Raw genomic sequence first — 90,217 nt, 5'->3', positions numbered from 1 at the left:
CGGGTTTTAAAACACGCCCTAGTTAATAATAACATTAAAAATAAAAGTGATATGGTTGAAGCAGCTGCCACTCTTAATGACCGCATAAACAATATTCACACTTTAATAGCAGAAGCTAACGAAATCACTACTCAACTTCAGTTAGTAAATAAAACTATTGATACTTATAAACGACTAAAACCAATCCACGATGAATATCAAACAGCTGGCGTTAGAAAATTGATGCTTAAAAAGAAATATAACGTAGAATTGGCTACGTTCGAGAAGGCTCAACTTCAACTTAGCAAATGGAAGATCAATGAGAATAATTTTGATATTTATAAAGATAGACAACACAGCTATGAACATAATAGTTACAAACTCAATGAGAAACTAAATAGTACACAGCAGGAGTTATACCAGCTTCGAGATATTCAAAAGACTGTTGAACATCGCAATCATATGAATGTTCTTAACCGGGACAATATTGACAGATCAGTCGATAAAAATACTAGAATATAAAATTTAGTAACTATTGATAATATAAAATTAATAATATCCCATTTTTTTTGAATTACATCCAACGTGAAGGGTGAGGTGTTTTGCAAAAAGGCATTAATAGCAATAATCATAAGTAAGCTTTATAAAGCTGAATAAGAAATAGAGTGAGTAATTATAGGGGGCGTTCATACAATGGATTATATTAATGTGATGCTCGTTGAAGACGATCCCATTTGGATGGATTGTATAAAAGAGTACCTTGAAAAACATAATGACATTAAATTAGTTCACTGTGCCAAAAGCTACAAAGAAGCAATTGCATCTTATAAAGAACAAAAAGTTGCTGTAGCTTTAATAGATGTTATGCTTACTCCGAATTGTTGCGACGGATTTAAAGCAGCGTGTGAGCTGAAGAAGTTAGGATTAACTAATATCATCATGCTCACTGATCTGGACGATAAGGATATTGTTTTAGAAGCTTTTGATAATGGAGCTATTAACTATATTAAAAAATCATTGTATGCGGATCTCCCCAATGCGATACGTGCTGCTCAACTCAAGCAGGTAAGCATACATCCGGATATATGCCATATTCTAATTTCGGAATTAAAGAAAGAAAGGAAGCTAAGGTACGTTCTAACTCCAATAGAACGGAAAGTATATGATTTAAGAGAAAAAGGTATGAATCGCAACGAGATAGCAAAAGCTCTTTTTAAATCAGAAGAAACAGTAAAGAAACAGATAAAGCAAATCCAAGTTAAGATTAATAGTTAATAAGAAATATATAATATAGGTTGGATAGCCCTTCAGATAGGAGACGCTATTCAGCCGTTTTTGCATATAATCAGGAAATACATGAGGATGGAACTTTGAATGTAACTTGGCATATAATTACAATAAGAAAATAGAAGTTTGTAATTGCTATTAACAAAACTATTAAATCCATTTAGAGTTATAAGCATTATTTTTAACGTTCTTAGTGTCTAATACATAATAAAGGTTCTAGATCAGGTTAGAGGCTTTCATCATTGTAACCAAAATTTAGATTTATATAGAAGAGTTTTTGATATGATAGGTGATTTGATTTTAAATAAAAGATCATTATGAGACTATTTTGAAGAATGACTTTTTGCTTTGATGTTTTAGACATAGAAAAAAGCCGCTCAAGATTGAACGGCTTTCTATATTTGAACAAATCATTTGTAAATCTTAGTAGGATCAATCGCGTGTATTTTACCAAAACCATTTCCAAGGTCTTCAATCCAATAGTTATCTCGTAGGTCAATTGCTTTTACTTTTTTCAAACGTTCTTCCATTGGCACATCAGAGAATGGATTAGCAAGTTTATCGCTTGTCAATAGATTCTTTCTCACTCTGACAATACTTTTCATAAACAGACCTCCTCTCATAATGTAAGAATACCATAGATCTTTGAAAAAAGCGAACATATGATCTAAATTTTTTTGAGTAGCTGCTGTATCTTATTCTCAGCAACTTGTCTATCTGCATAAGTGCCGAATGCAGCTGAAATTCGTGTAGAGCGGCCAGAACTAAAAGTCAGCTTTTGTCCAGTACTTTTCCAAAATCCATTATCTTGGAGTAAAGTAATTGTAAATCTTGCTGTATCATTTTGGCGAGACCAAATTTCACTATCAGGAAGTTTTTCATAATACCAATCAAGATGTTCGTCCAATTTCCCTAAATCGTTCATTAATGCAAGAACAGTTTGATAGCGATTAGCTGGATCAAGTTCAAGGGCTTTTTTAACAATTCCACGTAATTTACGTGGAATATGAGGTAGAAATCTTTCTCTATTTGGAAAATTTCCATTGAGTATATCGGCTCTAGTTGATATTTGTCTTTGCTCTTCAAATATTTCGTTTCCGTTACACATACGATACAAAGTTAAACCCGCCTGATATACATCATGTTGAACAGTTAATGGAATCCCTTTTAGAGATTCAGGGGCTTGGTGAGCAAGGTATAAAGCCGAAGGGCGTGAAAAGCCTGATAAATCAATGTAGTTAGTTAGTCCAAAATCAGTTAATACGGCCTGACTAGAATCGTTGATAAGTATGTTTGTAGGCTTAACATCAAAGTGGATTAAACCGCGAGTATGAATATAATGAATACCGCTTAAAAAATCCAGAGCATATTTTATAACTTCTCTAGCTCTAAGATATCTTGTATTGATAAGTTTGTTTAGTGAACCTTGTGAGTAATAAGGCATCGACATATAAATGTTATCATCATCTTGACTAGCAAAGTTGATTACCATCACATTTGGATGCCTGCTACTATACAAAAGTTTTGATTCTTGAAAGTACTTATTTTGATCTGTAAATGTTGCTTTTGGAACGACTTTTACAACTATTTCTGAATCTAATTGTGGGTCATATGCAAGAAAAGCCTGGGAGTTAGCACCTTCGCCTCCAATTTCTTCTCCCAAACTTAAAGAGAGATTAGTTAATATTTCACGAATAGTAGCTGGAGTTGTCATATTCTATTGCCCTCCAAGTTCTGCAGCAACAAGAGAAACTAGAATACTTTCTCTCTTTTCTTTTGCAGAAGCTAGTAATCCTTCTATTTCAATCAAATCATTGTCACCTGTAATAAAACTTTTGATTGATTCCATGCTTTCATTAAGTCTGGAAGAGATGCTTGTAAGCCTACCTAAAAAATACATTTTTACATTGCAACTTGCCAATAATTCTTGAACGACGCCTTCTAAGTAAGTTCTATTAATATCAGGATTTTTAGCCGTTCCTTCTGGGATTCTTATGCCAGCATATTCAATCTGATACATATTAAAAAGGGAAATGAGATTTATTCGAACATACGCTAATTTTTCAGGAGTATGCAGAGCTTTAGGCACAATTAAACTATCGATAGCCACGATATCGACATTTTCATTGTTTTTTTCGGAAACGCAGTAAAAAATTTCATTTGGAGAAACTCTTAGACCAATAGCTTTCAATTGTATTCACTCTCCTTGTTTGTTTATTGTACGATAAATCTACAAGGAAAGGAACTGAGTTGCCTATCGGTGCTTTTTGTTTAGAGTACAAGACCTTAGAAAGTCAAAATAATTTACGACCTGACAAGAATGAAGATAGAAGTTATAAATTCTGTATATGCTTAAAAGTATACAATAATTTGTCCTGGATCTTTTCGGCATTCTTTATTGTTTATATAGAATAGCACATAAAAAACGTGGCAGGAAAAACATATATACATATACAAAAAATCTGACTTATCACAAAAATAATTGATCTTTTTTTTATTAATGGTTATATTTGTATAAATATGTTTTGTTAAAAATTGATTATTTTTATTTAGGAATCGTTCGATCTTTAGAATTGGGAATCGCTATATTTAATATTCATTTACGAATTTGATAGTTAAAAAGGAGTGAACTACTTAATGTCAGGATTATCAATTTCTAGAAAATTAAAAAATTATATAGATGACAACAATCTTAGTATCTCAGCATTTGGTGACCTCTGTAATGTTAATAGAGGAATACTTAGTGCAGTTATAAATGGCAGCAAAGTAATAAGCCCTGATCAATTAGATAAAGTCACGGCTGCCATGCAACTTAATGAAGGTTCTCTTTATTCTCAATATATAGAAGAGTATTTAGAGACAACAGCTCCAGACTGGAGAAGAATTAAGCGATTTTTAGTTCGATCTGCTGAAACTGATCAGCTGGAATGTGTTGAGCAAGTAGTCAATCTCGTCAGTGACGATCTATTATATTCAGAACTCCTATTTGAATTAGCTGAAGAGTTGTTGAAATCTGATTTAAAAGAAGCAGCTATCATTCTTTATGAGAACGTAGCCATAAACGAAAAGAGACAGCATTCCGAACGATTAGCACTATGCCGGTATAGACTATTTGTAGTAAAACAAGGGAACGATCAGGAAGAAAATTATAGACTAGCAATCACATTTGAAGAATATGTAGACAAACTGGATACGCTGGATCAGTTAGATGCCCTAAGAGATTTAGCCAATGTGTATCGTTCTATGCGTAAATGGGATAGAGTAGAGCGGATTGCGCTGCAGCTCAGAGAGAAGGCTGCTTTCCAGTATCAACTGCAGCCTAAACTCTCAGATCACCAGCTCATGAGACCGTTGTTTGTCTACATATCTTATTCTTACTTACTTTTAGGTGGCGCTTACGAATACAAGAAGGACTATTCAAAAGCATTAAGGTACCTGAATCAATCCGGCGATGTTAGTTGGGTACGGGAAGAAGATGAAGAAGCCCAAATATGGAAAGAAAGATTCCAAAATTGGGCTGTTGTGAACAGCTATGTTCCACGCTTATTATCTGGAGAAGAAGAAGTATTAAATGACTATTCCGAATATATAGATGAGCATAAAGATGAATTGTCCATGTTTTTATTAAATGCGGCAGAAGCAGCCAATCAATATGGATTTAATATTGATCACATATTAGAGAAGTACAGAGATGAACTTGCAGAAATCGAACAATCTTCTCAGAACATTAAAGTATACACGGAGCAGATCAGTTTAGAACGTTATAGTAGTCTTTCATATGAATTAGCAGAGTACTATTTTAGTAAAGGAAACTATGAATTAGGATACAGCCGACTACTCATAAGCCTAAAACAGTCCTATATTCTTAATGATAAGAAATATATAATTAAAAACGTAGGACTGTTTGAAAAGGTTAGGCAGCAAGCTAGTACTGAGGTAATGGAAAACTACCAAAATATGATTAATGAGGTGTATCGAAATGAAAAATAATATTAAAAAAGCATTATTAATAGTAGGCGTATCCTTACTGATTGGAACAGGTTTGGTCAATACAGGAGCCGGTACACATGCCGGATCACCTGGTACAATTACGACTACAGGCATACATGGTGGAGCATAAGAAAAAAGACCCTCAGTCGAGGGTCCCTTTTTTTTGTGATGAAAAAAACACGTAACTCCAGAATTAAGTATAAAACACTGATAGAACAATGGGTTAGCGATAAAAAGCTAACCCGTTTTTATGTATCAGGGGTAAAAATTTAACCCTACTTTGCTTTAACTAAACAAAGTATGCTCTAATTGTTCCTATTATTCGCAAACGAATTAATAAGTGCGAGAAAATTATTCTTAGTTTGGTCATCTAGTTTATCCAAAGAATCAATCAAAGGAGTGATGCTTTTCAATGTTGGTATGATGTTCGAAGACAAAAGCAGCTGCAGGAACGATACCTCACTGTCTGTTAAAGACTCTATTATACCCAGCAGCTGGCTTCCATGATCCGCATAGCTGGGAATGATCTCTGGTGGCAAAACATCAGAAAAGCTGATCTTTAAGACAGTGCAAATCTTTAAAAGGTTCTCAACGCTTGTAGCACGGCCGTTCTCGATTTGAGAAATTGTACTTTGGGATGTATCTGATAACTTCCCTAAAGTGGTTGTACTCATATTTAAAGCTTTGCGATGGTATTTCACTTTTTCTCCAATATATGCGTTTAGGTTATCCATTATTTTCACACACCATTGTTTTTACATAAGCATACCAAAAAAAGATAGTGGAATCCTTAGTAGATACTTTTTATTCGTATTCGAATAAAAAGTATTGATTAAATATTCGTATACGAATATAATGTGTTCAAGGAGGTGCACCACATACACAAGATTGAGAGCAAAAGAAGAGAAAAGGGTTGGACACAGCAAAAACTCTCGCAGGTATCCGGAGTGTCTCAACCAACAATTTCCCAAATCGAGAATGGGAAACGGCATTATCCAAGCCATGACAGTATTAGAAGGCTGGCAAAAGCACTAGGGGTTGAGGTTGAGGAACTCGACGAAGAAAACGAGAGTTTGATTAGTCTATAAACTTGAGCAACATTGTACTGTTACGAGTTACACATGGAAGGAAATAAAGGAGTGATGGAATGTCTGACTTAGGCGGCGATGCTGGATACCTTGTTACCAGGAGCGCGATAGATCTATCAAGGGAAACGGCCAAAATGACTAACGAAGCTGTAAAAGCAATGTTAGTAGTTATGATTGATAAGGCAAAAGAACAAGGAAATAAACCGGGCGAAAAGTCCCTAATAAAGCTTTTAAAAAGTAACGACGAAATCAAAATGTTTGATATTCATCAGCACCAATTAAAAGAATTTGCTGAAAAGGCTAAAAAGTTTGGAATTGCTTATGCAGTTATTGAAGACGATGGAAGGCACTCAGTCTTCTACAAGCTGGGTGACGAAGCTCGTGTGAAGATGGTAATTGAAAACCTTATAAACAGAAGCATTACAGAACAAGGCGATCCAGCTAAGCAAGATAAGGGGTACGAAATTGTAGGCGATTCTCAAATTAAAGTGCCCGATGCTGTGTTGGATGTAAGTAATCCAATAGAAAGAAAGCTGGCAGAAGAACAAGGGATAGATGTTGAAGCTATCATCACTCAGAATGAACGTCAGCAGCTTGACTATGAAGTCACTGGTGAATCTTCTATTAAAGTATATAATGCAGAGCTAGACTTAGATGATCCTGTACAGCGTAAATTAGCAGGTCAAGAAGGGATAAAGGTTGAAGAAGTTCTTCAATCATCAAAACAGCCTGCAGAACAGAAGTTTACGAGTGATAAAAATTCTATTAACAACGAAAATTCAACATTAGAACAAAAAGAGCGTTTGCTACAGGAAGCAATGGAAGACATACAAATGTCGTATTACACCCCCGTGACTTATAACCAAATAAGTAAAGAGGAAAAAGGTAGTGCTACGAAATATGTATATGAAATGACTCCAGAAGGGGAACCGACAGTTGAAACTACTATCACTGTTGACCCCGAAGCATTTCAAAGAAGAACTCGCATTTTTATTGATGAACCCTTGGATAAAGAGGGGGCACAGAACTATCAAAGAGCTGTTGACTTGGCTAGAGAAGCAGGAGAAATATCGTTAGCCAAAATACGTGAAGAGATTAATGTAGGCGTAGGAGAGGCTAATTCTATTATTCGCAGGATGGAGCATGAAGGTCTTATCAGTGATACTGACAATAGTAAAGTCCGTCCGTATATAGCTGGTGACTTAACCAAAGCTCCAGAAGTTAGCACACCGACTCCAGAACAAAATGTTACACCTATTGTGGAATTTTTACGTCGCAATCGTGATCGCAATGCGGCTAGCGTAGATGAACCAATCTCTTCTAATGAAGCTGCAAAAGATACTCCAACGCAGCAAGGAACTTATGAACAACTGGAAGGAACCAAAATAAGAGTGCCTTCTGTCACACTGGATATGAATAAGCCTGAACACCGTCAATTGGCTGAAAGCTATGGGATCAAAGTGAACGAGATTGATTTTAAAAGAGACATGTATGAAGAACGCAAGGATACTGCAGAACGTGAATCTTTGTCTGAAAGAATTGGAGAGCAGGTAAAAGGATCAGATCGCGATAATCAGGCTACTCAGGTGCCTAATATGCTGCATGACATGCACCAACGTGTAGAAGGACGCAAAAGCCTTGAGGAAAGACGCAGTCAAATACGACCTTTGGTAGCTGCTCAACAAGCTCCGCCAGCAAAAAATAAGAATAGGGAGGTAGGGGGGCGGTAATCTTTAATGAATTAATTAGTTTAGGTAAGGAGCGCGGTAATGACAGAACAAGAAAAGCGCAAAAAGCAAAATAGGAACTTTCTTATAACGTGTGCTGTCGTGTACGTCTGCGTTGCTTTCATTACAATTCATGCTTATGCAGCTTTTGAAAAGACAGGTGAACCGTTTGAGATCGAAAATATTCATTTCGATGAACTAACGACAGCAACCCAACACAGCATTATAGAAAACATTATTGTATTCCCGAGCCCTGAAACACGGCAGTTTCTATTTGTAGAGCTGGTAGCGATATTTATTTATGCATTATACAAAATTACCTCTCAAAAAAACCTAATGCCAGGAAAGGAACATGGTACTGCTAAGTTTGGGGGCAGTAGCGAAAGGAACAAATTAAGAAACAAAGATCCACAGAATAACATGATCCTTACGCAGACAGAACGTCTTAGTTTGGATGGAAAGCAATCGAAACGCAATCTTAATTTGCTGGTAATGGGTGGATCAGGTACAGGTAAAAGTAGATTTTTGGTAAAACCAAATATCCTACAGGCTAATACCAGTTTCGTCATTACAGATCCGAAAGGGGAACTTTTACAAGAAACTGGCTATGCGCTAAAAAATCAAGGCTATAAGATTAAGGTCTTTAATCTAATCAATATGGCTATAAGCAGTGGATACAACCCTTTTGCTTACATTCGTCAGGAGAAAGACGTACTTAAAGTCATTAATGCTCTGATGAAGAACACAAGTGGTAACAAAAGCGGAGGTGATCCATTCTGGGAGTCAGCTGAAAAAGCGTTATTACTGTCTATATTCTTCTATATCTTTTATGAGCTACCAACACATGAGCATAATATTCCAACAGTTTTTACTATGTTAAGGCTCATTGAGATTCGCGAGGATCAAGAGGATTTTAAAAGCGAGTTTGATTTCTTGTTTGAATTGTTGCGACAAGAAAAACCTAATCATATTGCTTTGAAACAATATGACGTTTTTAAAATGGCATCAGGAAAGACCGCTAAAAGTATTCTCATATCTGCAGGTGTAAGACTGGCACCATTTGGGATCGAGGAAGTAGAAAAGCTATTGTCCCAGGATGAACTTGAATTAGCAACGTTAGGAGATGAAAAAACAGCTTTATTCGTGATTATTCCAGATGGGGATACTACGTTCAACTTTATTGCTGCGATGATGTATACGCAGCTATTCGATACATTGCTGTATCAAGCAGACTTTGTACATGGTGGCCGTCTGCCAATCCATGTGAAATGCTGGCTGGATGAATTTGCTAACATCGGTCAAATCCCTGATTTTGAAAAATTGATCGCTACCGTACGAAGTCGTGAAATATCAGTTGCACCCATCGTACAGGCTATGACGCAGTTAAAATCTCTGTATAAGGATAGTTGGGAAACTATTATGGGGAACTGTGATAGCGTTCTATTCTTAGGTGGTCAGGAACGCGCGACATTAGAATGGGTTAGCAAAGGGCTTGGCAAAAAAACCATCGATATAAAGAATACAAGCCGATCAAGAGGGAAAAGCGGTTCTTCCAGTGTGAGTTATTCAACGATGGGAAGAGAACTTATGACGGTAGACGAACTTGCACAAATGCCAAACTCGAAATGTATTCTCTTTGTACGCGGATTCAGCGCATTTTACAGCGATAAGTACAATCTACTAAAACATCCTAATTATAAGTTGCTGTTTGAAGCAAATGAGGGGAATCGTTTTGATTATTCAATGCTGCATGACGATCATGTGGAAACAGAAGACGATGAAATAGCCAAAGCAGTAAATATGAGAGTGCCTGACGTACTCTTGAACGAGCGAATCGATGAAGTAAAAATCGTTGATATTAAAAAGCTGGATGAAATAGAAGATCAAATAAAATCAATAATTTAAATTTCTATTTAAGAGGAGACTATTAATTTATGAAAAACCAACAACAAAACATTGCAACAAATCAAATTGAAATGAAAGAAGGTACTTCTACTATGACAACTATTAAAACTAAGGTAGTTCAATTCTTCAAAAATCCGCTGACAGTTCGAGTAATGGCTATGGCTGCCTTTTTGACAATCTTCACAGCGACTCATGTTTATGCAGCTGGTGGCGGTGATGCGGGGATGGCAGAGTTCGATAAAGTAATTGGTACGATTGCAAAGTGGGCTGGACGGATCGGACTGGTCGTTGCTTTCTTTGGTGGTATTCAAACAGCACTTGGCTTCAAGAATGATGATGCAGATGCAAAGATTAGAGGAATGCAGACACTAGCTGCTGGCTTCCTGGTATTCGGTCTCTCGAAGTCCCTTAGTCTGTTTGGACTGGAAGGATAATATAGACGACAGGGGGCGCTTACAGTTAGCCCCCCTATTTTATTGAGGTAGGTGGTGAAATAGTTGGCTTCTCCAGTAGATGATATACAAGAAGCATTTGACGGGTTTGCAGGGATCATTACAGAAGTGACCAGTCTAGTTACGCAGGGGCCGAGTGACTATCCAGGCGTATACTCTGTTATTAGTGAGATACATCAAGGCGTTTTACCTATCGGCTATAGTCTCCTGACATTGTATTTCTTACTTGATTTCATGAGTAAATCAATGAATTTTCAATTCTTTAGATTCGAAACAGTTGTATCCTGCATGCTGAAACTTGTTCTGGCTAAGGTAATTATGGAACATGCGATGGGAATTCTTGATTTAATATTCGGCTTATCTTCCCATATTGCCAATCTTGTTGGAACGGTAGGATCTAATCCCACGCTTTATAAAATCGACTTTTCAGCAATGAAAGCAGAATACGACAAAATGGGTTGGTTCGATCAGAAAATGTACGATTTTAAACAAATGCCTTTTATATGGATCTTGCAAGGAATCAAAATCGTTATTATGGTGATTGTTTTTGGTCGACTGTTTCAACTACTCATATATACAGCGATCTCTCCGATCCCCATTGCAAAGTTTATCCATGATGGATTAGTAGATAGAGGGCGAAGATTCCTGTTCGATTATGCAGCGGTGTGCTTACAAGGTGTGATTATCATAATAGGATGCATCATCTATATAGCCATCATAGCAAACGTGAATTTTGGATTCTTCACAGGAGAAGGCAGCAATGTTGAACTTTGGAAAGGTATGCTGGCAGCTGTTATCCTGCTATTGGTTGTGATTAAATCCGGTTCATGGTCTAAAAAACTGGTTGGTGATTGATTCTATATACAGAAAAAGCACCGGCAACCAAGCAACACCCACATAAATGTATACAAATGGAGGGCATATGATAGAAGTTAGAATTCAAAAGGAAATAAGGACGTACAAAGAAAAACTGTTCTTTGGGCTGACGCTTAGACAGCTTCTATGCACGATTATAGCCTTTGCGATCAATATTCCGCTTTATTGGTATGGAAGAGATATTGTAGGGGCAGATACGGCAAGCTGGATAGCTATTCTTATTGCAATGCCTATATTTCTCATTGGCTATTTTAATTACAACGGAATGACATTTGAGCAGTTCCTGAAAACTGTGATTCAGCAAGAGCTGGTTTACCCCCAAAAAAGAAAATACCAGACGGCCAACTTATTCGAAGTATTGATCAAGGCTAGCAAGAAAGAGGAGGGGAAAAAGCGTGCTATTTTTAAAACCAAAAAAGGCAAAAAAGAAAGTCAGAATTCCTAAGTCCTCACAGCAATCGATCCCTTACTCAAGTATTACTGATGACGGAATTATGAAGCACGGAAAAGACCGATTCTCCAAAGTCTTCTCATACATCGACATCAATTACCAAGTAGGGAAGCAGGATGATCAGGAAGAGGTATTTTCTCATTATTGCCAGTTCTTAAACTCCTTTGACTCTAATATGAACTTACAGGTATCTATAGAAAATAAGAATATCAATAGAGGTGAACTGGAGAAGAAAATCATAGTTGAAAATAAAGATGATTTCATGAGTCCTTTCCGAGAAGAATACAACACCATGATCAAGGACAAAATATCGGGCGGAAAGAATGAAATCCAAAAAGAAAAGTATGTAACTATTAATATTGAATCTATTTCTGTAGAGGAAGCCCGTAATACTTTTACTCGTTTAGAGCGTGAAACTCAAGCCATCTTTAAGAAGATGGGAAGTTCAATTACCGGATTAAATGCAGCTGCAAGATTGGAGCAGCTACATGACGTTTATCGAATGGGGCAAGAAGGGCATTTCCGGTATGAACCGACAGAAACCAAAAGAAAGGGACTTATCACTAAAGATCTTATCGCAGCCGACTCATTAACCTTTAAAAGAGACCATATGATTATCGGTAATAAGTATGCCAGGGCTATTTATATTAAAGATTTACCTACTTTCCTGAATGATAAGTTTTTAAGTGAAGTTACCGATTTTAGTTTCAATATGCTGCTTACTATGAATATTAAATCGGTCGATTCCCATAAAGCCTTGCGTCTTGTCAAAAAGCAAATTACAGGTATGGAAGCGAACAAAATTGAGTATCAGAAAAAAAGTGTGAAAAACGGCTATTTGGAAGCATTTATCCCCCATGAGTTGAGACACTCGTTAGCTGAAGCAAACGAATTACTGGATGATCTAATCAACAAAAACCAAAAAATGTTTGTTACTAATGTTGTGATCGTCCATTTTGCAGACACATTAGAAGGACTCGATAAAGATACAAAAGAAATTTCTGCTGTAGGTAATAAATTTTTATGTCAGGTTGGAACACTACATTACCAACAGGAAGACGCATTAAATTCATGTTTGCCGTTTGGCCTGAATTTGCTTAACATTTCCCGAACCCTTACTACAGAAAGTACAGCAATTTTCATGCCATTCACAAATCAAGAGTTGTTCCAGGAAGGCGGTATGTACTACGGGCTTAATGCAGTATCCAGAAAGTTGATCATGTTTAGCCGGTTATCCCTACAAACCCCTAACGGATTTATATTAGGAACACCGGGATCGGGTAAGAGTTTTGCTGCAAAACGTGAAATGGCTAATGTGCTATTAAATACTGAAGACGATGTTATTATCATCGATCCAGAGCGCGAATACACGAGGCTTGTAAATAACTTTAAAGGCGAGGTTATTCATATCTCTGCAGGATCTAAAAACTATATTAATCCTTTGGATATGACTATGGATTATGCGGATGATGATGATCCGCTCATGCTGAAATCTGATTTTGTATTGTCGCTATGTGAAGTAATCGTAGGTGGACGTTATGGGTTGAGTCCGAAAGAAAAATCGATTATTGATCGCTGCTTAAAGCTTACGTATCATGAATACCTCAAATCGTTTGATAAGAAGGATATCCCTACGCTGATTGACTTCTATGAAAAGCTAAAGGAACAAGAAGATCCGGAAGCTATGGAAATTGCTACCGCCCTCGAGCTGTACGTTAAAGGCAATTTGTCTGTATTTGCGAACAAGACGAATATTAATATCAACAATCGCTTGGTATGTTTTGATATTAAAGATTTAGGGAAGCAGCTTAAAACAATGGGAATGCTGATTGTTTTAGACCAAGTATGGAATCGCATTACCATGAACAGAAGTAAGGGCAAGAATACATGGATCTATATTGATGAAATCTATCTTTTATTCACAAACGAATACTCTGCTTCATTCTTATATGAACTCTGGAAACGTGCAAGAAAGTGGGGAGGTATTCCAACCGGCATTACCCAGAATGTAGAGGACTTGCTGAAATCTGATCTTGCCCGAACAATGCTCTCAAATTCAATGTTCCTTATGATGCTCAACCAAGCTAAATCGGATCGGAAAGAACTGGCAGCGCTTTTGGATATTTCAGAAACCCAGCTCAGTTACGTTACCAATGCAGATCAAGGACAAGGATTGATGTTTATAGGGAACGGCGAAGGTAAAGGGATCATTCCATTTGAAGATGAGTTCCCGAAAGATACTAAATTGTATGGAATGATGACAACCAAAGTATCCGAAGTCAGACAGGAAGAACTCATGTTAGAGCAGGAGAATACAGCATGAGTGAGCCGACAGGAACATCCAAGCCAACTATAAGCTATCTGAAGCCTGCATTAAATAAAAAGCTGAAACTAAATAGAACTCTATCAACGAACCCCTCTTCACATGTCAGGGGGGGTCGTTCCTTACTAAAAGAGCATATAAAGCAAGAAACTCGACAACGTTTAAAAACAATGCCACGCGAACATGCTAAACGTGGTTTAAGGCACACAGCGAGAGCTGTAGATCATTTTGATCAGGAAGAAAGCCATGAGAGTATTCAGTCTCTTGAATTGGCACGAGAGGGAACTAAGAAAGCCAGAAACACATTTGTTACCGCTAAAAAAGCCAGTAACAGAATTAAAGAGACAGGACGCTCTATTCGTACTAGAAAAGAGCCTAGAAGCTTTTCTGCAAGAAAGTCGAGTAGCACTAAAACTCAAAATACTGCAGTACCTACATCAAGTAAAATCAAGATGTTAACTCACCGATCGAGCCCTAAAAATAAGTATTCTGCTGCATTGAAGGGAAAGGCAGCTGTCAAGAAGTCTATGCAGCTTCCGGCAGTACAGCAGGCTATGAAACAACTTATGAAGCGGCTCATGGCTTCGATAGCGTCTAATCCTAAAGTATGGATAATAGGCGCAGCGGTGGGAGCAGTACTGTTTTTACTACTGATGGTAACCAATAATATTGGTGGAGCAAGTACATCTGCAGCCGGTTCTTTTTTTATGACAGATGAAGACAATGCCAAAAGCTATAAAAATGAGATCCAGCAGTTAAACACTGATTTTCAAAACAAAATAGTTCAACTGAAAAATAGTGGTGGCTATGATGATGTCCGAGTAGAGTACATGAACGAGGATGGAGTAGCACAAGCGAACTGGGTTGAAGTTTTTGCTGTTCTAACTGTTCATTTTGAACAAGATTTGGATTTCACGGATAAACAATCAGTTTATTTGAAAGAGCTGTATAAAGAATTCAATGAAATAAAGACAAGTAAACAAACCTATTATGAAAAAAAGTGTAGACATAAAAATGGAAAAAAAGTCTGCAAGAATGAAAGAAAGAAGCGTTTGATTATAAAGGTGTATTCCTATGATATGGAAGATGTATTCACAAAAATAGGGTTCAATGAAGAGCAAGAAGATTGGGCAAGAAGGTTAGTAACATCTGGCGGCATACAAGAACAATTTCCTGATCTAGTGCAGGAAATTGGTGGAGGTACAACGGGGCCAGCACCTATACCAATAAATCCGGGTGATTACCCTGATATTGAAAATGTGGGAGCAGCCAGACAACAGCTTATTCAGACCGCTCTAACATTAGTCGGAAAGGTAAGCTATTTCTGGGGTGGAAAAAGTGCTCCTGGATGGAACAGTGAATGGGGAAAACCAAAGTTAATCACTGCTCCCGGAAGCGAGAAATCAGGTACAGTACGTCCGTATGGATTAGATTGCAGTGGTTTTATCGATTGGGCTTTTAAAACAGGAGGTTTAGGAAATACAATGTCCGGCGGAGGTACATCTTATCAATGGGGGCGAACTACATCTATCAGCATGAGTGAATTACAGCCCGGCGATCTAGTGTTTAAAAATATCCCTGGAAACGGTGGAATTAATCATATTGGTATTTACATCGGCAGGAATTCTAATAATAACCCGTTGTATGTGCATTGTTCTTCAAGTCATGGCGTGGTAGTGAACAGTTATAAAGGGTTCAAGTATCCAAGGCGACCAATAGCATTTCAATAAATGAAGGTAAGGTGAATTCATGAAATACAAGATATTAACTACTGCAGCAGTGATGTCCATAATTACTGCAACAGTGTCCTTACCGGTCTTTGCTACAGAAGCAAATAGCGGCAATGCTGCCGCTTCAGTTTCTGTTCAAACAGAAACCACGGATAAAGCAAAAGTAGCAACCGAGTCAGAGACCGATTCCAAAACAGAAAATATCCCTAAAGATAAAGTTAAAGATAAAACTCAATCAGACACCGAATCGATTAAGAAAAAGGAACAAGTAAAGCCACCTACTGCTACTTCTAAGCCAGCAACGGTGAAGATTGTACCGAAAGCAGAACAAAAGCCAAAAGACGCAACAGCAGCCAAGAAAGAGCTTGAAAAGAAGAAAAGTCCTGTTGTAACTCCTGCAATTCCTGTTCCATCAGCTCCTATAGTAAAAGAACCAGTTGAAATTATTGCTACTAGATTAGATGCCAGCGCTTTAGTGCCTGAAAATTTTGATAAAACGATCCTGATTAATCTGTTAGGGAGTGAGAGTCAAAATATTGTCGTTCGCTTAGATAAAATCAATGATTACCTGTATTCCGAAGAAATTGAACCAGGACAGTATGAGGTCAGTTTTGTAAATATTGTTGGGGAAAATGCAGCTGATTATAGTATTGATTTTGAAAGAAAAGTGACGATCAGAAAAGGAGAAGTTAATAAACTCAATATGCAAATAAATGAGAAAATGCTTCAAAGCGGAGAGACTGATCCTCCTAAAGAATACGAAGGCGTTTCTCAGGAACATTTAGAAAAAATGTTGAATACCAATACAACTTCTTCAGATGAAAATAAAAGTGTATTAGAAACAGAAGTTGCTAAAGATCCTTTTATAATCGCAGCACCTGCAGAGAAGGAAGTAAGCAAACCTGTAACAATGAGTCCAGCAGCAATAAATATGATTTTATGGGTTGCGATCATATTAGGTGGATCTCTACTATTCTTCTTATATAAAAAAATCAGTTATAAACATGACTATTATGACTGCTGATCAACTAGGAGGTTTTAAAATGTTGGTATTTAACTCGTCGGATATTGATGTACCCAACTATTTAGTTGAAGAACTGGCAGAACACGTGGTGATCCATAGGCTTGTAGATGCTGATGAAATGGAAAACTATGATGATAGAGAGCTGCATATTACAGTAGATGGTCACTATGTTATTCCTAATGTGAAAAAGTGTGAAAATATTGAGCAAGCGAAACAGGTGATCCTTAATCTTTGGGGATTATCTTCAATAGATCAATGATAAACATTAATAGAATGGGGGAAATATGATGGAAGAAAAGTTATTTAAACTGTTGCAAAAGGAAGAAAATTTGCTTAATCGGAAAGCTAAGCTAGAGGATGAAATAAAAAAAGTACAATCTCAGATTAAAGAATTGGAGCATCAACAAAAAGTGCGTGAGATTGAGGACAGTATTGTTGTATTAAGTGGACATGGAATTAACCTGAAAGATGTCATCAAAGAGATCCAAAAGGGGAATTTTGACCATCTTAAACAAGTCGTTACCAGTTCAAATAAACAAGAATCAGAAGAAGTAGGGCATCAATATCAAGGAGCAGGGGCTGTTTAAACTAAAGGAAGGAACTGAGCAGGAAGTTCAGTTCCTTCCTTTAAATAATCTCTTGGAGGAAACCAATGATTTTGAGTTCTTGTGATTTTTGTGAAAGAAAGAATGTATTTATAAGAGAGCACTTTGATAAGTGGGGAGATCATATTTTGAATCAATGCTTTTATGGCTGCGATGATCCCAAAAATATTCCTAATGAACCAGAAGAGACGTTAATAATAAAGTCAGTGGAAAAAGTACACAGTATACTTTGTTACAGTACAGAGTGGAGAATAACATTAAGTGTGAACGGTCGGAGCTGGTGGACAAGATTACAACTTTTGAATGGAGAAACAGAAAGTAGTGTTACAAAAATGATTCAAAAGTGCAGAAATACTAAAGAAGTAGAACGATTGAACAAGCATATAAAGTTCGATTAAAATTTTTAAATTTACACATACATTTACGTATACGTATACGTATACGTAAATGTATATTATAATTTCTTGTATAGATAACTTTATAGTATGCTCAACAGTTACGATCAGCGAATAAAGCGAATTTGTTTATAAAAGCTATTCTGGATATAAATCAAGAGCTGCAGCAGACTCAGCATATACTTAATGAGATCAAAACAGCATTGGAATTAAATAATGAAGCTGCCGATACAAGCCCAGCAACAATAACGAATGTTAATTATCCTTCTGTTCAGCAGGCGAGTACGAACCAAAAGTATCTACTCGATGCCAAGTAATGACTATCATTCTTAAAAGGAGCGTCTTTATGAATATCCCGAAAAGTAAATCTCAACCAGACAAGAATAAGTACCTTCAAGACGTAGAGAACGATACGCGGGTGGAGCTGATTGTTGAGATTATGGATCAGCAATTAATGGAGCATTGGGAAGCAGCTCTAAAACGAAGCATAGAATCTTGGAGGATAAAGGAAATAAAGAACGTAGGGATCAAAATTGCATTCTGGAAACCGTTTGGTCCAAAATTAAGAAATCATGGAATTGAAGATACTGTAGAATTTGGGCTAGAAGAAATGTTGCATAATGCTTGCTCAGAGCCTTTTAGGAAGATATTTTTAAGGTTAGACCAAACCAAGCCAGAATATGCGGCAATAGAATATCTGAAAGAACTAAGCAGCTTACCGCAGCCTGACTATTATACGGGGCAGCTATTCAGTAAAGTAATACAGGCATCTAAAGCAGTGCCTAAAATACAACGGATCTTGGATATAAACGAATATACCAATTCGTTTATAAAGCTACACGATCATGCATATGTCATTAAATTTAGCATTTCGTAATTTGATCGCTACCGCTGCGTTTAAGTCACTGGGAATGACCAAGACGACGTTTTATGAAAAAGTAAAAGAGTATGAAGGAATCAATGTGTAGAATAATAGAGTGGCCGCTTCAGGGTGAAGCAGAAAGGAAAATGTACAGTGAACGATTCAGAACGGAAGCTTGTCCGGATTTTGTATAATCATTTTTCAAAAAATCGCTGTATGCCTGGCTGGACGTTCTTGATCCGGTCAACTGGCAAAACCAAACCGCAGCTGATCGATACGCTGGATGGTCTGCAGGCGACAAGCGTTCTTACTTGGTCAGAGCAGGAACCGACAACGATCCAGCTGCTGCAGTTACCAGAGCAGCATAAAAAAACACCGGCAGTGAGTGCCGATCGCTATTATACCGAATACTAATCCTATGATCGGAAAGGGCGTTTATCGATGCGTCAAAGTTTATTTATGAAATATACAGCGCTGCTGCTGCAGCTGGCGGTTGTGATCGGTTCGGTTTTAATCATTGAGTGGCTTTTATTTTATGAGAAGTCGACCGGTGCATTAATCGGCGGCTTCCTATTAGCCGGGATTTTGTTTGTGATTAGCCTGATAGTGGTGTACCGGGTGACGAAGCAAGATGATTTATTTTTGTTCGTGGTTCGCGCGGTGGTCGTGATCGTGGTGATCACGGTGATATTCGGAGCCGTGACTGCGCTGGGGTTGGGTCGTCCAGCTGCAGAGGGGTTTGTACTGGCTTTCAAAATGATGATTTTCGCCATGATGATACTGTTAGTTTCTCAGATCGGCAAAAAAGTAATGTGACCGATTCAAGATTAGGATTGTTCGGTTTTGGCTTCTGCCGGCAGCCCATTTTTCCGGAATGCCATGGACGTTTTGATTCAAAAACCCGAACGTTATTTTGCGGCCATGTTTCAGCTTAGACCCAATTTGTATAAATTAAGTTAGAAAATTAATTTTTCTAACTTATTGTTGCACAATTTTGGTTTAAAGGGGATTGAGGCAATGATTAATACAAGAGATAGAGCCATCATATTAGAGCGTATGCGCTATTCTAAGCGCTTGAGCGATAACGGACAGCTTCAGGAATTGATTCAGGAAACCGAGCTGCTCATGGCTTTTCTGGTTAGTCTGGAAGAACATAAGCCGGACGCGCGCCGGGCGCAGCTATTGGAAGAACTGCAGCAGCATCAGGAGATTACAGCGATCCGGAAGAAGAATCTGCAGCTGGTGAATCATATGCCGGATTATGAGAAGGAGCGTGTGCTGAACGCGCTGGTTACCCGGATGGATAATGATCCGCTATTTCATCAGCAGTTGGTTGCTGCCCTGGGCGATGTTACCGGTGCCAACCTGAAAACCATTCAATAGCATAAGGGCTCACGCTACCAGCTCTAAGGCGGCAAAGAACGCCGCCTAAGACCTGCTACGCGCCGCTGGCTACTACTCAGGTCGATAACTACAGCGACTAAGCAGCGGAGCTGCCAAGTCGCTGTACGTTCCTATCCTTCGCTTACGCAGCCACGGAGCGTACAAGCGGAAAACCCAAAAGAATACTTCTCAAAGGTCGAGTGCTGGAAACCCAGCACTCTTTTTTTATGTCCAGATCCAAACCAAAAAGAGCCAAAAGAAGAGAGAACCGGCACGCCGGTTCTTTTTTAATTAAAACATTTTTTCCCCTTTTGACTTCCGCATAGTAACCCATAGCAGTTCATCTAAGAAAAAAAAGTCAGAGAACTCACCCCCTAAAGGGGCTCTAACTTTTTTTTCTAAGATTCTCAGTCCGATCGTCAAGGGGGGAAAAGTTTTCCGTCCAAGATCGGGACGAAAAACTTTTGTCCCAAGATCACCCTTGACGACCGGACTATGCCAAGGTTACTAAGCTCCGCGTCAAAAGGGAAAAAAATTCCTTTTCGGGACATTAACCTATGCGTCAGTCAAAAAGACAAAAAATGTCCCGAGACAAAAAACAAAACCGAAAGAGAGTGATCAAACATGAATGACTACGAATACGAAACACAGGGCGAACGCACCGAACAGCGCACACTTCACACCGTGTCTGCACTGGAATGGATGAAGGAGATGCGTAACCCACAGTTCGGGGAATTGTCGAAAGGCGAAACCGCGTTCTTGGATGGGCTGGAAATGCGAATTGCACGGGGTGACTTTTATGTCAGTTCGCACGAGCTGGGAAATGCCGAATTGCTGCTGCAGCCTATCGATGAATGGGTGTCCAAATGGGATCAAGCCAACGACCCAGCGACTGGCAATTTTGATCCGGGGTTAGAACGGGTTTTGGAAGATTTTCGGGAATATGACGAGTTCAGTGCTTTTGAGCATGTAGTCGATATGGACACCTGCAGCCACTGCGGTAAAGAAAACCGGGATGTTAAAACGTTCATGGACGAGCACGAAAATATTCATCGGGAATGTTATTACGGCTGCGACGATCCACGGAGCGGCGCACAAGGTGAGGAATTTGACGCATGGGAAGAAGGGGAATAAACAAGCGTGTGGCAAAGCGCTTCAGGAGTAGCGTACAAGGAATGCCAAATACAGTTATGGGGGTCATAGAACAATGAGTTACAGTGCAACGAGTTACAGCACGATTGGACGGTGTGAAGAATGTCACCAGACAGGACGGTATTTGGAGCAAATGGATTTTGTCGAAGGAAATAACGGCTACGTGAGTATTGAGGTTTGCGCGTATGGATGCGACAGCGAACACAGCCAAGCCGAGCCGGTTATGGACATGGTGGACAAGCTGCTGCAGGCGGAAATCAAGCTGCTCAAACAGGATCTACGCAAAGTAAATGTCATGCCGATCAAAGCCGCCAGAGAAGAAGCGCAAAAGGGTCTGCAGCTGAAAATCGGAATTTGCGAGAGTCTTCAAGATTATAACAAAAAGGATCGGTTGAACGTGGATGATTGGAGCCGAATTATGAGCCTGTCCAATCGGTGGGAACGTGATACCGACCGCGCGATTAACCAGCGTAAGGCGATGCGGCAGACCACGAAATGTATAGCCGATGTGGAGCGGCTGCAAGCCGATAAGCGGCTATATCATGAGCTACGCCGGTACGCGCATGGGCAATGTATGTAACGAAAAAGAGCTTCAGCCGCGGGAACGACTGAAGCCCAGATTTACCTAGAGAAAGAACAGCAAGGGGAAACTTACTGTTTCCCCGATTATATCACAAATGAATAAGCAAGGGGAATCAGAATGAGTAACAATCAATTTATCTATCAAATGGTCACGGACAAGATTTTGGAGAAGCTGCGGCAAGGGGTTGCCGTATGGCGGCAGTCCTGGGTGAATATGTTCCCGGTGAACTGGGTCACGCAAAAGCCGTATCGCGGTGTGAATCTGTTTTTGGTAGAGCCGGGCGAATATGCCACGCTGAAGCAAATCAAGGATGCCGGGGGGCGCGTGAAGCCCAGCGAGCTAAAAAATTCATCGGTTGTGGTGTTTTGGAAAATGCTGAAATACAAAAACGATGATCCGGACAGCGGCGACGAGGGAGACGGTCAAAAATTGGTACCGTACCTCAAGTATTACCGGGTGTACAACGTCGGTACCCAGTGTACAGGCATCAAGCCGAAAGGGCTGCAGTTGCAAAAGCGCAACCAGCATACACCGATCAAAGCCGCGGAACAGCTCATAAAGAATTACAAAGATGCGCCGCCGGTATACTACGCATCCGGACGCGCCTACTATAGTCCGAAAATCGACCGTATCAGTATGCCGCCGATAGAAGATTTTGACACGCCGGAAGACTATTATGCGACCAAGTTCCACGAGCTGGCGCACAGCACCGGACACAAAAGCCGGTTAGACCGGGATCTGCAGGAGATCGCCGCATTTGGTGACGAGTGTTATTCCAAAGAGGAATTAGTCGCCGAGCTGACCGCCGCCATGATGTGCGGCATTGCCGGGATCGATGGCAGTACGCTGGATCAAAGCGCGGCGTACTTGGATTCTTGGATCAAGCAGTTAGAGGACGATCCGCGATTAATCGTTAACGCTGCAGCGCAAGCACAGCGCGCCGCCGACTATATGCAGGGAATTACCTATTAAACCAACGACAGGGTAGCCGGTCGGCTACCCTGATTCCAAATATAGGGAGGAACATACTATGAGATATCGGTACTACTATAAACGAGATACACGCGCATGTTTGAATACGGTTCGCCGGTTGATTGAATCCGGACGGCTGAAGGTGAGCGAGATTGTCGCCATCCGGGGGAACTTCAGTAATGCCAAGTGGTACCGGTTTACGATCCGCACCAAAACCGAACAGTTCCAGTTCAAAGGGATTAGCTGGTTTTACTACGGCACCGGCTCCCTGGGGCTGCAGCAGGTTTTGCGGTGGCTGCTGGTTCCGGACGTTTACCGGGATGCGGTACTGGATGTGAACCAGCAGGGCGACACGTTTCAGCCGAACTGCTTTGTGATTCCGGGGAAGGGGTGCGGCGCATGAATAAGGTCAAGCGATTGGCGGCGATCCAGATTACCGGCGGCAGGAACTACCGGGCGCGGTTTGAGGTGTCCGGCTGCCCGGTGCAGGTAGAGTTCCAGCGGATCGATAACTTTTTGCAGCACTGCGAACAGCTCCGGGCGGAAGGGGTGCGAAGCGTAGACGGGATGCTGAAGCAGGTGAACCCGCTGGCTGCCGTGTACTACAGCTTTTTTGAAGTCGAGGGGCGCAAGATTTACCAAGTAGCTAACGAGCTGCAGGACATGCTGCAGCGGCTGCAGCGTAGTATGGAATACTTGATTGCTGCCGCACCGGTTCAGATTCAAGCCAGTTAAGAGCCGCACGGGGGAACCCTCCCCCGGGCTTTTCACATATCCCAAACCCAAACACAGGAGGTATTCCAGATGCGTATCTATGAAAATGCGACCGCGACGGCAAGGAAAATCCGAAAAGTGTTAAAGCAGCGTTTCCCCGAAACAGCGTTTATTGTGCGATCGGCAAAAGATGCTGTCAACGTGGATTGGACAGATGGACCGCTGGAAGAAGACGTGACGGCGGCGGTAGGGTGGATGGAGAGCAAGCGCAGCAGCCAAGACCCCGAAATCGGCTATTTGTGGGAAGGGCAGTCCTATTGCGGCGCAGAGTACATTTTTATGCACCGGACAATCAGCGACGAACGCCGGGAAGCGATCCGGACGTTCATGCATGAGACCGATCCGGAAGGCGCGGATAGTCTGACCAGCAAACTGCAGTGGACAGCCGCCGAAAAGCGGATGCAGCAGCACTTTTGTACCGAGGACTTGGTTTCAAACCAAGCCCAAGACGTGTACACGTCGCCGGGAAAAAAGCGGCTGTTTCTCGTGGAACATGCCGAGCAGCTGACCGCAGAGCAGCAACTCAAATACGATCTGCTCCGGCAGCTGCTGGCGAATTGCGAGAAACTACCGAACGGCGAAATGATCCTATTACGGCATGGGGCGTTTATCGATGCGGCATTTTTATCGATGGCGCAGCTGATGTACCCGGACAATAAATAGACGGCGGTCTGCCGGCACGAATCTGCCGGCACGAATCTGCCGGCAGAAGCGCGAAAGGAGACAATCATGACTTTTCCTATTAAGACGGTGATCCCTACGGTGATTACTCAGATTTCAGGCATTGCCGGGCTGGTCTTCCGGAAGCAGCAGGTCAAGCCGATCCGGACGGAAGGGAACTTTTCGCAATACGAGCTGGGAACCGGTCTGTATGAGATCCACCAAGAAGATATGTACTTGTATTTGTTTGTGGAACACGGACGGGGGCAGTATGTGACCATATCCGGCGCGCTGCAAAAAGCGGAGCAGCTGCAGGTACCGGATGAAGAATAAGGGAACCGGCTGCAGCGCAGCATAGTATAATAGTGGTGCGGCGTACCTGGTACGCTGCACTACATAACTAACAATCAACGGAGGAACGTTTATGCATACATGCGGATATTGTGGGACGGAAGTACAGGTAAAGGTGAACATGGCGTACTGCTCTTTTTGCGAGATGGATCTATGGGAAGAAGATATTACCGAAGATGGACAGCGTCGGGAACTGGTCGTACAAAAGGCGGTACTGCTGATCGACGCCAAGCGTCCTACCCCTTATCTGATGGAGCAGAGTGCGTTTTCCTTGATTAAGCTGCTGAAGCTGGTACGTGCCGAGCGCAAACGGCTGTATGAAATGTCTCGTTTATTCCGGAAAGGCAATGAGGTAGGAGGCGGCTTTACTGAGCAGCAGCAGGTGGTCAACGAGGATTACGAGCTTTTTTGTCGTAAAGCCTGGGCAATTGAGAACATTTTACGTGATAAAATGGGCGTTTTTCCAGCGCGTATTACGGACGATATGCTGGAAAAAATGCTGGAACAAATGCATAAACAAGGATACGATATAATGAATTTTCGTGCACCGCGTTCCTATACTGATTCATTAAAGAAATAGTTTGCTTGAGCTCAATTTATTAGTTCTAAAGTGACTAAACATGACGTATAGGACAATATAGTGATTAAGCAGCCTGGTCATGCTTTATAGAACAAAAAAAGTTCATCTTCAAGATCTGTCAGCAAACCATGCCTATTATCTACAGCTCATCATAAGATACGGATGTTCAAAAAAATAAATATATGTTGTAAAATCCTCCATATTTTAACTTTATAGATGAGAGCGTATCTGGCCAGACCCCCAAACCTAATATATTGGAAGAATACAAAATGGCAGAATATCAAGAATATACAAAAGTGATGAAATTAAGTCGTGTAGAATTGGAACAAATACATGAAGTTGCTTACTTGGTGCGTGATGCATACGAGAACAAGCGCAGTCAAAGCTTTTTGCAGAGGAAACTGGCGCCTTTATTTAAGAGAATCGGTGTAGGATCTTCAATTGCTACCATTTTGCGTATTCCAATTCCTGCTCCTGCTAAATTTGCGCTTGCTATTGTTTCCTTAGGCGGTGCCTTTATCGTTATCGATTATTATCTTAATATGCTGAAGCAGGGCGAACGTGATTTGCTGAAGGCGAAAACCTGGGCGTAGCAGCATAAAGAGAGTTATAAGTACTTCCAGATCGAAATTGGATTTATGGAATACATGACGAAGACGCCCCAGGGACGCGAATCTATCGTCTATGTTCAACTGGCTGATTCGATTCGCCGAGCGCAGAAGCATGATGGCACCTGGGTAAATGTATAAATAAAAAAATCCGACTACTGTATCATTCAGTAATCGGATTTTTTTGCTCTTATTGGTATCGGAACTTTCATAGCTTTATAAAAATGTTTATGACAAGATATCAATATTTAGATATAGATAATATGTTTTTCAGCCTGCAATGTGATCAACACCGCAGGTTTTTTATGCATTTACTATTTAATCAATCGACATTATCCCCTATTCACTATATCTTTCAAGATGCCGTTATAAGAGTTGGAACCAGATGGACTATTAGAAATTTGATTTACATAATCCATCGGTCTGTATGATCTAATCAGAGCCGTTTACAAACGAAGTGAAGGAGCAAATATCATGAATAAAAAGAAAGTTTGGAAGTTTATTGGATGGTTGTTTATTCCCTACATTATGATTTTCTTTCAGTGGAACAAATTATCCGGAGTGAAACGAGGATTAGGAGTGACCTGGGCAGCGATCTCTTTGATATCCGGTATCAGCAATGGTCAGGCAGCACAGTCACCTGCAGCCCAACAAGCGGCAGAGTCTGCGCAAACCGTGAAGATCCAGCAAGCTGCTGAATCGCCACCTGCTGCCGTAGAGTCATCTACCAAAATAGGATATGATGCTACTATCCAGTTCCCGGCAGACCGGTATCCTCAAACAGCCAAACATATTAAAGCAGCGATATCCGGCGGAAAAGAAGCCGTCTGTACGATTGATCGCGCGGGTGCAAAGGAAAACCGCAGCGAAGCATTAACTGGAATGACTACCAAAGAAGGATATGACCGTGATGAGTGGCCGATGGCCATGTGTGCAGAAGGCGGAGCCGGAGCAGACGTCGCTTATGTAGAATCGTCTGACAATCGCGGCGCAGGCTCCTGGGTAGGTCACCAATTAAGTGAGTATCCGGATGGCACTCGCATCCGCTTTGTGATTGCAAACGCAGAGGTGAAGTCAGCTGATGCAAAGAAAAAAGAGACAGCGCCTGCAGAGAAAAAACCAGCTGCACCGAAGACCCCGGCTGCACAACCAGAATTGAAAAAGCAGCCGGTGAAAGAGGAAATGCCGATTGTAAAAGAAGAGCCATCCAGCGATGTATTCTATCAAAATTGCTCTGCAGTCAGAGAAGCAGGAATGGATCCGCTATATGAAGGTGATCCAGGATACAGTACCAAATTGGATCGGGACCGGGACGGTGTCGCCTGCGAGTAAGGGGTCTACCGACTGAGTTATAAAATGAAGAATTGTTCCTTCCAATCATGGTATAATTAAAGATGGAAAGATAAGTGTCCGGCGGTACGCGGCACGGCATCGCAGCCCGAAAGGGGGTGGAGCCATGTCGCACCTTGATTTTGTGATGAGTTTGCTTAACGTAGGAATCAAAGCAGCCCAGCTTGTACTGGTGATTCTGCAGGTACGTCACTTGATTCAGCAAAGCAAACAAAAGCGCAAAAACAAGAAAAACCGCCGGTCATAGAGGTTGGGGAACCTAAACCGGCGGTTTTCTTGAACTATGCTGTTTGAGCGATCGCCGTGTTGTCCGCCGATCTTATCGATTCCAGCCTGCAGTGTTAGCGCACTGCAGGCCTTCTTTATATTCTAATGATACACCAGAATAATCTAAAATGAAACGGGGCATGCCCGTTTTTCAGAGATGACGGAGGATTTGAGATGATTTTCTTTATACATAAAATTTGCGTGGAAGACTTACAAAAAGCGCCTGATCCCTATCAGCAGCTTCTGAAATGGACAGAAAACGGCAGAGCGGTATCCCTTGAAGGTCTTGATCCGGAAGAAAAATTAGCCCAGTGGGAGCGACTACTTGCTCATCCGTATTATCAGATGGTTCGCATCGATGAACATTCTCCAAGGTCTTGGAAGACTTACACAGAGATCGAATCCGATGGTTATTCCCCTTATGCCACTCGAGAATTGCTCAATAAGCTGGCCAGCAAAGAGGATGAAATCGAGGAGAATTTAGAGCGGCAGGAAGAAGAAATTCAATCGACACTGGACCAAATGGGTAATCAGCTACCGGAATCTTCGCGTATCGCCTTACAGAATCGCCTTGTTGCATTGGAAAACGAGTCGTGGGAAATACTGGACAAGCTCAAGCAGTGGATCAATGAAGAGAAAGACAGAGACCAGTTCCGTAGTCCTCTTCGGTATGCGAATATGTATGGTATTCAGAATCCGTTTCACTACGCTATGGTGTATGCTTCAGAAATTCGTGCCTTGCATGTGAAAAGTCTGATGGGGCTTTCCTTGCATGAGCAGATCCGAACGGCACAGCAGGCAGAAGAGCTCGTTCAACTATTGATTCCGTTTGTATTAGAACAAGAAAAGATTCTATATGGAAATGGATATCCTCCAGTTACGTTGTATATCTATTCTGATCATCATGAGCCGGTACGCTGGCAGCTGGGACGATGTGAACCTGCGCCTATGGAAGAACAATATCCTCCTAAAGTATAACGGGATGCAGGGGAGCAAGCCGCAGCAACCCTTGCATTTCCATATAAGAAGTATATAAAAATAAGTGGTGCATTATAGGTGTCTGTACAAAGGGATTTACTTGGTATCAAATAATTTTAAACACGGGTTGTAAAAGTGGTCGAAATATCTCCTTTAGTAGTGTAAGGGCAAAAAGAAGAATTAAAAAAGGGATGTACCCTTCTGATTCTACGCCTTTAACCTAATCATGGCTGTAAATTACACGTATCAATATGACAATCTGTTACACGTTATTAAAACACCAGCGAGCAATATTGTTTCTGAAGTCATTAAGAAACCGGTATGTTCAACTTCCTTTTATGGAATGAATGGTGGTTTTTTTGCAGGGGGAAAATATACGGCTCCGCCTGTGGCAGGAATTTCAATCTCGCATAATGGAGTGGTGGGAGATCCCATTTCAAACAATAATAGTGATTCAGTTCGAGGAACTTTTTTTACTTATTCGGAAAACAACTCGATTAAAGCTGGGATTGCTCGTTGTAATAATGTTGCGGATCTTAAAAATAAAGTAGGGGCGTTATCTTTCAAAACCATCATTGGTGGAGGAAGTCTAATGTTACGATCATCCGATGATCAATTCAATGAAGTGTGGGACGACGAAGGGTTTGAGGTAAGCAAGCTTGCTGTAACTAGACGTTCTGCTCTGGGATTTAAAAAAGAAAGCGATGGTTATTACGCTTATTTGGTGGTTTCTGGCGGGCTTTGTTCTATTAGTCAAATTCGTAACTATATGCGAGATTCAATTGGTTGTACAGACGCTATTCACTTGGACGGAAGCGGTTCAGCTCAAATGCAGTGCTATCGTAATGGATCTCTTTTGCAAGAAAAAGGATCTGATGGAGGGGCTGGTCGATATATTTGGAATATGGTTCGTTTAATTAAAACCAATTAAGTAAAAAAGCCGTGAGCGCACTCACGGCTTTTTTATTATTCTTTTGTAAGATCAAGAGTTTGGAGTTCATAGATTTCATAGGCATGTTCATTTACATATCTATCCCATAGCTCTACTTTATTCCCAACTTTGATATTGTTAAAGTCTGCTTCTTGCCGAACTTGAGTGTGTTTCTCTCCTTCGCTTCCAAGAGGCATAGGCATATTGATGAAAAATGTAGAATTTTTAGTAACCGCGTGACCAGATCCATCATCTAAGGTAATCCAATAATATAATTTTGCACCATCTATATTGCTATCTAACTTTTCTATTTTTGTAATCGTACCTTTGTAATAAAGTTGTGTAGTAGAGTGATTATCGTCTTTGAAAAATAACCATGCCCCACCAATAATAAGAACAGCTATTATCAAAATAATCCAGAATTTACGCTGTAATTTCAACTGGTATTCATCCTCCTATAGTAGTTTATCTAATGTAAACGTAGAAAGAGAGTAAGAAGTTACATATTTATTTATTTTTAGTTATAAATATCCAGAAAATTAAATCTTTAGAGAAAAGGAACTATAGTTAGAAAGAAAAAGAGGACTTAATAAATAGAAACTAAAGTTTCAATGATACTAATGTGGTTTTCATTTATAGAGAATGTTTGCTGCTTGAAGAAGCAAGCTTAACTCTCTAGGATACATTTCATGCTATAATAAAACGTGGAAAGGTAAGTGTCCGGCGGTCTGCGGCACGGCATCGCAACCCGAAAGGGGGTGAGGCCATGTCGCACCTTGATTTTATGATGAGTTTGCTCAACGTGGGAATCAAAGCAGTCCAGTTCATTCTGGTGATCCTGCAGGTACGTCATCTGATTCAACAGAGTAAACAACAGCGTAAAAGCAAGAAAAACCGCCGGTCGTAGTGGTGGGAGCCCTATCCGGCAGTTTTTCTTATGACATTCTGTTATAAGCGATCGCCGTGTATGTCCGCCGATCTTATCGATTCCTGCCCGTAGTGTTGGTAGCACTACGGACTTATTTTGGATACCTTTATTATACCCTCAAATTCCCTTTAAGTCACCTAAAGTCATTTGAATTGCATTTAGGTCACGTAAATTCCCTTTGTTTCTTTATATAGTCCACTAAAGTCACACAGAGGGAGTACTATGACATATTCGGTACATAATGCAATGAAATAACTTCATAGCAGAACTTTCCATGTCTACTTAATTGAAGCGAGTCCAGTAGATATACGTGATAGTTTTCAACAGATAGGAGCATACATATGAAATTCCAAAAGGTTATGAATCAGATGACCGGTAGAGATAAGCTGCTGGACAAAATCGAACAGCTGGAGCAGCAGCTGCAGCAGCTGCAGCAGCTGCAAAGTGAACATCAGACTATAAAAAACGGATCTGAACGATAAAACCGGCCGATTGATTGACGCAAACAATCAGTACAGCAAGCTGCAGAGCCAGGCCAAAGCCCTGATGTCTGCCTATAAGAAGCTGCAGGGAGATTACCAGAAGGTTTCAGCTGCGCAGCATACGTATAAACAGCGGTACGGGGAGATCATTGAACCGGTGTTGTCTGGCAATCAGATCAGTGAATATGATGCAGATAAAAGCTTTTTTGATCAGAAGGAGCAAATTAAAGGCAATCCATTCAATGAGCATCAGGTTCAGGCAATCCGTTACCCGATGGATAAGAACTTACGGATCGTTGCCGGCGCCGGTAGTGGAAAAACGGATACGATTTGTGTGAAGGCCGCCTATTTTATGCAAATGGAGCAGGTGCCGGCTTCTGCGATGTGTATGGTCACTTTTACTAAAAAAGCGGCAAATGAAATGAAACATCGAGTCAATAAATTTTTAGAAACCGATAATTCTCGCATCGCTATCGGCACCTTTCACAGTATTTTTGGTCTTTTGTTTAAGCAGCTGCTGAAGCAGGTACCTGCCTGTGTTGCCGTCGGTGTCACAGGAAATATTCAGGAGGATAGTAGTGAACGAGAGCGCCAATTGTTCCGTGATCTTATCCGGAAACATCAGCTTCATGACCTGAATAAAGAAGGTGAAAAAAACCTGCGGGAACGTATCGAGTACTGGACGAGTCTGACTTATGATGTACATGATATGAAAGCATTTATCCGTAAGCATTATAAAGATCGGAATACCACTTTTGCCGAACCGATCGACAGTCGGTTTTATAATTTATACACCGAATTTCTCGAGGAGCGATCTCGACAGCAAATTTTTATCTATGATGATTACATGATGAATCTGTATCAGGCGCTGCAGCAGTACGAATCCGCCCGGCAGTTTGTACAGAATCGCTTTCGCTACATTTTTGTTGATGAATTTCAGGATATTAATCCGCTGCAAGTTGAAATTTTACGTCTGATTGCACCGCCGGATGGCACCGGGGCCAAGCTGATTATCGTGGGTGATGATGATCAAAGTATCTATGCATTCCGCGGTTCAGATCCACAGTATATCAAAGAATTTCATACGGTATATGATACGCATACCATTGAGCTGATGATCAATTACCGGTCCAAGCAGAATATTGTGCAAGCGGGTAACCGGGTGATCCATTACAATGCGCATGATCGAATTGAGAAGCGCATGGATCCATTCCATCTATCCAGCGGCGATGCTTATGTCTGGGCAGCTGCTGATCAGACAGAAGAGGCTGAATGGATTATTAAAAAAGCTCAGGAACGGGGTAAAGCTGAACCATTCGAATATAAAGGCGACCAGGCAGGAAAAGTAGAGCCGATTAATTATACCTTATCGACCGTGCTATACCGGTCGGCTGGGCAACTGCAGGCGGTATACCAAACCTTGGATATGCATAATATCCCGTATGTGATCGAAAGCAGTGAAGACATTATGGGAATCTTTAATATATCCATATTTAAAAAGGCCTTTCAAGCCTGGAATAACCTGCTTAGGGAAGATCCCCTTACGGAAGCCAGAGCATGGGAAACTTTACTACTGGGAACGACCCAGGCTTATTATATTAGTGAGAAGAATTTCAGAACTTTCATGCATAGTCATGATGGAACTTCAGTCAATGAGCTGCTGAAGGACTTTGTAGACTTTATCAAACGGGAACAGCCTAAAACAGATCTAACCCTCTTGCAAAACTACTTCAATAGTTTGATTAAGCTGTTCCGGAATCAGCCGGCTTCCGTGCAAGTGATGGAGTTTGTTGATCCACTGCTGCAGTTCCCGGTGAACAGCAAAAAACTGACCAAGGAGGAAATCGCTTGGATCCGGAAGGAGTGTATAGCGTACCCATCCTGGTCCAAGCTACTGGGGTATCACCAGCGTTTGCGCCAACGAAAGGCAGAAATGTGAAAGAACCTGGAGCGCTACCATAAAGGCGAGTACAATGCTCTCCAATTCATGACCATTCATAAAAGCAAAGGGTTAGCGTTCAGCAATGTTTTTGTGATTGGTGTATATGATGGAGGGCTGCCTTCCAGAAGAGCAATACCGCTACGAAAGATTGATCTGGTCGAGTGCCGGGAGAAAAGCAGAACCGCTGACGATAATTGAGGAAGAGCGCCGACTGATGTATGTAGCTGCGACCCGAGCGGAGCAGAATTTATATCTGACCTTCCCGAAAACATAACAAGGCAAGTCGGTGAAACGCTTGATGTTTTTAAGAGAATTACAGTTGCCGATCCAGAATGGATAGGCGGAAATAGAAGATCAAAACAAAGCAACGGTCTTGCGAAGCCCATGGTTATCATCCAAGAACCGAATAAATTCAGTGATCAGTGCTGCTAAAGACTCTCGTAAAGAGAGTTTTCTAATCCTAATTTAAGTAAGCGCTTACATAAATGATTGAGGGATATCCGTTATACGAGGCTGAAGCAGCCCACACAGCAGGTTGCTTACTTAGAAGAACCAGAAGGATGAGTCATTAAGCAGCGGGCAAAGTAATGGTGGCTTGTGACGTGTAAAAAGCATAACCACGCTCCATCCGATTGGCTAAACGTTCAAATCCATTATCCAGCTTGTAACAGTTTTGAATGTTGAGATGCTGGGGAGTATCTGGATTGAATTCCAGCACGACCAGGTGTATAGCTTCATCCAGCAAATAATACAGTTCAAAACGATTTTGATAATAGCTGTAATATCTCGATGGCTTCCGAAAGGTTTTTTCATGTCGGCCATAGGCCATAGGGGCGTTGAGATGCGACAGCAGGTAAGGCAGCATCTTCCGTAAATCGGCAGAATGACCACCCTCCTCATCCGGTCGCTCAATATGTGGGCGCTCCTCTTCTCGGAATTGGATACTTTTGCCGAGGTACTGCTGATCCTCTTTCAGTACCAGCTGCGGAAGGTTAGTCGTCAAGATACCGACTTGAATAGGTTGTTGTAAAGGGATTGTGTTAAACATAATTTGTTATCTCCTATAATAGGTATGGTACCGATGAAAACCGGTCCGAAGACTTCTGACGGGTGATAGGTAATGATCTAAAACAGGTGGTGACGTACACGTCGGTGTTCGTCTTTCTACCAACCTTTTATGCAGCGGGACCGGGAGCGATAACACGTAGCCGGTGCGATCGCTCCCAACCTCCCCTGCAGAAGGATTGGTGCAGGAACTGCAGTATGATCCGCCCAGTGTTGCCAGGCTGCAGCACGCTGAATCATCCGTTATCCATCTGGAATGATTCAGTGGTCTACAAGAGATAGAGTAGAACGATATGAGAAATTCCTAACGATCATGGACCAATATGGAAAACCAAAATGATTTGTGACCGTTGGTTCCCCTGTATAAGCTTTTGAGAACGGAGTATAGGTAACCGGTAGCTGAACCGCCTTCAAGGAGATCCGCCCGAATTTACCCACATGATTTCCTATGGAAAGTTCAATTCTTTTATGACAAATGGGGATCGATCGCTTGCGTTTGGCGAGGAGAGCAATGTAATCCCAAGCAGAAGTCAATATAAGTGGCTTTCTGTAAAATTGAACAAGTGGTGTGTAATCGGTGTATGGAGGTCAGGTCGCAGAAGCAAGTGGGAGAGAGAATGGAGGGGTCAAAAGCCAATATATGCAAAGAAAGGGACTCGTGTAACAACAGGCCGTAGTGAGGAATAGATGTATGTAGACGGCGTTCCGAGGGTCCCAGTATAAGGAATCAAGAATCCAGCTATAGCTTTCAGCAGGCAGACCGCCATTCATACGCGGTGGCCCCCTGCTAACCTAAAATGCCCCTACCAGGCGTCTGGTAGGGGCATTTTGGATTGTGATGAAAGAAAGAGGCGGGCAGTCGGCGGCGGACCGGGTGAGTGGGGAACAGCCGGGAAGATAAGGGCTGCCCGTTGCCAATCAGGAACATTCGCATTCTCACAGGTGGACGGAGCAAAAAGGCAGCGATCCAGGAAGTGTCCCCGTCGAACGCCACAGAGTCAGGTGAGCATGTCGAGGATGCCCGCGAGCACCTCACCGAGCGGTGATTGGGGGGAGCATCCGCCACTGCAATGTGTGCACCGCCGCGCGGCGTACTGGGTCTGTCAGGAGAAGCTGGGTCACCGCCGTGAACCCGGCGGGCTCCACGTTGGCGGGGAAGTGGAGTGCCACCTGTCCCCGGACGAGTCGGCGGCATTTCCTGGCTGGTCGGTCGTGAGCGGCACGGTGAGTGTGGGACGCCGCTGGCGATGGCCTCGCGGTGGACTCGAACTCCGCGTGTGTGATGAACACGCTGGCGCTGCGCAGCTACAGGGATTGCGGGGGTAACCGCTCGACGTAGACGTGCGGGTCGCCGGTCGTCTCCGCGCGGAGGCCCGAGAGGATCGTGCGTGCGGTCTGTGTTATGAAACGCTTAAGGCCGGGGGTAGACGTAAGCAGAGTGCCAAGGCTGAGGTAGACGATCGGCCGGGCCCAGGTCGCCGCCCGGATGGGGTCCTGGTGCTGATGCGGACGCAGGTCTGCGACGTAGCGGCGGCGAACCTCGCGGACCTGCGAACCGATCACCGGCTGAACTACGAGACGCTGTTGCCGAGGGTGATGCACGGCAGGTCGAGGCGTCGCGCCGCGATGAGGCTGCCCATGTCCGACGAGTCGCGGAGGATCACATCGGGTCTCCACCGCACTACGGTCGAGGATCACGCGCACCCGTCGTTGCCATCCTTCAGGTACCCAGACGACAGCCGACAGCCGGCGACCGATCCGGCGCCGGCCGTCCAGTCGATCCCGGCCGCGTCGAACTCCAGGCCGTAGCACAATGTGGCGTGCGCCTCCATGTTCATCGGGGCGGCGATCCGCACCTTGTACCCGTCGCGGGCGAGGATCTGCACAGCCTGTCTGAGCGGGTTGATGTGGAAGCGCCGGGGAGCGGAGCACAGCAGGAACCGCTTCATGTAGTCTGCGGGCGCACAGCGGAATGTCACGGGTTCGTAACCACGTGTCGTTGGCCGATCACGCGTCATACCTGGTGAGCGAGATCTGGCAGCGGTGCAATGGGCTGCTTCCGGTGGAATGGCTGCTGGGCGACTTCACGCGGCGCACCGAGTATGACGCCGTGCTCATGACGGCGGTGGACTTCTGGGCGCTTCCGGCCATCAACCAGTTTACGTGTTCGCCCGGCTTCGACTTCGGAGACGGTGGCGCCGCGTGGGTCATCTCGCGGGGAAAGGAACGGGCACGGATCGAAGGAATGGCGTATCGCACCGGTGCGCACCTTGTGGGCAAGTCGCGAGGTGACGAGCTGCACGGGCCGCGCAGCAGGCTGCCGGTGGACTTCGGTCGCCGCTCGCAGGAGTTCGGTCGTGGTACGTTGTCGGCCGACAAGACGACGATCGAAGGGCGCCGGTGGCTTGTGACGGTGTTGGATGCGCGGCGACCTGACCGCGCCGCTGCTTCTTAGGCATGACGTAGGCGTTGTTCGTCCTTAGAATCCCCTGCTCCTGGACGGTGGCCGCGTCGTAGGGATCACCGGTCCGGAGGCGGAGCACGGCCGCCTGCGAGCGACCGGTCGCACAGCGGTCCGACTTCGGTCCCTCACAGCGGCTCATCCGGACGGACGAGCTTGTAGCGGTCCGCGTCGAACCGAGCGGCGAGCTGTGTGACATACCGCAGGTGCACCGGTCCCAGCCCACGGAAGGTCCAGTAGTCGGCGGCAGTGGGTAACTCGGACATGACCTGCGTCAGAGCGACCCAAATCGGCATAGGTGGCCGGTCGCGGATGAAGTAGGAATATGCCGGCAGGGTAGAAAGAGAATTCGGATCCGGAAAGGCAGGGGAGCTACTGATTGCGAGAAAACCCGGAATCCGATCCTCCATCGTAAACCGCATAGGATGGATCCATCAGTTGTGCCGGAAGAAATCAGTCCTGCCAGCTGTGAGAGGAGCAGTTTCCCCCTGCAGCTGGTCTGCAGCCGATCGAGATGTGATTTTCTGCCGTGCCCTCCCTGCCCGAATCGCCGATCATAGCTAACCAGCTGGTCGGTCGATGCGCAAGGGTGGCTGTGCCAGCCTACCGGCAGACCCTTGCCCCTCTCTCTTCCGGCCGGTTCGTATGCTCTGGCGACTCGGTCATAGATGACACTTTGAAAACCACATCTTTCTTCTCCTGCAGCCCAGGCAGGTGGACACTGCTCCTCTCTTCAAGAAGTGATCCGCTCAGGCCGCTCGGGCCGGCGATCTGGCCATGGATGCCAGGGGGAAGAAGGAAGCCGGGAAGCCAAGTGTCGATATGAAAACGAAAGGATGAGGACAATGAAAGTAGTGGTCTTTATTGGGATGTATCGAGAGGAAGTTTGGGAAGTCAAAGCCTTTGTCGGGGAGGATGCAGAGAACAGGGCGGCGGCCGCTTTTGAGCAGTATACGGAAGTGTTTTACGTGGAATTCCAGCGACGCTGGGAGACCGGCGATGAAGACAGCTATCATATCCTGGGGAAGGAACTGGGCGGCACCGGTATCGAGATCCTGGAAGCGGAATAAATGATCGAGAATCTACTATTATAAAGGGGAGGATGATGAACATGAAAAACGAAGTGGTTGTATTAATCTGTATGGTGAGTGATCTGGTACAGTATGTGAAAACCTATCAAGGTCCGGATGCCCGGGGACGAGCGGCAGCTGGCTTTGAAGTGTATACCGGTATGAACTTTGAAGAATACTACGAAGCTTGTAATCAGGATGAAGATCCAGAGGAGATCCTGGGTGACTGGATCGGTACGCAGATTGTAATCGATGCGAATGCATGGATGACACCTTGGTCATAACCCAATTTTCCCTGCGGTGCGGCAGCACGGCAGGGAAGTATGAATGCATGGGTGCCTCACTGTTTATCGATCGGCAGTGCCTTTCTCCCTACGGAGCTGGTTTACAAGAAGGCAACAAATGAATATATTTCGAACGAGTTCGCTGAAGAGCACAGCGTTATTCAGGATGCCGTTTAGTATTTCCATAATCCTCACCTCCAAGGAAGCCTGTATTTTGCCTTATACTTATACAATCGGAGTGAGAGAGCTTTCTATTACAAAATGACAGAATAACCTTGAAAAAACCACCCTCTGCTGCGTAGTTGCACGGCAAGGGGGTGGTGGAAGGATCTGTAGGCTGCACTACTCATCGATCGGTCAATACCTCTAATGAGAAGCAGCAGCATCGCCCATGTTAAAACCAGTCTAAAAATTCCAGCAGCCAGTGCAGTTCTCTACACAGCTGAATGAACAGCTTAATCCAATCCGATATAGAAAGCTTTTGCTTCTTTGGAGAGGGGGTTGGTGCTGAGTTCTTCTTTTGGTCTTTTGATAGTTGTTTTGTCATGCCGGTCACTCCTTCAGTATATTTTGAGATCGAAGCCATTTCCGATCTGTGTATCTGCAGAGAACGATTGTGATTTTTGCAGAGACAAAGCTATGATTTTTTCGCGCACTTATAGATTGAGCGGTAAGGCTCGTAGACGGAGTGTCATTCCGGTTACTCATCGTGCATTTGCAGAGAACGAATCTCATTTTTCGTAGACAAAATGCAGGGAAGAATGACAGAAAAAAGATGAAAGTGCATCTTCAAGTGTTAAACAGCAGATCATTAGCTTTGTTCACAGTCAAACATGGCTCTTTCTCGATCAAAGGAACGCCAAGACTGACCGACTTTGGCCCTGTTTTTACGAACAGAAGGAAAAATAATTGAATTTCAAGGCGAAAAGAGAGGTGGTATAGCAAAAAAGCCTGATGCAGCAAGGGTTTTGGCTGCTCAGGCGCGTATTTTGGTTTAAATCGATTTTCACGACCATCAGGTCGACCCTGAAATTAAAAATCGCTTAGAAACGAAATAATAGATTAATGACTTAGAAGTTAGTATAACAAGTAAAATTTCACGCTTTTTTAGCTGTTACTATTCTGCAAGAGGATCAGCGGAGAACGTATATATTTCATACCATTAAGTATCCATCAATTAAATGTTAATAATAATATTTGCTTACATATTAAAATGGAAGAAAAAGGAGTAAAAATAAAGGGGAGGAGAATATACATTCTCTTCCCCTTATACGGTATAATGAGACTCAAAGGAATAAATTTTGCTTGATTTGAGATTTCAAAAAGGGGAAGAGAATTATTTCCTGTTTTTACCCTTATGCGGAAAAAGGATTGACAATCCATATCACTGTTGATCTCACTATTTTAGATTGCTTACTTCAATCATTTATACTTATTAATTGGTAGCAATTAAATTAGTGAAGATGTAAAAAGGAATTAAAAGGTAAAATCGAAATCCGACCTCTCTTTCCCTAAATATGGAATTTTTAAAAGGAAAACCATTCCTCTTCTTCAATGCTTATTTTTATGGATGAAAATGGTAATTTTAAGGGTCACGATTTCCTTCTCATTTGGCGACAAAATTTTGCTTGACAATCGAAGGGTTATAGGTTCGTTTTTTGATATGAAGGAGGAAAAATATGGATAATCTTGTTTCGTTCCCGGGAACGTCTCCACAAGCCGTTTCACCTCGCCATCCGGATGTGCGAAGTACGGAAGAATGGCTTGAGCTGCTGCAGAAAGAAATGACGATGCGGGAGCTGGTGGGTAAAACGCAGTCGGGCTACTCGACCATCTTCCGGCAGTTTATCGAATGGATCAGGGAGCAGCCGGGCGGTGAACATGGATTTTATCCGCAGCTGATGACGCAAACGGCAGTGCAGGGCTTTTTCTCAAAGCTGAAGCACGACGGGAGAGGTTCGAGTCACCTGAATAAGGTCAAAGCAGCGCTCAAAATGGTGCAGTCGATTGCAAATGCAGAGACCTGGGAAGAACCGCTGACACGTAATGCGCTGCAGTATGTCAAAATACCGGTGCAGCCGACGCGGCCACCGCGGGAGCTTTCCGACCGGCAGCGGTATATTCTGCGAAACCTGGTCGAGCGGCAGGATGATCCGCGCGGTGCCGCTGTATTCCAGCTGGGCTTTATGGCAGGCGGACGGATCAGTGACGTCTCTACCCTCAAGGTGGCCGATGTGACCCTATCGCCCAAAAAAGCAGTACTAAACTGGGGCTATAAAAATGAAAAACGCCGGATGGTTCAGGTGACCAACTCGGTGCGGCGCGCCCTGGAGCTGTATCTGTATGGCCGGGAGCCGGGCTGCCGATCGCAGTATGCCCGTGCAGAAGAAAGCCCGTATGTATTTGTCTCGCAAATGGGCGAACGTCTGACCGAGAGCGGTATCAATAAGTGGTTTAATAAGCTGAAGCTCAGCGCGCCGGTCGAGCAGTATGAAGAGATTAAAGAAATCACCTTCCATGATCTACGGCATGATTTCGCGCACCGCATGCGAAATGAAGAAAAATGGACACTCGAAGAAATTGCAGCTTATTTGGGGCATACCACGAAAAGTGGGGGGCTGGCGATCCAGACGACAGTCAGGTATACCATGCAAACCGAAGAAGGATTTAGAAAGCGTATCGAGCAGTTGGATCATAAAAATTAACTATTATATTGAGGAGGACGAAATGTCAGAAAGAACAGTATTAGACGATATGTACGAGGAATTTAATGATAACTTGGGTTCTCATCAACTCATGGATAATGAATTTAATACATTGTACCATTATACTTCGATACATGGATTGGAAGGTATTATATCTAAAGGGGAATTTTGGGTTACTCATGTAAAATATATGAATGATTCCTCCGAAAGTATTTATTTTTGGGAGGTACTCGATCAAGTAATAGAGAGTTTCATCAAGAAAAATCCTAGTGCTTCCGCAAGGAAAGATTTTGTTAATAAATTATCTCAAATTAAGTCACATCATAGCAGATTACTGGGTCTTACTGAGCAATATGTTTTATCTTTCTCAACTCAATCCGATTCATTATCCATGTGGAATTACTACGGGAGAAATGATGGATATTGTTTGGGTTTTTCCAAAATAGAAATGATTGAGTTAATGAACAAATTAAACGAAACTAAAAATGTAGGAATAGTTTTAGCAGCACAAGTTATTTATGATAAAGCCTTACAAATTAAAATTTTAAGTGAAGAATTAGAAAGTGCATATAATTGGTTTTTAGAAAATAAAGATGATGAAAAATGGCAAGAGTTAGGTTCAGAAAGATTTACTAGAGCAATTATAGATTATGCTCTTATCCGTTTTAGTACGTATTCTTCCTTTTTTAAACATCCTGGATTCAGAGACGAAGCAGAATTTCGCGTATATATTCGTAGACAATATTCGTCGGCGCCAAATTATCGTCCCTATCAAGGAATTATGGTTCCCTATATTAAAGTAAGTGTTAAAACAGAGAGCGATGAAATACCTCTACAATCGATTAATGTAGGGCCTTTAATTAAACATGATTTAGCAGTAGAAGGATTACAACGGTGGCTGAAGACTCAGTTATTAACCAAACCAGTAGAAGCAATTGCTATTACCCAGTCCACGATTCCGTTACGTTTTTAAAACGTCATCTTTCTGATCGAGGAATCTTTTTATTAAGGCATTATTATCCTGGGACATGAAAGAGTCCGAATGAGCTCCGGCATTTTGTGGATGGACAACCGATCTATGCCGGACAGGCCATGAGCGTTAAATTTCGTAAAGGCTGGATTTAGGGACGATATGAATGGTCTTTTCACAGTGGAGAACCTATTCGTATTCACTCTTCCGGTGCAGATTATTTCACTATTACGGAAGGGAACCGCGTACGTATACAAGCCTAATGGAAAGGGAGTTTATCGAGGTGAAGAGTACGCCAAAAGACGTTGAAAGCCCGCAGGTAGAAAAAGAAAAGGGTGTACACAAAGCGATTAGAAGAACAGTGCTTCAACAAATCGAAGACAAATTAATCGACAAAAAAATGGATCTGTCGGATCTCCCTATGACTATTCCTGTGATCATGACCTATACCCAAGACGGCCATCAATTGGCCGCTTGCACATATAATTTGGATTTTTTGCGCAATGCGCCTTTGACCAATATGCAAAGCTTTACAGCTTCTGAAAAAAGCAAAATGGTGAACCTGCTGCTCGCATGCTTGAAAGAAGGTTCTCTGCATCTGCAGCATGTTCATTTTCTACTATTACAGATGTATGGCGGCAAGATGCCTACCGGATCTGCCAATCCTTTAGGACCAGAAAAGCTCAAACCGAAAGTGTATCAGATCGCCCAGACGTTACCGGAAGTGTCTGTACTACAAGCGGACGATTTTCTGATGCAGATCTGGCTGCAGATGGCTGGCCCTCCGGATCGGGTGCTGCCTAAAATGAATGCTGTTCAGCTGTCCATGCGCAGTGCCTATGTAAAAGAATATGGATTACCGGTACGGGAAGAAGGGGATTTCTCGTATGATCCGCCGGAATGGATGGCCCCAAAATCAGGTTATATCGTCAGCCCAGGAGCGGGAAGCAGCTGGTATCATCCGGCAGCTTCAAGGGATAGGATGTTATGAGTAGCCAGTCCGCTAAAACGATGCTGCTGCAGCGACTTCGTAACAAACAAGTGCCAGAGGATAAAATTCGGCTGATCCTGGAAGAAACCCATCCGCTGGAGCAAAGAAGATGGGAGATTATCCGATCTGAGGTACGTCATCGATCGGCAGATGCCCTGGATGTATATGTGCTTTTATGCCGGAACAACAAAGAGCCGATTCTTCTGGCTTCTTCCGTTTCAGCGGGACCGTTCATCTATCGGCGCCGAATCGATCATTATATCGCGGAGTATTTAAATGCTTTTTATCAGCAGCGTCCGTCGATGCCAATGCATATATTCGTCCATTCTTTTTCGACCGATATCGAATCGGAAAATCCGCTGGAACGCTTCACGGATCGCTGGAAGTCTATCGCCGGTGAGTCCTGGCTAAAGAGTAGTTATCATATCATTCAGCAGCAGAAAGAATTACCACCGCCGCTGGATCAGTTAGCGTCTTGGACGCATCCGGAGTTTGATGCCTTTGTCAGAGAGCGAGCCGCCGCCTGTTATCAAGAATGGTACGGAGAGGGTACCGGTACGCTGCAGATCCGGATGTACTTGGAACCCAGTGATCCAATCCGACTGGCGAGTCCAGCGGATATTCAACATTATCTCGAAACCGGTGAGGAAACGCCGCACTTGATCGTCGATATCGGCGGCGCCGATCCTGCACACCATCCTGTCACAACACTGCACTTTGATTTGTGGCATGGCTGTTATGGCGATCATACCTGGGACGCGAACCAGTTATGGGGAGTGTTCCGGACAATGGTGTCTCAGTAATTCACAGGTACAGGAGGTACTGATATAGAGAAGAAACACGAAAAGGATAGGAGCCATTACGATGGATTATTTTATTGATTCTGTGCAGGCGTCTACCCGTATGCTGGGGAGATTCCTGCCATCGATAGGGGATAATGGCCAGGGCGTGCGAGAGCAGCAGGTGCTGCAGCAGATCTTGAATACGGTGCGTTTGTTCTATGCCTCCGCGCCAGAGCAGCTGCAGATTATAGGAGAACCGGCGATGGATGATCAGGATATGCTGGTCCCCTATGAATGGTGGGTGCGTTCTGGATCGACGGATACCTGGATCGGATTCACCGTACAATGCTGCCGGTATTTGGTGTATCGGAACCAGCCGGAAAAGGAAACCGGCAGACCGCTGATTACCCGGGAGCGGGTGCTGCAGACGATCCGGATCTCGCGGGAGCGTGGTACGCTGCCGATAATTTCTTTCTTTCAGCCGCCAGATGAGCAGCGACGAGTAGAGGATCATATCACTGACCGGTACTGGACTTTTATACCGGCTGCCGAGCTGCTGCTATATATGGATACCGAAAAGATCGATACGCTGCAGGGCACGCATCGATTGGGGGCTGTCACCATGTTTGATCTGGTTTGTCCGTTCTTCCCGGAGACCTGGGACTTGCCCGTTACCGAGATGTTATACCGGGCGTACACCATTTTTATGGGCAAGGAAAGTGAACCGGCAATTGTGCCTGCTTATGACCTGATTCCGGAGCAACAGATACAGAGGGAACTTCCCGAGGATATCCAGGCAGCGCGCCGAGCAGAGAAGTCAAAGTGCACGGCACTTCTTTGGATTAGCGAAGTTCAGGAATACCCTTTATACCGCATCGATAACCGGATCAGTACAATTTTGCGTGAAGACTATCATCAGCGTCTGCAGATGAAAAAAAAGGGACTCTGAATCGATATAGTAGCGGTTTGATGCAGAGCTCACAGCGAGGATTATACAAGTAGTCTAATATAACTGAGCTTACTCATCCGTCTACATTAATTTTTCTATAGAGAATATCCTAAGGCAGATACTGAAATCTAATAATTTTAGAGGGGCCGTTTATGAAGCCAGAAGACGTTTTTCATATAATAGAACAGTACAATGCAATGAATCAGCAACCATGGTGGAAAGCACCACCAACGATTATTTCTATAATAGCAGTAAGCGTAGCGGCTGCATCCGCATATATTGCTCGGAGCAACGTAAATAAAACTAAAGAATCAAATTGGAATAACGAACTACTCAAATTTGAAAGGGATCTACGTTTTAAAGCAGTTGATGAATTGGTAGAAACACTTACTGAATTAAAGCAAGTTTATACACAATTCACGGGTATGAAACAAATGATTTGGACTGTTTTTAAAGGTAAAGGCAGTATGGAAATGTTGAATAATCATATTGATAAACATTCAAAATCTGAATATGAATCTAATCTTAAAATGGCTACGCGAATGAAACAGCGCAAAATTGTCATAGGCCGATATGAACCTAGAGTAGAAAAGATATATACAGAATCATTTACCTTTTATGAGTTAATCACAGAGCTTCGGCAACGTCTTTATATTCCCGATCATCAAACAATTACGGTAATAGCAGGTGAAAAAGAGACTACTACTCCTGTTACTGCTAATGATCAAAAAACCGTTGATAGCGATGGAACAGTTACAGTTACTTTTTCAGCAGAATCAGTAGAAGAAATTGTAACATTAGCACAAAAAATTGATCAATTTGCTAAAGAAAAAGTTACTCTTTTAGATAAATTAATGAATGAGATGCAAAACGAAGAAATTGTACCTTATTTGCCATCGAAAAAGCTATTCAATAAAAATAAAAAGACAAAAAATGAAGAGCAATCTTAACGTAGAAATTCCTGATTTATTAAAATTTTGTCCCAAAAGTATTATGACCGAATTACTCTACATCATAAGTCTTCGAAATCAATAAAATGCAACTCATGAGAAAGGAGAAAAGGATGACCACATCAAGTCCGGAAGAACGATTCGCCCGGCTGCTGCAACTGCAGCAGAAAAATCAGTTGCTTCAGCAGGAGCTGCTGCAGGACCCGATCGTCTCCGAATTCATGGAGAAGCACCCCGGCCTACCCCAGTCTGTGCTGCAGGGCAGCCTGCCGAAGATCCTGGAATACCGGAATAACCGGCGGCACTGTGAGCAGTGCCCAGGGCTCGACCTGTGTCCGCTGGACCTGCCAGGACATTATACGCATCTGGAAGTGGTCCATCTGGCCGGCGACACCCGGCTGGAAGACCGGCGAGTGCGCTGCAGGCATCAGCGCGTCCTGGAGCATCAGCAGCAGATCCGCCGCAACATCATGAGCTATCACGATGACCGGGAAGCAGTAGAGCGCGGATATGATGCGCAGGAAATCGCTTCCCGGGAGAAAGAGCGGACGCCTGCCGTCCGGCGGGTGCTGCAGTATCTGCAGCAGGTGACTCATACGCAGAAACTGCCGAAAAAAGGATTGTATCTGCAGGGCGGATTCGGTACCGGTAAAACCTATTTACTGGGCTTCTTGCTGCATGAGCTGGCCAAGCTGGGACATACCGGTGTTATTGTCTATCTGCCGGAATTTGTAGAAGATATGAAGCTGCTTATGAATGATCCGAATAAGCTGCAGGCAGCCATGAAACTGCTGAAAGAAACGGATCTACTGGTGCTGGACGATATCGGAGCCGAAAACCTGAATCCCTGGGTACGTGATCATATCCTGGGTATGATCCTGAATGATCGGATGGATAAAAAGCCGACCTTTTACACCTCCAACTACGCGCTGGCTGATCTGCAGACGCATCTGAGCTTTACACATAAAGACGGCGACGATCATTTTAAAGCCGAGCGGCTGATAAACCGGATTGCTCCCTATGTGGAAGTCATCCGCGTGACCGGCGCCAACCAGCGGCCGATGAACTCACTGAACAATAAAGAGGAATGATCTGCAGTCAGGTGCGCTGCAGATCCGTATTGATCAAAAAGGAGATGGACCATGCGGAATGTAGAGGAGCAGCTGCAGAAGCTTCAGCAGAAATACCATCAGCTGCAAAGTGATTATGCGAATCTGATGGAAGAAAAGACCTGGATGGAAGAACGCTATGATCGTTTGTGCCAGAATGAAGAGCATACAAAGCGGCAGATGCTGAACGTCATGGACGAAAATGCTTCTCTTCGTGCAGAAGTAAGGGGGCTTCGGGATCAGCTGGAAAAACAATGGCCCGCCCGGAGACAGAGAGAGGCGGAAACCGAATTGATCCGTGCCGCCAAAGCGATTGTCGCGTTGGCGGAGGAAACGTCTTCTTCGTCGTTGAAGCGATCAGCAGCTCCTGTACAGCAGCTGTCGCTGCAGCTTTCCAGCGAGTAATCGCCGTGGCATCTATTTCTACACATAGGGAGAGTGTGGCATGTCTTTTTGGACCACATTAATTGTAGCGGCTATTCTCGTTTGGCTGTTTAATCGATGGGCGACCCGTAAGCAGAAAAGTGAGAAATATAAAAGCCTGGGATGGGTAGCGATCGTAGTTGTCGTTTTTGGGTACCAAATCCTTGTTGATCAGTTTGGGAATACCCGAATCGGCAGCTTCATGGAAAGAGCAGAATATATCGCGCCCTATTACGTTCACCTGTATAAAACACCAGACGGAGCCCGCAGTGTTAAAGTAACTGCAGAAATTCAGGCGACCCATACGGATGATAGCTGGACGGATAATGACGGCAACGAAAACTCCGCTGCTCAGCGGGTATATTATCTGTACGAGGCTACCTTGCCTAGTGGAGAAGTACTTACTTTTTATGACGCTATCGATTCAGAGGGCAGCGATGTGGCGCTGCAGCCGCAACGCCGCGTAGAAGTAACCGACGATAATCAGCAGACCTGGTACGTTGAATTGACGGAAGAACAAGTGGAATAGCCTGACCATTCTCTGATCGAGCCCGCGTTGTTTGCCGGGCTCCTCTTATAACCAGGAGGTATTCTATGTGCGGACGATATACACTAATGACCGAGATGAGTCAGCTGGCGGAAGCTTTTAACCTGGCACACCTGCGATATGACCAGTCACCACGTACCAATATTGCTCCTACCCAGGACGTGCCGGTGATCCGGATGCAGGCAGACGGCCGGGAGCTGGAAGGTTACCGGTGGGGACTCATCCCGTCCTGGGCCAAAGATCCGAAGATCGGCTTTAAAATGATCAATGCACGGGCAGAGACGGTAGCCAGCAAGCCCTCTTTCCGGAATTTGATGCCGCGCCATCGGGTGGCTGTAATTGCTGATGGATATTACGAATGGAAGAAAGAGGGGAAAGAGAAGCAGCCGTTTCGCTTCCAGCTAGAGTCCAAAGCGCCGTTTGCTTTTGCAGGGTTGTATGATGAGTGGAAATCGCCGGAAGACGGCGAGCTGATCCGCAGCTGCACGATTATTACGACAGAGCCGAACCCACTGGCTGCGGAAGTGCATGACCGGATGCCGGTGATTCTATCTGCAGATGCCCTGGCTGCCTGGCTTGATCCGGACGTGACCGATAAGGAGCAGCTGCAGCAGCTTCTGGTTCCTTATCCGGCGGATCAGATGATCAAGTATCCGGTTTCCAAAGCAGTGGGGAAGGTAACGAACAGCCAGCTGGATCTGATTGAGGAAGTCCCTTTAAACTCCAAATAGACAGGCGAGCCGTTTATGTGTCCTTTTTTCATAAGTAATAGGCTAAAAGCGGACATAAAAAGACCCTATTGGTACCGATAGGGTCTTTTTATCTGGTCCATATTTGTCTAAATCAAGAAATGCTTCTTAAAAAAATTCTAAATAATTACATAAATAACATATATGTGTAATTCTTATGCTATAATAGAAAAAAATGGAAGATCAAACACGGTTGATTTGATGTTCTCTTTCTTTTAGAAGTTGACTATTACGTTGTTTACGGCTTTTCCATTCCTGATAGGTGTATCTTATACCGATCAACATGAAATACATAAGAAGAACTGAGACCAGATAGAGATCGAAACGGAAGCTGCATTGCGACAAGTATTCCCATTTTAATAAGCTGAATCCAGGCTCAGTGGTAACTGGATTTCCATTTTTGTACAAAATAAAGTGTACCGGCCAACCAAACTGACTACCCTGCTGATTACCTGCACCTAACAAAGGAAGAATAAAACTTAGAACAATAATCAAAATACGCATGTTTTCATCACCTTCCATATATATACTCATTTATCCATTAAATGGGTTTATATAAATATAACACTAAAGGAGTTGTATTGCATTGTTTAGAAAGTTCAGTATGTTTGCTTTGTCATCCGTTTTGCTGTTTGGTGCCGTTTCACCCGCTTTAGCTGCAGAACCTGTCGCCTCTCAAGTGACTATGAGTAAGGAAGAGGTGCGTGAAGCTGCCCAGGCGATCGCAGAGAAATACGGGATGGAACTATTACCTGACAATTCACAAAATCAAGGAATTGTCAGCGAAAAGGTATCCGAGCCTATCCAATTTAAATCGATTGAGGAGCTCGATGCTTTTATGAAGGCTTTGGTTGAAGCAGACAAAGCGTCTTCCTCTGAAACCCAGAATGTGGTGACTCCTGTTCCCCCTGTACCTGGCGCCAGTGCTTCTCATGATGGAGGCAGAGAGGCGGCAGCTTTCACTCGCAGCTATACCGATGGACAGATTACTTGGTACCAAACGTTGATTTTGGGCGCTTGGTCCTGGAAAAATATCTATTACAACTATAAAATTACCTGGGACCAAAATTATAGTAACCCAGGATTAAGTGGAATATCGAATATTACTTCTGGTTTAACCGGTCTGCAGGCAGGATTAAGCTGGACTCAAACAAGCGCGAGCAGCTCATTCAGCAAAAGCACCGCCAACCTGACCGTAAAAGGGTATTATCTGGTCGGTAGCGAAGTGTACGGGGTACCTATTGGCATGAAATATCAATCTACCTGGACTAACAGCAAAACACACACCTTCCCGAATTGGGGTTAATCTTTATACTTAATCTATAAAGAGAAAGAAGCCCGGCGCTCCCGGGCTTCTTTCTCTTTATAAACGGTTCAAAAAGGCAAATACCATAGGTAAAAGCGAAGTCAGTAAAGGCCAGTTACTCGGTGATTGATACGACGTCACCGAGCTTCAGGTGTACGGCTTCATAGTCGCTGTCATATACGACCAGGACGCGGGTCTGAACATCACAGCTATGTAGAATACCCTGCAGCTGCTGTATCCGTTTATCCCGGTAAAAGGAGACGGTGACCGGGCGGTGATCCATCAGGTGGCGATGCAGCGCATGATTCAGCTCATCCAGCTGATCAGCACTCAGAATAGGCCGCGGGACGTCTTCTTGCGCGAATAGCCATTCCTGCAGCCGGTCACGGTGTTCCGGAAGGAAGAGCCCTCCCCACTTTTTGTTGTTATCAAGACTTATTTTCTTAGATATGTTATAGACAACCAAAGTAATCGTTATGGATATATCCACAACGATTACTTTATATTGAAATTTCTTTTTACAGAATTTTCTCCATAATCATAACGTCGATAAGTTTTCCATCTAAAACCCCTTGCTTCTCAAAAGTGCCAACCGTACGATATCCCTGTTTTTGGTACAATCTTTGTCCTGCTACATTAAATGAAAAAGTGAATAAAATAATTTTATAAAATTTATTTATTTCAGCTATATGTTCTAAAGCCATAAGTAGCTGGCTTCCTGCACCTTTTCCCCTAAAGTCTCGTGCAATGTAAATCGATAAGTCAGCTACTCCATCATATGCACAACGCTGTGAATAGGGGTTTAAAGCTGCCCATCCTACCAATTGCCCTTCGTGCTGTATGATAAGTGCTGTATATCTACCTTGATGCTGAGCAAACCAATTTCCCATATAATTGAGATCTTTCGTTTCGGATTCCAAGGTGGCAATTCGATCTTCGATTCCTTGATTATATATCTCTAAAATAGTAAGAAGGTCTTCTTTTTGTGCAGGTCGAACCGAAAACGATAGCGCAGACGAGTGAGAGGAGGGCATATCCTATTTCCACCTTTCTTAAGGTTTAACAGCCTGGATCACAGCAGATACAATGTAATTTTCAATATTAGCCCCCGGGAGCCATTCTTTTAAAAAGTTTTTAGATTCATCTTTAGGTTCAACCCGGATTTGTGTGAATCCACTTTGTTCCATCATTGTTGTAAGTTCGACGATAGAAGATGCACCTGAGATACATCCACTATACAAGTCGTGCAAATCGTTTTTTATAACTGGAGGGAGTTCTGCTGTCGTTACAATATCGGAGATCGCTAGGCGTCCTCCAGAACGAAGTACACGGTACGCTTCTTGAAAGACTTGATTTTTGTCTGGAGATAAATTAATAACACAATTGGAAATAATAACATCGATAGTTTCATCAGCTACTGGTAAGTGTTCAATCTCTCCAAGACGAAAATCAACCACTTTATTTTGTGCTGTTTCGGCGTTTGCACGAGCTTTGGTAACCATTGCAGGTGTCATATCTACTCCAATCACTTTACCGCTCGTTCCTACCTGACGAGCAGCAAGAAAACAATCGAAACCAGCACCACTGCCTAAATCCAGCACAGTTTCGCCAGGCTGTAAACTAGCGATAGCTTGAGGATTACCACATCCGAGCCCTAAGTTTGCTCCGGCAGGTACAGCTTGGAGTTCAGCAGAAGAATATCCTAATTGGGCAGAAACTTGATCGACATCCTTCACTGGATCATAAGAAGAATCGGTTTGACAACAGGTACTGGAGGGTTGTGCTTGAAGAGCAATTTCCTGGTAGCGTTCTCGAACATTCTGGCGAATTTCATCATGTTTTTGTGTAGTCAATAGTATACACTCCTTCAAAATGGATTTTAAAAAAACTTGCGTTCATCAAGTAATTCTATTTATTTGGTACGGATTGGAGAGCAACAACGACTGGATTTAGCCATTGCTTCATTGAACAAATGAATGGAACGAACAACAGTCTCTTGCTCAAAAGGAGTGAGATAGGAGAAGACTTCATCTAAATAACTGTTCATTTGTTGATCAATGGTAGTTGCAATGTACTGCCCTGTAGGTGTTAAGGTCAGCAGCGATACCCGGCGATCATCCGGATTAGCTTCTTTTTGCAACAGCCCCATTTTAATGAGCGTCTGGACTTGACGGCTAAAAGTAGTAAGATCTGTTCCTAATAATTCAGCAATCTGCTGAATAGAAGCACGATCACGCTGATTGATCTCGTATAAAATATGGCTTTGAGCAGCAGATATATCATGTCCTCCAATACTACAACAATCCTTGTTTAGTAAACCAAAACGTCGAGTCATGATCTGAAACAGTTCACGTTTATTTTGCATCGATATTCACCTCTCTTACGTTATAAACGAAATAGTTGCAAAATACAAGTTTATTCATAAGAAATTCATCTTGATTGTTAATCGTTTTCTAATTATGATATAAGCATATAGTTATTTTAGAAGGAGGGATGAAATGGACTTGGTCACAGAAATGTCTGACCATTTTAAATTACTGGGAGATAAAACACGGTTAATCATGATGGCGTTGCTACAAGGACGAGAATGGTGTGTTTGTGAATTTGTTGAATTATTTAATATTTCTCAGCCAGCAGTGAGCCAGCATATACGTAAACTCAAGGCTGCGCAGCTGGTCAAAGAACAGCGAAGGGGACAATGGGTATATTACTCTTTAAATACTTCGGACAAACCACATATCGAAGCGATTTTATCATCTGTTCCAAAAAAAGAAGAAATTCTAAAAGGGCTGAAAAAACAAGAGCCGGTTGCTGTTTGCTATTCAGACTCAACGGATTGTTGCTTGTAAGGTTCATACCACTATCTCAAAAGAGATAGCTGTATTTAACATATAAGTATATGCTTATTTATTAATGAAAGCGAAGGAGAGAAAAGTTCACTATTATTTTAATGGAGGTTTCGTTGTGTTATCTGTCGTACTCGCTTGCTTGATCTTTCTCATTACCCTTACTTTGGTTATCTGGCAGCCTAAAAAGTTATCTATCGGCTGGTCTGCCTGTGCAGGTGCCATTTTAGCTTTATTAGTAGGGGTTGTTGATTTTCAAGACGTATGGGATGTTACCCAGATCGTTTGGAATGCTACCCTTGCTTTTGTAGCTATTATTCTTATTTCACTGGTTTTAGATCGCATTGGCTTTTTTGAATGGGCAGCGCTTCATATGGCTCGTGCAGCGCGTGGAAACGGAATACGCATGTTTATTTACGTCAGTATCCTGGGTGCTGTTGTAGCCGCCTTTTTCGCCAATGATGGGGCAGCATTGATTCTTACGCCCATTGTGCTTGCTATGGTACGAGCTCTTCACTTGGATGAAAAACAGATATTTCCCTTTATCATTGCCAGTGGATTTATCGCCGATACGACCTCACTTCCTTTGATCGTTAGCAATCTAGTGAATATTGTATCAGCTGACTTTTTTGGGATTACATTTATAGAGTATGCCGGTCATATGATTGTACCCAACTTATTTTCACTGATTGCTAGTATCATTGTGCTGTACTTTTTCTTTCGGAAAAGTATACCCGCACACTTTGACTCAAACCACTTGAAGGAACCTGCTGATGCCATTCAAGATCAGCGAATGTTTGTTTTGTCCTGGTGGGTGCTTGCGTTACTACTCATTGGCTACTTTATTAGCGAGTTCTTTGCTATTCCTGTATCACTGGTAGCGGGTGTGATTGCTATATTATTTTTGATAATGGCTAGTCGAAGTCCAGTGGTATCGGTTCCAGATGTAGTGAAGGGCGCACCATGGGCTATTGTATTCTTCTCCGTTGGTATGTATGTTGTCATTTATGGATTACGAAACGTTGGGCTTACCGATTTGTTAGCTGTAGTTATTCAAAGTTTTGTTGACCAGGGAATGTTTGCAGCTACCATGGGAATGGGGTTCTTAGCCGCTATCATTTCGTCTCTTATGAATAATATGCCTACCGTACTGATAGATGCGCTGGCGATTGATGCGACTCATGCCACTGGACACATTAAGGAAGCTTTGATTTATGCGAATATTATTGGTTCGGATCTTGGTCCTAAAATTACACCGATCGGCTCGCTCGCCACACTGCTTTGGCTTCATGTTTTGAGTACAAAAGGAATTAAAATCCCTTGGGGAACTTACTTTAAAACGGGGATTATCCTTACGATCCCAACATTATTTATTACACTGCTCGGTCTTTACTTATGGCTACAAGTTTATTAACGAAAAAGATATTTAAAGGAGAGAATATACATGTCTAAAAAAACACTTTATTTTTTATGTACGGGTAATTCCTGTCGAAGTCAAATGGCTGAAGGTTGGGGGAAGAAATATTTGAATGAAGAATGGAATGTATACAGTGCAGGGATTGAAGCACATGGATTGAATCCGAATGCAGTCAAAGCCATGAACGAAGTAGGAATTGACATTTCGAATCAAACTTCTGATATTATTGATCCTCAGATCTTGAACAATGCGGATTTCGTTGTTACGTTATGTGGGGATGCTGCAGACAAATGTCCGATGACACCACCTCATGTTCGTCGTGAACACTGGGGGTTTGAAGATCCAGCAAAAGCACAAGGTACAGAAGAAGAAAAATGGGCTTTCTTCCAGCGTGTACGTGATGAGATTAAAGATCGTATCCAATATTTTGCTGAAACCGGTCAATAAAAATAAGATGGAGTGGATATCGATCCGCTCCATCTTATTTTTATTGGAAGAGATCCCTACCGATCACTTAATTCCATTTTAGAAATGGCTAGGATCTGACCGCTCCCAATGTGTAGTACGTCCCCAGGTTCTTTTTGTACGATAAATTGTTTCGTCGATCTATTAAATCGAATCATATATCCGGTTACATTATAAATCCTTTTCTTGTCCCAATATTCAATATATACTTTACTAGCATCTTCTATATATTGAAGAGCGGTATAGTGTAATTCCTCCAACTGATCATGATCCAATACAGGACGTATAATGTCTTTCTGAGAATCATAATATGCCATAAGACGTTCACGATGTTCTGGAAGAATAAAGGAAGAACTCCATGTTTTATTGGGGTCTCTTTTCATTTTAAAGAAATCACACATGGTCATGCTCCTTTCCTTATCATAATTGATCATAGCTTTGCTTTAAATCCACTTGTAAACGTTGTTTCAGAAGTTGGTTTTCGTTTTGGAGTGTGTGTATCTGAGCAGTAAGCGCCGTTATACGTTCCTGAAGAGAGGCAATAACAACTTCCTTGGAAGAATCACTCAAAATGTTTATACGGCCATTAGCAGGCTTTTGAAGGCGTAATTTTTCAATATTAGATCGAAGCTCTGCATGGTTATATAAAAAGGCCTTAGATACTCTGGCGTGTATAGATACCGTATTGAAATTAATGTTTAATCCTGCTTGTTGAAGCTGATGTATGGCCGTCCAGCTGGAACGAATGGCTTGTTCTTTCTTTTGAATCGCATGCTGCTGCAGACCAGATATATTAGGATGAGCATTCATTATTTCGTTCCTCCCCTACATATTCTCGTTTTGCTTTTTCTATTCCCATGATCAGTCCAGCAGATAGTAACGAATCTCGAATATCTGTAAAGCGTTTAATTTTAAGTTGTACCAATTCAATCGAACGTAGTCTTCCTTGTGTTTCATATACTTTTACATCATTTAATAACTGTTCGATTTGCTCTTGATAGTAATCTAGAAAAGTTTGATCAACGTGAAAGCTGCGACAATTATTTTTGATACAAGGAGGTTCTAATGTCTGTTCTAGGAAATCGCAGTGTAGCTTAGGACTCTTAATACAAAAACCATGATCCATACGAATCGCATCTAGATGATGACGAATCCAATCCAATTCCACACCATTTTCTTCAGCTTGAATCGACAAATCAGTTCGAACAGGTATCCCTGTATCACTAAGCCGAATAGATGCTTGTGCTTTCTCCCACTCTTTTCGTAGCGTACTATCTAGAATTCGAGCATAAGTGAGTGTCATTTCAGAGCTAGTATGAGCCATTAATTTTTGAACGTGTAAAATTTGCATCCCATTATTAATAAGGTTTACACCATATCGATGACGAAAAGCATGATTTTTAAAGTTATAAATATTCCCTGTAGCATCACGTAAATCTAATTGTTCGGCTAGACGAGCGAGGGCAGTGGTTACTAATCGTTGTGACATTGCTTTTTCGGACTGTCGACCAATAGATTGAGGAAATAAGAAATGATGTGGATTGTAGAATAGGTTCTCCTGTAAATACTCTTGTTGAATCCTAACGATGGTTACAATTTCTTCAGATATGGGAACCAAATGATCGACATGGTTCACTTTGCGCTGATCCCCTTTCAGCCACCATCCATTTGATTTGTACACCAAGCAGTCTTGATTTAATTGACAAACATCTGAAACACGAAAACCACTAGCTTCCATTACCAAGATCAGTCTAGCCAAGACGGGAGGCAGCAAATGGAGATGATGCTGTACTTGCTCCCAAATAGGATCGGGAATATGTTTGATATGATCATAATAATTTTTTCGTTCACGCTTAGGTAAGTCTTCCCATACTAAAAGCAAATGGATCGGCTGCTTTGGCGCTTCAGGCCAGTTATAAAGCTGGGCATATTCTAAAATTCGTCGGCTATTCGCGAGACACTCACTCACATGACGATTACTGGGTGTGCGATTCTTACAATGACTGCTCCCTCCCATGTCTACAGTCCAAACGTAGGCTAAAAAAGCTTCAATATCACTTCGCTGTAAATGTTTTAAATCCGTCCAATCCGGATGACGATCATAAATAAAATTAAAGAACAAGTAAACTTTTTTCAGAATATTCAATGCTGTAGCTACTGTAATTTGACGTTGAAGCAGCAATACATGATAGAAATATTTTTTGACTAGATCCCGATAAGGAGGAAGGATCGAAGTGAAATTGATCCGAGTTTCGCGGCGTGACATATTATAAGGGAGCCCCAGTTTATCCAGTTGCCACATATCTTTTTCATGCTCCGGACGATCATCATAATAGCCTTGAAGGAACACATATAATTTTTCTGCAATTTTAGTATAGTAATCGTAATGACCTGCTTTATATTTTGGAGTTATACGATCCAAACGCTGCGGTTTGCTTCTTTCTTTTTTTAAAAAGCGCCCGTAGCGATATTGAATAACGGGAAGAGAGTAGTCAAGCAAACTTTTAGCATGTGGATAAGCAGTAGAGAAGAAATGAGCGAATAAAAGAATGGCTGTATAGGGAACACCTAGTGCCGATCGTAAAGACAACCGTCCACTAATAAAGTGAATATAAAAATATCTTTTGATTTCTTCGCGTAAGTAAGGGTTCTCAATATAATCGAAATGAAGGGACTTATTATATACTACCGGCTTAGGTAGCTGCAGGATTTCAGATAACTGATCGGTTTGCCAAATATCTTGCTGAAAATAGAGAGGGAGAGGAAGGGAAAAGTGACTGTGTTCTTGAACGAGCTTGCGTAATATCGAATTCATAAAGGCTCCTTTGGATCGTTTGACATCGCTTGTTGCCAATCGCTTCGAATCTGGTCTTCGGAAGGATGCACATACATATGTAATGTTGTTTGAATATGTGCGTGTCCGATTAGCTTTCGTAGAGCCGCTATACTCATTCCTCGTTCATACAATTGAGTTGCGCACGTATGTCTAAACATATGGGCTGTAAAACTTAAACCCGTTCGTTTATTTAAACGTTTGATTAATGCCTGTAAAGACTCATAAGTCATTGCTTCTCCCTTGTATTTTCCACTTCGATTAAAAAAGACTCGATCAATCCAGGTATGAATGCAATGAAAGTCCAGAAGATAATTTTGAAATAAATTCATCGTTTCTGCTGTGATATAAACCAACCGGTTCTCACCTGCTTTGGTTTTGGATACCCGTATGAGGATACTTTTATTACCAATATCAAAGTCATCTAACTCTAATCGAAGTAATTCGCTAGCTCGTATTCCTGTTTCAAGCAAAATTCGAATAATTAATTGATCGCGGATATGCAGATCTTGACTTTCTATATAAAGGAGTTGTTGTTTAGTTAGCGTTTTAATGGCTCTTCGTGGTTCTTTTACTTTGAGAATATTTTTACGAAGGGTATGATTCTGTGAAGTATGATCTAAAAAAGGGCGATAGGAGTGTCTAAATCGTTTGATTTGCTTCGTTAAGGCTACTTTTATATTTTTCTCAAACTCGCCTATGCGGTGTAGATAATCATAGAAATTAATAACACACTGAACCATTAAATTGATCGTACGTTCTCTTCTTTTAGCTGTAGTAGACTGCATATAAGATACTTTATCTACTGGCAAAGGATTTCTTAGCCAAGCCATAAATTTAGCTAATAAATTGAGGTCCATGCTTTCATAGTTTTGCTGTATGTCCATTAGAAAGTCCCAATATATCTTCAGTTGATAAGCATATGACTTCAACGTGTTTGCTGCGCGCCCTATCTGATCCAAGTATTTAATGTACTTCATGATCGGTTTGATCATCTGCTGATGTTTATCGACTACAATCCAACGGCTTTCTCCTTCGTAAGGTATTTTAATCACTTGATTCATTTCTATCCCTCCTATCTATACATACGTCAAATACTTACTTTACACAGGTATACATAATCTGTATGTGATGAAAGTGATGATAGAAAATAAAAACGCAAAATACATTGAATCCTGCTTCTTATTATAGTCTTGATAATTGGTGTCCTCGATCGTGCGGTAAATTATTCATAATGACCTCCTATTTTGTGTGATCGATTCAGCGCAATACCGGCTTCGGTTAAGGAGATGGCCCGGAGAATCGCTGCAGCTCCATGCTTTAGCTGAATCCGGTCGGTCGTCAGGCTGAGCCGGCGCAGCTGCTCATGAAAGGTAGCATCGAATAAATCCAGCTGCACCGCCGACTCGTCGACTAGGTTGCTGACCGAAATACCGATATGCCGGATCGGTCCGTCACTGGCGGCGATCAGCAGCTGCTGCAGCACCTCCAGAAAGGGCAGAGAGAGGCTGCTGGCTGCGTACAGAATGAAGGAAAAGATGTGCTAATTTATTTTGTTGATCAAAGTAAACAATATGCTGATATGGATTATGTACAAGCTGGAGAAGTTCAAAAGTATCGTGATAAGTACAGACGTGAAGGTGTATATAGTGAATACGTTAACGGAACTGAAATTAAAAACGATTTGTACCGAACTATTCAAATATTCCTTGCTAAGAAGGCAGTTAAAGATAGAAAAGAAATTACAAATCTTATGCCTGATAACTCACAATTAAATAGTACACCTGTTGGTAATATTAATCATGTGAAAGCCAAAAATCTTAATATTATAGCAGAGCATAGGGATATAGGCGATATTATGGATTCAGGTACATGTGACTTTGATTATTCGAACAATGATGGTAAATATGAAATAAAAACTTGGGTAGGGAGTTATGCTACACAATGGAGCCGAGCCGGTAAGACAGCCATCCATGTTTGTGCAATAGATGGAATTTGTAAAATAGGATTCAATGCAACAGATCCTACACAACTTTCTGAAAATATAATAGAAGATGATTTTGATTTCAGCTCAAGAGTTAGAACCTTACAAAAAAATGAAGTTGTTTTATTGAAGTATCATAATGATTTTGTATTAGTTAAAGTACGTCAAATAGAAGATAGAATGAGTGGTGACAGTAAAGATAGGCTTTCAATTGAGTTTATAAATTTTGCAAGAGTTTGAGATGGCTTAATAGCCATCTTTTTTTGTACATAAAAGCATACGATTCTGGAGCTGCGAGCAGCATGGGGTATATGGCAATTGGATTGATCGAGTTCGCTGTTCTAGCTCTAATGTTCCTACTACGTAAGCGCCTGATCGGTATTTTGTTCGCTGGCAATCAGGCTGCAAGGCAGCTGGCTCTGGAAGCTTCGCAATTTGACCGTCGTATGAGCGGCGTTGGTTCTGTAGCTACACGGGCAGCGGCGCGAACAATCGGAAAAGCCTTCGGTGGACCAGCGGGAGGAGCGGCTGCAGGAGCAGCGGCTGGCGCTATGGCCGAAGGAAATGGAGGACATTCTAACGGGTTAAGATCCGGTTCTTCTTCCGGACCCGCGCTACCCAATGAATCACTGGCTTCTTCTGCTGCATCTGCCAATGAAGCGATTGATCCAGATTCCGATTATGCCGATCATGTTGAACCGCTGCAGAGTGAAAGTTTAGGCGGTGCAGCCGCAGTCGGACAGATCGGTGGCGTAGCGGCAGTTGGAGGAGCAACAGCGGCGGCCGGAGGATCGGCTGTAGCAGCCGGAGTCGGATCGGCGGCCAGAGGGGTGGTTGCTGGACGAGGTAGCAGCGCGGCAGGAAGTGCGCCCGTGATGCCAACCGTTCCTTTACAGAGTACAACGGGTGAGAATGAAGATATACCGTCGTTCTTGCGGAAACGAGCCCAACAAAGCGCGCAGAATCAAGTTGGGGATAACGGGGCAGCTGGTATTTCATCATCTAGCGGAGCGAAAATTCTTCCGATGCCGGGATTGAATTCTGCTGCAGCAGCTTCGGCAGGGTCGGCCGGATCCGGCCAGGGTGATTATGACGATGCTTCGATTCGTCCGCAAAGTCTTAGCAGCGGTGGGCTTCAAACCGAATCGCTTTCCGCACCGTCTTCCGGAGCTGGAACGATTGAATCGGTTCCGCTGACAAGTGGGGCAAGCGGTGGCATGGCCGGTCTGGAATCTCTTTCGTCTACGTATGAGGCGGCTTCTGGGGCTTCGGAACGCGGAGGTCCATCCACATACAATGAGGATTCATTGTATGCTTCGATGCCTAACGAATCCGCTCAGGGCGTGACCGGCGATTCGCTGCCACCGGCGAACGCATCCAACAGCGGCAGCGTACCGACGATCGTTCCTTTAAACGGTTCGAGAGCTGAAGCCCATGCTGGGGCTTCAGCGAATGAAAGTTCGGTTCGTTCTGCAGCACCGAATTCTTCTTCCGCTACAAACCAAGAGTCCTTCCGTACTGCCCGTGGGATGGAGTCGTTAGAGTCGACAGAAGGTTCGACGCCTGTTCATCGCACGATTGGGGATTCAGAAGTGCCGCCGACGCGGAGCGGAGGGGTTGAGGATCGTGCAAGTACAGCGAATATTGCGCTTGAAGCTACGGGCGTAGAGCTTTCACAAGAAGAAATTGCAGAGATCATCAATCAGTCGAGTGAGATTCACGATAAGAGGGAATCTGGATCCGGGGAAGGGGAATAAACGTTGAAAAAGTGGTTAGGTATGGCCGTAGCGATCGGAATGATTGTTCTTTTCGTAGCATCCATTTTTTCCGGATACCAGATCGAGCAGAGGGAGGCGGCTGCCAAACAGCAGCAGCCTAAACCCGCTGCGGTTCAGCCGGTGCGGGAGTATCAACCGGCACGGGAATATCAACCAAACGCGGAAGCGGAAAGCGTCAATCGCGTAGAAGCGGTCGATGTGCCTACGGAAGAAATGATGATCGAAGCTCAGGATGTCGCGCAAAAGTTTACTGAAGCCTATGTTCCGTTTGATGCTGAAGATCCGGATCATTTTTTGGAGAAAGTCGAACCCTACGTCACGGCTTCTTTTTGGGAAATGCTGCAAACCGAACAGCGACGCGGCACACTGACGACCGTGAAAACGATCGTTACCGAAGTGGAGCTGCTGCCGCTGAAAGAAGGCAGCAGCGAACAGTGGTGGACGACCAATGTGAATGTGGAGCATATCGGATCCCAGGGCGAAAAAGAGCAGAGTTTGCTTCCTTACGTGCTGAAAATACGGCTGGATGATGGAAAGTGGAAAGTGGATGATTTAGCGCTGAACACAAGGGCGTGGAATCCATGAAAAAGATTCTGATGTTGGGCGGGGTCGCCTTAATTCCGATTTTTCTAGCGGCTGTTCTTGTGATCGGGCTGATGATGACGATTCTAATGGGAGGAAACAACGCATCCGGAAATTCGGCCGGTGGCGGATTCGGCTGGGGTCCGGGCAGCCTATCGAATTTCGGTGAATCGGATATTCCGGCGCAGTTCTTGCCGATCTATCAGGCTGCAGCTGAAAAATACGGAACGCCCTGGAATGTGCTGGCTTCTGTACACCGAAAAGAAACCTCATTTTCAACGCATCTGACCATGATTTCGGGCGTTGGGGCAGAAGGGCATCTGCAGTTTATGCCTTGTACATTTGTGGAGTGGAACCATCCATCTTGTGCAGGTGGTGTAGGTAAAGGGGACTTCACGACTGCGGAAAAAGAAAGCTTGTCCATGATCGCTAAATATGGCGGCTACGGCGTTGATGCGAACGGGGACGGCATCGCGAGTATGTGGGACATCGAAGATGCCATTTTTTCGGCAGCTAATTATTTAGGGAAAAGCGGAGCTGCGAGCGGAGATATTGAAGGTGCGCTGCTGAAATATAACAAGGATACGTCTTATGTAGCTGAAATCATGAAGTACGCGACACTTTACGTCGAGCAGGGTTATAACGTGATCGAGGTTCCGCAAGCCGGACAGAATGGGTTTGTGCGGCCGATCAACGGGGCGGTCACCTCAAACTTCGGGATGCGGACGCATCCGATTACGGGTAAGCAAAAACTTCATGCCGGTGTCGATTTGGGCTGTTATAACGGGGAGCCAGTTCCGGCTTCAAAAGCAGGAAAGGTGATCTTCAGTGCTTGGCAAGATTCCAGCAGGCCAGGCGTTGGGTATGGGCAGTATATTCGGATCGACCACGGCGGCGGTTACGTTACGACGTACGGCCACTTATCACGGCTGATTGCGGGCGTTGGCGATACGGTACAAGCCGGGAGCGTAATCGGAGAGTGCGGATCTACAGGCGGCAGCACAGGACCGCACTTGCACTTTGAAATCATCATTAACGGTAGCCCGGTTGATCCGATGCCGTTCCTTGGAGGGAAATAAAATGTATTACGGATACCGCTACGAAGCTGATGGACGTTATCACGCTGCCGATTATATCGAATCAGCTCAAGAAATCATGGGGTATTTAAAAGCTCAGAAACGCAAGCATCCTCAAGTCCGGATTACGAATAGCGACGATCATATCATCGCGGAAACAAAAAACGGCCATATTATTTTTCCGGAATATGTGGCCGTGGCTGATATGTTAGATGAAGTCCTGGAAGATCCGAATTATGATCCTGAAAAGTTTGTACGAGAGTTGGCCGGATCGAATATCATTTACGAAGGCTACCTTCCAGCAGATAAGGAAGACGCGGTTTATTTGCTGCAAAGCTTGTATAGTCAGTATATCCGGTATTATAAAGAAGGCTGAAAAAACGGCTCAAACACGAGCCGTTCTTTTTGTTGCACATGAAACAAGCAAGAATAATAACTGACTTTCTAGTATTTTTTTAATGCTCCTCAGAATTATTAGTAAGAAGAGAAAGAAGCAGCCACCGAGAGGATGGCTGCTTTTTTACATAGCTTATGAAGCGTTGATTTACTTATATGGAAAAGCTTCGTTTTGTGAGACTTTAATTGATTCATCTGGATAGCTTTTTTGAAAATGACGCCTGACTTTTAAATGGATATCGCTTGTATACCACTTCTGCAACTCGTTTTCTTTAAATAAGGCTCGCATGCCGATTTTTTCTGAACGGCTGCCTCTCGCACCATCTCCGATGAGTAGCGTATCAATCCAGATTCGATCCGCTGCTTCTTTTAATAGGGTTGGGAAATCTGGGGTAAAAGGCAGCACTGGAGATAGTGAAGCCTGCGTGAGAATATCGGCTTCCCGTATTTGCTGCAGCGCTTTGATTCGAAGTGGAATGCCGGGTGCATGCGGAGCAAAAATCCGCCGTACATCTTCGCGATCGGTTTCGATTGTCATGGAGACAAGCAAAGAACAGTGCTTGTTCAATTCCTTTAACAAATCTATATCTCGAGTAATAAGAGGACTGCGCGTTTGAATTTGCAGCGTGTCGGGCGGATCGTTCAGCATCGCTTTTAGCAGCTCTCTTGTAATCCCTGCTTGTTGCTCCGCCGGCTGATATGGATCCGTTACAGAAGACATGAACAGATGCAAAGACTTATCTTTGGCGCGGAGCTTACGTACTTCTTCCTGATAAAGCAAGGCGGCATTGACTTTCATATCCACCCATTCTCCCCAGGGTTTATCTTTGTATCGCTGGATGGGCAGTTCCCGAACATAGCAGTAGCGGCATGCAAAGGCGCAGCCGCTGTAAGGATTCAGAGAATGGGTAAAACCGACGTCGAGGTAGCCCTTGGCAACGGTTAATATTGTTTTAGCAATCGTTTCTTTTTGTTCTGTAGTCATAAAGACCCCTATCATACTTAGCCGGATGTCTTTTAATGATAAAGCATCTTGGCGTAGATTTCGTAGTCGTCGTCTCCGAATACGTTGAATATGATCGTGTCCAAGGCATGATCGTGTGTTTGTAGCCATTGATTGACCGTTTGAAGTGCGATACGTGCAGCTTCTTCTTTTGGGAAGCCAAAAATTCCCGTTGATATGGCGCAAAAAGCAAGGCTTCGAATATCGCCTTTTTGCTGAGTTAGATCGAGGCAAGAGATATAACAAGAGGCGAGCTCTTTTTTCTGTTGTTCTGTGGGCGTCCTACCATTTGCGACAATCGGACCGACCGTGTGTATAACGTAAGACGCTGGCAGATTATAGGCACGCGTTAATTTCGCTTCGCCAGTCGGTTCGGTGTGTCCTTGCCGGATCATCAGACGATGACAGTCTTCCCGTAGACGGGGTCCGGCTGCTGCGTGTATCGCATTATCGATACACGCATGTCCTGGCTGAAAACACCCAAGCAGCGCTGAATTAGCGGCATTAACAATAGCATCGGCATGCAACGTCGTAATATCGCCCTGCCAAAGTACTAAACGATCGGACTCGCTGAAAGGCGACTTAACCGATCTTTCAGACACTTTACGCAGTTCCTGCGCATTTACGATTTCTTTTTTTCGCAGTTCACTTTGAAGCAGGTCATCCAAAGTGCGGTGGAAGGAGTCCGGCAAAGGCTGTGCTTTCCGCAGCGTCAGAAGCTTTTTCAGCAGCAAACGTTTTTCTTCGTAGCTGGATGGAAGTTCGACAGAGATTCCGTCTTCATATTCGCTCAACAGTACATGAAGAAGTTCGTTAACTCTTTCCATATCCGTCTTGTCCGTATAAGGAAGCGGAAGAAAAGGATGATCCAGTTCCAGCAGGCTGAGATACATATCCAAAGTAAGCGTCATAAGAGTTTCCTTTCTTTCTATTGGTAGAATCAAAAATCTAGCAAAGCGGTAACCACTTCATTTATGGGTTCTGTAAAAGAGATCGTTTGTGCTGCAATTTCACGAGCCCCGTCCGGATGATCGCGATTAAAACGAATTAGGGTAGCTTGTTCGTTATGAGTGGTAAACGTTTCAAAGGGATATCGAATAATGCCTGGTGTGTTGAAACCGACTCCGAATTCTAGATATACCGTTTTGGCCGTAAGAGTCTGCTGTGCGAATGCCTTATACTTTTCAGCCATTTCGTACCATCTCTCATCTTGAACAAAATGTTGATCTTTCCGAAGGTTAACGTCCATAGGACCGCCGCATACCGGACAGGCGGGAACTAGGCGCTGTGGAATTTCACAGTTGTTCGTAAGGGCCACCATTTCCGCGATTAACTCTTTGTTCTCATAAAGCTTATCATGACACCCTTTTTCGCACTGCAAGTAGCCGTAATCGCCTTGAATCTCAAATACTCGATTTTCCGGGAAACCGGCTTTGGTGAATTGGCTTTCGACGTTGGTAGAAATAACGAAATAACTCTGATCACTCACCAACCGATAAATATCCCGATAAAGAGGAGTCGCCTCTGTTTCGTATCGATTCAAACTGATATGGTGCGCCCAATAAGCCCATTTTTCGGTTTGTGTAGCAAAGGGGTAGAAACTAGACGTATACAGGTCGGTGAATTTATATTTTTCAATAAAAGCTTGGAATCGTTCAGTAAATCGCGGACCGCTGTAAAGCAATCCCGCCGCTGCTGACAAGCCGGCACCGCCGCCGATCAAAATATGATCAGCTTCCGCAAGGGCTTGCTTGGTTTGTTCGACCCGCTTATCGAGCGATGTATTCATTTTATTTCTCCTTCGACTCGGTTTGCTCCGTAACTACTACGATCTTCCCGCCGGCCGTATTGCTTTCCATCAATTGATGGGCTAAGCCGATTTGTTCTAACGGAAATGTGGCAGCTACAGGCGCCTGAAGACGGTGGTTTTCGATATGAGTAAACAGTTCTTGCAGCAGATGAATTTTGACCGGCGTGCTAGTAAATGAAGTTAGATACACGGCGGTCGGTACATCGACCATCGGTTCGAATTGATTCATCACCCATTCATTCCCGAGAATGCCGGTCACGCAGACGATGCCATACTCAGCAGCAAGGGTCAGCGAATGTTTGAGCGTAGACGTTCCGATCAGCTCAAGCACCTTATCAACGCCCTGCGGAAACTGCGAAAACAGTTCTTCGCTTAGTGCGCCACTGTCCAACCAGGCATAGTCGGCTCCGGCCTGCTTCAGCCTGTGCAATTTGTCTGCGCTGCGAGAGGTTGAAATGACGGTCGCCCCGATGCTTTTGGCGAGCTGTAGAGCCGCCAAGCCCACAGAACTCGTACCGCCGCGAATCAGCAGCGTTTCGCCTGGCTGCAGCTTCAATACATCAAATAGCGAAGCATAGGCGGTATAATACATTTCCGGAATAGCAGCCAACTGCGTCCAATCCATTGATTGAGCGATTGGATAGACCTGATCTGAAGGGATCAGCGCATATTCGGCATAGCTTCCGTCAAAGTCACGGCCAAGTCCGCCCATAAGCGATACGACGCGCTGCTCTTTATGAAAATAGCTATCGGACGGATCATCAATTTCTCCGGCGCATTCAATTCCGATGATACGAGGAAGCTTTACGGATGGCGAATGTCCCTGTCGGGTAAACATTTCCGAGCGATTGATGCCGAATGCTTTGATCTTGACTCTTACCCAGCCCGGTTTCACTTGAGGAATAGGGACTTCATCTACCGTCAGTTCTTCTGCGGTGCAGGGACGTTTCAGTACGATAGCTTTCATATTGTGTAGCCTCCCGATTCAGATTTATAGCTTGGCAGCAGGCGGAGTCAATCGTTTTTCGATATACAAAAACAAGGCGTTAATCAGCAGCGCCAAACCTGCCGACAGAATACTGCCCCAAATAATTTTGTCGATATTCAAGGTGCGCAGTCCGTCGAACAAGATGTCACCCAAACCGCCAGCATTGATAAAGGCCGCGATGGTGGCAATGCCTACCGTAGACACAGAGGCAAGACGGATCCCGGTAAAGATTGACCGCCGGGCCAAAGGCAGACGAACTTGGAACAAGGTCTGCCATCGATTCATGCCCATTCCAGTCGCTGCTTCGACAATTGAAGGGTCTAAATCCGTAAGCCCAGTCAGGAAGTTACGCAGCAAAATATATTGATTGTAAAGAATCAATACTAAAATCGCAGTCTTCTGTCCAAGTCCGGTCAGCGGGATCAGCAGGACGAACAAGGCAAGACTTGGGACGGCATACAAAATAGAAAAGAGATAAACAATAGGTCTGGAAATTACTGGAACGTACATAGCCAGCAGACTAAGCAGAGAAGCCGCCGCAATGGAGAACAGAAGAGTGAGAGCGACCAAAAGTATATGCTCCCAGAGAGCCTCGCCCAATTTATCTGCATGATTTAAGGCATAATCAATCATAAAGTTCCTCCCAGAACCGTTCCTGCTGCCTGGACGAAGCAATCAAGGAAGTGACAAATCCGTCTGCAGGGTGTTTGGCGATCCGCTCTGGCGTATCAAACTGGCAAACTTGTCCTTTATCCATAATAATGACCCGCGTACCTAACTTAAATGCTTCATTGATATCGTGGGTAACAAGCAAAAACGTTTTGCCAAGTCCACGGTGGAGGCGCAGCAGTTCATCTTGCAAAGAGGTACGGTTGATGGCATCGACTGCTCCGAACGGTTCGTCGAGCAGCATGACATCGGGATCGGCCGCGAGCGCTCGCGCAAGGCCTGAGCGCTGCTGCTGGCCTCCAGAAAGCTGAGCAGGATAGCGATTTCGGTACTCTTTCGGCGGAAGGCCGACAAGCTCGAGCAGTTCGTCGACGCGAGCTTCGATTTTGCTGCGGGGCCATTTCAGTAATTTGGGAACAACCGCAATGTTCTGAGCAATTGTCAAGTGAGGAAACAGCCCGGTTTGCTGAATGACATATCCGATTTTTCTTCGAAGCGCGACGGGGTTCATCACGGCAATATTTTCGCCAAACAGTGTGATCGTTCCGCTGCTCGGCTCTTGCAGTCGATTAACCATTTTCAGCAGCGTCGTTTTTCCGGAACCGGAAGACCCCAGGATCGTAATGAACTCTCCCTGTTCGATGTTCAAACTCACGTCCTTTACCGCGTAGTCGTCGGTATGATCGTATCGTTTGCTGACTTCATTGAATGTAATGATCGTATTCGACATGGGGTCCTCCGTATTAACAAATTATTTGATAGATTTGTAAAATTCTTCAGCTACATCTTCATAGTCTTCTTTATCGATGTCTACTTTAGCATTCAAAGCCGTAATCGTTTCGGTATCCAGAGCCGCGCTGACTTTGTTGATCGCGTCGGCAATATCAGGATTTGCTTCGAGCACTTCGTTGCGAATGACAGGAGCCAGATTGTAAGGTGGCCATACCTGCTTGTCGTCTTCCAATAGCGTGAATTTCTCCTTTTCGGTCAAACGTCCTTCCGTCGTATAGGCAGGAGCCACGTCGGCTTCATCGTTGGCAAGCAGTTCATATTTCAAGCCATTATCGTATACTTTTGAAGATTTCCATTCCAGAGGTCCATATACTTTTTCCAGAGCAGGGATTCCGTCTTCCCGCTGGTCCACTTCCCCCTGTGACGCGAAGCGCAGTTCGGAAGCGTGCTTTTGCAGATCGCTGATGGTCTTAATTCCCAGCTCTTCGGAAACTTCGGTACGAATGACAAGACCTGCACCGTCGTTTGCCTGCGAATAATCCAACCAAGTCGCATTGAATTTCTTATTATATTCTTCTTTCACTTTTTGATAGACTTGCTCGGGGTCCGTGATCAGTGGTTCTTGAAGAATAACGAGAAGTCCGGTACCCGTATATTCTGGATACAGATCGATTTCGTTATTAGTCAATGCTGTATGCACAACGGAACTTGCGATGTTTGGTTTGCGTTCAACGTTATAGCCTGCATTTTCAAGCGCCAATGCGTACAGTTCGCCGACAATCAGATTCTCCGTAAAGTCTTTAGTTCCCACGCGAATCGTCGGTTTGTCGCCAGACGCTTGATTTCCGCTACCACATGCAACTACAAGCAGCGCGGTTACGACCAAAACGACGGCTGTTTTTACTTTTTTCATATTCATCCTTGAAAACCCCTTTTTCTATTTTTGAATTTGTTAATGACTAGGTTTTTCTCCGTGAGATCTAAAATTAGGCTTGCTACAACAGCGATCAGAGCGACTGATAGTCCGCCGATCAGCAGCAGATCAATGCGATTCAGTCCAAGCCCGGTAAAGATTAAATCGCCGAGTCCTCCCGCGCCGATCTTGGCGGCGAGTGTAGCACTAGCTACGATTTCAATGATTGCCGTTTTGACGCCGGTCAAGATCAAAGGCATCGCTAACGGAACGCGAACTTTCCACAAGGCCTGACGTTCCGTCATGCCCATGCCAGACGCAGCTTCCAACAAATCGGAAGAAACGTTCCTCAGTCCAGCAATCGTATTCAGCAGGATAGATGGGATAGCAAGCAGTACGAGCGCAGTTAGCGCGGGACGAAGACCTGTGCCCATCAACGGAAGGAGCAAAAGCAGAACGGCGAGGCTAGGTACGATTCGCAGGATTTGAAAAAAACCAGCAATCCATTTTTCTTGCTTGGCATATTTGAGACAAAAAAAGGCGCCGACTATGCCGATTGTCGATGCAATCAGTAGAGCCGCAATGCTAACGATCAAGTGCTGCTGGACAGAAAGCAGGTAAGTATTCATATTTTCAGCAAAATAGCTTTGCATTTGCTTTCCCAATGCATCGTTCAATTAATCACATCCTGATCGATCAGATTCATATCTCTTATGGTAAAGAAAAGCGAGTTTACTGAAAAGTAGGCACCTTTTTAGGGGCTAAGTTACCTTTTAGTAACGATTGTGTGGGATAAGGATTTCTTTGATGCAATTTTGTTAAATGTTTATTTGATTTTGAGTTGCAGCAGGATTCAAACTCTTTATAATAAGGATAATAGTATGAATATGAAACTAAGATTCTTTTAGAAACTATTGGAGGTGTAACTCTATGATCCCGGATAAAGGAACACCGCTTTGCCCAGTTGCTACGACTGTAGGGTTGATCGGAAACAAATGGAAGCTGCTTATTTTGCGCGATCTGTTGACAGGGCCCAAACGCTTCGGTGAATTAAAAAGTAGTATTGATGAGCTTAGTCAAAAAGTTTTAACGCAGAATCTGCGTTCCATGGAGACTGACGGAATTATTACACGTAAAGTTTTTGCTGAAGTACCTCCTAGAGTGGAGTATCGGTTAAGTGAGCTGGGAGAAACATTGAGACCGATTATGAGTGTTATGGAAACCTGGGGAAATGGATACCAAAAGTTGGCTAAAGGAGAACTTTTGGTTGAAGATTTAGTGGAAGAGAAAGCTTAATTGAAAAGCACGGTATCTTAGTAATCTGTACTAAGATACCGTGCTTTTTTTGTTGAGTCCATAAGAAAGCTATCATTTTCCCTATATATGATAATTAAATTAATTTATTCTCTATATTTGCGAAAATGTGTTTTATGAATTATAATCACCTTATGAGCTTATGAATAACGTTCTCTAGTGAAAATTGGGAACTTGATCATCCAATACAAATTAGAAGGGAAAGAAACAAAATGAAATTTGAAAACACCAAAACCGCATTGCTGATTGTTGATTTGCAAAACGATAATTTAGTGAAAGGCGGAAAGTTTGAAGGTTCGGGAGCTGTAGAACATGCCGAAAAGCAAAATGTTGTACAAAACATTAAAGCTATAGCAGATAAAGCAAGAGAAGCTGGAATTCCGGTTTTCCATAACCATTTCGTTGTAGAAGCAGGGGCTAAAGGCATCGGAAATAGAGCTCCTATTTTTAAAGCCATTGCTGAAGTGGGAAGTATTGTTAGAGGAACTTGGGGGGCAGCTCCTGTAAAAGAAGTAGAGCCTCAAGAAGGAGATTTTGTTATTGAAAAATCGCGCATGAGTGCATTCAATGGTACTCAGCTCGATGTATTGTTGAGAGGATTGGGTATTGAAACGATTATCGTCACAGGCGTATGGACTAACATGGCTGTCGAACATACTTGCCGCGACGGTGCCGATCACGGTTATCAGGTTGTCATTGCTACAGACGGTACTTCCACCATTAGCGAAGAGTGGCAGAACGCGGCGCTCAATTATGCAATGAATAATATTGCAACAAAAATGACTTCAGCAGAAATTATTGAAAGCATCTAAAGTACAGAATCAGCAAATCGTTCGACACTAAATCATGATCAATATTGAACAGGCCGTCCACTACTTGGGACGGCCTGTTGTATGTTAAGTGAGTTTAAACCGAAACCTTCATAGGATTCTCTTGTCAGGCCACGTTTGCGGCACTATGGTTAAAGAAGATGTTTGATCGCATTGAATTGACTAATAGAAGAAAAGGATGATAGGCATGAGCGAAGTTGGCACGTTAAAAAAAGGTCTTAGTATCCTGGAATTGATCATAGAGAAAGGCAGTTTGTCCGTGTCTGAAATTGTGGAGATGCTACCTTTGAATAAAAGTACAACTTATCGACTTGTTAGTACTTTAGAACAAAATAATTTCATTGAAAAAAATGCAGAAAACTCGTACAAAGTATCGAGAAAATTAATTGACAAGCTAACCAATAATGGACTTAATTTCGATATGGAAACGATTATCCTTCAAGCTTCTCATACGATCAAAGAATTAACGGGCGAAACAATTTTCATTGGGATACTGAGTGGAGAGCAAATTATGGCTACACATATTATTCCAGGTCGTTTTCCTACACGCACTCATTACGAAAAGGGAGAGACACTGCCTATTTATCAGAGTGCTATAGGAAAATGTATATTGGCTTTTAAATCAGCGAGCATACAGGACAGCTATAAAGAGAAAATGAATGCATCGGCGGATGTCGAGGCCTTTTTTGGAGAGTTGGCTCGAGTATTCGAAGCCGGATATGCGGTTGATGACGAACAGGCAGAGGCCGGAGTACGGTGCGTGGCAGCACCGATTTGGAAGGATGGTCAAATTGTTGCAGGGATCGCCATATCCGGACCCTCCGCTCGAGTCTGTAGAGAAAAAGACGAAGAAAACGGGCAGCTTGTCAAATATTTTTCCAGACATATTACCGAAGCCCTGGAAAATTAGCGGCATAAGATATAAAAGAAATTTCGCACTAAAATTATTTAAAAACAAAAAGGGGATGCATTAAACAGCATCTCCTTTTTGTTTTTAAAATATGTCTCGTACATGAACTCCATTTTAATCTTCTGCGTGCAGCCTTCAAAGAGCTGCTTATTTGGATAAAATCTCAAGTTCTTTTGCAATGGATCGTTGGGCTGTCTTTAACTTAGCAACGATATGCTTTATATTATTACGCGATATTTGATAAGTGGGAGCCGCAACAGCTAAGGCTGCAACAACTTGTTGATTACGAAAAACAGGAACAGCTACGCAGCGAATACCTACAATACGTTCCTCGTCATCAAAGGCAAAGCCGTCTTTACGGATCGCTTTCAGATGGTAATGAAATAACTGGGCGTCTTGAAAAGTGTTTTTTGTTGCCTGCTCAAGTGATAGTTGATGAGATATATCCGTTAATGCGGGTTCACTCAAATTCGCTAAAATGACTTTTCCTAAAGCAGATTGATGCAATTTTGAACGATTTCCGATCTCTTCGCTTGACGATTCATAAAAAGGCTCGTGCAAAACCTGCGTCATCACAAGTTCTGTCCTATCCATTTTCCCTATATAAGTACTGAATCGAAGCTTTTGCGCCGTTTGATAGATTGAGTGTAATGAAGCCCATTCCATCTGAATACGCTGTTCGCCGCTTGCCTGTGTCGCATTATGGGAAATGAAATATTGGGTTTGAAGTTTATATACATACTTCATATCTTCTAAGGTTTTTAAAATACGAAAAGCGGTAGATTTACTGATACTTAATTCTTCCATTACATCCCGTAGTGTAACGCCTTTTCGGTGCTTGATTATTTCCAAAGCCATGAGTCCTTTTTTTAAGGTTAACACTTCATTGTGAGCCATACGATCACCTCAACATCAATAGGAATATAACTAAACTATTTGCTTAATTAATGCAATAAGAGGGAGCAGGGTTTCAAATAATGAAACCTTACTCAAAAAAATTGTTCCGTCTAATCGATATGAGTAGGATAAACTTTATCGACAATAGGAGGCGAAACATGAGATATACAACTTTGAAAAAAACCGATTTTAAAATATCAACAATCGGACTAGGTACTAATGCTGTCGGAGGACATAATTTATTTCAAAATCTAGATGAAGAAGAAGGAAAGGATTTTGTGCGCGAGGCGCTGCAGTTGGACATCAATTTTATCGACACGGCCGATATTTACGGTCTTGGCCGCTCGGAAGAATTGGTCGGCGAAGTATTGAAAGAATACAAACGCGACGATATTGTCGTTGCGACAAAAGGTGGACAGCACTGGTTTGATGACGGTTCAGTTAAAACGGATAATCATCCGGAATATCTTCGTCAAGCTGTAGAAAAAAGTTTGCAGCGAATGCAGCTGGATCATGTAGATTTATACTATTTGCATTTTCCAGATGGACAAACGCCATTGGCGGAGTCGATCGGCGAACTCTCTCGCTTAAAAAAAGAAGGGAAGATTCGAGCTATTGGAATTTCCAACGTTTCACTTGAACAGTTGAAAGAAGCTAATCAACAACAGGATATTTCCGTTTTGCAGGCTTCCTATAATATGTTAGATCGTTCTGCAGAATCGGATTTACTGCCTTATTGCAGAGAACAGCAGATTTCTTTCATTCCATATGGCCCATTGGCTTTTGGATTACTCGGCGGCGGATTCGCCCCCGATACTCGATTGGATCCGCAGGATTGGCGTAACTCGATTCCTTTTTTTCAACCCGATCAATTCCATCAAACCCTTGCTATTGTCGAAAAATTGAAAGAAATAGCTGCGGAAAAAGGGACGACTCTTCCAAATCTAGCGTTAGCGTGGTTGCTCGCTCAAGATGGAGTCGATTCTGTTATACCAGGAGGGAAAAATAAAGTTCGCATTCGTGAGAATGTTGAAGCAAGCGATATTAATTTTTCTCAAGAGGAATTAGCTCGTATTGACAGTTTGTTAAACAATCGATCATAAGCTTTCTTATACTTACCATAAAAAGCCTTTACTTGACCTTAACAGCTCAAGTAAAGGCTTTTAGGTTAATAGAAATCTTGCTCGCCTTCCTTTTCCGCATACACGCAGATCAATACAACAGCTGTATCCTCACCGATATTTCGCACTATATGAGGTGTACACGCATTCCAGCTAAAAGAATCGCCTTCTTCAAATTCACCCGAGTCTTCTCCTTGCTCCGCATAAATTTTTCCTTTTATCACGATATGAACCTCTTCGCCTTCATGAGCGTAAGGTAAGTCGCCAGTTGAAGCACCCGAAGGAAATTCAACAATTCGCATTCTTACCTTTTTCGTAGAACTTAGATGCTCCACTTTTAACTTATCTGAACCACTTGTAGTAATCATGCGCTCGTTTTTTCGTACCACTCGCATACGCTCATCTTCTTTTAACAATAAATAAGCAAGAGGTACTTCTATCGCTTTAGCTATACTTTCTAAGGTTGAAATAGAAGGCGAAGTCTTATTTGTTTCTACTTGGCTCATGAACCCTTGAGAAAGCCCTGTAATTTCACAAATCTGAGCAATCGTAATATTTTTACGTTTCCGAATGGCACGTATGTTAGAACCAATATCCATTATATACACTCCTAAAATATTAGTCATAAAGAATATAATTTTATATTAACAATTTTATCATTGACAAGTCAACGCGCGAAAGTGTAAATTACTAATATAGAATTTATATTCTAATGACTAATATATTAAGGGGCGAAAAAAGTGACAAAAGCAGCTGTAGTAGCAACAATTATGCGAGTCGTGTTAGGGATTATTTTTGTGTTTCATGGGGTTGCTAAGTTTCAAATGGGACTTGGCAATGTAGAAGCTTGGTTCAGTTCCATAGGCATTCCGGGATTTTTGGCTTATGTTGTCGCTGTACTTGAATTAGGTGGGGGCATTCTGTTAATTCTAGGTCTGTTTACTCGTTATGTATCCGGCGCTTTGTTTATTGTGCTTGCCGGAGCGATTGTTACGACAAAGCTTTCTGCTGGACTGCTTGGGAATGGTGAGTCGGCCGGGTATGAACTTGATCTTAGCTTAATGTTGATTCTGCTGTATTTCATTGTAAATACGGCTCCACTGTCTATTGATCGCTTGATGAACAAAAGAACGGCTGAATGACTAGGGGTAATACGAATGCCTACTAATTATAAATATGACGTTTGCATGCCCGCCGACCTTAAGGCGGGCAAGGCATATCCGGTTGTTTTCACGCTTCACGGTAAAGGTTCAGATGAACAAAACATGTTCGGCTTGGTTGAACCTTTAGCGGAGCAATGCATTATTGTCGGCATACGTGGTAACCTGCCGCTTGGTCCTGGATATCAATATTATGATTTGATAAGTTTAGGTAATCCGATTCGAGAAATGTTTGATGCAGCCGTTCATGGTCTGGAGTTCCTGATTGAAAAAGTGACAAAAGATTACCCAATCGATCCTGCCAGAAGATATATAGTAGGGTTTAGCCAAGGAGCGATCTTAGCTATGACTTTAGCGCTTACGATGGGAGATAAGCGACTGAAAGGCATTGCCTCTCTAAGCGGTTATATTCCGGAATTTGTAAAAGAGGAGTATCCTCTTCAAAGCTTGAAAAACTTATCGGTTTTCGTATCGCATGGAGAGTATGATTCCGTTTTCCCGATTCATGTTGGACATGCAACAGCTGATTTTTTGAAAAAGCAAACTGAACATGTGAATTTATACACCTATACAGCTAATCATGAGGTTTCAGAGAAAAACCAAACGGATCTATTATATTGGCTTCGGCGGAGTGCCGAATTGCTTTAAGCACAAGGAGCGAATAACTTATGATGCCTTCTTATTTTTTCTCACATGGTGCTCCCAACATTGTGTTGGAAGATAATGATTATACTCGTATGTTGAAAAATTTCCGACATCTGCTTCCTAAGCCAAAAGCCATTGTTGTTTTTAGTGCCCATTGGGAAGCGCCGGAACAAACTATAGGCGCAGCTGAGAAGTTTGACACTATTTATGATTTTGGAGGATTTCAGCCTGAACTATACGAAATAACCTATCCGGCTAAAAGCAATTTTTCACTTGCTCAATATATACAGAATTTGTTTACTGAACATGGGATTTCAAGCAGTCAAGATCGGAAACGCGGACTTGATCATGGTGTATGGGCGATCCTCAAGTTGTTGTATCCAGAGGCTGACATTCCGGTCATTACGCTGTCTGTAAATCAGCTTTTGTCTGCTGAGCGGCAGTATGCAATTGGCAAGGCGCTTACCATACTTCGCGAGCAAGGTATATTGATTATTGGCAGCGGGGGAACGGTTCATAATTTAAGGCGTTTGAATTGGCAGGCCGAGAGTGCGGACGTCTGGGCAGTACAGTTTGATACCTGGATTCAAAGCAAACTGGAGTCTTGGGACACAGAGGCTTTATTTCGTTACCGTGAACTTGCTCCTTATGTGGAAGAAGCCGTGCCGACAAGCGAACATTTCATTCCGCTTCTTCTTGCAATGGGTACAGGGAACACCGCACGCAAAGCCGAACTGCTACACCGCAGTTATCAATATGGCAATTTAAGTTTAAGTGCTTGGCGCTTCAGTTAAATTAAAATGAATAGATAGCCGGACATAAAAAGAAAGCCTTGGAGAGGTAAATAATTTCCAAGGCTTTTTAGTGTATTAATCGGTTGTTCATTCTGATAGCTAAGCGCTTAAAAAATGTCGAGTGCCACATACTTAATAAAGATCCCTAATATTAAATTGCTATAGTATCTGCAGTCTGAGAAAAATTAAGTCGATTCTTCATACATATTTGAGTTCTTGCTTCTTCGCATTTTTCCTAAATTGTTACCAAAAGGTGACTAGATAACAAAAAGGTGCCTACTTTTTATATGCCTTTCGAATGTGTACCATCAGGTTGAGTAAATTGGCTGCATAAGAAAGAGAGAGTCAGACTAAGGTTTACAAAGACAAAGCTCAAAAGATCTCACGGAACGTGAAGGCGAAAAGTGTCTTTGCTCAACACATTCGCTGATTTACTAAGTGTAAAAGGAGAGGGAATATGAGAAAAAAACTTTTTGCAGGATTTATTGGATGCACCATGTTGTTTGGAAGTTTAGTTGCAGGCTGTTCAACTGATCAACTATCTACAACTAACTCTAATGCAGCATCCTCTGAGTCTAAAAATGCCGCTTTACCTGCTGAATCGGTAATAGGAGAAGATTATGTATTTCCGAACAAGATTGAAGGAATGCCTGCTACCTTATCTGATTTCAAAGATCTAAAGATTGGCTCATTCGAAACCAGCGACGGGGTTGAATTATCATACTGGGCAGCCGGCAAAGGGGAACCGTTAATTCTGCTTCCCGGCTATTCATTAAATGGAGCACATTTTTTAAATGTAATGTACCTTCTTAGCGACAATTATCGCGTCTACACTCTTGACCCTCGCAATCAGGGATTGTCGGAAGATGTGAAGTATGGAAACCGTCTTTCTCGTCATGCAACGGATCTAATGGAATTCACGGAATACTTAGGCATCAAATCAGCAGATTTTGTCGGCCATTCTATGGGAGCAGCTACCTTGTGGAGCTATATCGACCTGTATGGGACAGAATCTATAAAGAAAGTGGTTTTTGTCGACCAGCCGCCTATTATTACGCCTCGTTTTGGTATGACGGATCGAGAAATTCAAAACATGGGCGTGCCGTTCGCTTCCATCGAGCAACTGGAAGAAGCTATGTTAGCATTAGACTTTTCCACCATGGAAAGCTTAAGCACTCCTTATTATGAGAATACGTGGACCTTATCTAACGAGTTTGCTAAGAACAACAAAGATTACTTGAATCGCATTATTTATGACCATGGGACGAATGACTGGCGAGATGTTATTCAAAATAAGATTGATGTGCCGGTAGCTATCTTTTCGGGAGAACTTAGTCCTAATTTAAAGGGACAACAATGGATCCATTCTGTAATTCCTGGTTCTACTTTATATGTTTACTCAAAAGAGGAATTTGGCGATCATAGTTTGATGGAAAAGAATCCGGTAAAATTTGCAGAAGACTTACAGAATTTTTTGAAGTAGGAATAAATAAATTAAAAGAGCATTAAAGTCTATTTGATAGACTTTAATGCTCTTTTAAGTGAAACTGTTAAACATCTTAACGCAGGCAGCTAAGTATGGAGGCTTTCATTGATGAATTGGTTTAGACTCTGCAAGGCTATTAGGGATTAGAAATGTTCATAAAAGCATCCTATAACGGGCGATCATCTGGGCACATGGGCAAGTTCGCATGGCTTCTACTGCTTACCCGATCTGCCGCCGATATAAGAAAAAAGGAGGAGAGACGATGCGTGTAGGTTTTGTGGAACGTCAACTACATATCAAGAAAAAGTACGAACCATACAGTGCGTCTCAACTGCAGCTGATTCGCGATCAACTACAAACGCGTATTGCAGCGATTTAAGCTATCCTGCTGATTGGACCGGCAACTATCCTGCTGATAGGCTATACCATAATGATGTATGATTTCCCCGGTATGATCATGGAACGGAGTGATCCTGGCGAATCTTGGTTCTTTCATGTGATCTTCTATTTCGTGCTGCCCATAGGGCTGCTCGGTCTGGTGTGTCGATGGATCTGGAAGAAACAATGTCAGTATATCTATGAAAAAGTAGTTATCTCTCATATGATCAACGAATGAATCCTGGACACCCAGGATTTTTTTATGAGGAGAAAAAGAGGCGAATCCGATAAAACTAAAAAATCAGGCAAAAAAGCGTTCAAAAAGCTCGTTTTTTGCCTATTCAGCTTGGACTTCAAAACCCTAAATTACACAGAATGCATTTATAAGCCATAAAGGACGTAAAGTAGAGTGGAATGAACCGGTTTTCAATGGCTGCCGCTCTTCTTGTTCTGGCGCAGTCCATGGATCATCTGTTTCTATGCTGCGGGCACAAAAAAGACCGATCTCTGATGTGGAGAACGGTCGATAGCAGCGGTTTGGTTTTCCTACACAAGCATGCGCAGAGAAGCCAGGCTTATTCCGGTTTTGCCCGGGAGTTCGATAGATAAAAGAAAACACCACTCGCCCGGCAATGGGGAAGTGGTGTTTTTGTACGGGCTGCAGCTGCACGTCGCAAAGAAGCAGTAGTTCAGAGCCCGTATAAACCTATTTGCGTCCGACCTGCAGCAAGCAGCTGCTAATCCTCTTATTGTGGATGGTAAGTATAATTAAAAAAGACAGCAACCATAGTTATGGTGACCACACAGGCCACTTATGTGCATAATAGTTGCACACATAATTTATGGGATTACGCTGTCTTGTACTATATATTACCAAAAAATAGACTTGTAAAAGATTAAGTAGTAAGTGATAAAGAAATGCCGCGGGATTGACTACCGATAGTAGGCAGTTTATGTGCTTGATAATGGACACAATCTCGGTGGGCTTACTTTCTTCCTCACAAGTTCATTATAGCATCAAGGGGTATTTTGTAAATAGTTTGGCATTATTTCGGATTAGAATCAGGCATTTCGGTTTCCTGTTCAATGGATTTTTTAAGCTGGTTGATCGTGCTGACCAGGCATAAATAAGGCACTGTGGCAAAAGGCTGGCTTTGGGTCCGTTTCAGTCCAGCTACAGGGGTAACCTATCCTGCTGGTATTATGGATTCATTTTTGGGCGACGGTTATAAACCGCATTTCCTCATCGTTATCCAGCTGAACCGTAAACTGGATGCCTTGTCCACATTCTACCGGCTGCTCCGCGCCTGCAATAGTGATATCGGTATACCCTATTTGCTGCAGTGCGGCTGTCGCGTAGGTTCGCGCCTCTGCAGATATATAGTTTTGCATACCTGCCTGGGCAAGCAGTTCGTTGAAGATCTGGCTTCGTTGATCTCGAGCTTCACCGATCTTGATAACGCCCATAACAATAATGACAAAGAAGCTTAGGGAGAGAAAAGCGTAGATGGACTGCCGAACTAATGATGTATTGGTTACCTTCAAAATCACTCATTCCTTTCCAGGCAAGAATTCTTTATCGATGAGCACATGATGCGGATCGATCGTTTCTCCGCTGAGCCAAAACTGGCCGGAAGGAGTAAGCGAATTGCCGAGTGCATCGATTACGGTAATGGTATCCGGCAATAAAACAAAGTAAGTATCTGCTTTGACCATCACAGGAGAACTGTCTGTCACCTGCAGGCGTGGCTGAACACCATTTAAGGTGTGGACAATGACCGCGGCAAGCGGCTGATCAGTGCGTATGCTGCGCCCGAGATCTTTTACAGGATGCATATTTTACTCCTCCTTATGCTATGCGCTGAAAGAGCGCTTTAGTTCAATTTCAGTTGCATGATAATACAGTTCCCGGATAAACGGATGATCGTCATACGTGATCACAATATCGGCTCCTGGCATCTGCTCATAGAAGGTCTGGAGTAGCCAGCTGACGTCCCTATGATCCTGCTCTGTATAAAAGTGCCGGTACAGCGCAGATCCTTTTTCATAATACGGTGGATCTAAAAATAAGGTGCTGTTGGGATGCCATGCCTGTTCTTCAATAAAGGGGAGTGCATTTTGATGAGAAAGTGTCATTCTATGACTCATTGCATGGATTTGAAGAATGCGCTGGCAGAGATCATCCGGATTATATCGCGCCAGGAGCCGCTTTTGAGAGCCGCTGCGCCCACCCAGGGGGTTTGCGCTGTAAATTCCGGAATAAGCCAGCCGATTAACGATTAAAGCGGCCCACGCTGCATCGAGCAGATCCGCACCAGCATAGTCGGTTTTGATAAGATCGCGGTACCTGAAAAAATCATCATGCGATGGCAGCTGCGTACGTATACGCTGAATCAAATCGTCCGGATGCTCTTTAATCAAATAAAAGAGGGAGAAGATCCCAAAATCAATATCATTCATGATCAGTTGCTTAACCAGTCCAGCTTGCAGCATAGCCAGCTCGACGCTGGCACCACCTGCGTACACACTAACAAGTGTATCCAGCTGCTGTGGTCGCATAGCGGCTGCCAGATGCTGCGCAATTTTGCTTTTACCGCCCGGGTACCGGAAAGGGGAGAGGCGTTTGTTTAATTTGAAAGCGGCTTGCCGGTCGTAAGGATCATTTACCTGTGCTTTGCTTTCTAAAAAGAGTAAAAATTGCGGACGTTTATTGGGCTCAAAATACGTAAAGTATTCCACTCCATCTGATCCGCATGCATCACACCAAAACCCTTCATCCGTCTGATCCACTTCATCGGCACTGTACTCGGTATCGCAGTATTCGCAGGTCAATAATCCGCGATCCAGCAGTAGCTCATTTCCTTGTAAAAAGAAGTCCATTTGCTTCATAAGGGTGCTCATAACCGTGTGCCTTTTTCCCGTTCATACATGGCCAGCTGAGATTTAATTAACCAGTCCTTAATACCTTCAATTTGGATTGGTTTTAATTGAAGCAGCTTGGCTTTGTTATTTCCGCGCACATCGATTTTGAAATGACTGGCAGCATAGACGATGTTAAATTGCTTCATTCGCCATGCCAACAAGGCGCCCTGACTCGGTGTGAATTTCCCGTTCTTCTCGTAATACCTCATGAAAGAAGAAATATCGACCGGATTTTCCTGCTCGGCATTTTCTTCTGCCTCTTTCAGAATCATTAAGGAACGCAGGACTGAATTATATTTGCCTTGCTCAATCATTTGATTTTTGGTTTTGGTTGTCAGCTTCTGAGCTTCTTCTTTGGACAAGTATCGTCCGGTCTGCTGGGGATCAGCGACACTGATATTGAACCGGTCAATGCATTCCGATCCGATCCAAAGTTCATGGCTTGTGTACTGATTTCGGATCAAAAACTTATAGCGAAGTCCTTGCTTCTGGCATAGCTGACAGACCTCGGTCGGCTTTTCATGATCTTCAACTTTTCCTTCAAACGCCCATTCTTGTAAAGCTATCATCAGCCGGTTTTTTTCTTGGCTTAAAGGAATTATAGAAGCTGCTACACGTCCCATATATGCATTCATATACTCACACCTACCATTCGTACAATATAACTGTCTGGTTTGAATTTACATAAAGTAGATACGGCTTCTAACTACTTAAAAATTATTGGAAAAACTTCTGTATAGTTGCTATAAACTCTGGAGTCACGGCTTCTTTTTCTGACAAAATATTTTGAAGTTGCTGCTGAAGCTTAGTAAGAGTAAAAGAGGTCGCCTGAAGATCAGTGATAATTTTTTCAAGTGAAGAGGAGTGTAACCTTCGCATTGGATTAGATAAGGCGGCTTCCGCTTCGTTAGTTTCTTTAATTAGCTCGGTCAGTTCCTGTTCTAATTCTTCAATGGTCATATGATGAGTCTCCAATAATCCGGCAAGGGTTTTTGCTGTCCCATCACCCACTATATTGACCGTTATCCAGCTGCCAGGTGTAATTCCTAAAGCGACAGAAATCGAAGCGATCAGTTCTACGGGTAAACGTTTCATTTCATCATGGTACAACTGAAAAACAGTGGCCGGACGACTTGGAAATCCATGTTCACTTAACCAATTGAGCAGGTCTTTTTGCGACCAGCCTTTTTCATCGAGCTGCCGGTTTAAAGTAAGGCTGATTGTTGAATCCGGTTTACCTGCTGGATAAGAAGGAGGACGCAAAGAAATTGGGGACCCCACCACTTTAATCCAATCATCTACTTGGATATCTAAAATGCTACATACGGCGCCTACCAGATCTAAGGGGAGGCGCTTTATTTTGTTATTTACAATACGAAAAAAAGTCTCATTACTGGTTTTTACACCCGATTTTATAATCCGTTGTACCAATTCGTTAACAGACATATTTTTCTCATCGAGTATTTGATTAATCAAAAATACTGTTTCCATGTCAGCCTCCTTTAAACCGATCATAACATAAAACTAAACGTAATAAAACAGAAATTATTTACGTTTTGTTTAAAATAATACTTGATTTATTACGTTTAGTTGTATATAATAAGAGTATGCCAAGTGAGAGGATGATAAACAGATTAAAAGTGATTGGACTTACAAAACCACCTAAATTTGCACTGGGTCAGACCGTTATTACTATCAATGCTCGGCATGAGCTCACTGACTTCGATATTACATATGCAATGAACCGCTTTATCGATGGGGATTGGGGGCTGTGTTGTGAAGAGGATAAGCAAGCAAACGACGAAGGCTTATCCACGGTTAATCCGGATCGGCTACTCGCTGTGTATGAAACTGCGAATGGAACACCATTCTGGATCATTACAGAATATGATCGCAGTGTGACGACTGTGCTCATGCCAAGCGATTATTGATCATTCAGGGGCGAGGATTTACGAGGCCATTCGCCCCTTATTCTAAATAAGGGAGAGGTACACATGAAACAAGCCATTAAAAAAAGAAACAAACCTATCAATTTGATGGCAGTTGCTCCAAGCCAGCCACCGCGTTACGTATTTGCTTGGCAGCGCCTGCCAGACGGATCAATCAACATGACGGTGTTCCACAGTACGCTGGCTGAAGCGCCTGAGATTCAGCAGATTGCAATGCTGAACGATCGGATCTGCCTACTGAAAAACGGAAAGGTGTTCATCCGAAAATTATTCGAACGTGTGGAGTATGACTTCGCCGAGCGAATCAGTATCGTAATGGATCTACTGCAAAGAGAATTAGCGGCGGCAGAGGTCGTACATGTGTTATACCAGCCGCTGAGCCAGACACAAGCAGCAGACTTCAAGCTGTATCATCAAAAGGGGAGAACGTGGGACGAGCACACTTTCTTACCACCGGACTACAGCAGCGAAGGTCATGATTTTGAATATTTTGTGATGAAGAGCACCCAAAATATGATTGTCGAGGTTGCACCGCTATTAAATACCAATGCCGAGGTGGCAGCCAGTCTGGGACACGGATTTTTGAATACATTGCAGATAACAAGCAATAGATAACTGATATTGATGGAATAAGAGGGGTTACGCTGGGGCGAAAGCATGCGAGACTGTTCGCCCCTATTTCAAAACAAGAGGTAAGGAGAAATCAAATGGATATTACAACAATGGTCAATCAGCTGGAAGCCGCGCATGAAATGTTTTGGCAGGCACGGGTTCATATCGATGGGGTAGATATGCGTATTGAATTTATCGATGCAAAGGATTGGGAAGAACGCTGGCGCATGTTCTGCGCGGAAGAACAGCCGAGCTGTACCCTGCCAGATGTCAGCCAACTTGATCCAACTAAATATGTATTTTGGGCATCTTATCGCACCTTGCAGCATGATCTTCCACGGCATGAGCACCTGATTACGAATGATCCGCTGGATGTGGTCCATATCGCAGGCACTTCGGAAAGGATGGAATGTCTAATCGATCTGACCACCTGCATATCCCGGGAAGCGGATATCGATCTACTGCATATGTCTTTATAACAACAGAAAGAAGGTAAAACGATGGAAAAACACAACATGTTGGCAATCTCAACAGCTCATATCGAGCCTACGGTGCTTGAAAAAATGAATGATGGGGAAAATGTGGGCTGCATCTATTATGCGAAGGAAGGATATGGATTCTTTCTTCCGGTGGTGGATCTGCTGGATGGAAGTGCGGGACAACTGCCGGAATGCCTTGATCAGGCGATCACACTTGCCCGCCGCGAAGGCTGCACTTTCCTGATGATTGACGGGGATGTGAGTGTAATAGAGCAGTTGCCGGAGTATGAGCATGCCTGATACACCACGATTCAAAAAAATGAACAGCAAAAAGGCATAATCGTTTGACGAGAACGATCATGCCGGGGCGAAAGCTTACGAGGCCATTCGCCCCATCATTTTATCATAAAGAGGTGGGAACTTGAAAGAGTTTGCCATGGAATACCCGTACTTTTCGACAACCGTCCCTTATGAACAAGAGGGCTTAATGCATATATTGGAAATGGTAAGCGCCGGGGTGCAGCAACAGAAACTACCCCAAAATTTACAAGTGTACAAGCTGGAGTATTTGATTGGTCTGGACGAAATCACCCTGCGGCGGATCGGCAAGGGGATCGAGAAAGAACATCAAGCAGGCAAGCATATTGCCCTGATGGCCACCGAGCTGGATCAGTTTGATCAGCTGCTTGATCCGTTCCTACGGAATTGGATGCGCATGCATTGTATCACGGTGACAAACAGCAATCTGCTGGGAGGTGGAGCCGAGTGAAGGCAGCATTTATTTGGAACAAAGAAGAGCTGCGGGACTGGATCTACCGGTTCCGCCAGAATGTGGCTGATCGCTATGATCGCCGTCTCTACGCGGAGGAAATCAACCGCTGGGAACGAAGCGCGATTCATGAAGCCCTGACCTACCGCGGACAAAATGACCAGATTGATGACAGTACGATTGTCAGCACGGTGCAGCTGATCCTGCAAACCGCCGAAGAGTTCCGGAAATCGGAAGGGCTGACCGCTATGGAAGAAGAGCCGCCGTGTTCCTTCTATAAAGGCGACGAGGATGCAGACACCGGGTTCATCTGTTCGGAGTGCAGGGAGCGGTATAAAGAAGCGTCCCGGCCGGAAGAATCCAGCAGCCATTTAGCGGCTGTACAGGGCGTCCTCCACGCGATCGAGAACGTCTACACTAAACCATGAGGCCAGCAGCAGGGTCTGCTGCTGGTGATAAGGAGCGATTGAATAATGAATATCGACCGCATTGCCGAGCTGCTGAAACAGGCGCACGCGGAGCTACGCGTGGCTAAATATATGATTGATGGGCGAGAAATGAAGATTGAATTTATTCTTCCTGAACAGTGGGAAGAGCGGCATGAAGAGTACGCGATGGGGGTCAGTCATTACTGGGGCGGCGACGAACTGGATTTCGACGATGTAGATATCAGCTTGCCGGTGTACTGGGGCACCCGGTATGAAAAAATTCTGCATTATGAACATGCCGTTCAGACGGTTTCTAATGATCCGCTGCGGCTGGTTCACGTGCTGGCCAATCAAGCACATCCCGAATGGATATGTGTCCCGGGCAGCGCCGTGCCGCGGGTAACTGCGAAAGAAAAGCCGTGGTGCGTGATCCGGGAAGATCGGAATATCAGCCTGCTGGCCGCGTACCCGCATTTGTCGCCGATCGCAGGACTACAGAAATTCATGCATGATCGCGACTATGAATACATGGATCATGAGCCGACCGGTACCGATCACTTGGTCGTCGATCTGATCAAGGAAGACGGCGAAGAGCTGCGCGTGTATGTGCAGTACGAATACGACTTTGCTGGCTGATCATTCTAAACGCTGTATCCACCAAGCCGGGGCTCCCCGGCTTTTTCTTTTTCCATCACCTAAAGATCAACGATTTAAAAAGAGAGGTATCTGAAATATGTATCCTTATGAACAACCATCGGCGCGAACCCTGCTTCGCCAATTTTTAGTCAGATTTAAAAAACGCGGATATGTCCAAACCGCCAACGGAAAAGCCAATTTGTATGCCGGATGTACCCGGCTATCTGTGCAGCTGCGCACGTCAAGCAGCAGAAAACCTTTGACTCTTCCTTACCGATCTATCCGGGCAGCTATTCATTATCTTTATGCTGTCCGCACCGTCACCCGTAGTGATCTGGAAGCGTTTAGCCGCGGCTATAACAGTGCCCTGCTGGGTATCCTGATTGAAATTGCCGGCAGCGCGGCGCGAATCCAGCGCACGGCATCGGGTCGGTTGCGTTTGTCTCTTCTTGGCGTCCGCTATTACTTTGCTGGAGCCGATCGGTCGCCGCGAGATTTGACCATCGCAGCTCATAACGGGGCGAGTCACGTATTGTTCTCTTATGCCCACCTGCGCGGTCGCCGGGCATGGAAGCAGCACGTTCAGCGACTTGGGCTTCGGATACTGCTGGATTCCGGCGCTTTCTCGGTCTGGCGAGCTGCGCAGCAGGGCAAGGTGATTGCTCCCATTGATTTGCAGGCATATATTTCGTTTATCCAGGAACACCAGGACGTGATTCACGCATATTTCAACCTGGATGTGATTAGCGATCCTGCCGCGACCCGGCAGAATGCTGAGCAGATGCAGGCTGCCGGACTCCAGCCTATCCCGGTCTGGCATGCCGGTACCGATCTGCAGGAGCTGCAGCAGCTTATTCAGCAGGAACATCCGGTGATTGCCGTCGGCGGGACAGTCGGTATGTCAGAGAAGCGGCGCAGGCGCATATTCCGCTGGGTATTCCGTTTGTATCCTGAGCAGAATTTTCACTTCCTTGGTGGCAGCAGCCGTCTTTTAACCGCCTTCCCTTGGTTTTCTGCGGACTCGACCGGTTGGCTGGTTGGCAGGAAGTATGGGGCTCTTATCGATGCGCAGGGGCAACGCAGGGCGCCGGAAATAAACGGGCTGCAAGCGACCGCACGGAGTTGTCAGTATCTGGCCAGTCTCGAAGCGGCCGGATAAGCCGTCATACGATCGGTACCGGAAAGAAAGGGAAACGTCCGCAGCCGAGCCGTTTTACGCGATAGACCCAAAAAGGGAACTTTAACCTGCCTTTTTCGCTTCTTCAGCTTGGATCTTAAAACCCTAAATAACGCTGAGGCTTCTTATTTCATCATGAGTGACCGCGGCAGAGAAAGAATAGCACCTGACCAGCGCGTTCATATTACGATGAAGGAAGGACGATCAGTATGCATAAGATTAAGATTCAGAAGACAATCCAAAAAGGGAAGGGGGTAGCTGCGAGCTGGAGTAAGCGCACCATGGTATGGATACGGGAGCGTGTACTGGCTTCGCTATTCATTCATTTGCTACTTCTGCTGATCCGGTACTGGATTGAACATAGCAGGTAAACGCTAGAACGAAAGGCAAAAATAGGGGATGGGTTGGATAGAAGAATAGGGTATCCTTCAATGACGGAAGGTAGAATATTAGCGACATCCATCCATTCCTGATTATATGTTGCGGCCGGTATCCGGTTTAATAGGCAATCGAGTGGGATAGAAAAAAAGGGAAATCTGATAGATAAGCCCTATATCCATGCGAAAAGGTGTATAATAATGGTAAATATGATATTTTATTGTATTATATTTATTACATATCACGAGAGGAGTGATAGGCGTGTCCGCATCCTTCATAAGCGTGCTATTATATATAATAGTCATTTTGGCCATTATAGGTTTGATCAGTTTCTTTGTAACTAAAGCCGTTCGGAAAAACAAAAAGAACATCCAATAAAAAAAGACCAAGCCAGGTATGATCCTGAGCTTGGTCTTTTTTACTGATTATTAATTCCAGTTAACGACCATCCAACCTGAGCTTGAAACCGTAGTATACATGATCCAGCGTGAGCTGCCCAGCGGAACCCATGCATTATCAAACATTTCAGCAGTCACAGAAGCGTTAACTTCTGCAGGCAGGCTGGAAGTGGATACGGCACGAGTCACCTTCAGAGAAGGTGCAGAGAATTTCATGAAGGCACCCCAATAATCATGATTACGTGGGTTCGAAATTTTCCATTGAGAACCTGATTTTGCTAAATCGAATTGATAACTCATTTTAATAACGCCATATGTAACTTTAGACGTCCACACTCCTGCATATCCTTGGTTTGAGTCAGAGCCATTAGTAGAAATGCCTGATTTGCTTGGGGTAAACGTATTTGTAACGGTGTATTCGTTACCATTCTTGTCGGTATACTCTTTTGTTTCTTGGAACGGATGAATAGGATTCAGTGTACTTAAATCCTGTTCGATCTGCACATCCGGTTTAATAGCGGCAGCAGTGGCAGCAGGATCAGCTTCACTTGCGAATGCTGAACTTGCTGAAGTGACGGAGAGACCGAGAATAGCCATTAAAGCAAAACCTTTAAAAAACTTTTTCACGTGTAAACCTCCTCTTATATTGGAACTGCTTCTTAATTATAGTATAAATACCAATAATAACCAAATATTATTGTGTCTATTATGTGAAGTGGTGAAAAGGGTAGGGGAAATCATTAGGGTAGATTCGTTGGAAAGTCTGGAAGGAAGGCAGAATTAGAGGAGGTACTATGTACAAACGAGTGACGAAATGGGTGCTAACGATCGGCACAATCTGTGTACTCTATATAGGTGTTGAAATCATACTTCTTTACAATCGTCATCCGACATTATACTCCACGGTGAAACGCTTGCAGGCTCATGCTCCAGAAATCGAAGCGTATGGAGAAAAGTGGACGTATGTAGATACGGAAAATGTAGATGAGAAAAAGTTAGAGAAGTTTACAGAAGGAGAAGGCGCGTACAAAGATCAAATGTATTTTTTTCCCGGTAGACCGGGTACTCCCGCCAATATTTATATTAAAAAACAAGGGACCGAATACTACCGATACATGCGTTCAACATTCATTTTTTTTCATGGCGTAGGCTGATTCAAGATAAGAAAAAGGCGCAGATCATACTGCGCCTTTTTCTTATTTCTTCTTTTTTTGCTCTTTCAGCTGCTGCCAGACTTGTTCTGCAGACTGAGTAAGCAGATAACCATCGATCCGCCGCAGCTCTTTATTCGTGCATGACGCAAAGCTTGGCTCTTGCAGAAGAAACGCAGTGAATTTTTCAAGGATGCCGCTGCGGATCTGCTCGATCGTTTCTATAATGAGATCGTCATCGATCGGTTTACCCAGCAGCTCCTCCGCAACTTTACGAGCACGTCCGGTAGTATCCAGCTGCTGGGCGACGTATTGCAGTGCCTCGCTATATACGGTCATGGCAAGGGTCAGATGGGGAGAGAACAAATAGACGGTGATCTGAACCGGCTGCTGGTCACCTTCCACATCGAAACTTTGGTTCAGCGCTTCGATACGCTGTTCAAAAAGAGGGAGCTGCTCGGAAGAGAGGAGCAGCATCAGGTCCTGGATCTCCTCTTCACTGCTATCGATTACCGCACCTTCAGCCAGAGCATCCGATGCCAAAATACACTCTATGAATATAGGCTGCTTCTGAGCGGCTGCCAGCTGCACCATTTTGGTTAGATTCGGCTGCGTTGGTTTGAGAGTAGCATCTGGAACAAAGTCCGGGTTCTCCGTGTCCAGATCCTCAGGCCGGAAATAAATAACATGATGCAAAGCGGCCAATTCCTCCAGCGTGTGTATGATGTTGTAGGTCGTCAATTTCATTGAAAGGTATCCTCCTTCTTCAACTACCCCTACAAATAAATCTCCCATATATTTCATTTTCGTTCCCTAAGTAGGTCTTTAGGTGTAGAATAAAGCAGAATATCATAATTTTCTGATTATATTTTACTACTTTATTATCATGATGCATAGAAAATATTGGTAAATCACACAGAGCAACTTCATTGAAGGGAGAACATAGAACAAAAATGATACGCATTATGATGGCGGATGATAATCGGGATTTTGTAGAGATGCTGTCTGACTATATTAATGGGCAGCCCGATATGGAGATCATAGGGATCGGGGCAAACGGGGAAGATATTCTGCAAAAACTGGCGTTTGAAGCGGAAGATCCGCCGGACGTGCTTTTGCTGGACGTAATTATGCCGCATCTGGACGGCCTTGGCGTTCTGGAGCGCTTGCCGGAGCTGGATCTGCAGCCGGTCCCTCAGATTATCATGCTGACAGCGTTTGGCCAGGAACATATTACCCAGCGAGCGGTGGAGCTGGGTGCAGCTTACTACATGCTGAATCCATTCAAACTTCTG

Annotated in this window: 114 protein-coding genes and 3 pseudogenes; 81 read left to right on the top strand and 36 right to left on the bottom strand. The window is 43.4% G+C overall.

Annotated elements, in window-relative coordinates:
• Together H065_RS28025 and H065_RS0121875 are read left to right on the top strand one after the other, a co-directional pair.
• Positions 1 to 501: pseudogene (locus H065_RS28025) on the top strand (hypothetical protein); the annotation flags it as partial.
• A 171-nt stretch (positions 502 to 672) separates the two neighbouring features.
• The gene (locus H065_RS0121875) at positions 673 to 1,254 is read left to right on the top strand and encodes a response regulator transcription factor (protein WP_017815238.1); all 582 of its coding nucleotides are present in this window, start codon (positions 673 to 675) and stop codon (positions 1,252 to 1,254) included.
• A 422-nt stretch (positions 1,255 to 1,676) separates the two neighbouring features.
• On the opposite strand, the gene H065_RS26590 is transcribed toward H065_RS0121875, so the two are convergent.
• From H065_RS26590 to H065_RS26580, 3 genes are all read right to left on the bottom strand, one after another.
• Entirely contained in the window at positions 1,677 to 1,871 is a 195-nt protein-coding gene (locus H065_RS26590; protein ID WP_017815237.1) for a hypothetical protein, read from the bottom strand.
• A 62-nt stretch (positions 1,872 to 1,933) separates the two neighbouring features.
• Positions 1,934 to 2,980 (bottom strand): serine/threonine-protein kinase, encoded by a 1,047-nt coding sequence (locus tag H065_RS26585; RefSeq protein ID WP_017815236.1) that lies wholly within the window; start codon positions 2,978 to 2,980, stop codon positions 1,934 to 1,936.
• 3 nt (positions 2,981 to 2,983) lie between these two features.
• A complete protein-coding gene (locus H065_RS26580; protein ID WP_017815235.1) occupies positions 2,984 to 3,457 on the bottom strand; it encodes a hypothetical protein in 474 nt (157 codons plus the stop codon).
• 446 nt (positions 3,458 to 3,903) lie between these two features.
• Between H065_RS26580 and H065_RS0121855 the strand changes: the two genes are divergently transcribed.
• A complete protein-coding gene (locus H065_RS0121855) occupies positions 3,904 to 5,256 on the top strand; it encodes a hypothetical protein (RefSeq protein ID WP_017815234.1) in 1,353 nt (450 codons plus the stop codon).
• Positions 5,246 to 5,386, top strand: coding sequence for a hypothetical protein (locus H065_RS28020; RefSeq protein WP_017815233.1), 141 nt, complete (start codon positions 5,246 to 5,248; stop codon positions 5,384 to 5,386). Before H065_RS0121855 ends, H065_RS28020 begins: the two co-directional genes overlap by 11 nt.
• A gap of 175 nt (positions 5,387 to 5,561) precedes the next feature.
• Here H065_RS28020 and H065_RS0121845 read toward each other — a convergent pair whose 3' ends face one another.
• Complete coding sequence (locus H065_RS0121845) at positions 5,562 to 5,990, bottom strand: helix-turn-helix domain-containing protein (RefSeq protein WP_017815232.1); 429 nt, start codon at positions 5,988 to 5,990, stop codon at positions 5,562 to 5,564.
• Positions 5,991 to 6,113: 123 nt separating this feature from the next.
• Between H065_RS0121845 and H065_RS27510 the strand changes: the two genes are divergently transcribed.
• The 31 genes and pseudogenes from H065_RS27510 to H065_RS27505 all read left to right on the top strand — a co-directional run bounded on the left by H065_RS27510 (position 6,114) and on the right by H065_RS27505 (position 29,283).
• A complete protein-coding gene (locus H065_RS27510; RefSeq protein ID WP_338010884.1) occupies positions 6,114 to 6,344 on the top strand; it encodes a helix-turn-helix domain-containing protein in 231 nt (76 codons plus the stop codon).
• Positions 6,345 to 6,478: 134 nt separating this feature from the next.
• Positions 6,479 to 8,074 carry a PcfB family protein gene (locus H065_RS0121835; protein WP_193746797.1) on the top strand — a complete coding sequence of 532 codons (1,596 nt, stop codon included), beginning with the start codon at positions 6,479 to 6,481 and terminating at the stop codon, positions 8,072 to 8,074.
• A gap of 39 nt (positions 8,075 to 8,113) precedes the next feature.
• On the top strand, positions 8,114 to 9,976 hold the full coding sequence (locus H065_RS0121830) for a VirD4-like conjugal transfer protein, CD1115 family (RefSeq protein WP_017815229.1): 1,863 nt from the start codon (positions 8,114 to 8,116) through the stop codon (positions 9,974 to 9,976).
• 29 nt (positions 9,977 to 10,005) lie between these two features.
• A complete protein-coding gene (locus tag H065_RS0121825) occupies positions 10,006 to 10,410 on the top strand; it encodes a hypothetical protein (protein ID WP_017815228.1) in 405 nt (134 codons plus the stop codon).
• A gap of 63 nt (positions 10,411 to 10,473) precedes the next feature.
• On the top strand, positions 10,474 to 11,283 hold the full coding sequence (locus H065_RS0121820; protein WP_017815227.1) for a VirB6/TrbL-like conjugal transfer protein, CD1112 family: 810 nt from the start codon (positions 10,474 to 10,476) through the stop codon (positions 11,281 to 11,283).
• A gap of 67 nt (positions 11,284 to 11,350) precedes the next feature.
• A complete protein-coding gene (locus tag H065_RS26575; RefSeq protein ID WP_017815226.1) occupies positions 11,351 to 11,749 on the top strand; it encodes a PrgI family protein in 399 nt (132 codons plus the stop codon).
• Entirely contained in the window at positions 11,700 to 14,078 is a 2,379-nt protein-coding gene (locus tag H065_RS0121810) for a VirB4-like conjugal transfer ATPase, CD1110 family (RefSeq protein WP_017815225.1), read from the top strand. Before H065_RS26575 ends, H065_RS0121810 begins: the two co-directional genes overlap by 50 nt.
• Positions 14,075 to 15,808 carry a C40 family peptidase gene (locus H065_RS0121805; protein WP_017815224.1) on the top strand — a complete coding sequence of 578 codons (1,734 nt, stop codon included), beginning with the start codon at positions 14,075 to 14,077 and terminating at the stop codon, positions 15,806 to 15,808. Before H065_RS0121810 ends, H065_RS0121805 begins: the two co-directional genes overlap by 4 nt.
• Positions 15,809 to 15,827: 19 nt before the next feature.
• Entirely contained in the window at positions 15,828 to 16,832 is a 1,005-nt protein-coding gene (locus H065_RS0121800) for a hypothetical protein (RefSeq protein ID WP_017815223.1), read from the top strand.
• A gap of 19 nt (positions 16,833 to 16,851) precedes the next feature.
• The gene (locus H065_RS0121795) at positions 16,852 to 17,091 is read left to right on the top strand and encodes a hypothetical protein (RefSeq protein ID WP_017815222.1); all 240 of its coding nucleotides are present in this window, start codon (positions 16,852 to 16,854) and stop codon (positions 17,089 to 17,091) included.
• A gap of 25 nt (positions 17,092 to 17,116) precedes the next feature.
• The gene (locus tag H065_RS0121790; protein WP_193746796.1) at positions 17,117 to 17,419 is read left to right on the top strand and encodes a hypothetical protein; all 303 of its coding nucleotides are present in this window, start codon (positions 17,117 to 17,119) and stop codon (positions 17,417 to 17,419) included.
• A gap of 65 nt (positions 17,420 to 17,484) precedes the next feature.
• On the top strand, positions 17,485 to 17,835 hold the full coding sequence (locus H065_RS0121785) for a hypothetical protein (RefSeq protein ID WP_017815220.1): 351 nt from the start codon (positions 17,485 to 17,487) through the stop codon (positions 17,833 to 17,835).
• Positions 17,836 to 17,957: 122 nt separating this feature from the next.
• Positions 17,958 to 18,149: a hypothetical protein gene (locus H065_RS28380; protein ID WP_017815219.1), complete on the top strand. Its 192-nt coding sequence runs from the start codon at positions 17,958 to 17,960 to the stop codon at positions 18,147 to 18,149.
• A 29-nt stretch (positions 18,150 to 18,178) separates the two neighbouring features.
• Positions 18,179 to 18,709 (top strand): hypothetical protein, encoded by a 531-nt coding sequence (locus H065_RS0121775; protein ID WP_017815218.1) that lies wholly within the window; start codon positions 18,179 to 18,181, stop codon positions 18,707 to 18,709.
• A 219-nt stretch (positions 18,710 to 18,928) separates the two neighbouring features.
• Positions 18,929 to 19,108 (top strand): hypothetical protein, encoded by a 180-nt coding sequence (locus tag H065_RS26570; RefSeq protein WP_152425966.1) that lies wholly within the window; start codon positions 18,929 to 18,931, stop codon positions 19,106 to 19,108.
• A 45-nt stretch (positions 19,109 to 19,153) separates the two neighbouring features.
• On the top strand, positions 19,154 to 19,510 hold the full coding sequence (locus tag H065_RS0121765; RefSeq protein ID WP_238558013.1) for a hypothetical protein: 357 nt from the start codon (positions 19,154 to 19,156) through the stop codon (positions 19,508 to 19,510).
• Positions 19,511 to 19,711: 201 nt separating this feature from the next.
• A complete protein-coding gene (locus H065_RS0121760) occupies positions 19,712 to 20,077 on the top strand; it encodes a hypothetical protein (protein ID WP_017815215.1) in 366 nt (121 codons plus the stop codon).
• Between the two features lie 624 nt (positions 20,078 to 20,701).
• The gene (locus H065_RS0121755) at positions 20,702 to 21,211 is read left to right on the top strand and encodes a hypothetical protein (protein WP_017815214.1); all 510 of its coding nucleotides are present in this window, start codon (positions 20,702 to 20,704) and stop codon (positions 21,209 to 21,211) included.
• A 73-nt stretch (positions 21,212 to 21,284) separates the two neighbouring features.
• Positions 21,285 to 21,809, top strand: coding sequence for a hypothetical protein (locus tag H065_RS0121750; RefSeq protein ID WP_017815213.1), 525 nt, complete (start codon positions 21,285 to 21,287; stop codon positions 21,807 to 21,809).
• Between the two features lie 120 nt (positions 21,810 to 21,929).
• Entirely contained in the window at positions 21,930 to 22,784 is an 855-nt protein-coding gene (locus tag H065_RS0121745) for an ArdC family protein (RefSeq protein WP_017815212.1), read from the top strand.
• 58 nt (positions 22,785 to 22,842) lie between these two features.
• On the top strand, positions 22,843 to 23,187 hold the full coding sequence (locus H065_RS0121740) for a hypothetical protein (protein WP_017815211.1): 345 nt from the start codon (positions 22,843 to 22,845) through the stop codon (positions 23,185 to 23,187).
• A complete protein-coding gene (locus H065_RS0121735; RefSeq protein WP_017815210.1) occupies positions 23,184 to 23,519 on the top strand; it encodes a hypothetical protein in 336 nt (111 codons plus the stop codon). Before H065_RS0121740 ends, H065_RS0121735 begins: the two co-directional genes overlap by 4 nt.
• A 69-nt stretch (positions 23,520 to 23,588) precedes the next feature.
• Positions 23,589 to 24,221, top strand: coding sequence for an LPD29 domain-containing protein (locus H065_RS27225; RefSeq protein ID WP_017815209.1), 633 nt, complete (start codon positions 23,589 to 23,591; stop codon positions 24,219 to 24,221).
• Positions 24,222 to 24,287: 66 nt separating this feature from the next.
• Complete coding sequence (locus H065_RS0121725) at positions 24,288 to 24,551, top strand: hypothetical protein (RefSeq protein WP_017815208.1); 264 nt, start codon at positions 24,288 to 24,290, stop codon at positions 24,549 to 24,551.
• 91 nt (positions 24,552 to 24,642) lie between these two features.
• Positions 24,643 to 25,149, top strand: coding sequence for a hypothetical protein (locus H065_RS27220; RefSeq protein WP_017815207.1), 507 nt, complete (start codon positions 24,643 to 24,645; stop codon positions 25,147 to 25,149).
• A 269-nt stretch (positions 25,150 to 25,418) separates the two neighbouring features.
• Positions 25,419 to 25,742: a hypothetical protein gene (locus H065_RS0121715; RefSeq protein ID WP_017815206.1), complete on the top strand. Its 324-nt coding sequence runs from the start codon at positions 25,419 to 25,421 to the stop codon at positions 25,740 to 25,742.
• Positions 25,743 to 26,432: 690 nt separating this feature from the next.
• Positions 26,433 to 26,813 (top strand): annotated as a pseudogene (locus tag H065_RS28375) (NucA/NucB deoxyribonuclease domain-containing protein); the annotation flags it as partial.
• 126 nt (positions 26,814 to 26,939) lie between these two features.
• Positions 26,940 to 27,089, top strand: coding sequence for an excalibur calcium-binding domain-containing protein (locus tag H065_RS28495; protein ID WP_274517943.1), 150 nt, complete (start codon positions 26,940 to 26,942; stop codon positions 27,087 to 27,089).
• Positions 27,090 to 27,213: 124 nt separating this feature from the next.
• Complete coding sequence (locus tag H065_RS28015; RefSeq protein WP_017815204.1) at positions 27,214 to 27,354, top strand: hypothetical protein; 141 nt, start codon at positions 27,214 to 27,216, stop codon at positions 27,352 to 27,354.
• Positions 27,355 to 27,575: 221 nt separating this feature from the next.
• Positions 27,576 to 28,352 carry a hypothetical protein gene (locus H065_RS0121700; RefSeq protein WP_238558012.1) on the top strand — a complete coding sequence of 259 codons (777 nt, stop codon included), beginning with the start codon at positions 27,576 to 27,578 and terminating at the stop codon, positions 28,350 to 28,352.
• A gap of 226 nt (positions 28,353 to 28,578) precedes the next feature.
• The gene (locus H065_RS27505; RefSeq protein ID WP_081604192.1) at positions 28,579 to 29,283 is read left to right on the top strand and encodes a phosphodiester glycosidase family protein; all 705 of its coding nucleotides are present in this window, start codon (positions 28,579 to 28,581) and stop codon (positions 29,281 to 29,283) included.
• Positions 29,284 to 29,318: 35 nt separating this feature from the next.
• On the opposite strand, the gene H065_RS0121685 is transcribed toward H065_RS27505, so the two are convergent.
• Positions 29,319 to 29,723, bottom strand: a complete 405-nt coding sequence (locus tag H065_RS0121685; RefSeq protein WP_017815200.1) for a hypothetical protein — start codon at positions 29,721 to 29,723, stop codon at positions 29,319 to 29,321.
• 326 nt (positions 29,724 to 30,049) lie between these two features.
• On the opposite strand from H065_RS0121685, the gene H065_RS28010 reads away from it, so the two are divergent.
• From H065_RS28010 to H065_RS27745, 5 genes and pseudogenes are all read left to right on the top strand, one after another.
• The gene (locus H065_RS28010; protein WP_017815199.1) at positions 30,050 to 30,190 is read left to right on the top strand and encodes a hypothetical protein; all 141 of its coding nucleotides are present in this window, start codon (positions 30,050 to 30,052) and stop codon (positions 30,188 to 30,190) included.
• Positions 30,191 to 30,552: 362 nt separating this feature from the next.
• Positions 30,553 to 30,693, top strand: coding sequence for a hypothetical protein (locus H065_RS28005; protein WP_017815198.1), 141 nt, complete (start codon positions 30,553 to 30,555; stop codon positions 30,691 to 30,693).
• Positions 30,694 to 30,703: 10 nt separating this feature from the next.
• A complete protein-coding gene (locus H065_RS26550) occupies positions 30,704 to 32,632 on the top strand; it encodes a UvrD-helicase domain-containing protein (RefSeq protein ID WP_017815197.1) in 1,929 nt (642 codons plus the stop codon).
• 48 nt (positions 32,633 to 32,680) lie between these two features.
• Positions 32,681 to 32,725: pseudogene (locus tag H065_RS28620) on the top strand (hypothetical protein); the annotation flags it as partial.
• Positions 32,726 to 32,738: 13 nt separating this feature from the next.
• Positions 32,739 to 32,909: a 3'-5' exonuclease gene (locus H065_RS27745; RefSeq protein WP_152425965.1), complete on the top strand. Its 171-nt coding sequence runs from the start codon at positions 32,739 to 32,741 to the stop codon at positions 32,907 to 32,909.
• A 294-nt stretch (positions 32,910 to 33,203) separates the two neighbouring features.
• Here the strand turns inward: H065_RS27745 and H065_RS0121665 are convergent, their stop codons facing one another.
• Positions 33,204 to 33,683, bottom strand: a complete 480-nt coding sequence (locus H065_RS0121665; RefSeq protein ID WP_017815195.1) for a hypothetical protein — start codon at positions 33,681 to 33,683, stop codon at positions 33,204 to 33,206.
• A gap of 1,711 nt (positions 33,684 to 35,394) precedes the next feature.
• Positions 35,395 to 35,649 carry a hypothetical protein gene (locus H065_RS0121650; protein WP_017815192.1) on the bottom strand — a complete coding sequence of 85 codons (255 nt, stop codon included), beginning with the start codon at positions 35,647 to 35,649 and terminating at the stop codon, positions 35,395 to 35,397.
• A 23-nt stretch (positions 35,650 to 35,672) separates the two neighbouring features.
• Here H065_RS0121650 and H065_RS0121645 point away from each other — a divergent pair, with 23 nt between their 5' ends.
• Complete coding sequence (locus H065_RS0121645) at positions 35,673 to 36,155, top strand: hypothetical protein (RefSeq protein ID WP_017815191.1); 483 nt, start codon at positions 35,673 to 35,675, stop codon at positions 36,153 to 36,155.
• A gap of 134 nt (positions 36,156 to 36,289) precedes the next feature.
• On the opposite strand, the gene H065_RS28365 is transcribed toward H065_RS0121645, so the two are convergent.
• Positions 36,290 to 36,571, bottom strand: coding sequence for a hypothetical protein (locus tag H065_RS28365; RefSeq protein ID WP_238558011.1), 282 nt, complete (start codon positions 36,569 to 36,571; stop codon positions 36,290 to 36,292).
• A 435-nt stretch (positions 36,572 to 37,006) separates the two neighbouring features.
• Between H065_RS28365 and H065_RS0121635 the strand changes: the two genes are divergently transcribed.
• On the top strand, positions 37,007 to 37,231 hold the full coding sequence (locus tag H065_RS0121635) for a hypothetical protein (RefSeq protein ID WP_017815189.1): 225 nt from the start codon (positions 37,007 to 37,009) through the stop codon (positions 37,229 to 37,231).
• Between the two features lie 41 nt (positions 37,232 to 37,272).
• A complete protein-coding gene (locus tag H065_RS0121630) occupies positions 37,273 to 37,515 on the top strand; it encodes a hypothetical protein (RefSeq protein WP_017815188.1) in 243 nt (80 codons plus the stop codon).
• A 394-nt stretch (positions 37,516 to 37,909) separates the two neighbouring features.
• Here the strand turns inward: H065_RS0121630 and H065_RS28000 are convergent, their stop codons facing one another.
• Positions 37,910 to 38,062, bottom strand: coding sequence for a hypothetical protein (locus H065_RS28000; RefSeq protein WP_017815186.1), 153 nt, complete (start codon positions 38,060 to 38,062; stop codon positions 37,910 to 37,912).
• Positions 38,063 to 39,194: 1,132 nt separating this feature from the next.
• Between H065_RS28000 and H065_RS0121615 the strand changes: the two genes are divergently transcribed.
• The 10 genes from H065_RS0121615 (at position 39,195) to H065_RS0121570 (ending at position 47,672) form a co-directional block, all read left to right on the top strand.
• Positions 39,195 to 40,220: a tyrosine-type recombinase/integrase gene (locus H065_RS0121615; RefSeq protein WP_017815185.1), complete on the top strand. Its 1,026-nt coding sequence runs from the start codon at positions 39,195 to 39,197 to the stop codon at positions 40,218 to 40,220.
• A gap of 22 nt (positions 40,221 to 40,242) precedes the next feature.
• Positions 40,243 to 41,193: a DUF2971 domain-containing protein gene (locus H065_RS0121610; RefSeq protein ID WP_017815184.1), complete on the top strand. Its 951-nt coding sequence runs from the start codon at positions 40,243 to 40,245 to the stop codon at positions 41,191 to 41,193.
• A gap of 259 nt (positions 41,194 to 41,452) precedes the next feature.
• On the top strand, positions 41,453 to 42,181 hold the full coding sequence (locus H065_RS0121605; RefSeq protein WP_238558010.1) for a hypothetical protein: 729 nt from the start codon (positions 41,453 to 41,455) through the stop codon (positions 42,179 to 42,181).
• The gene (locus tag H065_RS0121600; RefSeq protein ID WP_017815182.1) at positions 42,178 to 42,984 is read left to right on the top strand and encodes a hypothetical protein; all 807 of its coding nucleotides are present in this window, start codon (positions 42,178 to 42,180) and stop codon (positions 42,982 to 42,984) included. Before H065_RS0121605 ends, H065_RS0121600 begins: the two co-directional genes overlap by 4 nt.
• Positions 42,985 to 43,045: 61 nt before the next feature.
• A complete protein-coding gene (locus H065_RS0121595) occupies positions 43,046 to 43,912 on the top strand; it encodes a hypothetical protein (protein ID WP_017815181.1) in 867 nt (288 codons plus the stop codon).
• A 152-nt stretch (positions 43,913 to 44,064) separates the two neighbouring features.
• Positions 44,065 to 44,862 (top strand): hypothetical protein, encoded by a 798-nt coding sequence (locus tag H065_RS0121590; RefSeq protein WP_017815180.1) that lies wholly within the window; start codon positions 44,065 to 44,067, stop codon positions 44,860 to 44,862.
• Positions 44,863 to 44,975: 113 nt separating this feature from the next.
• On the top strand, positions 44,976 to 45,953 hold the full coding sequence (zapE, locus tag H065_RS0121585; RefSeq protein ID WP_017815179.1) for an AFG1/ZapE family ATPase: 978 nt from the start codon (positions 44,976 to 44,978) through the stop codon (positions 45,951 to 45,953).
• 51 nt (positions 45,954 to 46,004) lie between these two features.
• Entirely contained in the window at positions 46,005 to 46,376 is a 372-nt protein-coding gene (locus tag H065_RS0121580; protein WP_017815178.1) for a hypothetical protein, read from the top strand.
• A gap of 40 nt (positions 46,377 to 46,416) precedes the next feature.
• On the top strand, positions 46,417 to 46,923 hold the full coding sequence (locus H065_RS0121575) for a hypothetical protein (protein ID WP_017815177.1): 507 nt from the start codon (positions 46,417 to 46,419) through the stop codon (positions 46,921 to 46,923).
• A gap of 65 nt (positions 46,924 to 46,988) precedes the next feature.
• Positions 46,989 to 47,672, top strand: coding sequence for an SOS response-associated peptidase (locus H065_RS0121570; protein ID WP_017815176.1), 684 nt, complete (start codon positions 46,989 to 46,991; stop codon positions 47,670 to 47,672).
• Between the two features lie 201 nt (positions 47,673 to 47,873).
• On the opposite strand, the gene H065_RS0121565 is transcribed toward H065_RS0121570, so the two are convergent.
• Positions 47,874 to 48,212 (bottom strand): hypothetical protein, encoded by a 339-nt coding sequence (locus tag H065_RS0121565; protein WP_152425963.1) that lies wholly within the window; start codon positions 48,210 to 48,212, stop codon positions 47,874 to 47,876.
• A gap of 64 nt (positions 48,213 to 48,276) precedes the next feature.
• Here H065_RS0121565 and H065_RS0121560 point away from each other — a divergent pair, with 64 nt between their 5' ends.
• On the top strand, positions 48,277 to 48,996 hold the full coding sequence (locus H065_RS0121560; RefSeq protein ID WP_152425962.1) for a hypothetical protein: 720 nt from the start codon (positions 48,277 to 48,279) through the stop codon (positions 48,994 to 48,996).
• Between the two features lie 115 nt (positions 48,997 to 49,111).
• On the opposite strand, the gene H065_RS0121555 is transcribed toward H065_RS0121560, so the two are convergent.
• Genes H065_RS0121555 through H065_RS0121540 form a run of 4 tightly spaced genes read right to left on the bottom strand, consistent with a single transcriptional unit; the run spans position 49,112 to position 51,361 of the window.
• Positions 49,112 to 49,486: a YolD-like family protein gene (locus H065_RS0121555; protein WP_193746795.1), complete on the bottom strand. Its 375-nt coding sequence runs from the start codon at positions 49,484 to 49,486 to the stop codon at positions 49,112 to 49,114.
• Positions 49,487 to 49,514: 28 nt separating this feature from the next.
• The gene (locus H065_RS0121550; RefSeq protein ID WP_017815172.1) at positions 49,515 to 50,030 is read right to left on the bottom strand and encodes an arsinothricin resistance N-acetyltransferase ArsN1 family A; all 516 of its coding nucleotides are present in this window, start codon (positions 50,028 to 50,030) and stop codon (positions 49,515 to 49,517) included.
• A gap of 18 nt (positions 50,031 to 50,048) precedes the next feature.
• Positions 50,049 to 50,849 carry an arsenite methyltransferase gene (locus H065_RS0121545; RefSeq protein ID WP_017815171.1) on the bottom strand — a complete coding sequence of 267 codons (801 nt, stop codon included), beginning with the start codon at positions 50,847 to 50,849 and terminating at the stop codon, positions 50,049 to 50,051.
• A gap of 59 nt (positions 50,850 to 50,908) precedes the next feature.
• Positions 50,909 to 51,361 (bottom strand): MarR family winged helix-turn-helix transcriptional regulator, encoded by a 453-nt coding sequence (locus tag H065_RS0121540; RefSeq protein ID WP_017815170.1) that lies wholly within the window; start codon positions 51,359 to 51,361, stop codon positions 50,909 to 50,911.
• 133 nt (positions 51,362 to 51,494) lie between these two features.
• On the opposite strand from H065_RS0121540, the gene H065_RS0121535 reads away from it, so the two are divergent.
• The 3 genes from H065_RS0121535 (at position 51,495) to arsC (ending at position 53,706) form a co-directional block, all read left to right on the top strand.
• The gene (locus H065_RS0121535; RefSeq protein ID WP_017815169.1) at positions 51,495 to 51,845 is read left to right on the top strand and encodes an ArsR/SmtB family transcription factor; all 351 of its coding nucleotides are present in this window, start codon (positions 51,495 to 51,497) and stop codon (positions 51,843 to 51,845) included.
• Positions 51,846 to 51,960: 115 nt separating this feature from the next.
• The gene (locus tag H065_RS0121530) at positions 51,961 to 53,256 is read left to right on the top strand and encodes an arsenic transporter (RefSeq protein WP_017815168.1); all 1,296 of its coding nucleotides are present in this window, start codon (positions 51,961 to 51,963) and stop codon (positions 53,254 to 53,256) included.
• A 30-nt stretch (positions 53,257 to 53,286) separates the two neighbouring features.
• On the top strand, positions 53,287 to 53,706 hold the full coding sequence (arsC, locus tag H065_RS0121525; protein ID WP_026136379.1) for an arsenate reductase (thioredoxin): 420 nt from the start codon (positions 53,287 to 53,289) through the stop codon (positions 53,704 to 53,706).
• Between the two features lie 56 nt (positions 53,707 to 53,762).
• On the opposite strand, the gene H065_RS27210 is transcribed toward arsC, so the two are convergent.
• The 5 genes from H065_RS27210 to H065_RS0121500 all read right to left on the bottom strand — a co-directional run bounded on the left by H065_RS27210 (position 53,763) and on the right by H065_RS0121500 (position 58,049).
• On the bottom strand, positions 53,763 to 54,107 hold the full coding sequence (locus H065_RS27210; RefSeq protein WP_238558009.1) for a YolD-like family protein: 345 nt from the start codon (positions 54,105 to 54,107) through the stop codon (positions 53,763 to 53,765).
• A 37-nt stretch (positions 54,108 to 54,144) separates the two neighbouring features.
• Positions 54,145 to 54,534, bottom strand: a complete 390-nt coding sequence (locus H065_RS26540) for a DUF6262 family protein (protein ID WP_017815165.1) — start codon at positions 54,532 to 54,534, stop codon at positions 54,145 to 54,147.
• Positions 54,518 to 56,539: a tyrosine-type recombinase/integrase gene (locus H065_RS0121510; RefSeq protein WP_017815164.1), complete on the bottom strand. Its 2,022-nt coding sequence runs from the start codon at positions 56,537 to 56,539 to the stop codon at positions 54,518 to 54,520. Before H065_RS0121510 ends, H065_RS26540 begins: the two co-directional genes overlap by 17 nt.
• A complete protein-coding gene (locus H065_RS0121505) occupies positions 56,536 to 57,621 on the bottom strand; it encodes a tyrosine-type recombinase/integrase (protein ID WP_017815163.1) in 1,086 nt (361 codons plus the stop codon). The genes H065_RS0121510 and H065_RS0121505 overlap by 4 nt, the downstream gene beginning before the upstream one ends.
• Before the next feature lie 161 nt (positions 57,622 to 57,782).
• Positions 57,783 to 58,049 carry a DinB/UmuC family translesion DNA polymerase gene (locus H065_RS0121500; RefSeq protein ID WP_443146863.1) on the bottom strand — a complete coding sequence of 89 codons (267 nt, stop codon included), beginning with the start codon at positions 58,047 to 58,049 and terminating at the stop codon, positions 57,783 to 57,785.
• 48 nt (positions 58,050 to 58,097) lie between these two features.
• On the opposite strand from H065_RS0121500, the gene H065_RS0121495 reads away from it, so the two are divergent.
• The 5 genes from H065_RS0121495 to H065_RS0121475 all read left to right on the top strand — a co-directional run bounded on the left by H065_RS0121495 (position 58,098) and on the right by H065_RS0121475 (position 62,353).
• Positions 58,098 to 58,781 (top strand): hypothetical protein, encoded by a 684-nt coding sequence (locus tag H065_RS0121495; protein ID WP_017815161.1) that lies wholly within the window; start codon positions 58,098 to 58,100, stop codon positions 58,779 to 58,781.
• Positions 58,782 to 58,843: 62 nt separating this feature from the next.
• On the top strand, positions 58,844 to 60,298 hold the full coding sequence (locus H065_RS0121490; RefSeq protein WP_017815160.1) for a hypothetical protein: 1,455 nt from the start codon (positions 58,844 to 58,846) through the stop codon (positions 60,296 to 60,298).
• A gap of 3 nt (positions 60,299 to 60,301) precedes the next feature.
• Positions 60,302 to 60,904 (top strand): hypothetical protein, encoded by a 603-nt coding sequence (locus H065_RS0121485; protein ID WP_026136378.1) that lies wholly within the window; start codon positions 60,302 to 60,304, stop codon positions 60,902 to 60,904.
• On the top strand, positions 60,901 to 61,980 hold the full coding sequence (locus H065_RS26535) for a peptidoglycan DD-metalloendopeptidase family protein (RefSeq protein ID WP_017815158.1): 1,080 nt from the start codon (positions 60,901 to 60,903) through the stop codon (positions 61,978 to 61,980). The genes H065_RS0121485 and H065_RS26535 overlap by 4 nt, the downstream gene beginning before the upstream one ends.
• A gap of 1 nt (position 61,981) precedes the next feature.
• Positions 61,982 to 62,353, top strand: coding sequence for a hypothetical protein (locus H065_RS0121475; protein WP_017815157.1), 372 nt, complete (start codon positions 61,982 to 61,984; stop codon positions 62,351 to 62,353).
• Between the two features lie 168 nt (positions 62,354 to 62,521).
• Here the strand turns inward: H065_RS0121475 and H065_RS0121470 are convergent, their stop codons facing one another.
• Genes H065_RS0121470 through H065_RS0121435 form a run of 8 tightly spaced genes read right to left on the bottom strand, consistent with a single transcriptional unit; the run spans position 62,522 to position 69,165 of the window.
• Positions 62,522 to 63,358 (bottom strand): SPL family radical SAM protein, encoded by an 837-nt coding sequence (locus tag H065_RS0121470; protein ID WP_017815156.1) that lies wholly within the window; start codon positions 63,356 to 63,358, stop codon positions 62,522 to 62,524.
• Between the two features lie 32 nt (positions 63,359 to 63,390).
• On the bottom strand, positions 63,391 to 64,287 hold the full coding sequence (locus H065_RS0121465; RefSeq protein ID WP_017815155.1) for a protein-ADP-ribose hydrolase: 897 nt from the start codon (positions 64,285 to 64,287) through the stop codon (positions 63,391 to 63,393).
• 29 nt (positions 64,288 to 64,316) lie between these two features.
• Positions 64,317 to 65,165, bottom strand: coding sequence for an SIR2 family NAD-dependent protein deacylase (locus H065_RS0121460; RefSeq protein ID WP_017815154.1), 849 nt, complete (start codon positions 65,163 to 65,165; stop codon positions 64,317 to 64,319).
• Between the two features lies 1 nt (position 65,166).
• Positions 65,167 to 66,153 (bottom strand): zinc-binding alcohol dehydrogenase family protein, encoded by a 987-nt coding sequence (locus H065_RS0121455; protein ID WP_017815153.1) that lies wholly within the window; start codon positions 66,151 to 66,153, stop codon positions 65,167 to 65,169.
• A 24-nt stretch (positions 66,154 to 66,177) separates the two neighbouring features.
• Positions 66,178 to 66,807 carry an ABC transporter permease gene (locus tag H065_RS0121450; RefSeq protein WP_017815152.1) on the bottom strand — a complete coding sequence of 210 codons (630 nt, stop codon included), beginning with the start codon at positions 66,805 to 66,807 and terminating at the stop codon, positions 66,178 to 66,180.
• Positions 66,800 to 67,573: an ABC transporter ATP-binding protein gene (locus H065_RS0121445; RefSeq protein ID WP_017815151.1), complete on the bottom strand. Its 774-nt coding sequence runs from the start codon at positions 67,571 to 67,573 to the stop codon at positions 66,800 to 66,802. Before H065_RS0121445 ends, H065_RS0121450 begins: the two co-directional genes overlap by 8 nt.
• A gap of 21 nt (positions 67,574 to 67,594) precedes the next feature.
• Positions 67,595 to 68,494: a glycine betaine ABC transporter substrate-binding protein gene (locus H065_RS0121440; RefSeq protein WP_017815150.1), complete on the bottom strand. Its 900-nt coding sequence runs from the start codon at positions 68,492 to 68,494 to the stop codon at positions 67,595 to 67,597.
• Complete coding sequence (locus tag H065_RS0121435; protein WP_017815149.1) at positions 68,491 to 69,165, bottom strand: ABC transporter permease; 675 nt, start codon at positions 69,163 to 69,165, stop codon at positions 68,491 to 68,493. The genes H065_RS0121440 and H065_RS0121435 overlap by 4 nt, the downstream gene beginning before the upstream one ends.
• A 253-nt stretch (positions 69,166 to 69,418) precedes the next feature.
• Between H065_RS0121435 and H065_RS0121430 the strand changes: the two genes are divergently transcribed.
• From H065_RS0121430 to H065_RS0121420, 3 genes are all read left to right on the top strand, one after another.
• Positions 69,419 to 69,784 carry a winged helix-turn-helix transcriptional regulator gene (locus H065_RS0121430; protein ID WP_017815148.1) on the top strand — a complete coding sequence of 122 codons (366 nt, stop codon included), beginning with the start codon at positions 69,419 to 69,421 and terminating at the stop codon, positions 69,782 to 69,784.
• A 230-nt stretch (positions 69,785 to 70,014) separates the two neighbouring features.
• Complete coding sequence (locus H065_RS0121425; protein ID WP_017815147.1) at positions 70,015 to 70,614, top strand: cysteine hydrolase family protein; 600 nt, start codon at positions 70,015 to 70,017, stop codon at positions 70,612 to 70,614.
• Between the two features lie 205 nt (positions 70,615 to 70,819).
• Entirely contained in the window at positions 70,820 to 71,542 is a 723-nt protein-coding gene (locus H065_RS0121420; protein WP_017815146.1) for an IclR family transcriptional regulator, read from the top strand.
• Between the two features lie 147 nt (positions 71,543 to 71,689).
• Here H065_RS0121420 and H065_RS0121415 read toward each other — a convergent pair whose 3' ends face one another.
• Positions 71,690 to 72,439 (bottom strand): IclR family transcriptional regulator, encoded by a 750-nt coding sequence (locus tag H065_RS0121415; protein WP_017815145.1) that lies wholly within the window; start codon positions 72,437 to 72,439, stop codon positions 71,690 to 71,692.
• A 158-nt stretch (positions 72,440 to 72,597) separates the two neighbouring features.
• On the opposite strand from H065_RS0121415, the gene H065_RS0121410 reads away from it, so the two are divergent.
• The gene (locus tag H065_RS0121410) at positions 72,598 to 73,542 is read left to right on the top strand and encodes an aldo/keto reductase (RefSeq protein ID WP_017815144.1); all 945 of its coding nucleotides are present in this window, start codon (positions 72,598 to 72,600) and stop codon (positions 73,540 to 73,542) included.
• A gap of 65 nt (positions 73,543 to 73,607) precedes the next feature.
• Here the strand turns inward: H065_RS0121410 and H065_RS0121405 are convergent, their stop codons facing one another.
• On the bottom strand, positions 73,608 to 74,159 hold the full coding sequence (locus tag H065_RS0121405) for a helix-turn-helix domain-containing protein (RefSeq protein WP_017815143.1): 552 nt from the start codon (positions 74,157 to 74,159) through the stop codon (positions 73,608 to 73,610).
• A gap of 171 nt (positions 74,160 to 74,330) precedes the next feature.
• On the opposite strand from H065_RS0121405, the gene H065_RS0121400 reads away from it, so the two are divergent.
• From H065_RS0121400 to H065_RS0121385, 4 genes are all read left to right on the top strand, one after another.
• Positions 74,331 to 74,702 (top strand): DoxX family protein, encoded by a 372-nt coding sequence (locus H065_RS0121400; RefSeq protein ID WP_081604193.1) that lies wholly within the window; start codon positions 74,331 to 74,333, stop codon positions 74,700 to 74,702.
• 15 nt (positions 74,703 to 74,717) lie between these two features.
• Positions 74,718 to 75,368 carry an alpha/beta hydrolase gene (locus tag H065_RS0121395; RefSeq protein ID WP_017815141.1) on the top strand — a complete coding sequence of 217 codons (651 nt, stop codon included), beginning with the start codon at positions 74,718 to 74,720 and terminating at the stop codon, positions 75,366 to 75,368.
• 20 nt (positions 75,369 to 75,388) lie between these two features.
• On the top strand, positions 75,389 to 76,159 hold the full coding sequence (locus tag H065_RS0121390; RefSeq protein WP_017815140.1) for a DODA-type extradiol aromatic ring-opening family dioxygenase: 771 nt from the start codon (positions 75,389 to 75,391) through the stop codon (positions 76,157 to 76,159).
• A 457-nt stretch (positions 76,160 to 76,616) separates the two neighbouring features.
• A complete protein-coding gene (locus tag H065_RS0121385; protein WP_017815139.1) occupies positions 76,617 to 77,642 on the top strand; it encodes an alpha/beta fold hydrolase in 1,026 nt (341 codons plus the stop codon).
• Between the two features lie 1,590 nt (positions 77,643 to 79,232).
• Here H065_RS0121385 and H065_RS0121370 read toward each other — a convergent pair.
• From H065_RS0121370 to H065_RS0121350, 5 genes are all read right to left on the bottom strand, one after another.
• Positions 79,233 to 79,568, bottom strand: a complete 336-nt coding sequence (locus H065_RS0121370; RefSeq protein ID WP_152425961.1) for a hypothetical protein — start codon at positions 79,566 to 79,568, stop codon at positions 79,233 to 79,235.
• A gap of 6 nt (positions 79,569 to 79,574) precedes the next feature.
• The gene (locus tag H065_RS0121365) at positions 79,575 to 79,859 is read right to left on the bottom strand and encodes a hypothetical protein (RefSeq protein WP_017815135.1); all 285 of its coding nucleotides are present in this window, start codon (positions 79,857 to 79,859) and stop codon (positions 79,575 to 79,577) included.
• Positions 79,860 to 79,877: 18 nt separating this feature from the next.
• On the bottom strand, positions 79,878 to 80,912 hold the full coding sequence (locus tag H065_RS0121360; RefSeq protein ID WP_051058751.1) for a DNA adenine methylase: 1,035 nt from the start codon (positions 80,910 to 80,912) through the stop codon (positions 79,878 to 79,880).
• Between the two features lie 8 nt (positions 80,913 to 80,920).
• Entirely contained in the window at positions 80,921 to 81,568 is a 648-nt protein-coding gene (locus tag H065_RS0121355) for a hypothetical protein (protein ID WP_238558008.1), read from the bottom strand.
• Between the two features lie 94 nt (positions 81,569 to 81,662).
• Complete coding sequence (locus tag H065_RS0121350) at positions 81,663 to 82,436, bottom strand: helix-turn-helix domain-containing protein (protein WP_017815132.1); 774 nt, start codon at positions 82,434 to 82,436, stop codon at positions 81,663 to 81,665.
• Between the two features lie 149 nt (positions 82,437 to 82,585).
• On the opposite strand from H065_RS0121350, the gene H065_RS0121345 reads away from it, so the two are divergent.
• From H065_RS0121345 to H065_RS27995, 9 genes are all read left to right on the top strand, one after another.
• The gene (locus H065_RS0121345) at positions 82,586 to 82,876 is read left to right on the top strand and encodes a hypothetical protein (RefSeq protein ID WP_017815131.1); all 291 of its coding nucleotides are present in this window, start codon (positions 82,586 to 82,588) and stop codon (positions 82,874 to 82,876) included.
• 63 nt (positions 82,877 to 82,939) lie between these two features.
• Positions 82,940 to 83,509 carry a hypothetical protein gene (locus H065_RS0121340; protein WP_017815130.1) on the top strand — a complete coding sequence of 190 codons (570 nt, stop codon included), beginning with the start codon at positions 82,940 to 82,942 and terminating at the stop codon, positions 83,507 to 83,509.
• Positions 83,510 to 83,601: 92 nt separating this feature from the next.
• Positions 83,602 to 83,985: a hypothetical protein gene (locus tag H065_RS0121335; protein WP_017815129.1), complete on the top strand. Its 384-nt coding sequence runs from the start codon at positions 83,602 to 83,604 to the stop codon at positions 83,983 to 83,985.
• A gap of 21 nt (positions 83,986 to 84,006) precedes the next feature.
• Positions 84,007 to 84,285: a DUF5983 family protein gene (locus H065_RS0121330; RefSeq protein ID WP_017815128.1), complete on the top strand. Its 279-nt coding sequence runs from the start codon at positions 84,007 to 84,009 to the stop codon at positions 84,283 to 84,285.
• A gap of 187 nt (positions 84,286 to 84,472) precedes the next feature.
• Positions 84,473 to 84,754, top strand: coding sequence for a hypothetical protein (locus H065_RS0121325; protein WP_017815127.1), 282 nt, complete (start codon positions 84,473 to 84,475; stop codon positions 84,752 to 84,754).
• Positions 84,751 to 85,182 carry a hypothetical protein gene (locus H065_RS0121320; protein WP_017815126.1) on the top strand — a complete coding sequence of 144 codons (432 nt, stop codon included), beginning with the start codon at positions 84,751 to 84,753 and terminating at the stop codon, positions 85,180 to 85,182. Before H065_RS0121325 ends, H065_RS0121320 begins: the two co-directional genes overlap by 4 nt.
• A 45-nt stretch (positions 85,183 to 85,227) precedes the next feature.
• Positions 85,228 to 85,818 (top strand): hypothetical protein, encoded by a 591-nt coding sequence (locus H065_RS0121315; RefSeq protein WP_017815125.1) that lies wholly within the window; start codon positions 85,228 to 85,230, stop codon positions 85,816 to 85,818.
• Between the two features lie 97 nt (positions 85,819 to 85,915).
• Positions 85,916 to 86,977: a hypothetical protein gene (locus tag H065_RS0121310; RefSeq protein WP_017815124.1), complete on the top strand. Its 1,062-nt coding sequence runs from the start codon at positions 85,916 to 85,918 to the stop codon at positions 86,975 to 86,977.
• A 227-nt stretch (positions 86,978 to 87,204) separates the two neighbouring features.
• Positions 87,205 to 87,366, top strand: a complete 162-nt coding sequence (locus H065_RS27995; RefSeq protein WP_017815123.1) for a hypothetical protein — start codon at positions 87,205 to 87,207, stop codon at positions 87,364 to 87,366.
• Positions 87,367 to 87,801: 435 nt separating this feature from the next.
• On the opposite strand, the gene H065_RS0121295 is transcribed toward H065_RS27995, so the two are convergent.
• The gene (locus H065_RS0121295) at positions 87,802 to 88,398 is read right to left on the bottom strand and encodes a hypothetical protein (protein WP_017815121.1); all 597 of its coding nucleotides are present in this window, start codon (positions 88,396 to 88,398) and stop codon (positions 87,802 to 87,804) included.
• A gap of 167 nt (positions 88,399 to 88,565) precedes the next feature.
• Between H065_RS0121295 and H065_RS0121290 the strand changes: the two genes are divergently transcribed.
• The gene (locus tag H065_RS0121290; protein ID WP_017815120.1) at positions 88,566 to 88,925 is read left to right on the top strand and encodes a hypothetical protein; all 360 of its coding nucleotides are present in this window, start codon (positions 88,566 to 88,568) and stop codon (positions 88,923 to 88,925) included.
• A gap of 42 nt (positions 88,926 to 88,967) precedes the next feature.
• Here the strand turns inward: H065_RS0121290 and H065_RS0121285 are convergent, their stop codons facing one another.
• A complete protein-coding gene (locus tag H065_RS0121285; RefSeq protein ID WP_017815119.1) occupies positions 88,968 to 89,669 on the bottom strand; it encodes a hypothetical protein in 702 nt (233 codons plus the stop codon).
• A 206-nt stretch (positions 89,670 to 89,875) separates the two neighbouring features.
• Here H065_RS0121285 and H065_RS0121280 point away from each other — a divergent pair.
• Positions 89,876 to 90,217: response regulator (locus H065_RS0121280; protein WP_017815118.1), on the top strand; the 342-nt coding region annotated here is incomplete at its 3' end.

It is taken from the genome of Paenibacillus shenyangensis, from assembly GCF_000346635.1.
GTDB lineage: Bacteria > Bacillota > Bacilli > Paenibacillales > Paenibacillaceae > Saccharibacillus > Saccharibacillus dauci.
The sequence above is the reverse complement of the archived record's forward strand: the minus strand, read 5'-3'. Positions and strand labels throughout refer to the sequence as shown.

Coding starts and splice junctions, on each gene's coding strand:
- H065_RS27505 (WP_081604192.1), top strand. CDS start 28,579: ATGGCTGTAAATTACACGTATCAATATGACAATCTGTTACACGTTATT.
- H065_RS28020 (WP_017815233.1), top strand. CDS start 5,246: ATGAAAAATAATATTAAAAAAGCATTATTAATAGTAGGCGTATCCTTA.
- H065_RS0121385 (WP_017815139.1), top strand. CDS start 76,617: ATGAGAAAAAAACTTTTTGCAGGATTTATTGGATGCACCATGTTGTTT.
- H065_RS0121750 (WP_017815213.1), top strand. CDS start 21,285: ATGAGTTACAGTGCAACGAGTTACAGCACGATTGGACGGTGTGAAGAA.
- H065_RS0121540 (WP_017815170.1), bottom strand. CDS start 51,361: ATGCAAAATAAACGTGAACTGTTTCAGATCATGACTCGACGTTTTGGT.
- H065_RS26590 (WP_017815237.1), bottom strand. CDS start 1,871: ATGAAAAGTATTGTCAGAGTGAGAAAGAATCTATTGACAAGCGATAAA.
- H065_RS28010 (WP_017815199.1), top strand. CDS start 30,050: ATGTCGCACCTTGATTTTATGATGAGTTTGCTCAACGTGGGAATCAAA.
- H065_RS0121875 (WP_017815238.1), top strand. CDS start 673: ATGGATTATATTAATGTGATGCTCGTTGAAGACGATCCCATTTGGATG.
- H065_RS28000 (WP_017815186.1), bottom strand. CDS start 38,062: ATGACAAAACAACTATCAAAAGACCAAAAGAAGAACTCAGCACCAACC.
- H065_RS0121855 (WP_017815234.1), top strand. CDS start 3,904: ATGTCAGGATTATCAATTTCTAGAAAATTAAAAAATTATATAGATGAC.
- H065_RS28495 (WP_274517943.1), top strand. CDS start 26,940: ATGCCGATTGTAAAAGAAGAGCCATCCAGCGATGTATTCTATCAAAAT.
- H065_RS0121590 (WP_017815180.1), top strand. CDS start 44,065: ATGAAGCCAGAAGACGTTTTTCATATAATAGAACAGTACAATGCAATG.
- H065_RS0121400 (WP_081604193.1), top strand. CDS start 74,331: ATGCGAGTCGTGTTAGGGATTATTTTTGTGTTTCATGGGGTTGCTAAG.
- H065_RS0121635 (WP_017815189.1), top strand. CDS start 37,007: ATGAAAGTAGTGGTCTTTATTGGGATGTATCGAGAGGAAGTTTGGGAA.
- H065_RS0121610 (WP_017815184.1), top strand. CDS start 40,243: ATGTCAGAAAGAACAGTATTAGACGATATGTACGAGGAATTTAATGAT.
- H065_RS0121745 (WP_017815212.1), top strand. CDS start 21,930: ATGAGTAACAATCAATTTATCTATCAAATGGTCACGGACAAGATTTTG.
- H065_RS0121410 (WP_017815144.1), top strand. CDS start 72,598: ATGAGATATACAACTTTGAAAAAAACCGATTTTAAAATATCAACAATC.
- H065_RS0121580 (WP_017815178.1), top strand. CDS start 46,005: ATGCGGAATGTAGAGGAGCAGCTGCAGAAGCTTCAGCAGAAATACCAT.
- H065_RS0121490 (WP_017815160.1), top strand. CDS start 58,844: ATGGGGTATATGGCAATTGGATTGATCGAGTTCGCTGTTCTAGCTCTA.
- H065_RS0121550 (WP_017815172.1), bottom strand. CDS start 50,030: ATGCCCTCCTCTCACTCGTCTGCGCTATCGTTTTCGGTTCGACCTGCA.
- H065_RS28005 (WP_017815198.1), top strand. CDS start 30,553: ATGAAATTCCAAAAGGTTATGAATCAGATGACCGGTAGAGATAAGCTG.
- H065_RS0121415 (WP_017815145.1), bottom strand. CDS start 72,439: ATGGCTCACAATGAAGTGTTAACCTTAAAAAAAGGACTCATGGCTTTG.
- H065_RS0121760 (WP_017815215.1), top strand. CDS start 19,712: ATGATTAATACAAGAGATAGAGCCATCATATTAGAGCGTATGCGCTAT.
- H065_RS26540 (WP_017815165.1), bottom strand. CDS start 54,534: ATGAATGCTCATCCTAATATATCTGGTCTGCAGCAGCATGCGATTCAA.
- H065_RS0121825 (WP_017815228.1), top strand. CDS start 10,006: ATGAAAAACCAACAACAAAACATTGCAACAAATCAAATTGAAATGAAA.
- H065_RS0121755 (WP_017815214.1), top strand. CDS start 20,702: ATGAATGACTACGAATACGAAACACAGGGCGAACGCACCGAACAGCGC.
- H065_RS0121765 (WP_238558013.1), top strand. CDS start 19,154: ATGAAATATACAGCGCTGCTGCTGCAGCTGGCGGTTGTGATCGGTTCG.
- H065_RS0121455 (WP_017815153.1), bottom strand. CDS start 66,153: ATGAAAGCTATCGTACTGAAACGTCCCTGCACCGCAGAAGAACTGACG.
- H065_RS0121845 (WP_017815232.1), bottom strand. CDS start 5,990: ATGGATAACCTAAACGCATATATTGGAGAAAAAGTGAAATACCATCGC.
- H065_RS0121775 (WP_017815218.1), top strand. CDS start 18,179: ATGAATATCCCGAAAAGTAAATCTCAACCAGACAAGAATAAGTACCTT.
- H065_RS0121365 (WP_017815135.1), bottom strand. CDS start 79,859: ATGCATCCTGTAAAAGATCTCGGGCGCAGCATACGCACTGATCAGCCG.
- H065_RS0121460 (WP_017815154.1), bottom strand. CDS start 65,165: ATGAATACATCGCTCGATAAGCGGGTCGAACAAACCAAGCAAGCCCTT.
- H065_RS27225 (WP_017815209.1), top strand. CDS start 23,589: ATGCGTATCTATGAAAATGCGACCGCGACGGCAAGGAAAATCCGAAAA.
- H065_RS0121790 (WP_193746796.1), top strand. CDS start 17,117: ATGATGGAAGAAAAGTTATTTAAACTGTTGCAAAAGGAAGAAAATTTG.
- H065_RS0121645 (WP_017815191.1), top strand. CDS start 35,673: ATGTCACGGGTTCGTAACCACGTGTCGTTGGCCGATCACGCGTCATAC.
- H065_RS0121505 (WP_017815163.1), bottom strand. CDS start 57,621: ATGAATCAAGTGATTAAAATACCTTACGAAGGAGAAAGCCGTTGGATT.
- H065_RS27995 (WP_017815123.1), top strand. CDS start 87,205: ATGCATAAGATTAAGATTCAGAAGACAATCCAAAAAGGGAAGGGGGTA.
- arsC (WP_026136379.1), top strand. CDS start 53,287: ATGTCTAAAAAAACACTTTATTTTTTATGTACGGGTAATTCCTGTCGA.
- H065_RS26575 (WP_017815226.1), top strand. CDS start 11,351: ATGATAGAAGTTAGAATTCAAAAGGAAATAAGGACGTACAAAGAAAAA.
- H065_RS0121315 (WP_017815125.1), top strand. CDS start 85,228: ATGAATATCGACCGCATTGCCGAGCTGCTGAAACAGGCGCACGCGGAG.
- H065_RS0121575 (WP_017815177.1), top strand. CDS start 46,417: ATGTCTTTTTGGACCACATTAATTGTAGCGGCTATTCTCGTTTGGCTG.
- H065_RS0121285 (WP_017815119.1), bottom strand. CDS start 89,669: ATGAAATTGACGACCTACAACATCATACACACGCTGGAGGAATTGGCC.
- H065_RS0121725 (WP_017815208.1), top strand. CDS start 24,288: ATGACTTTTCCTATTAAGACGGTGATCCCTACGGTGATTACTCAGATT.
- H065_RS0121615 (WP_017815185.1), top strand. CDS start 39,195: ATGGATAATCTTGTTTCGTTCCCGGGAACGTCTCCACAAGCCGTTTCA.
- H065_RS0121715 (WP_017815206.1), top strand. CDS start 25,419: ATGGCAGAATATCAAGAATATACAAAAGTGATGAAATTAAGTCGTGTA.
- H065_RS28015 (WP_017815204.1), top strand. CDS start 27,214: ATGTCGCACCTTGATTTTGTGATGAGTTTGCTTAACGTAGGAATCAAA.
- H065_RS0121795 (WP_017815222.1), top strand. CDS start 16,852: ATGTTGGTATTTAACTCGTCGGATATTGATGTACCCAACTATTTAGTT.
- H065_RS27745 (WP_152425965.1), top strand. CDS start 32,739: ATGATGGAGGGCTGCCTTCCAGAAGAGCAATACCGCTACGAAAGATTG.
- H065_RS0121595 (WP_017815181.1), top strand. CDS start 43,046: ATGGATTATTTTATTGATTCTGTGCAGGCGTCTACCCGTATGCTGGGG.
- H065_RS0121445 (WP_017815151.1), bottom strand. CDS start 67,573: ATGTCGAATACGATCATTACATTCAATGAAGTCAGCAAACGATACGAT.
- H065_RS27210 (WP_238558009.1), bottom strand. CDS start 54,107: ATGAAAAGAGACCCCAATAAAACATGGAGTTCTTCCTTTATTCTTCCA.
- H065_RS0121650 (WP_017815192.1), bottom strand. CDS start 35,649: ATGAAGCGGTTCCTGCTGTGCTCCGCTCCCCGGCGCTTCCACATCAAC.
- H065_RS27220 (WP_017815207.1), top strand. CDS start 24,643: ATGCATACATGCGGATATTGTGGGACGGAAGTACAGGTAAAGGTGAAC.
- H065_RS0121470 (WP_017815156.1), bottom strand. CDS start 63,358: ATGACTACAGAACAAAAAGAAACGATTGCTAAAACAATATTAACCGTT.
- H065_RS0121330 (WP_017815128.1), top strand. CDS start 84,007: ATGGAAAAACACAACATGTTGGCAATCTCAACAGCTCATATCGAGCCT.
- H065_RS0121835 (WP_193746797.1), top strand. CDS start 6,479: ATGACTAACGAAGCTGTAAAAGCAATGTTAGTAGTTATGATTGATAAG.
- H065_RS0121830 (WP_017815229.1), top strand. CDS start 8,114: ATGACAGAACAAGAAAAGCGCAAAAAGCAAAATAGGAACTTTCTTATA.
- H065_RS0121425 (WP_017815147.1), top strand. CDS start 70,015: ATGAAATTTGAAAACACCAAAACCGCATTGCTGATTGTTGATTTGCAA.
- H065_RS0121800 (WP_017815223.1), top strand. CDS start 15,828: ATGAAATACAAGATATTAACTACTGCAGCAGTGATGTCCATAATTACT.
- H065_RS0121360 (WP_051058751.1), bottom strand. CDS start 80,912: ATGAAGCAAATGGACTTCTTTTTACAAGGAAATGAGCTACTGCTGGAT.
- H065_RS0121390 (WP_017815140.1), top strand. CDS start 75,389: ATGATGCCTTCTTATTTTTTCTCACATGGTGCTCCCAACATTGTGTTG.
- H065_RS0121600 (WP_017815182.1), top strand. CDS start 42,178: ATGAGTAGCCAGTCCGCTAAAACGATGCTGCTGCAGCGACTTCGTAAC.
- H065_RS0121605 (WP_238558010.1), top strand. CDS start 41,453: ATGGAAAGGGAGTTTATCGAGGTGAAGAGTACGCCAAAAGACGTTGAA.
- H065_RS0121325 (WP_017815127.1), top strand. CDS start 84,473: ATGCATATATTGGAAATGGTAAGCGCCGGGGTGCAGCAACAGAAACTA.
- H065_RS0121440 (WP_017815150.1), bottom strand. CDS start 68,494: ATGAATATGAAAAAAGTAAAAACAGCCGTCGTTTTGGTCGTAACCGCG.
- H065_RS0121630 (WP_017815188.1), top strand. CDS start 37,273: ATGAAAAACGAAGTGGTTGTATTAATCTGTATGGTGAGTGATCTGGTA.
- H065_RS0121805 (WP_017815224.1), top strand. CDS start 14,075: ATGAGTGAGCCGACAGGAACATCCAAGCCAACTATAAGCTATCTGAAG.
- H065_RS0121570 (WP_017815176.1), top strand. CDS start 46,989: ATGTGCGGACGATATACACTAATGACCGAGATGAGTCAGCTGGCGGAA.
- H065_RS0121405 (WP_017815143.1), bottom strand. CDS start 74,159: ATGGATATTGGTTCTAACATACGTGCCATTCGGAAACGTAAAAATATT.
- H065_RS0121475 (WP_017815157.1), top strand. CDS start 61,982: ATGTATTACGGATACCGCTACGAAGCTGATGGACGTTATCACGCTGCC.
- H065_RS0121465 (WP_017815155.1), bottom strand. CDS start 64,287: ATGACGCTTACTTTGGATATGTATCTCAGCCTGCTGGAACTGGATCAT.
- H065_RS0121430 (WP_017815148.1), top strand. CDS start 69,419: ATGATCCCGGATAAAGGAACACCGCTTTGCCCAGTTGCTACGACTGTA.
- H065_RS0121395 (WP_017815141.1), top strand. CDS start 74,718: ATGCCTACTAATTATAAATATGACGTTTGCATGCCCGCCGACCTTAAG.
- H065_RS28365 (WP_238558011.1), bottom strand. CDS start 36,571: ATGGAGGATCGGATTCCGGGTTTTCTCGCAATCAGTAGCTCCCCTGCC.
- H065_RS0121735 (WP_017815210.1), top strand. CDS start 23,184: ATGAATAAGGTCAAGCGATTGGCGGCGATCCAGATTACCGGCGGCAGG.
- zapE (WP_017815179.1), top strand. CDS start 44,976: ATGACCACATCAAGTCCGGAAGAACGATTCGCCCGGCTGCTGCAACTG.
- H065_RS26585 (WP_017815236.1), bottom strand. CDS start 2,980: ATGACAACTCCAGCTACTATTCGTGAAATATTAACTAATCTCTCTTTA.
- H065_RS0121535 (WP_017815169.1), top strand. CDS start 51,495: ATGGACTTGGTCACAGAAATGTCTGACCATTTTAAATTACTGGGAGAT.
- H065_RS0121290 (WP_017815120.1), top strand. CDS start 88,566: ATGTACAAACGAGTGACGAAATGGGTGCTAACGATCGGCACAATCTGT.
- H065_RS0121565 (WP_152425963.1), bottom strand. CDS start 48,212: ATGGAAGGTGATGAAAACATGCGTATTTTGATTATTGTTCTAAGTTTT.
- H065_RS26535 (WP_017815158.1), top strand. CDS start 60,901: ATGAAAAAGATTCTGATGTTGGGCGGGGTCGCCTTAATTCCGATTTTT.
- H065_RS0121420 (WP_017815146.1), top strand. CDS start 70,820: ATGAGCGAAGTTGGCACGTTAAAAAAAGGTCTTAGTATCCTGGAATTG.
- H065_RS0121310 (WP_017815124.1), top strand. CDS start 85,916: ATGTATCCTTATGAACAACCATCGGCGCGAACCCTGCTTCGCCAATTT.
- H065_RS0121510 (WP_017815164.1), bottom strand. CDS start 56,539: ATGAATTCGATATTACGCAAGCTCGTTCAAGAACACAGTCACTTTTCC.
- H065_RS0121450 (WP_017815152.1), bottom strand. CDS start 66,807: ATGATTGATTATGCCTTAAATCATGCAGATAAATTGGGCGAGGCTCTC.
- H065_RS0121785 (WP_017815220.1), top strand. CDS start 17,485: ATGATTTTGAGTTCTTGTGATTTTTGTGAAAGAAAGAATGTATTTATA.
- H065_RS0121335 (WP_017815129.1), top strand. CDS start 83,602: ATGGATATTACAACAATGGTCAATCAGCTGGAAGCCGCGCATGAAATG.
- H065_RS0121740 (WP_017815211.1), top strand. CDS start 22,843: ATGAGATATCGGTACTACTATAAACGAGATACACGCGCATGTTTGAAT.
- H065_RS0121350 (WP_017815132.1), bottom strand. CDS start 82,436: ATGGAAACAGTATTTTTGATTAATCAAATACTCGATGAGAAAAATATG.
- H065_RS0121665 (WP_017815195.1), bottom strand. CDS start 33,683: ATGTTTAACACAATCCCTTTACAACAACCTATTCAAGTCGGTATCTTG.
- H065_RS0121355 (WP_238558008.1), bottom strand. CDS start 81,568: ATGGGACGTGTAGCAGCTTCTATAATTCCTTTAAGCCAAGAAAAAAAC.
- H065_RS0121340 (WP_017815130.1), top strand. CDS start 82,940: ATGAAACAAGCCATTAAAAAAAGAAACAAACCTATCAATTTGATGGCA.